The organism is Jannaschia sp. S6380 (assembly GCF_023015695.1).
In the GTDB taxonomy this organism is placed as follows: domain Bacteria; phylum Pseudomonadota; class Alphaproteobacteria; order Rhodobacterales; family Rhodobacteraceae; genus Jannaschia.
On the sequence record NZ_JALKAS010000001.1, the window covers coordinates 1,334,193 to 1,445,200 of the forward strand.

Annotated in this window: 108 protein-coding genes, 3 tRNA genes, 1 pseudogene and 1 CRISPR repeat array (2 of these 113 cut by a window edge); of the genes and pseudogenes, 35 read left to right on the forward strand and 77 right to left on the reverse strand. The window is 66.8% G+C overall.

What is annotated here, in order from left to right:
- The 6 genes from MWU52_RS06830 to MWU52_RS06855 form a co-directional block, all read right to left on the reverse strand.
- Positions 1 to 1,381, reverse strand: the 5' portion of a protein-coding gene (locus tag MWU52_RS06830; RefSeq protein ID WP_246950571.1) for an amidohydrolase. The gene continues 410 nt to the left of window position 1, outside the view; the window shows 1,381 of its 1,791 coding nt (coding positions 1-1,381); it begins with the start codon at positions 1,379 to 1,381; its stop codon lies off the left edge, out of view.
- 269 nt (positions 1,382 to 1,650) lie between these two features.
- On the reverse strand, positions 1,651 to 2,781 hold the full coding sequence (locus MWU52_RS06835; RefSeq protein WP_246950573.1) for a PQQ-dependent sugar dehydrogenase: 1,131 nt from the start codon (positions 2,779 to 2,781) through the stop codon (positions 1,651 to 1,653).
- 58 nt (positions 2,782 to 2,839) lie between these two features.
- Positions 2,840 to 3,766: a TIM barrel protein gene (locus tag MWU52_RS06840; RefSeq protein WP_246950575.1), complete on the reverse strand. Its 927-nt coding sequence runs from the start codon at positions 3,764 to 3,766 to the stop codon at positions 2,840 to 2,842.
- A 14-nt stretch (positions 3,767 to 3,780) separates the two neighbouring features.
- Entirely contained in the window at positions 3,781 to 4,716 is a 936-nt protein-coding gene (locus MWU52_RS06845; RefSeq protein ID WP_246950576.1) for an alpha/beta hydrolase, read from the reverse strand.
- A complete protein-coding gene (locus MWU52_RS06850; RefSeq protein ID WP_246950577.1) occupies positions 4,713 to 5,411 on the reverse strand; it encodes an isochorismatase family protein in 699 nt (232 codons plus the stop codon). The genes MWU52_RS06845 and MWU52_RS06850 overlap by 4 nt, the downstream gene beginning before the upstream one ends.
- A gap of 20 nt (positions 5,412 to 5,431) precedes the next feature.
- Entirely contained in the window at positions 5,432 to 6,922 is a 1,491-nt protein-coding gene (locus MWU52_RS06855; protein ID WP_246950579.1) for an alginate export family protein, read from the reverse strand.
- A 135-nt stretch (positions 6,923 to 7,057) separates the two neighbouring features.
- On the opposite strand from MWU52_RS06855, the gene MWU52_RS06860 reads away from it, so the two are divergent.
- The gene (locus MWU52_RS06860; protein WP_246950582.1) at positions 7,058 to 7,408 is read left to right on the forward strand and encodes a helix-turn-helix domain-containing protein; all 351 of its coding nucleotides are present in this window, start codon (positions 7,058 to 7,060) and stop codon (positions 7,406 to 7,408) included.
- A 7-nt stretch (positions 7,409 to 7,415) separates the two neighbouring features.
- On the opposite strand, the gene MWU52_RS06865 is transcribed toward MWU52_RS06860, so the two are convergent.
- Both MWU52_RS06865 and MWU52_RS06870 read right to left on the reverse strand, forming a co-directional pair.
- A complete protein-coding gene (locus tag MWU52_RS06865) occupies positions 7,416 to 7,883 on the reverse strand; it encodes a GMC family oxidoreductase (RefSeq protein WP_246950585.1) in 468 nt (155 codons plus the stop codon).
- Positions 7,884 to 8,065: 182 nt separating this feature from the next.
- A complete protein-coding gene (locus MWU52_RS06870) occupies positions 8,066 to 8,863 on the reverse strand; it encodes a gluconate 2-dehydrogenase subunit 3 family protein (protein ID WP_281494043.1) in 798 nt (265 codons plus the stop codon).
- A 740-nt stretch (positions 8,864 to 9,603) separates the two neighbouring features.
- Between MWU52_RS06870 and MWU52_RS18080 the strand changes: the two genes are divergently transcribed.
- Together MWU52_RS18080 and MWU52_RS06880 are read left to right on the forward strand one after the other, a co-directional pair.
- Positions 9,604 to 10,338 carry an AraC family transcriptional regulator gene (locus MWU52_RS18080; RefSeq protein ID WP_246950589.1) on the forward strand — a complete coding sequence of 245 codons (735 nt, stop codon included), beginning with the start codon at positions 9,604 to 9,606 and terminating at the stop codon, positions 10,336 to 10,338.
- A gap of 456 nt (positions 10,339 to 10,794) precedes the next feature.
- Positions 10,795 to 11,034 (forward strand): annotated as a pseudogene (locus tag MWU52_RS06880) (hypothetical protein); the annotation flags it as partial.
- Between the two features lie 61 nt (positions 11,035 to 11,095).
- Positions 11,096 to 16,405: a CRISPR direct-repeat array (repeat unit 36 nt; unit sequence GTTGCGGCTGGACCTCGAATTCTGAACGGCTATCAT).
- A gap of 73 nt (positions 16,406 to 16,478) precedes the next feature.
- Here MWU52_RS06880 and cas2 read toward each other — a convergent pair.
- The 9 genes from cas2 to MWU52_RS06925 all read right to left on the reverse strand — a co-directional run bounded on the left by cas2 (position 16,479) and on the right by MWU52_RS06925 (position 28,192).
- On the reverse strand, positions 16,479 to 16,823 hold the full coding sequence (cas2, locus tag MWU52_RS06885; RefSeq protein ID WP_281493918.1) for a CRISPR-associated endonuclease Cas2: 345 nt from the start codon (positions 16,821 to 16,823) through the stop codon (positions 16,479 to 16,481).
- Positions 16,820 to 17,731 (reverse strand): type II CRISPR-associated endonuclease Cas1, encoded by a 912-nt coding sequence (gene cas1 / locus MWU52_RS06890; RefSeq protein ID WP_246950592.1) that lies wholly within the window; start codon positions 17,729 to 17,731, stop codon positions 16,820 to 16,822. Before cas1 ends, cas2 begins: the two co-directional genes overlap by 4 nt.
- Before the next feature lie 45 nt (positions 17,732 to 17,776).
- A complete protein-coding gene (cas9, locus tag MWU52_RS06895; RefSeq protein ID WP_246950594.1) occupies positions 17,777 to 20,974 on the reverse strand; it encodes a type II CRISPR RNA-guided endonuclease Cas9 in 3,198 nt (1,065 codons plus the stop codon).
- Positions 20,975 to 21,527: 553 nt separating this feature from the next.
- A complete protein-coding gene (locus MWU52_RS06900) occupies positions 21,528 to 22,349 on the reverse strand; it encodes a transposase (RefSeq protein ID WP_246950596.1) in 822 nt (273 codons plus the stop codon).
- 85 nt (positions 22,350 to 22,434) lie between these two features.
- Positions 22,435 to 24,213, reverse strand: coding sequence for a site-specific integrase (locus MWU52_RS06905; RefSeq protein ID WP_246950598.1), 1,779 nt, complete (start codon positions 24,211 to 24,213; stop codon positions 22,435 to 22,437).
- A 342-nt stretch (positions 24,214 to 24,555) separates the two neighbouring features.
- Positions 24,556 to 24,630 (reverse strand) — tRNA-Gln (locus MWU52_RS06910).
- 64 nt (positions 24,631 to 24,694) lie between these two features.
- Positions 24,695 to 25,171, reverse strand: a complete 477-nt coding sequence (locus MWU52_RS06915) for an MAPEG family protein (RefSeq protein ID WP_246950599.1) — start codon at positions 25,169 to 25,171, stop codon at positions 24,695 to 24,697.
- Positions 25,168 to 27,303: a methylmalonyl-CoA mutase gene (gene scpA / locus MWU52_RS06920; protein ID WP_246950602.1), complete on the reverse strand. Its 2,136-nt coding sequence runs from the start codon at positions 27,301 to 27,303 to the stop codon at positions 25,168 to 25,170. The genes MWU52_RS06915 and scpA overlap by 4 nt, the downstream gene beginning before the upstream one ends.
- Positions 27,260 to 28,192, reverse strand: coding sequence for a hypothetical protein (locus tag MWU52_RS06925; protein WP_246950605.1), 933 nt, complete (start codon positions 28,190 to 28,192; stop codon positions 27,260 to 27,262). Before MWU52_RS06925 ends, scpA begins: the two co-directional genes overlap by 44 nt.
- Before the next feature lie 177 nt (positions 28,193 to 28,369).
- On the opposite strand from MWU52_RS06925, the gene MWU52_RS06930 reads away from it, so the two are divergent.
- A complete protein-coding gene (locus MWU52_RS06930; protein WP_348645495.1) occupies positions 28,370 to 28,819 on the forward strand; it encodes a DUF4174 domain-containing protein in 450 nt (149 codons plus the stop codon).
- Between the two features lie 82 nt (positions 28,820 to 28,901).
- On the opposite strand, the gene MWU52_RS06935 is transcribed toward MWU52_RS06930, so the two are convergent.
- The 9 genes from MWU52_RS06935 to MWU52_RS06975 all read right to left on the reverse strand — a co-directional run bounded on the left by MWU52_RS06935 (position 28,902) and on the right by MWU52_RS06975 (position 35,566).
- Positions 28,902 to 29,525, reverse strand: a complete 624-nt coding sequence (locus MWU52_RS06935) for a hypothetical protein (RefSeq protein ID WP_246950607.1) — start codon at positions 29,523 to 29,525, stop codon at positions 28,902 to 28,904.
- A gap of 4 nt (positions 29,526 to 29,529) precedes the next feature.
- On the reverse strand, positions 29,530 to 31,554 hold the full coding sequence (locus tag MWU52_RS06940) for an acetyl/propionyl/methylcrotonyl-CoA carboxylase subunit alpha (protein WP_246950610.1): 2,025 nt from the start codon (positions 31,552 to 31,554) through the stop codon (positions 29,530 to 29,532).
- A gap of 135 nt (positions 31,555 to 31,689) precedes the next feature.
- Positions 31,690 to 31,884, reverse strand: a complete 195-nt coding sequence (locus tag MWU52_RS06945; RefSeq protein WP_246950613.1) for a hypothetical protein — start codon at positions 31,882 to 31,884, stop codon at positions 31,690 to 31,692.
- A 78-nt stretch (positions 31,885 to 31,962) separates the two neighbouring features.
- Complete coding sequence (locus MWU52_RS06950) at positions 31,963 to 32,169, reverse strand: hypothetical protein (RefSeq protein WP_246950615.1); 207 nt, start codon at positions 32,167 to 32,169, stop codon at positions 31,963 to 31,965.
- A gap of 304 nt (positions 32,170 to 32,473) precedes the next feature.
- The gene (locus tag MWU52_RS06955) at positions 32,474 to 32,860 is read right to left on the reverse strand and encodes a hypothetical protein (RefSeq protein ID WP_246950617.1); all 387 of its coding nucleotides are present in this window, start codon (positions 32,858 to 32,860) and stop codon (positions 32,474 to 32,476) included.
- A 69-nt stretch (positions 32,861 to 32,929) separates the two neighbouring features.
- Positions 32,930 to 33,067: a hypothetical protein gene (locus MWU52_RS06960; RefSeq protein ID WP_246950618.1), complete on the reverse strand. Its 138-nt coding sequence runs from the start codon at positions 33,065 to 33,067 to the stop codon at positions 32,930 to 32,932.
- A gap of 244 nt (positions 33,068 to 33,311) precedes the next feature.
- A complete protein-coding gene (locus tag MWU52_RS17975) occupies positions 33,312 to 33,803 on the reverse strand; it encodes a DUF6497 family protein (RefSeq protein WP_281493919.1) in 492 nt (163 codons plus the stop codon).
- Positions 33,701 to 33,964 (reverse strand): Rho termination factor N-terminal domain-containing protein, encoded by a 264-nt coding sequence (locus tag MWU52_RS06970; protein WP_246950622.1) that lies wholly within the window; start codon positions 33,962 to 33,964, stop codon positions 33,701 to 33,703. The genes MWU52_RS17975 and MWU52_RS06970 overlap by 103 nt, the downstream gene beginning before the upstream one ends.
- Positions 33,965 to 34,033: 69 nt before the next feature.
- Positions 34,034 to 35,566 carry an acyl-CoA carboxylase subunit beta gene (locus MWU52_RS06975; RefSeq protein WP_246950623.1) on the reverse strand — a complete coding sequence of 511 codons (1,533 nt, stop codon included), beginning with the start codon at positions 35,564 to 35,566 and terminating at the stop codon, positions 34,034 to 34,036.
- A 180-nt stretch (positions 35,567 to 35,746) separates the two neighbouring features.
- On the opposite strand from MWU52_RS06975, the gene MWU52_RS06980 reads away from it, so the two are divergent.
- Both MWU52_RS06980 and MWU52_RS06985 read left to right on the forward strand, forming a co-directional pair.
- Entirely contained in the window at positions 35,747 to 36,967 is a 1,221-nt protein-coding gene (locus MWU52_RS06980; RefSeq protein ID WP_246950625.1) for a multidrug effflux MFS transporter, read from the forward strand.
- A 79-nt stretch (positions 36,968 to 37,046) separates the two neighbouring features.
- Entirely contained in the window at positions 37,047 to 37,514 is a 468-nt protein-coding gene (locus MWU52_RS06985; RefSeq protein WP_246950626.1) for a carbon monoxide dehydrogenase subunit G, read from the forward strand.
- 27 nt (positions 37,515 to 37,541) lie between these two features.
- Here the strand turns inward: MWU52_RS06985 and MWU52_RS06990 are convergent, their stop codons facing one another.
- The 5 genes from MWU52_RS06990 to MWU52_RS07010 form a co-directional block, all read right to left on the reverse strand.
- Positions 37,542 to 38,201 (reverse strand): thermonuclease family protein, encoded by a 660-nt coding sequence (locus MWU52_RS06990; protein WP_246950629.1) that lies wholly within the window; start codon positions 38,199 to 38,201, stop codon positions 37,542 to 37,544.
- A 62-nt stretch (positions 38,202 to 38,263) separates the two neighbouring features.
- The gene (locus MWU52_RS06995) at positions 38,264 to 39,160 is read right to left on the reverse strand and encodes a DMT family transporter (protein WP_246950631.1); all 897 of its coding nucleotides are present in this window, start codon (positions 39,158 to 39,160) and stop codon (positions 38,264 to 38,266) included.
- A 40-nt stretch (positions 39,161 to 39,200) separates the two neighbouring features.
- On the reverse strand, positions 39,201 to 39,794 hold the full coding sequence (locus MWU52_RS07000) for a LysE/ArgO family amino acid transporter (RefSeq protein ID WP_246950634.1): 594 nt from the start codon (positions 39,792 to 39,794) through the stop codon (positions 39,201 to 39,203).
- A 45-nt stretch (positions 39,795 to 39,839) separates the two neighbouring features.
- Positions 39,840 to 40,517 carry a DUF998 domain-containing protein gene (locus MWU52_RS07005; RefSeq protein ID WP_246950637.1) on the reverse strand — a complete coding sequence of 226 codons (678 nt, stop codon included), beginning with the start codon at positions 40,515 to 40,517 and terminating at the stop codon, positions 39,840 to 39,842.
- Positions 40,518 to 40,598: 81 nt separating this feature from the next.
- Complete coding sequence (locus tag MWU52_RS07010) at positions 40,599 to 41,339, reverse strand: YebC/PmpR family DNA-binding transcriptional regulator (protein ID WP_246950638.1); 741 nt, start codon at positions 41,337 to 41,339, stop codon at positions 40,599 to 40,601.
- Positions 41,340 to 41,423: 84 nt separating this feature from the next.
- Here MWU52_RS07010 and MWU52_RS07015 point away from each other — a divergent pair, with 84 nt between their 5' ends.
- From MWU52_RS07015 to MWU52_RS07030, 4 genes are all read left to right on the forward strand, one after another.
- A complete protein-coding gene (locus MWU52_RS07015) occupies positions 41,424 to 41,798 on the forward strand; it encodes a VOC family protein (protein ID WP_246950639.1) in 375 nt (124 codons plus the stop codon).
- Between the two features lie 64 nt (positions 41,799 to 41,862).
- Entirely contained in the window at positions 41,863 to 43,641 is a 1,779-nt protein-coding gene (locus MWU52_RS07020; RefSeq protein ID WP_246950641.1) for an SLC13 family permease, read from the forward strand.
- 88 nt (positions 43,642 to 43,729) lie between these two features.
- Complete coding sequence (locus MWU52_RS07025) at positions 43,730 to 44,527, forward strand: MBL fold metallo-hydrolase (RefSeq protein WP_246950643.1); 798 nt, start codon at positions 43,730 to 43,732, stop codon at positions 44,525 to 44,527.
- Entirely contained in the window at positions 44,521 to 45,447 is a 927-nt protein-coding gene (locus MWU52_RS07030; RefSeq protein WP_246950645.1) for an AEC family transporter, read from the forward strand. The genes MWU52_RS07025 and MWU52_RS07030 overlap by 7 nt, the downstream gene beginning before the upstream one ends.
- Before the next feature lie 4 nt (positions 45,448 to 45,451).
- Here MWU52_RS07030 and MWU52_RS07035 read toward each other — a convergent pair whose 3' ends face one another.
- Positions 45,452 to 46,198, reverse strand: a complete 747-nt coding sequence (locus MWU52_RS07035) for a transglycosylase SLT domain-containing protein (protein ID WP_246950647.1) — start codon at positions 46,196 to 46,198, stop codon at positions 45,452 to 45,454.
- 412 nt (positions 46,199 to 46,610) lie between these two features.
- Here MWU52_RS07035 and gatB point away from each other — a divergent pair, with 412 nt between their 5' ends.
- Positions 46,611 to 48,125: an Asp-tRNA(Asn)/Glu-tRNA(Gln) amidotransferase subunit GatB gene (gene gatB / locus MWU52_RS07040; protein WP_246950649.1), complete on the forward strand. Its 1,515-nt coding sequence runs from the start codon at positions 46,611 to 46,613 to the stop codon at positions 48,123 to 48,125.
- A 105-nt stretch (positions 48,126 to 48,230) separates the two neighbouring features.
- Entirely contained in the window at positions 48,231 to 48,545 is a 315-nt protein-coding gene (locus MWU52_RS07045) for a DUF4177 domain-containing protein (protein WP_246950652.1), read from the forward strand.
- A gap of 27 nt (positions 48,546 to 48,572) precedes the next feature.
- Here the strand turns inward: MWU52_RS07045 and MWU52_RS07050 are convergent, their stop codons facing one another.
- Positions 48,573 to 48,833: a BolA family protein gene (locus MWU52_RS07050; protein WP_246950654.1), complete on the reverse strand. Its 261-nt coding sequence runs from the start codon at positions 48,831 to 48,833 to the stop codon at positions 48,573 to 48,575.
- Positions 48,834 to 48,909: 76 nt separating this feature from the next.
- Here MWU52_RS07050 and MWU52_RS07055 point away from each other — a divergent pair, with 76 nt between their 5' ends.
- Positions 48,910 to 49,524 (forward strand): J domain-containing protein, encoded by a 615-nt coding sequence (locus MWU52_RS07055; RefSeq protein WP_246950656.1) that lies wholly within the window; start codon positions 48,910 to 48,912, stop codon positions 49,522 to 49,524.
- On the opposite strand, the gene MWU52_RS07060 is transcribed toward MWU52_RS07055, so the two are convergent.
- The 4 genes from MWU52_RS07060 to MWU52_RS07075 form a co-directional block, all read right to left on the reverse strand.
- A complete protein-coding gene (locus tag MWU52_RS07060; protein WP_246950659.1) occupies positions 49,517 to 50,686 on the reverse strand; it encodes a DUF2235 domain-containing protein in 1,170 nt (389 codons plus the stop codon). The two genes, MWU52_RS07055 and MWU52_RS07060, sit on opposite strands and share 8 nt — an antisense overlap.
- A gap of 147 nt (positions 50,687 to 50,833) precedes the next feature.
- Positions 50,834 to 51,376 (reverse strand): fasciclin domain-containing protein, encoded by a 543-nt coding sequence (locus tag MWU52_RS07065; protein ID WP_246950661.1) that lies wholly within the window; start codon positions 51,374 to 51,376, stop codon positions 50,834 to 50,836.
- A 122-nt stretch (positions 51,377 to 51,498) separates the two neighbouring features.
- Positions 51,499 to 52,152, reverse strand: a complete 654-nt coding sequence (locus MWU52_RS07070; protein WP_246950664.1) for an anti-sigma factor — start codon at positions 52,150 to 52,152, stop codon at positions 51,499 to 51,501.
- Positions 52,149 to 52,697 carry a sigma-70 family RNA polymerase sigma factor gene (locus MWU52_RS07075; RefSeq protein WP_246950667.1) on the reverse strand — a complete coding sequence of 183 codons (549 nt, stop codon included), beginning with the start codon at positions 52,695 to 52,697 and terminating at the stop codon, positions 52,149 to 52,151. Before MWU52_RS07075 ends, MWU52_RS07070 begins: the two co-directional genes overlap by 4 nt.
- A 109-nt stretch (positions 52,698 to 52,806) precedes the next feature.
- Between MWU52_RS07075 and cobS the strand changes: the two genes are divergently transcribed.
- The 5 genes from cobS (at position 52,807) to MWU52_RS07100 (ending at position 59,223) form a co-directional block, all read left to right on the forward strand.
- The gene (gene cobS, locus MWU52_RS07080) at positions 52,807 to 53,793 is read left to right on the forward strand and encodes a cobaltochelatase subunit CobS (RefSeq protein ID WP_246950670.1); all 987 of its coding nucleotides are present in this window, start codon (positions 52,807 to 52,809) and stop codon (positions 53,791 to 53,793) included.
- A gap of 180 nt (positions 53,794 to 53,973) precedes the next feature.
- The gene (gene cobT / locus MWU52_RS07085) at positions 53,974 to 55,845 is read left to right on the forward strand and encodes a cobaltochelatase subunit CobT (RefSeq protein WP_246950674.1); all 1,872 of its coding nucleotides are present in this window, start codon (positions 53,974 to 53,976) and stop codon (positions 55,843 to 55,845) included.
- Positions 55,846 to 55,933: 88 nt separating this feature from the next.
- Positions 55,934 to 57,028 (forward strand): endonuclease/exonuclease/phosphatase family protein, encoded by a 1,095-nt coding sequence (locus MWU52_RS07090; protein ID WP_246950676.1) that lies wholly within the window; start codon positions 55,934 to 55,936, stop codon positions 57,026 to 57,028.
- Positions 57,029 to 57,044: 16 nt separating this feature from the next.
- Positions 57,045 to 58,823: an aminopeptidase P family protein gene (locus MWU52_RS07095; protein WP_246950679.1), complete on the forward strand. Its 1,779-nt coding sequence runs from the start codon at positions 57,045 to 57,047 to the stop codon at positions 58,821 to 58,823.
- Between the two features lie 58 nt (positions 58,824 to 58,881).
- The gene (locus tag MWU52_RS07100; RefSeq protein ID WP_246950681.1) at positions 58,882 to 59,223 is read left to right on the forward strand and encodes a DUF427 domain-containing protein; all 342 of its coding nucleotides are present in this window, start codon (positions 58,882 to 58,884) and stop codon (positions 59,221 to 59,223) included.
- Between the two features lie 21 nt (positions 59,224 to 59,244).
- On the opposite strand, the gene MWU52_RS07105 is transcribed toward MWU52_RS07100, so the two are convergent.
- Both MWU52_RS07105 and MWU52_RS07110 read right to left on the reverse strand, forming a co-directional pair.
- Entirely contained in the window at positions 59,245 to 59,703 is a 459-nt protein-coding gene (locus MWU52_RS07105) for a DUF2267 domain-containing protein (protein ID WP_281493920.1), read from the reverse strand.
- Between the two features lies 1 nt (position 59,704).
- Complete coding sequence (locus MWU52_RS07110) at positions 59,705 to 61,078, reverse strand: FAD-linked oxidase C-terminal domain-containing protein (protein WP_246950684.1); 1,374 nt, start codon at positions 61,076 to 61,078, stop codon at positions 59,705 to 59,707.
- Between the two features lie 100 nt (positions 61,079 to 61,178).
- Between MWU52_RS07110 and MWU52_RS07115 the strand changes: the two genes are divergently transcribed.
- Both MWU52_RS07115 and MWU52_RS07120 read left to right on the forward strand, forming a co-directional pair.
- Positions 61,179 to 62,813, forward strand: coding sequence for a chloride channel protein (locus tag MWU52_RS07115; RefSeq protein ID WP_246952797.1), 1,635 nt, complete (start codon positions 61,179 to 61,181; stop codon positions 62,811 to 62,813).
- Positions 62,814 to 62,879: 66 nt separating this feature from the next.
- A complete protein-coding gene (locus MWU52_RS07120) occupies positions 62,880 to 64,520 on the forward strand; it encodes an alpha-amylase family protein (protein WP_246950686.1) in 1,641 nt (546 codons plus the stop codon).
- On the opposite strand, the gene MWU52_RS07125 is transcribed toward MWU52_RS07120, so the two are convergent.
- Positions 64,517 to 65,494, reverse strand: a complete 978-nt coding sequence (locus MWU52_RS07125) for a TIGR03885 family FMN-dependent LLM class oxidoreductase (protein WP_246950689.1) — start codon at positions 65,492 to 65,494, stop codon at positions 64,517 to 64,519. The genes MWU52_RS07120 and MWU52_RS07125 overlap by 4 nt on opposite strands.
- Before the next feature lie 118 nt (positions 65,495 to 65,612).
- On the opposite strand from MWU52_RS07125, the gene MWU52_RS07130 reads away from it, so the two are divergent.
- Positions 65,613 to 67,226, forward strand: coding sequence for an alpha-amylase family glycosyl hydrolase (locus MWU52_RS07130; protein ID WP_246950691.1), 1,614 nt, complete (start codon positions 65,613 to 65,615; stop codon positions 67,224 to 67,226).
- Between the two features lie 6 nt (positions 67,227 to 67,232).
- On the opposite strand, the gene iolG is transcribed toward MWU52_RS07130, so the two are convergent.
- From iolG to iolD, 6 genes are read right to left on the reverse strand one after another with little or no spacing between them, the layout of a single operon-like run.
- Positions 67,233 to 68,219 (reverse strand): inositol 2-dehydrogenase, encoded by a 987-nt coding sequence (gene iolG / locus MWU52_RS07135; RefSeq protein ID WP_246950693.1) that lies wholly within the window; start codon positions 68,217 to 68,219, stop codon positions 67,233 to 67,235.
- A gap of 4 nt (positions 68,220 to 68,223) precedes the next feature.
- On the reverse strand, positions 68,224 to 69,063 hold the full coding sequence (locus MWU52_RS07140; RefSeq protein ID WP_246950695.1) for a class II fructose-bisphosphate aldolase: 840 nt from the start codon (positions 69,061 to 69,063) through the stop codon (positions 68,224 to 68,226).
- Complete coding sequence (locus tag MWU52_RS07145; protein WP_246950696.1) at positions 69,060 to 69,914, reverse strand: 5-deoxy-glucuronate isomerase; 855 nt, start codon at positions 69,912 to 69,914, stop codon at positions 69,060 to 69,062. Before MWU52_RS07145 ends, MWU52_RS07140 begins: the two co-directional genes overlap by 4 nt.
- Positions 69,895 to 70,902, reverse strand: coding sequence for a 5-dehydro-2-deoxygluconokinase (gene iolC, locus MWU52_RS07150; protein ID WP_246950697.1), 1,008 nt, complete (start codon positions 70,900 to 70,902; stop codon positions 69,895 to 69,897). The genes MWU52_RS07145 and iolC overlap by 20 nt, the downstream gene beginning before the upstream one ends.
- A complete protein-coding gene (locus MWU52_RS07155) occupies positions 70,899 to 71,738 on the reverse strand; it encodes a phytanoyl-CoA dioxygenase family protein (protein ID WP_246950698.1) in 840 nt (279 codons plus the stop codon). Before MWU52_RS07155 ends, iolC begins: the two co-directional genes overlap by 4 nt.
- Positions 71,738 to 73,600 carry a 3D-(3,5/4)-trihydroxycyclohexane-1,2-dione acylhydrolase (decyclizing) gene (gene iolD / locus MWU52_RS07160; RefSeq protein ID WP_246950699.1) on the reverse strand — a complete coding sequence of 621 codons (1,863 nt, stop codon included), beginning with the start codon at positions 73,598 to 73,600 and terminating at the stop codon, positions 71,738 to 71,740. The genes MWU52_RS07155 and iolD overlap by 1 nt, the downstream gene beginning before the upstream one ends.
- 118 nt (positions 73,601 to 73,718) lie before the next feature.
- Between iolD and MWU52_RS07165 the strand changes: the two genes are divergently transcribed.
- Genes MWU52_RS07165 through MWU52_RS07175 form a run of 3 tightly spaced genes read left to right on the forward strand, consistent with a single transcriptional unit; the run spans position 73,719 to position 76,893 of the window.
- Positions 73,719 to 74,840: a Gfo/Idh/MocA family oxidoreductase gene (locus MWU52_RS07165; protein WP_246950700.1), complete on the forward strand. Its 1,122-nt coding sequence runs from the start codon at positions 73,719 to 73,721 to the stop codon at positions 74,838 to 74,840.
- On the forward strand, positions 74,837 to 75,742 hold the full coding sequence (locus MWU52_RS07170) for a TIM barrel protein (protein WP_246950701.1): 906 nt from the start codon (positions 74,837 to 74,839) through the stop codon (positions 75,740 to 75,742). Before MWU52_RS07165 ends, MWU52_RS07170 begins: the two co-directional genes overlap by 4 nt.
- On the forward strand, positions 75,739 to 76,893 hold the full coding sequence (locus MWU52_RS07175; protein ID WP_246950702.1) for a Gfo/Idh/MocA family oxidoreductase: 1,155 nt from the start codon (positions 75,739 to 75,741) through the stop codon (positions 76,891 to 76,893). Before MWU52_RS07170 ends, MWU52_RS07175 begins: the two co-directional genes overlap by 4 nt.
- Here MWU52_RS07175 and MWU52_RS07180 read toward each other — a convergent pair.
- Entirely contained in the window at positions 76,890 to 77,888 is a 999-nt protein-coding gene (locus MWU52_RS07180) for a LacI family DNA-binding transcriptional regulator (RefSeq protein ID WP_246950703.1), read from the reverse strand. The genes MWU52_RS07175 and MWU52_RS07180 overlap by 4 nt on opposite strands.
- Before the next feature lie 187 nt (positions 77,889 to 78,075).
- Here MWU52_RS07180 and MWU52_RS07185 point away from each other — a divergent pair, with 187 nt between their 5' ends.
- Genes MWU52_RS07185 through MWU52_RS07195 form a run of 3 tightly spaced genes read left to right on the forward strand, consistent with a single transcriptional unit; the run spans position 78,076 to position 80,973 of the window.
- Positions 78,076 to 79,026, forward strand: a complete 951-nt coding sequence (locus MWU52_RS07185; protein ID WP_246950704.1) for a sugar ABC transporter substrate-binding protein — start codon at positions 78,076 to 78,078, stop codon at positions 79,024 to 79,026.
- A gap of 52 nt (positions 79,027 to 79,078) precedes the next feature.
- A complete protein-coding gene (locus MWU52_RS07190) occupies positions 79,079 to 80,197 on the forward strand; it encodes an ABC transporter permease (RefSeq protein ID WP_246950705.1) in 1,119 nt (372 codons plus the stop codon).
- Positions 80,197 to 80,973, forward strand: coding sequence for an ATP-binding cassette domain-containing protein (locus MWU52_RS07195; RefSeq protein ID WP_246950707.1), 777 nt, complete (start codon positions 80,197 to 80,199; stop codon positions 80,971 to 80,973). Before MWU52_RS07190 ends, MWU52_RS07195 begins: the two co-directional genes overlap by 1 nt.
- Here MWU52_RS07195 and MWU52_RS07200 read toward each other — a convergent pair.
- From MWU52_RS07200 to MWU52_RS07215, 4 genes are all read right to left on the reverse strand, one after another.
- A complete protein-coding gene (locus tag MWU52_RS07200) occupies positions 80,970 to 82,109 on the reverse strand; it encodes an NAD(P)/FAD-dependent oxidoreductase (protein WP_246950709.1) in 1,140 nt (379 codons plus the stop codon). The two genes, MWU52_RS07195 and MWU52_RS07200, sit on opposite strands and share 4 nt — an antisense overlap.
- Positions 82,106 to 83,599 (reverse strand): tripartite tricarboxylate transporter permease, encoded by a 1,494-nt coding sequence (locus MWU52_RS07205; protein ID WP_246950711.1) that lies wholly within the window; start codon positions 83,597 to 83,599, stop codon positions 82,106 to 82,108. Before MWU52_RS07205 ends, MWU52_RS07200 begins: the two co-directional genes overlap by 4 nt.
- A 28-nt stretch (positions 83,600 to 83,627) precedes the next feature.
- Positions 83,628 to 84,116: a tripartite tricarboxylate transporter TctB family protein gene (locus MWU52_RS07210; protein ID WP_246950713.1), complete on the reverse strand. Its 489-nt coding sequence runs from the start codon at positions 84,114 to 84,116 to the stop codon at positions 83,628 to 83,630.
- A gap of 81 nt (positions 84,117 to 84,197) precedes the next feature.
- On the reverse strand, positions 84,198 to 85,187 hold the full coding sequence (locus tag MWU52_RS07215) for a tripartite tricarboxylate transporter substrate binding protein (RefSeq protein WP_246950715.1): 990 nt from the start codon (positions 85,185 to 85,187) through the stop codon (positions 84,198 to 84,200).
- 175 nt (positions 85,188 to 85,362) lie between these two features.
- On the opposite strand from MWU52_RS07215, the gene MWU52_RS07220 reads away from it, so the two are divergent.
- The 3 genes from MWU52_RS07220 to MWU52_RS07230 are packed head-to-tail and all read left to right on the forward strand — an operon-like array spanning position 85,363 to position 88,146.
- Positions 85,363 to 86,277 carry a LysR family transcriptional regulator gene (locus MWU52_RS07220; RefSeq protein WP_246950718.1) on the forward strand — a complete coding sequence of 305 codons (915 nt, stop codon included), beginning with the start codon at positions 85,363 to 85,365 and terminating at the stop codon, positions 86,275 to 86,277.
- Entirely contained in the window at positions 86,267 to 87,010 is a 744-nt protein-coding gene (locus tag MWU52_RS07225) for a sulfite exporter TauE/SafE family protein (protein ID WP_246950723.1), read from the forward strand. Before MWU52_RS07220 ends, MWU52_RS07225 begins: the two co-directional genes overlap by 11 nt.
- Positions 87,007 to 88,146 (forward strand): mandelate racemase/muconate lactonizing enzyme family protein, encoded by a 1,140-nt coding sequence (locus tag MWU52_RS07230; protein WP_246950726.1) that lies wholly within the window; start codon positions 87,007 to 87,009, stop codon positions 88,144 to 88,146. Before MWU52_RS07225 ends, MWU52_RS07230 begins: the two co-directional genes overlap by 4 nt.
- Here the strand turns inward: MWU52_RS07230 and MWU52_RS07235 are convergent.
- From MWU52_RS07235 to MWU52_RS07260, 6 genes are read right to left on the reverse strand one after another with little or no spacing between them, the layout of a single operon-like run.
- The gene (locus MWU52_RS07235; RefSeq protein ID WP_246950728.1) at positions 88,136 to 88,804 is read right to left on the reverse strand and encodes a fumarate hydratase C-terminal domain-containing protein; all 669 of its coding nucleotides are present in this window, start codon (positions 88,802 to 88,804) and stop codon (positions 88,136 to 88,138) included. The genes MWU52_RS07230 and MWU52_RS07235 overlap by 11 nt on opposite strands.
- A gap of 28 nt (positions 88,805 to 88,832) precedes the next feature.
- Positions 88,833 to 89,798: a fumarate hydratase gene (locus tag MWU52_RS07240; RefSeq protein WP_246950731.1), complete on the reverse strand. Its 966-nt coding sequence runs from the start codon at positions 89,796 to 89,798 to the stop codon at positions 88,833 to 88,835.
- 10 nt (positions 89,799 to 89,808) lie between these two features.
- Positions 89,809 to 91,560: an FAD-binding protein gene (locus tag MWU52_RS07245; protein ID WP_246950735.1), complete on the reverse strand. Its 1,752-nt coding sequence runs from the start codon at positions 91,558 to 91,560 to the stop codon at positions 89,809 to 89,811.
- Between the two features lies 1 nt (position 91,561).
- The gene (gene sdhC, locus MWU52_RS07250; protein WP_246950737.1) at positions 91,562 to 91,903 is read right to left on the reverse strand and encodes a succinate dehydrogenase, cytochrome b556 subunit; all 342 of its coding nucleotides are present in this window, start codon (positions 91,901 to 91,903) and stop codon (positions 91,562 to 91,564) included.
- Positions 91,900 to 92,238: a succinate dehydrogenase gene (locus MWU52_RS07255; protein ID WP_246950738.1), complete on the reverse strand. Its 339-nt coding sequence runs from the start codon at positions 92,236 to 92,238 to the stop codon at positions 91,900 to 91,902. The genes sdhC and MWU52_RS07255 overlap by 4 nt, the downstream gene beginning before the upstream one ends.
- Positions 92,231 to 92,977, reverse strand: coding sequence for a 2Fe-2S iron-sulfur cluster-binding protein (locus tag MWU52_RS07260; RefSeq protein WP_246950739.1), 747 nt, complete (start codon positions 92,975 to 92,977; stop codon positions 92,231 to 92,233). Before MWU52_RS07260 ends, MWU52_RS07255 begins: the two co-directional genes overlap by 8 nt.
- Positions 92,978 to 93,523: 546 nt before the next feature.
- Here MWU52_RS07260 and MWU52_RS07265 point away from each other — a divergent pair.
- Positions 93,524 to 93,724, forward strand: coding sequence for a hypothetical protein (locus MWU52_RS07265; protein ID WP_348645496.1), 201 nt, complete (start codon positions 93,524 to 93,526; stop codon positions 93,722 to 93,724).
- A 195-nt stretch (positions 93,725 to 93,919) separates the two neighbouring features.
- Here MWU52_RS07265 and ureG read toward each other — a convergent pair whose 3' ends face one another.
- The 18 genes from ureG to MWU52_RS07355 form a co-directional block, all read right to left on the reverse strand.
- Positions 93,920 to 94,609, reverse strand: coding sequence for an urease accessory protein UreG (gene ureG, locus MWU52_RS07270; protein WP_246950740.1), 690 nt, complete (start codon positions 94,607 to 94,609; stop codon positions 93,920 to 93,922).
- A gap of 9 nt (positions 94,610 to 94,618) precedes the next feature.
- A complete protein-coding gene (locus tag MWU52_RS07275; protein WP_246950741.1) occupies positions 94,619 to 95,245 on the reverse strand; it encodes an urease accessory UreF family protein in 627 nt (208 codons plus the stop codon).
- On the reverse strand, positions 95,238 to 95,687 hold the full coding sequence (locus MWU52_RS07280) for an urease accessory protein UreE (RefSeq protein ID WP_246950742.1): 450 nt from the start codon (positions 95,685 to 95,687) through the stop codon (positions 95,238 to 95,240). The genes MWU52_RS07275 and MWU52_RS07280 overlap by 8 nt, the downstream gene beginning before the upstream one ends.
- Positions 95,687 to 97,390: an urease subunit alpha gene (ureC, locus tag MWU52_RS07285; RefSeq protein ID WP_246950743.1), complete on the reverse strand. Its 1,704-nt coding sequence runs from the start codon at positions 97,388 to 97,390 to the stop codon at positions 95,687 to 95,689. Before ureC ends, MWU52_RS07280 begins: the two co-directional genes overlap by 1 nt.
- 1 nt (position 97,391) lies before the next feature.
- A complete protein-coding gene (locus tag MWU52_RS07290; protein WP_246950746.1) occupies positions 97,392 to 98,009 on the reverse strand; it encodes an urease subunit gamma in 618 nt (205 codons plus the stop codon).
- 10 nt (positions 98,010 to 98,019) lie between these two features.
- Positions 98,020 to 98,736, reverse strand: a complete 717-nt coding sequence (locus tag MWU52_RS07295) for an urease accessory protein UreD (protein ID WP_246950747.1) — start codon at positions 98,734 to 98,736, stop codon at positions 98,020 to 98,022.
- Between the two features lie 718 nt (positions 98,737 to 99,454).
- A tRNA-Phe gene (locus MWU52_RS07300) sits at positions 99,455 to 99,529 on the reverse strand.
- A gap of 143 nt (positions 99,530 to 99,672) precedes the next feature.
- Complete coding sequence (gene yacG / locus MWU52_RS07305; protein WP_246950748.1) at positions 99,673 to 99,864, reverse strand: DNA gyrase inhibitor YacG; 192 nt, start codon at positions 99,862 to 99,864, stop codon at positions 99,673 to 99,675.
- Positions 99,861 to 100,862 carry a ribonuclease E/G gene (locus MWU52_RS07310; protein ID WP_246950749.1) on the reverse strand — a complete coding sequence of 334 codons (1,002 nt, stop codon included), beginning with the start codon at positions 100,860 to 100,862 and terminating at the stop codon, positions 99,861 to 99,863. The genes yacG and MWU52_RS07310 overlap by 4 nt, the downstream gene beginning before the upstream one ends.
- Positions 100,859 to 101,449, reverse strand: coding sequence for a nucleoside triphosphate pyrophosphatase (locus MWU52_RS07315; protein WP_246950750.1), 591 nt, complete (start codon positions 101,447 to 101,449; stop codon positions 100,859 to 100,861). The genes MWU52_RS07310 and MWU52_RS07315 overlap by 4 nt, the downstream gene beginning before the upstream one ends.
- Before the next feature lies 1 nt (position 101,450).
- Positions 101,451 to 101,669: a translation initiation factor IF-1 gene (infA, locus tag MWU52_RS07320; protein ID WP_055681185.1), complete on the reverse strand. Its 219-nt coding sequence runs from the start codon at positions 101,667 to 101,669 to the stop codon at positions 101,451 to 101,453.
- 526 nt (positions 101,670 to 102,195) lie between these two features.
- Positions 102,196 to 102,633, reverse strand: coding sequence for a low molecular weight phosphatase family protein (locus tag MWU52_RS07325; RefSeq protein WP_348645497.1), 438 nt, complete (start codon positions 102,631 to 102,633; stop codon positions 102,196 to 102,198).
- Positions 102,634 to 102,637: 4 nt separating this feature from the next.
- Positions 102,638 to 103,108: a UPF0262 family protein gene (locus tag MWU52_RS07330; RefSeq protein ID WP_246950752.1), complete on the reverse strand. Its 471-nt coding sequence runs from the start codon at positions 103,106 to 103,108 to the stop codon at positions 102,638 to 102,640.
- A gap of 75 nt (positions 103,109 to 103,183) precedes the next feature.
- Positions 103,184 to 104,485, reverse strand: a complete 1,302-nt coding sequence (gene hisD, locus MWU52_RS07335; RefSeq protein WP_246950754.1) for a histidinol dehydrogenase — start codon at positions 104,483 to 104,485, stop codon at positions 103,184 to 103,186.
- Positions 104,486 to 104,518: 33 nt separating this feature from the next.
- Positions 104,519 to 105,028, reverse strand: coding sequence for a GNAT family N-acetyltransferase (locus tag MWU52_RS07340; protein ID WP_246950757.1), 510 nt, complete (start codon positions 105,026 to 105,028; stop codon positions 104,519 to 104,521).
- The gene (locus MWU52_RS07345; RefSeq protein WP_246950758.1) at positions 105,025 to 105,492 is read right to left on the reverse strand and encodes a DUF2948 family protein; all 468 of its coding nucleotides are present in this window, start codon (positions 105,490 to 105,492) and stop codon (positions 105,025 to 105,027) included. The genes MWU52_RS07340 and MWU52_RS07345 overlap by 4 nt, the downstream gene beginning before the upstream one ends.
- Positions 105,485 to 106,759, reverse strand: a complete 1,275-nt coding sequence (gene murA, locus MWU52_RS07350; RefSeq protein ID WP_246950760.1) for a UDP-N-acetylglucosamine 1-carboxyvinyltransferase — start codon at positions 106,757 to 106,759, stop codon at positions 105,485 to 105,487. Before murA ends, MWU52_RS07345 begins: the two co-directional genes overlap by 8 nt.
- Positions 106,752 to 106,907 (reverse strand): hypothetical protein, encoded by a 156-nt coding sequence (locus MWU52_RS07355; protein ID WP_246950761.1) that lies wholly within the window; start codon positions 106,905 to 106,907, stop codon positions 106,752 to 106,754. The genes murA and MWU52_RS07355 overlap by 8 nt, the downstream gene beginning before the upstream one ends.
- Positions 106,908 to 107,023: 116 nt before the next feature.
- Here MWU52_RS07355 and MWU52_RS07360 point away from each other — a divergent pair.
- Positions 107,024 to 107,098 (forward strand) — tRNA-Thr (locus tag MWU52_RS07360).
- Here MWU52_RS07360 and MWU52_RS07365 read toward each other — a convergent pair.
- Entirely contained in the window at positions 107,077 to 108,246 is a 1,170-nt protein-coding gene (locus tag MWU52_RS07365) for an FAD-dependent monooxygenase (RefSeq protein WP_246952799.1), read from the reverse strand. The two genes, MWU52_RS07360 and MWU52_RS07365, sit on opposite strands and share 22 nt — an antisense overlap.
- A complete protein-coding gene (gene dksA / locus MWU52_RS07370) occupies positions 108,233 to 108,655 on the reverse strand; it encodes an RNA polymerase-binding protein DksA (protein ID WP_246950762.1) in 423 nt (140 codons plus the stop codon). Before dksA ends, MWU52_RS07365 begins: the two co-directional genes overlap by 14 nt.
- Positions 108,656 to 108,840: 185 nt before the next feature.
- Here dksA and MWU52_RS07375 point away from each other — a divergent pair, with 185 nt between their 5' ends.
- From MWU52_RS07375 to MWU52_RS07385, 3 genes are all read left to right on the forward strand, one after another.
- On the forward strand, positions 108,841 to 109,680 hold the full coding sequence (locus MWU52_RS07375; RefSeq protein WP_246950763.1) for a MoxR family ATPase: 840 nt from the start codon (positions 108,841 to 108,843) through the stop codon (positions 109,678 to 109,680).
- 95 nt (positions 109,681 to 109,775) lie between these two features.
- Positions 109,776 to 110,231 carry a GNAT family N-acetyltransferase gene (locus tag MWU52_RS07380; RefSeq protein WP_246950764.1) on the forward strand — a complete coding sequence of 152 codons (456 nt, stop codon included), beginning with the start codon at positions 109,776 to 109,778 and terminating at the stop codon, positions 110,229 to 110,231.
- On the forward strand, positions 110,231 to 111,008 hold the 5' portion of the coding sequence (locus MWU52_RS07385) for a DUF2927 domain-containing protein (RefSeq protein WP_246950766.1). The gene runs 599 nt beyond the window's last position; the window shows 778 of its 1,377 coding nt (coding positions 1-778); its start codon is at positions 110,231 to 110,233; its stop codon lies beyond the right edge, outside the window. The genes MWU52_RS07380 and MWU52_RS07385 overlap by 1 nt, the downstream gene beginning before the upstream one ends.

The window sequence follows — 111,008 nt, forward strand, 5'->3', positions numbered from 1 at the left end:
GCACGCCCGCCGCGACGATGTCGGCCAGCGGCGGCGCCTCGGCCGCGGCCTCCATGCCGTAGCGGTCGGCGAAGATCTCGCCCGCGAACGCCATCCGATCCTGCACCGCGATACGGGCGATGGTCGCGGGGCGGATCGTCTCGGCATGCTCAACCGCCCAGCGGATGCCGTGAAAACCCGCGCGACCGGCATCTCGCTCTGCTGCATGGGCAGCCTCGAAGACGTCCATCATCCTCCGGATCGTCTCGTCATAGGTCGCATGGATGCGGATCGGCCACCGCTCCCGCAGGAGGTGGCGCACGATGGCCTGCAACTCGGCATCGGCCTCGCCGCGCGGCGGCAAATCGGGGCGCGGGGCCATGAAGTTCTCGAAGTCGTAGAAGGACAGGTCGATCGCCTCGCCTGCCCCCTCGAGGGTGAAGGCGTGTCGCAGCCGGTCGGCGAGGTCGACGTTCAAGGCATAGCGTTCGGGATAGCCCTGCAGGATCTCCAACTCCCGATCCGCCTCCTGGGGCGGCAGGAAATTCGAAATCCGCATTGCCATCTCACCCGCCTCGGCCATGGTCAGGGTGGCCGCATAGCCATCGGGATAGACATGTCCGCCGCCCGCGAGGTCCCCGACCGAGGTCAGGCCGAAGCGGGCCAGCTCGCGGTAGAAGTGGCGGGCCGAAGACAGCTCCGCCGCCGCGTCCAGGCCGGGCAACTCGGCGATGATGCGGTTCATCTCGCCGCTCGACGGCTCGGCATAGAGGATCGCGCCGCCGTCTTCGGTGATCTCGTAGCGGCCCGGCGTTCCTTCGCTCTCGCGGGCCCCCTGGGGCGTCAGGCCCGCCGCGCGCGCACCGGCCGCGTTCAGAAAGGCGCGCGAGTAGAGGTAAAGCACGAAGACCGGCACGTCGGGGGCCGCTTCGGTCAGCTCGGCCGGCATGGGCAGGCGACGTTCCTCGAACTGGTGCCGCGACCAGCCGCCCATGACGCGGACCCACTGCCCCGTCGGCGTGCGCGCGGCCTGCTCGGCCACCATCTCCAGCCCGCGGGCGAGGGTCGGCACCCCGTCCCACCGCAATTCCAGCGCGTAGAAGCGGGCGCCGCGCGTGGCATGCAGGTGGCTGTCATTGAGGCCGGGGATCACGCGCCGGCCGCCCAGGTCGATCTCGCGGGCGCCGGGCAGCGCCTCCCGCATCTCGGCGCGGTCGCCGGTGGCAAGGACCAGCCCGCCACGGATCGCGATCGCCTCGGCCTCCGGGCGGGTCGGATTCAGTGTCGTGATGCGCCCGCCCGACAGGATCGTGGCGCCCGGAGTCTGTGCCTTGGCCGACAGCCAGGGCGACACCGCCAGCGCGGCAGCCCCGCCGAGAAAAGCCCTGCGATGGGGCCTCATTCCGCGGCCTCGGGGGCGTGGCAGGTGGCGCGCCAGATCGTTCCGCCGGTATCGTCCATGACGAAGAGGGCACCGTCGGGGGCCACCGCCTTATCCGCCGGGCGGCCCCGCACCTCGGCCTTGTCGTCGCCCGAGACCCAGAACCCGTTCAGGAAGTTCTCGGAGGTCCCGGTGGGCCTGCCGTCCGCGAAGGGGGCGAAGACGACCTTGTAGCCGGTCGGTTGCGTGCGGTTCCACGACCCCTTCAGCGCGACGAAGGCGCCGCCGTGTTAACGGTGCGGGACCATGTCGCCGTCTTGGAATGCGGCATCCATGGCGGCCGAATGCGGCTGGAACATCAGGTCGGGCACGATGGCCTCGTTCACCGGATCGGGGCCCAGCTCGGCGAAGCCCGCCTGCGGGTTCGGGCCGATATAGCTGTCGGGAAAGCCGTAGGAGCCGCCCTTGGCCACATGGGTGACGTAGTCCGGTACCGGGTCGTTGCCGACACCGTCGCATTCCTGCACGATGGCCCAGAGGTGGTTCGTGTCCCGGTTGACGGCGAGGCCCGAGGGGTTGCGCATTCCGCGGACCGTCGTGGCCTGGTCGGTCCCATCCGCGTCGAAGCTCTGGCTCGAGGCCTTCGGCAGGGGTCCGACGCCGATATTGCCCGAGGTGCCGACGCCAACATGGAGGCGTCCGTTCGCCGTGATCGCGATGCCGCGATTCACGTGACCCTGCACGATGCCGAAGACACCCGCCTCGGTCGGCATGGTCTGGCCATCCATGAACTCGCCCGGGTCGCGCTCGGCCTCGGGGACGTCGCTGGCAGGGCGGGGCTGGGCGAAGGGCGGGCGGACGAGTCCGGTCTCGTAGCCGACGATCCAGATCCCGTCCTGATCGGCAACCAGGATCTGCTGCGCGCCGTCGGGCAATTCACGATCGTTGAGGCCATAGGGCAGGTTGAACTGGGCCGCATGGCGCTGGTTCCCTTCGGCCACGCCATCGCCGTCGCGCAGCAGCGTCGGATGGCCGGGCGCCTGCCGGGCGACCATCACGTCGCCGTTTGGCAGCACATCGGTCTGGCGCGGGTGCTCCAGCCCCGACGCGAACAGCGTGGCCAAGAAACCGTCCGACAGGTGCAGCGATCGCCCCTCGGCGGGCAGCGCCACGGGCGAATTGCGCACGGCTGGACCGCTATGGGGCGCGGGCATGTCGCGCATCTTGAACCGGAACACGGCGTCGACGCGCTGGTCCTCCTCGATGGTGACACCCGAAGGGTCGTTGCCTAGCGGAGGGGTGCCCGTCTCCGCCGCTTCGGCCGCGGTGGATTCCTCGATCGGCGCATGGTTCTCGGCGAAGGCGGCGCTGCCAGCGAGAGCGATGGCGAAAACCGGTAGGACGGTCGTGGATCGGATCATGATGCGGCTCCTTCCGGACCTTTCCGTGAGAGGTTCGTTCGCGGTTTCGGGGGACCGGTCATGTCAGATCGTCCAGCTCGGGCATCAGTCCGGCGAGACCTGCGGCATTTCGGCGAACGGCCTCGTCCGGGCGGGCCTCGTTCATCTCCTGACTGAAGGTCTCGGGTCCGATCGAGCGGATCCCTCCCTTTCCGCGAAGGACATCGACGGTGCGGACAAGATCGAAGTCCCCTTCGCCAGGCACGCGGCGGTGGTAGAGAAGATCGGTCTGCAGGTCCTCGACCACCTGCGTCCCACCATCGGCGATCTGCACTTCCAGGATGCGATCCATCGGGATTGTCCGGAGGAGGTCGTGATCCGGGTCCGAGCGCCAGAAATGCCAGGTATCGAAGGTCAGCCCGACATCGCTTCCGCTCGCCTGGATCAGGTCCCATCCGGTGGCGAGGTCGGTGATCTTCGAGGTCGGCATGAACTCGAAGGTCGGCCGGAGACCATGCGCTTTCGCGCGTTCGGCGAACGCCCCCATCGTATCGGAATAGGCGGAGCGCTCGTATTCGGCTCCTGCGGATTCGACCAGGTTGATCTGATCCGTGCCCAGCGCTTCGGCCATGCGGAAGACGTCGTCTTCGGACACTTCGACGAACTCGCGCGTGAACTCGTCGAGGCCTTCCATCGACCATCCGGGCACCCAGCAGGTGTAGGGATCGATGGTCGCGATGCCGACACCGGAGGCTTCGATGGTCCGGGTGATCTCGGCATCGGAGAGGCCGTCGCGCCGCCACTTCTTCATGTCGGCCGGGAAGACGGTCGTATGGGTGAAGCCGCTTTCGGCGACCGCTTCGAGACGTACGGCGAGAGGGTGCGCCATGAGGGCCGCGCCCCACATGACGAGGCGGGGTCGGTCGGTCATCGCAATCTCTCCGGTCTGGGCGCGCAGGCCACGGTTCGGCACGGTCGCCAGCGCGGCGCCCGTCCCGGCGATCATACGGCGACGATCGATCAACGCGCGCCCACTTCGCTGAGGAAATCGAGGATACGCGAGGACACCGCGTCGGGCGCCTCCTCGGTCAGCCAGTGCCCCGAACCCTCGATGGCGCCGCCGCGCAAGTCGCTGGCGAGGGGCCGCATCATCTCGAGCACGAAGGGTTCCGGAGAGATCGCGCCGGCATTGAGGGCAAGGACCGGCATCGGCAGTGGAGTGGCGAACTTGATCGCGTTGTCCTCGGCATCCTGCGGGAAGGCACGATACCATTCGAAGCCGGCGTGCAGGGTGTCTGGATCCTCGTAGGCGTCGACCGCGGCGGCCACAACGTCTTCCGGGGGCCCGGCGGGGCCGGCCCAGAGTTCGGTCATGAAATGGCGAATGTAGAACTCGGTGGAGTTGCCGACGATGGCCTCGGGCACTTCCTCGACCATATGGAACGAGAAATGCCATGCCGACGGGTTCGCCGCGATGCCGTCAAAGACGTCCGAGCCGGGCAATGGCGCATCCATGAGCGTCAGGGTCGCCACCTCGTCCGGAAAGGCGCTGGCGTAGGCGTAGGCGACCATCAGTCCGATGTCGTGGCCGACCAAGTGAACCGGACCGATGTCTGCCCCCGCGATCGCCGCGTGGATGTCGTCGGCGATCCCGGACTTGGTGTAGTCGCCGTCGGCGTTCGTACTCTCCCGCACGCCGGGCAGGTCGCAGGCGTACACGGTGAACGCGGCGGACAGCGCCGGCAGCACCGGTTTCCATTCGGCGGCCGTCTGCGGCCAACCGTGTAGCAGCAGCATCGTCGAGCCATCGCCGCCGACCATGCAGGTCAGTGTCTCGTCATTGCCCGCAAGGTCGACGCGCGCGAAACCCTCGGGCGGCTCCATGACCGCCTGCGCGAGAGATTGCGACGCAACGAGTATGACGCCGAGTGTGGTCAAACCGAACGTACGGGTCATCGGTTCTGCTCTCCGATCGAAGCGTCGTTCATCGTTCCGCCCGCCGTCGAGGTGGACGGACCGTTCATATGTTTGCCGTAGATCATCGTGACCGCCTCGCCCTCGGGCGTCTGCCAGTCTTCGATCAACTCGGATCCGATCGTGATCCACGAGGTCGTCATCGCGCCCGCGTCGCGCAGGCGCATCAACGCGGCCTGTTCGGCGCTCGCGCTGTCAGACCCCGAGATGTCGGTGATCACGCGGACGTCGTAGCCGTCTCGCAGCAGGTCGAGCGAGGTCAGGAGCGTGCAGTTGTCGGTGGTGATCCCGCCGATCAGGACGGTCTGCCGGCCGGTCGCCTCGACCGCGTCCTGGAACCCGCCCGACGCCCAGTCCGAGGGTGTGGTGCGCGTGAAGGGCTGCCCCCCGCCTGCGAAGCTGCGGATGGCCGGATGCATTTCGCCGTAGAAGCCGCCCTCGTCGCCCAGCACCATGATCGGGATGTCGAACGTCCGCGCCAGCTTGGCGGTTCCGACCGCGTTGTTGAGCATCTCGTCCACTTCGATCGTATCGACGATCGGATAGAAGCCCGAAGTGAAGTCAACGAGGACGAGGATCGCGTCCTCCGGGTCCAGCCGCTCCAGCGCGGCCGGCATGTCTTGGGCGGCTGCGGGTCCGGCGAGGATGGTGGCGGCCAGGATGAGGGGAAGTCGCATGGGAAGGGCTCCGGTCCGGGTCAGAAGGAGGCGTTGAGCTTGATCTGGACGAAGGCGATGTCCTCGGCGGGCCCGTTTGCCCCGAGGAACGCGCCGGTATCGAAATAGGCGGCGGTCGCGTTCAGCGAGAGGACATCGTCGATGGCGTAGTCCGCGATCAGGCCGATCTCGTGCCCGACGAAGCGGTCGTCACCGGCCGTGCCGCGCAGCGGGATCTGGGGCGGCGCGTAGATGCCGTCGGTATCGCTGAGCCGCCAGAACGCCTCGTAGCGGGCGGTTAGCGTCAGCTTGTCGGTGGGCGACATTGCGATGGCCGGCCCGACGCCCCCCAGGTTCCCGGGGCCGAGCGGGTTCGACTCGCCGAAATAGCGTCCGGGCGGGAAAGGAGCGCGGAACGTGCCCAGCCGGTCGTCCGCCGGATCGTCGTCGCCGGAACTGAGTCCGAAGCGCATCGAAACGACCGGAGACCAGGCCGCGTCGGCCCAGCCATAGGAGCCCGACCCGGCGAGATAGCCCGCCCGTATGTCGCCCCCACCACCCGCGAGGCCGCGCGCGTCGCCCCACTGAACGCCGCCCTCGACATCCCAGCCCCAGCCTTGGCCGGGGGGACCACCACTCCAGAGACGCGCCCCGAGCGTGTGGCGCGTCTCGTCCACCGGAACGGGCTGGAAGGCGTAGGGCGAGACCGCCCGGTCGAAGCCGATATAGAACAGGTCGAGATTGCCCTGCGGCAGGGCCGCGAAGGGCATCGTGGCGTAGACGCCCCAGAGCGATTTCCCGTCGTCGGTGCCGTTGTTCCAGGGGCCGGGATCGTCCTCGACCGGCCGGAAGGCGAAGGCGTCGGCGATCACGTCGCCCATGCGCCCGCGCACCAGGATGCCGTCGAAGTCGTTGCGCACGTTCGGGCCGTTGCGGATCGAGATCAGCCGGCCCGATCCGTAGTGCAATTCCTGGCGGCCGATCCGCACGAATGCATCCTGCGGGCGGCCGCCGGCGACGTCTCCGAAGGACAGTTCCGCGAAAGCTTGGTGGACATCGGGACCATCGTCTTCGGCCGCCGGAACGGGCGCGCGATTGCCGCGCACCTCGCCGAACTTCAGGGCACCGTAGAGACGGGCACGCTGACCGAAGGTCAGACCGACTTGGATGTTGGCCCGCAGGTGCCAGTCGCCGTCGTCGCCGGGATCGTCCCCAAAAGAGGCATCGTCGTACCACTCCGCCCCGAACCGACCGTCGAAGCCGAAAGACGCGAAGATCCGGCCATCCGCCGACAGGGGAACATGGCGCAGGCGGTCTACGGCGTCCCGCTCGGTCTCGGGGGTCATGCGAAGGTCCGACCAGTCCTCGTCCTGGCGCAGGATCGCCGTCGACGGGGCATTCGACGTCCCGCCGGTTCCGAATTGCGGCGTGCCCGGTGCGTAGGGCCGCAAGGCCGTCTCCGCCGCAAGGGGGCTTGTGGCGGCCAGCGCGAAGGGCAATGTGGCGAGGATGGTAGCGGATGGCTTCGACATGGTTCTCTTTGCGCGATGGGCAATGGGGTCAGGCATGCCCGCCACGGGGCTCAAGGACTTACGTTTAATTAGCGTCGAATCTGGCAGGTCAAGCGGCAGGTCGGATCCTTGCCGTTCACGTTCCGGGCGAGACCTATGACCGGGCCGGACGAGAGCGTCGAAAAGGCCGCCTGGCGCGAACAGGTGGGCGACGGCGCGTTCAGTGCGAACTTCCACGCCGCATCAGAGCTGATCGGCAAGCGCTGGACCGGCGCGATCATTCGGACCCTTTTCCACGGCAAGACCCGCTTTCGGGAGATTGCGGACGCGATCCCCGGGCTGAGCGACCGCCTTCTGTCTGAACGGCTGAAGGAACTGCGATCCCACGGTGTCATCGAGCCTCGGGGCGACGGCCAAGGATATGCCCTGACGGAAAAGGGCCGCGACCTGCGCCTCATCCTGCGCGAGATCGCAAAATGGGCGCATCGCTGGCGCGAGGGCGACTGAACGGCATCTATGCATCGAGCGGTCGCGGATCGCCGAGGTACTCGTCGCGCATCCGCCCCAGCCCGTGATAGGCCAGCGCCGCGATTGTCGGCGTGGGGTTCACGCCGACGTTCTGCGGAAAGACCGACCGGCCGAGGACGAACAGGTTGTGTGCGTCCCAATGCTGCAGCGCGGTGTTGACCACGCTGGTCGCCGGATCCCGCCCCGTCGCCGTACCGCCCACATTGTGCGTCGTCTGGTAGACGGTGATGTCGTAGGGCACCTTCAGCCCGTTCACCCGGATGTCCCGCGGCCCCATTGCGCGCGCGATCTCCTCGGCGCGACCGACGAGGTCGCGCATCCTCCGGGCCTCGTTGTCGTGGAAGTCGAAGGTCATCCGCAGAAGCGGGCGGCCATGGACATCGGTATAGGTCGGGTCGAGGTCCAGGTGGTTGCCCCGGTAGCTCTGGACCGAGGCGTGGACGTTCAAGCCCATGCGGTTCCGGTAGCCGTCGACGACCGCCTCCTTCCAGCCGAAGCCCCAAGGCGGACTGCCCGGTGCGGTCGGGTGGCAGGTGATCGGGTCGGCGCCCAGGTTGAACGATCCAATGAAGCCGCCGCCGACGAAGGGCCGGCCGTCGACCAGCGCGGAGGCGTGGGCGAAATTGTTGCGAAAGGTCAGGTCGTCCGGTCCAACGGCTGCGCCAGGGCGCCGCGCACCGAATAGGTCAGGCCGTCATGCATTCGACGGGTGGCGAAATCCTCCTGCCCGTAGGCGGGGCCGCGTTCCAGCGCGACGACGGACAGGCCGGCCTCGGTCAATTCCTCGGCGGCGATGGCGCCGGTCCAGCCGAGACCCACGATGACGGCGTCGGTGCGGGGAAGGTTGCGGGCCATGTCAGCGATCCTCCGCGCGCGGGCCATGGCCTGGACCAGGCTGACGGGGGCCAGATCGACGCGTTCGTCCAGTGGAAGATTCCGCCGCAGGTCCGTTCGGGCGCCGGGCAAGCCGATCATCCGCCAGGCGGCCATGTCGCGGTTCCCGCCATGGATGGGGTCGGCGAAATAGCCCGCGCACACGTCGAACCAGAACGTGCCGAAGAACAGCCCCGAGGGGACCGAGGCCAATGCCATCTGGCCAGACTGCATCAGGCGCAGCGCGTCGTCCTGGGTTCCGGGCGACATCGCGGCGAAGGGCGCACCATGTGCGGCACCGCTCCATTCGTCCAGATCGCGCAGCGCGACGCGATAGAACTCGTGCGGCTCAAGCGGCAGCTGGTATCCTTGTTCCGACGTGCCCGTCGCGAAGGGTCCCTGCATGTAGGTGCCCTCGCCCCGGCCATGGGCGGCACGCAAAGCCCGGTCGAGGAAGGTCGGCACGCCGGCCCTCAGCGGGGCGGATCCCATCCCGGTGGCCGGGATCAGGCGGTCGACCATCGCCTCGACCGCCGCGACCTCGATATCGGTAGAGAACAGTTAGCCCGGTGCCGTATGGGGCAGAGGGACGAGGTCTGCGCCTGCGCGGCGAAGGCGGCGGCGGAGGCCGCTCCGGCCAGAACGGCGCGTCGCGTCGGCTGGACGTAGGTCGATTGTCTGGGGGTAACGGGCATGCGCTGGCCTCTTGCAAATGGTGGATGTGTCGGGCGGGGAAAGCGGTGAACGACATCGTGCCGTATCCGACCCACCTCCCGCGCCGTGATTGCGGATGCCCCGAGAGGCGGGACGGCAACGCCCATACAGTGCGGCAGAGACCGTCCGGTCGATCCGTGGAGATTGGGAACGGGGCGGCTCCAAACGGGCATACCGGATCATCGTCACAGAACGACTTGGACACATAGGATGACCCGGTCGTCGTGATGGAACGATCTGCGCGAAATGACGGCGCCTTGAACGAACCGGGCGGATACGTGGAAACATCCCGGCGTTCCACCCGACCGCGTCGACCTGGCGTCACGTTGGGACCAATTATGCGTAAGCCGACGGTGAGCGCGGATATCGAGATGCACGAAAGCTACGCGGACCATTATCGCCATGGCCCAATCGCGACTTCGGGCAGGAATATCGCGCAGGGGGGACGTTCGGCATAGAAATGATAACGGTCGATCAGAAAGCGATCGAAGTCGTCGATCCCGCTATGGCACAATTCTGATTTGTGACAGCGAAGAACCTGCTCAGCCCCTTTGAGACAAAATTTCGGCGATGGATGGAAGCGTCACGTGACGATCGGTCGGATCCTCGACATCCATCCCGCCATGACGGACTGCGCGTTTCGCATTCCCGACGTGTCCCTGATGTTGATATCTATCGACGCGCCCGGCCTGAAACAGCTCCTTGCGCAGCATGATTTGAACTCCGAGAATCTTGCGGGTGTCACTGTACGATATCGAAACCTCCCGCAGGCAATCGCCTGCATGGACGCCATCTGGGACACAGCGGCACGCGACGATCCGGCCGCTTCCCTCGACCTCGACGGCGCGTTCCTGACGATGATGGGCGAGTTCATCGCCGCCTGCGGTCATGGCCTTCCGGCCGCATCAGCACTCGATGACATCCGCCTCGCACGCGCGGTCGACTATGCCGAGACGCACATCGCCGCGCCGCTGACCATGGGCGAGTTGGCCAGAGCGGCGGCCATGTCCGCCTCGGCCTTCTCGCGCGCGTTCAAGGCATCCACCGGCGAGACGCCATGGGCCTACATCCGCCGCCGTCGCCTGCAGTGCGCGGGCGAAAGGCTGGCGCGGACCGACGACACCTTGGCGCAGATCGCCGAGGCGTGCGGCTTCGCCGACGCATCGCATCTGGCGCGTTGCTGGCGGCAGGCGCATGGTCGGACGCCGCGTGAAGCCCGGCAATTTTCAGGAATCCCGTTCGCTGATCCTTCGCAGAGAGATGAACCAGTTCCACAGACGCGGTCTCGCGACGTCGAGAGCCGTTCGCCTACCAACGGCTGATGGGGGCATCGCCTCGGATGGAACCCCGGCCTTCCATCCATGCATCGCAATGGGATGGTGCTGGAACGGCGATTTTCCGATCCGGATCAGGCGCTAAAAGGAAGATTGGCTGGGGTGGTAGGATTCGATGGTCACCCCACGCCGCCGATCAAGTCACTGATAACGCGGCGCCGATGCTCCCGTCCGCTGTTTCGTGTATCGCAGTTCTCGTTCGCAGGATTGTAGTCATATCGCAAGGTCGCGATGTGCCTTTGAGCCTCCCCTCTGGACAAAGCCGCTCTCGCACGTGGTTGCAGAAGTATAGCCGTTTGTGACTATGGTCATCAGCCTTGCACGACAACTCGCGGAATACCCTCGCGAATGGATCGCAGGGACGACGCCGCCATCGACGCCTTCGCGCGCACGCTTCAACGCCTGCGCCGGGAACGAACCCTGTCCCAGTAAGAACTCGCACACCGCACGGGCCTCTCGACCAGCTATGTCTCCCTGCTCGAAACCCGAAAACGACAGCCCACCCTCACCGTCATGCTCGCGCTCACTCGAGAGCTCGACGCGTCGCTAGTCGAGGTTTCCAGGGAGATCGAAGGAAGCTTGGAGTATACGCGAACGGCTCAAAGCGGACGATGGTTTAGTTTCTTATTGCTGCGGAGCAGCATTCCGGCTCAACTACCTCTCACACTTCGCAACCGCTCTTGATGTTACGCCAACCGTTAATGGCGGCATGTTTCAATCAACGTATTCTTCGGCCGGTCCCAAAGCGGCGGCTGGACCTCGAATTCTGAACGGCTATCATCTGTTGTAAGGACCGCTCCCCGGCCTTTGCGTTGCGGCTGGACCTCGAATTCTGAACGGCTATCATCGTGCACCACCTGCCCCAGATGCATATGCAGTTGCGGCTGGACCTCGAATTCTGAACGGCTATCATGATGGGCCCACCCACACGTGCGAGCCTCTTGTTGCGGCTGGACCTCGAATTCTGAACGGCTATCATTCTACCGCAACCGCGCGTGGATTTCGCGCGAGTTGCGGCTGGACCTCGAATTCTGAACGGCTATCATCCCCCATGGATCGCGAAGAAGGGTAGCCAAGTTGCGGCTGGACCTCGAATTCTGAACGGCTATCATTTTCCCGAACATAGGGGGTCAACGTGCCGTGTTGCGGCTGGACCTCGAATTCTGAACGGCTATCATGGAGCGCGAGATGCTACCACGCGAGCGAGAGTTGCGGCTGGACCTCGAATTCTGAACGGCTATCATGAATCGATGACAGTTCGGATACACAGCCTGGTTGCGGCTGGACCTCGAATTCTGAACGGCTATCATTCCCGACTGGAAGTGGAACGCCTCCGTTTCGTTGCGGCTGGACCTCGAATTCTGAACGGCTATCATATTGCCATGGGCGGCCCACAAGGGCCTGCAGTTGCGGCTGGACCTCGAATTCTGAACGGCTATCATCCATCCTGTTCGCCTTCCGCGACGCCCTGTGTTGCGGCTGGACCTCGAATTCTGAACGGCTATCATCGCGCCCCTCGCTCTGCCGCGCCAGCGATGTGTTGCGGCTGGACCTCGAATTCTGAACGGCTATCATGCCGGACCTGTTGACTGTCCGCATAGCCCAGTTGCGGCTGGACCTCGAATTCTGAACGGCTATCATCTCACGATCGACAGTGGCCGGTATCGCGAGGTTGCGGCTGGACCTCGAATTCTGAACGGCTATCATTTCTCCGACGGGACGATCAATTCGATGGTCGTTGCGGCTGGACCTCGAATTCTGAACGGCTATCATTTCTCCGACGGGACGATCAATTCGATGGTCGTTGCGGCTGGACCTCGAATTCTGAACGGCTATCATCAAGCGCGACGACGTCCTGGCTGCTGGCCCGTTGCGGCTGGACCTCGAATTCTGAACGGCTATCATGAGGAGGCGGCCTACCCGGTGGCGTGGACAGTTGCGGCTGGACCTCGAATTCTGAACGGCTATCATGCGTGTTCATTCCTACGCAGCGCCTCTCGTGTTGCGGCTGGACCTCGAATTCTGAACGGCTATCATCGCGGCCGCCTCGCGGGCGCGCTTGTCGGTGTTGCGGCTGGACCTCGAATTCTGAACGGCTATCATGGTGCGCGGGCACTTGACGAACGCCTTGCCGTTGCGGCTGGACCTCGAATTCTGAACGGCTATCATCACGCGGCCCGTGTCCGGGTCCATCGTCTGTTGCGGCTGGACCTCGAATTCTGAACGGCTATCATGGCCGTTTCCTACGCCGCCTACGCGAAATCGTTGCGACTGGACCTCGAATTCTGAACGGCTATCATATTTTGCGGTTGTTTCGCTTCGCCGTTTTGTTGCGGCTGGACCTCGAATTCTGAACGGCTATCATATCGTCCAGCTTGTACCGGCGGTTGCGGAAGTTGCGGCTGGACCTCGAATTCTGAACGGCTATCATGTCGCCGTTGACAGTCACGACGAAGGTCGTGTTGCGGCTGGACCTCGAATTCTGAACGGCTATCATGTGCTTCGAGTTTTCATAATTGCCCTCCATGTTGCGGCTGGACCTCGAATTCTGAACGGCTATCATGCCCTCGGGAATGTAACAGTCAAACAGAATGTTGCGGCTGGACCTCGAATTCTGAACGGCTATCATGCTACGACGATGCGGCCAAGGGATGGACCGGTTGCGGCTGGACCTCGAATTCTGAACGGCTATCATCATCGCCGGATTCGATTATCTCGTCGCGGAGTTGCGGCTGGACCTCGAATTCTGAACGGCTATCATCATCGCCGGATTCGATTATCTCGTCGCGGAGTTGCGGCTGGACCTCGAATTCTGAACGGCTATCATACGGGGACCGCCCGAACGACAAAGAGTATTGTTGCGGCTGGACCTCGAATTCTGAACGGCTATCATGCCAGTCGCGGGAAGCGCGCCGTCATAGGTGTTGCGGCTGGACCTCGAATTCTGAACGGCTATCATGACCAGACAGCCGCTTCCTCGGCTTCTTCGGTTGCGGCTGGACCTCGAATTCTGAACGGCTATCATGCTTGGGGCGAGGTCGAATATTCGGGCTAGTTGCGGCTGGACCTCGAATTCTGAACGGCTATCATAAGGCGGAAAGATCCTCGTTCGCCTTCGCCGTTGCGGCTGGACCTCGAATTCTGAACGGCTATCATCAGCCCGGACGAGGCGTCGACCCAGGCGCCGTTGCGGCTGGACCTCGAATTCTGAACGGCTATCATAAGGGGCATTCCAAGACCTTCGTTCAGCGCGTTGCGGCTGGACCTCGAATTCTGAACGACTATCATCGCGCCGGCGAGCTCTTTCGCCACGTCCTGGTTGCGGCTGGACCTCGAATTCTGAACGGCTATCATCCGACGCCGCCCGAGAACGCCACCGCTGACGTTGCGGCTGGACCTCGAATTCTGAACGGCTATCATTTCATCGGCCAGCTATTGGCGGTCGGGCCGGTTGCGGCTGGACCTCGAATTCTGAACGGCTATCATGAGGGGGTGATCGTCAGTTCGCCCGCTTCAGTTGCGGCTGGACCTCGAATTCTGAACGGCTATCATGAAACAGGTGTGAAGACCGGGCGTCGACCGTTGCGGCTGGACCTCGAATTCTGAACGGCTATCATAATCACGGTGGTGGCGAACTGGCGGGACTCGTTGCGGCTGGACCTCGAATTCTGAACGGCTATCATCTCGCCCCATATATCATCGCAAGCTCTGCTGTTGCGGCTGGACCTCGAATTCTGAACGGCTATCATTCGATAAGGGTTCGGGCCGGGCCGTTGATCGTTGCGGCTGGACCTCGAATTCTGAACGGCTATCATACTGGCCGGCCACGCCGCCGCCGTCGCGCGGTTGCGGCTGGACCTCGAATTCTGAACGGCTATCATCTACCGGGATTTTGTCCGACCCGTTCCCCGTTGCGGCTGGACCTCGAATTCTGAACGGCTATCATATCCCGCCACCGGCCACGTGATGCACCCGAGTTGCGGCTGGACCTCGAATTCTGAACGGCTATCATCGCCTTCGCGGCCCACATGACGGGGCATCAGTTGCGGCTGGACCTCGAATTCTGAACGGCTATCATGTTGTTCGTGGCGCTATGGGTCGAGCCGATGTTGCGGCTGGACCTCGAATTCTGAACGGCTATCATTGCCGGAACTCTCGATGCTGCTCGCCATGCGTTGCGGCTGGACCTCGAATTCTGAACGGCTATCATCATCGACGCGCGGCAGGTGGCCTTCGATCTGTTGCGGCTGGACCTCGAATTCTGAACGGCTATCATCAAGATGGCCTTTTCCACGTTGTCCTTGTCGTTGCGGCTGGACCTCGAATTCTGAACGGCTATCATAAGCCGGCTAGAAGCTACTGCGGAGCGAGAGTTGCGGCTGGACCTCGAATTCTGAACGGCTATCATGAAGCTGCGTCGTCATCGTGATCGCGCCTTGTTGCGGCTGGACCTCGAATTCTGAACGGCTATCATGCGTCGCACTGATTGGGCGCACCTCATCGAGTTGCGGCTGGACCTCGAATTCTGAACGGCTATCATCGTCGATGGCGTCACGGAAACCTTCGTTTCGTTGCGGCTGGACCTCGAATTCTGAACGGCTATCATTCTGCCGGAAGGCCATCCTCTGGCCGTCCTGTTGCGGCTGGACCTCGAATTCTGAACGGCTATCATGATCTGGCTGGGCTTGGGGACGGAGCGCAAGTTGCGGCTGGACCTCGAATTCTGAACGGCTATCATAGAGTCCTGTAGGACTCTCTTAGGAATCGGGTTGCGGCTGGACCTCGAATTCTGAACGGCTATCATTCATGCCGTTGAGCACCTGCGTGCCGTACAGTTGCGGCTGGACCTCGAATTCTGAACGGCTATCATAGTGGCTAATATTGCCATGCAGGTCGCCAGTTGCGGCTGGACCTCGAATTCTGAACGGCTATCATCATAAGGTTATTCATCCAAGACCGGGAGTTGTTGCGGCTGGACCTCGAATTCTGAACGGCTATCATGGGGGCGCGAGACGCTACGACGCGTCCGAGGTTGCGGCTGGACCTCGAATTCTGAACGGCTATCATGCCATGGCCTACGTCGACATCGGACGGGGGGTTGCGGCTGGACCTCGAATTCTGAACGGCTATCATCCAGTCGAATGGGACCGCACGATTACCGAGTTGCGGCTGGACCTCGAATTCTGAACGGCTATCATATCGACCGCCTGTTCATCAGGCCGGAACATGTTGCGGCTGGACCTCGAATTCTGAACGGCTATCATATGACGACATTCGCCAAGAACGCCTCTTCGGTTGCGGCTGGACCTCGAATTCTGAACGGCTATCATACCCCGACGATCAGGGCGATGACGACCATCGTTGCGGCTGGACCTCGAATTCTGAACGGCTATCATACACCATTCGGCCACGTCGCACAGGAAGCGGTTGCGGCTGGACCTCGAATTCTGAACGGCTATCATATTACGACATCGAGCCCGGGGACATGATCCGTTGCGGCTGGACCTCGAATTCTGAACGGCTATCATTTCCGCGCGGATCGTCAGCATGTTCTTCACGGTTGCGGCTGGACCTCGAATTCTGAACGGCTATCATTGCCGGCCGTGGCGGTGCGGCCGACGATGAGTTGCGGCTGGACCTCGAATTCTGAACGGCTATCATGCGCGAGAGCATCCTGATCCGTGAGCATGGTTGCGGCTGGACCTCGAATTCTGAACGGCTATCATGACCTGCAAGACGAAGGGGCAACCCATGACGTTGCGGCTGGACCTCGAATTCTGAACGGCTATCATGGGTGCCGATCCGGTCGGCGAGGCCGGCGGTTGCGGCTGGACCTCGAATTCTGAACGGCTATCATAAGCCGCGTCAGCACTGCTCGTTCTGGCGGGTTGCGGCTGGACCTCGAATTCTGAACGGCTATCATGAGGTGGCCTTCGCGGCGCGCGCTATCCGGGTTGCGGCTGGACCTCGAATTCTGAACGGCTATCATGCTGACGCGGCTGGCGTCGCAGGACCCTCAGTTGCGGCTGGACCTCGAATTCTGAACGGCTATCATTGTGGACGGTGGAACGCGTTGAAAAGAAACGGTGTTCCGCCGACTCCAGCTCGGGAAAGTGCGCACGAATCGGTCAAAACATCACCAACTGTTCTGGATTTTGGCGCGCGCCACGGCGTCCTTGGTCGGAGAAGTGGATGATATCACGGTACTGACGGTCGGTGAAGTTGAGGATCTGGACGTCGCCCTCGGAGGGCAGATGCCGCTCGATACGGGAGACACGGGTCGCGAAGGCCTCCTTTCCGTTCACGAAGCGGGCATAGACGGAGAATTGGGATCTCTCGAACCCTTCGTCGAGCAGAAAGTTACGGAAAGCCGTCGCCTCCTTTCGCTGAACCTTCGTGTCGGTCGGCAGGTCGAACATGACGAGTATCCACATGATACGGTATCCCGATAGGATCGCGGGGGCGGACGTCATCCGCCGAGTCCGGCGAGGGTGAGATCATCCGGTGGCGAAGGCAAAGCGAGTGCAAGCCGACCCGCCTCGAAGCTCTGTCCGAGCGACGTTGCGAGCCGCGTCAGTGCGACCGAGACCGGCGAGACGCCATCGCTGAAGGGGAGATCGACCGCAATCAACCGCGCGAGCGCCCGCTTGGTATCTGTATCGACCTCGACCCCATGGTCCCGTGCTCGCCGGCGAACGGCGCAATCGACGAGCGGGCGGAAGGGCTCCATCAGATCGTCGGCAAGCGCGAACGCATTGCCCCGGTTGGAATGATGCAGGCCGATGGACGGATGCAGCCCGGCAGCCACCACTGCGCGGGCGGTCGCAGAGCGCAGCACCGTGTAGCCATAATTGAGCATCGCATTGACGCCCCCTGCCCCGGCATCGCGGCGAAACTCTGTCCCCATCATGCGCGGCCAGTAGTGACGCGCGGCCTGGGCCTCTACGTTTGTGGTATCTCCGGAGGTGATCCGGCGGACCATCATCCGCAGCGGTGCAGGGGCTTCGCCGACGGATGAGAGGGCGGCGGCCTGCATCTCGACCTTGGCCGCGACGATCAGCTTCCATGCCTGCTTCATCATCGGGCGCTTGGCGTCCCATTGCGCCCGAAGGCGTCCGCCCTGGGCATAGTGTCCCTCAAGCGGCATGAGTACCGAACGCGGTGCGTGGTCTAATGCGCAAATCACCACCGGCGCGCCCCGGTCCGCCAGCTCGGCGAGGAGCGACGACGTCCATGTGGTCCCGTGAGCGTGGACGATGACCGCCGTGACCTGATCGAGCGGAACGCGGCCCACCTCCGTACCGGATTCACTGACTTTCAGGAACCCTCGGTCGCGCGACAAATGCCGTCCGTCGGTCGCAATATCGATGATCTGGTCCATGCCGCCGGTCCCTTTCGGCGGAAGTTATCCACAGCGATTCGGGCGTCAGCATGGCGGCCCGGGATCGCGGACGCGGCCCATCTCATCGACATGCACGCGGCGGATGCCGGCCAGGATTGCTGGTCGAGCGCTGATCTGGATCCACCGAAACGGATCATCCTTGTCGTTCGTTCGGTTATCGGCATTCGCCTCGTTATGCGGGACTATGAAAAGGCCATTCGCGACATCGGACTTCTGAACGGTGCCGGTGACATCCACGCCGTCGCGATGCAGCTTGACCATGTCCCCGCGATGCACTGAAAGCAGGCGCTTGGCCGCCGGGTGGGGCTTCTTCTCGTCCGACAGGTTGTGCACTTCCCAGGCCGTAACGACCTGTGAGACGACTTTCCCGTCGGGCAGACGCCAAATCTCGAAGCGGTGATTGCTGCCGCCCTGATACGCCTTGATCGGAGAAAGACTGGGCACGGACACACGCGCCCTTTCCTGCAACGTCTTCAAAATCCGAACGCTTCGGATACCGCGATACGGACCATTGACCGCCGCGAAATCGATCAATGCCTGCTCGAATGCCTTTCCGGTCTTCCCATCCACTGCCGCGGCCAGAAGCGTTCGCAGATACGGATCGCGCACCATATCGCCCCGTCCTCCCTCCACAAGATGACTGGGTTTGAGGGACAGGAGCGGGATGCGCGTCGTGACGTAGTTCTCGTCCACGATGCCGAGCGCGGTCGCCTCGTGCAGCGCGCCCACGGTCGCGCCGCCTCCGCGCGGACGCGCATCGCGCCCGATCCCGTGATCCACGCGGTGGCTTACCACGATCCGGTCGAGACGCGCGCGCACGTCCTCGCGAAACCCGTCCCAGGGGTCGGGCGTATCGCGGGCCACCCGGTCGGCGCCCTGACCATCGCCCTCATCGCGACCCGCCGCCTTCTGGATCGTCTGCAACAGGCTGCGGTCGGTGGCAGCGATAACGGCGGCATCGATGGCATGGTGGCGATGGTCGGTCCGGTCCTTCGACTTGCCCGTGCCGTCCTCCGAAACGCCGAGATCGAAGTTGAGACCCCAGTGCCGCCGCAGCATCTCTGTCATGCGGCCGGGCACCACCCAGACGTGACGCCGACCATCTTCGCCGTCATACAGCGTCTCCAGATAGGTCCGCGCTAGCCGCGACAGGTACTGAGTGTCCACCAGCGCCCGGTCGAGGAAATCGCGCTCACCCTCGAACCGCTCCATCGCATCGGGCGCGAACCGCCAACGTTTGTTCTCCGGCAGGTTCTTCAGGTTGCCCTCGATGGCGTCCCACCGGGCGCTCCCACCCCAGGTTTCCCAGGGTGTGCGGTTCCGCTTCTCCCGGTTCGCTTCCCGGAGGCAAACGGTCCTGTTCGCGAACCCGTCGTCCAGCGTGCGCGAGTACGGCAAGATGTGATCGATGTCACAGGACCCGTCGAACAGCATCCCTACCGAAATTGTCTCCCCAGTGTAGGGGCAGCACCGCGGCCCTACGGCGGGGCCTAGATCCTCCCACAGGCGCAACAGCAAGCGGTTGGCGCCGGTATCCGCCTGGCCCAGTTCCTGCAACTGCGCGCTGCGTCGCTCTGCATTGGCGCGGTTCGCATTGCTGCGCTTGTTGGCCTCGTCCTTCTGCTTCTCGGACAGCTTGAGGTCGCGGGCCAGTTCCACGACGATCTCATCCGGCTTGCCGTGGACCTCGATGATCCGGTTCACCAGCCGCCGCAACTGACCTAGTCCGATATGCACGGTGGGATTGGTGATCCGGCCATAGCGCTCCACCGGATCGTCCGCCGGATCACCCGAACCAGGAATGACATGCCGGTCCAGTACCTCGCCGTAATATGGCAGACGCTCCAATACTTCCCCCGTGCGCCCATCGGAATGGTGCATCCCGCAGGCCGCGACGGCCTTGTCGTAGGTGATCACGTCCTCTTCCAGCGCAACCAAGATATCCTTCGTCGCCCTCAGCCCGAGCCGCGCATAGCCTTCCGGCAGCGGCGCGTTCGCGGTGGCGACTGCCCGCTCCCGGTCGACGCCGAACCGGTCGATCAGCCAGTCCACCAGCGCCGCGAACTGCGCCTCCGTCTCGACGGCGCGCACCCTTTGCACCACGTCCCACTGCGCCTCCGCATCCAGCCCGGACCAGAGCCCCCCCAACCGCGTCGAATGCCCCATCGCCGCGCGCACCGGGTCGCAGGCGATGGCGTCGCGCGTGGCCGTCGCCAACGTGAACCGTGCGCCCTTGGGCAACTTCAACTCCTTGGCCAATGCCTTCAGCGTCACCTTGGCCGGTCCCTTCACCTCCTTGCGGTTATCGAGCATGTGGATCGCCCGGTCCCGCTCCTCCCGCGTCAGGCCCCGTTCCGCCTCCCCGTCCACGACGACGCGCAATGCATTCACTATCTCGTAGAGGACGCGACGCTGCGTCAGCGGGTGCGCCTTGGCGATCCGCTTCTCGCCCGTCAGGAAGCACAGCCCAACCTTCGGGGCCTTCAAAGACCGCTGGTAGAAGATCGTCTCGCGCAGCGCATCGCGCAGCTCCGGCGTCAGGCGCTCCGGTGCGGAGGCGGCCTGCACCTCCCAGATCGCGTCGAACTCGTCCTCTAGGTGTCGCCGGTCAGGGTAGAAATCGTAGCCTGCGCTCGCCTCCTCCGCCCCGTCCCTCGCTGCGACGCTCAGGCGGGTGCGCACCGTGGGCACCCGGCGCGGATCGTCGGCCCTCTCGCGCCGCTCGTGCAGGAACTCGCCATAGGTCCGCGCGCCCGCCTCCCGGATCGCCCAGTCAAGCCGCGCCGAAGCGTCCTTGATCAATCCGCTCTCGTTGTCCCCCCGATCGGTCTTGCGGTTCGACTTGAATCCCCGCCGCTGGTTCAGATGGAACAGCGCTCGGCCCAGATGGTGCAGCGGCAACGCCTGATCCAATGCCTGGGCCCGCAGCGCATAGGGGTCGAGCGCATCCAACGCCTTCGCTTCCGCTGGGTCGCGCGGCATCAGCCCCGCCTCGGCCAGCTTCCGCATCAGCGATGCGCGCCGCCGCAGATACCTGTCCCGCCGCCGCCGCATGGCCCGCGCCGCCCGCCGGTCCACCGCCTTCGACGCTTTCGACTTCGGATCGCGCCCGTCCGAGAAGATCCGCACACCCCCGTTGAGCACCCGGGCGATTCGCCCGTTCTCCGACCCATAGAGCCACCAGCCGATCGAGTTGGTGCCAATGTCCAGTCCGAGTCGCATAGTAGAACCCTCTGTTAAGTCGTTTTAGGGGTTGTATCATCCGCTCCCAGATATACAAGCCTACTGGGGCTAGCCGAACAGTGGGTGGCGGTCGCCGGTGTCCATAGTCGGACTGACGACCGCCCATCTTCGCTCAGACGATGTCTACGGTCGGGACGAGCGGAGGTCCATACTTCGCGCCCCACGCAAATGGCCCGGCAAGCCGTTTTAGTTGCTACTGGACTCGAAGACTGATGAGAGCTATCAACTCAATGTTCAGAATTCGTGGTCGAGCCGCTAACAAGCATTCGATTGCACCACATTCGAAGCGCGGGCCACGGCCCGCGTTTTGCTTATTCGACCGCTATCGCAGAACGTGCACCAAGGTGATGACGCTGATTTGCTGTAGGAAGACGTGTATGGAACCGTTCTGTTTCTTTGCCTGATAAACTGCCGGCGAAACCTGCCCCGCTGCACCCGCAGAGAATGACCGCTTTCCGCCCCATTCTGTGGAAAAAGAGGCGTTTGCGCGCGCAGCAAGCCGTTGGTGATGCTAGCTGATCGGCACTCCGGCTCAGGGTGCGGTCGGCTCTTGCGGCAGCGGGAAGGTCTTCGCGAACTTCCTTAGGTTCTGGGCGGTGGCTGCGAGGAGGAATTCGTCGCTTGCGCCGCATGGTCCGCGTAGTCGGAGGCGGCTGAGCCCGAGGATCCGCTTGAGGTGGGCGAACAGCATCTCGACTTTCTTCCTGAGCCGCATCGAGGTCACGTAGGCATCGGTCTTGGCGATCGCGCGGGCGACGTCTCGCGCTTCCTCGTGCTCCTCGCGGGTGATCTTGCGGGCATCGGCGTTGGGGCAGCACCGGTGCTTCGATGGACAGGCCTGGCACACCTCCTCGGGCGCCCGGTAACGCGCCGTGCCCTTGCCGGTCGGACCGCCGTTCGGATCTGAGTAGTTGCGGCGGAACTGCTTGAGTTCGTGGCCCTCGGGGCAGACGTAGCGGTCGTTCTCCGGGTCCCATTCGAAGTCGGCGCGCGACCAGGTCCCATCGGTGCGGCCCGACTTGGCGACGACGGGAATATGCGGGTCGATCTTTCGGTCGACGAGCCAGCCCAGGAGTGGGCCCGTTCCGCAGGCGAGGTTCAGATGTACCTCCTCGCAGACGCGCCGCTCCAATCGGATACCGAAGCAGTAGCTGACGATCAGCATGCAGATCAGCAGCTCGGGGTCGACGGAGGGGCGGCCCGTGTGGCTATAGAACTCCGCCAGGTGTGCACGGATGCCGCCGAGGTCCACGAACCGGTCGATCGAACGCAGCAGGTGGTCCCGCGGCACATAATCCTCCAGCGAGAACTCGTAGAACAGCGATGCCTGCGCCTCCTTCCTCGGTCCCATCATCGTCCGCTTCCTCCCCACCCAAGGAAGTCGATCAGCCGGGTACGGCCCGATCGAGCATGAGTTTCTCAACGGAATACGCCCTTCGCTAAAACCACCGAGGCAGTGCGTTCACCGCAACCGCGACCTTCTCCAGGGGCATGCGCTTCGTGTATCGCCCGTCCGTCTCCCCGTCCGGCGTGTGGCCGACCAACGCCGTGACCGCGAGCTTCGGGACCTCCGTTTCCTGCCGCAGATGGGTGATCACGGTGTGGCGGAAAGAGTGGAACATCTTCCGTTCCCCTCGTGTACCGGGCGCCACGTCCTTGGCCTTCTTCCACTTCTTGTAGAGATTCGAGCCGAAGCTCTCCGCGTCGGCCTCCGGTCGCAGTTCAGGGAACAGGTCGACTTCGCCGCGCGTCTTCAGGCCGGCGACGTAATCGGCGAAGCCCAACTCCATGATCCGCGAATGGAGCGGGAGGTCCCGCACGGCGGCCGCATTCTTCAGCCCTCGGTTCACGTTCAGCTGAACGGCCAAGAACGGGATCTGGCCGTCCAGCCGGACCTCCTCGACCCGAAGCCCCATGAGTTCCTCCCGTCGCGCCCCGGTATAGGCCGCAAGCAGCGGCCCCCAGTAGAGACCGTCCCAAATGATCTCCCGGCCGAGCTCGTGCCGACGGCCCTCGCTCTTGCAACCCGACCAGACGGAATGCCGGGCTAGTCGCGCTAAATCCTCTGCGTCGAATGCCTCTCGCACCGATCGTGCGTCGCGGCGATCCTTCTGGCGAAGGTCCGACAGCTCGATCGGCTCCGCGGGGTGTAAGCCGCGCGATCGGGCGTACCGCAGAAGTCTCTTGATGTGGCCGAGGTTCCGATTGACCATGCCGGCAGCGAGCCCGATTTGATCGTCCGGCAAGTCCTCCGCCCGCTCGACAAGTTCCCGGAGCGACCGCTGCCGGTCAGCCTCGCTGCGTCCGTAAATCCTCGGAAGGCAGGCGAGAAGGTCGACATAATGCGCGACGTCCATTTGGCGCAGTTCAGACAAGGGACGGTCGCCGACGGCCACGACGAACTGGAAAAGGACCTTGCGGCACTGGCGGCGATCCTTGCCGATGGACTTTTCAGCGGCAGTGGTCCGGCCCTTGGGATACTTTTTCGCGACCGTCTCCTCGACGAGGCTGCTCAAGAGGTCCTTCGGTGGCGATGTCGGCTGCTCGGCCGGTGTCGGGCTCGCTTGCTTCCGGGGCTCATCTGCGACCCTGCTAGACCCAACTTTAGACGTCGCCGTCCGCACGGAATAGCTTGGTTCTTCAGCATGGGTCCTCGCTTGGGTCGCCAAAGTCGAGTGCCCATGCAGGGGACCGGCAGTCGCGAGATGGACGACCGGCCCCGTCGCGCTGGATGTGGCCGCCGTCGCCAAATCCACGACAAGCGGCTCCGTCGCCTTTATCCGGTCCATCTGCCCGAGGGCTTTCGCCTGTCCGGACAGGTGCAGGCATTGCAGGGTCCGGGTCTCCCGGGCGTCCCGTGAGCGTCGACCCAGCATTCGCTCGCCGAACTGAGCGACCTCGTCGGCGGCGGCCGGATCGTTGATCCAGTCGACCAACTCGGCGATGGCTTTCGGAACCTCCGCGATCTCGGCCGGACCGAGCCCCTGCCCCGCAAGCCGCTCCTCGTCCTCGGACAGCAGCACCGCCGCCGTGCCGCGCGCGGACACGATCTCCGCCGCCGCCTTCCGCACCCGCTCCGACATCGCGCGCCCGAGCCACTCGTCGGGTCCCATGTCGAGCGGCTCGGCATACCGCTCCGCCCGGAGGCGGGCGGTCTCGGTGGCGACGTTGGCCGACAGGAAGCGCTGGGCTTCGATACGGGACAGCTGTCCGTTCATCACCTCCCGAAGATACGCCTCGGATTTCCACGTGATGAGGGACGCAAGCCGAACACATGTGGACAAGTCCCTCGTCCGCAGGCTGACTTGCAGAAATCGTTGACTTTTGTTTTGCCCACGCATCGGCACGCGCCGCCGCCAGACATAGACCGCCCCGCGTCGTTGGACGTGCGTCGGTAGCCTCATGGGTCCGTCTCCCCTCACGGGCAGGCGGAAACATCGAACGCCGGTCCGATCGGGGCGTGTTTCGCACCCGTGTATCACACCCATGTATCGCAGTGGGGTGATCTGGGGTGTCGAAACGCCCGTTTCTCGAACCGTATCCGTGACTTGAGGAAGGATTGGCTGGGGTGGTAGGATTCGAACCTACGACCTGCGGTACCAAAAACCGTCGCGCTACCACTGCGCCACACCCCAACCGTGCGGCGGGAAATAGGACAGGCAATACCGGGTCGCAAGGGAAAAATGGCGCGGGCGCGGGTCAGATCACGGCATGCAGAATGGCCACTATCAGCGCAAGGATCGTGGCATAGAACCCGCCCGCGAAGCCAAAGGCGCGCAGGGACGGCGACCTGAGGTAGCCGACCCAGAACGCCAGGCGAGAGAACCCGAACGCGGTGCCCAGCGCCACGACATGGCCGCCGCCCAGCACCCATCCGACGAAGGGCCAGATCGTGGCCGCGAGGATCAGCTGTTCGGCCGTGTTGGACAGAACCCGCTGCGTGATCCGGTCCAACGGTGCGGTGAAGGGCGCGCCGTCGATAATCCCGTCGTCGAAGAAGCGCCGCGCGGCCAGCCGCATGATCAGCGCCAGCAGGACCACGCCACCCGGCAGAAGGCCGATCGCCATCGCCTCCGGCAGCGGGCGTGCCGAAAGCAGGGATCCGGCCGCCAAAGCGGCGACCGACCAGACGGCGCCGAGGCCCATCCCGATCAGGATGGACCGGCGTCGGGTCATGTCCGGGCATCTCGGATCAGAGCCAGGATCTCCGCCGCCGCCTTCGGGATGTTCGTCCCGGGCCCGAAGATCGCGGACACGCCGGCATCCTTCAGGAAGGCGTAATCCTGCTGCGGGATGACGCCGCCGCAGATCACCAGGATCTCGCCCGCGCCGGCCGCGCGCAAGGCCGCGACCAGCTTCGGCGCAAGGGTCTTGTGGCCCGCCGCCTGGCTGGAGATGCCGACGATGTGGACGTCGTTGTCGAGCGCGTCCTGCGCCGCCTCCTCGGGCGTCTGGAAGAGCGGCCCCACATCGACGTCGAAGCCGATATCGGCGAAGGCGGTGGCGATCACCTTGGCGCCGCGGTCGTGACCGTCCTGGCCCATCTTGACGACCAGCATCCGGGGGCGGCGCCCCTCCTCCTCGGCGAAGGCCTCGACGTCCTCCTGGATCGCGGCGAACCCCTCGTCGCCGTCATAGGCCGCGCCATAGACGCCGGCGAGGGTCTTCACCTCGGCACGGTGGCGGCCGAACACGTCCTCCATCGCCTGGCTGATCTCGCCCACGGTGGCGCGGTGGCGCGCGGCCTCGACGGCCGCCTCCAGAAGGTTGCCGTCCTCGCCCGCACGCCGGCGCAGTTCCGCCAGCGCGGCGTCGCAGGCCGCCTGGTCGCGCGTTTCCCGAATGCGGGCGAGGCGCGTCACCTGCCCCTCGCGGACCTTGTCGTTGTCGATGTCGAGGATGTCGATCTCGTCCTCGGTCTCGCGGCGGTACTTGTTGACCCCGACGATCACGTCCTCGCCACGGTCGATCTTGGCCTGCCGGGTCGCCGCGCTCTCCTCGATGCGCAGCTTCGGCATGCCCGACGCGACGGCCTTGGTCATGCCACCCATCTCCTCGACCTCCTCGATCAGCGTCCAGGCCGCTTCGGCCAGATCGTGGGTCAACTTCTCGACGTAGTAGGACCCGGCCAGCGGGTCGACGACGTTGGTCACGCCCGTCTCCTCCTGCAAGATCAGCTGCGTGTTCCGCGCGATCCGGGCCGAGCGCTCCGTCGGCAGCGCGATCGCCTCGTCGAACGAGTTCGTGTGCAGCGACTGCGTGCCGCCCAGGACCGCGCTCATCGCCTCGTAGGCGGTGCGCACGACGTTGTTGTAGGGATCCTGCTCCTGCAGGCTGACCCCGGAAGTCTGGCAATGCGTCCTAAGCATCGAAGATTTCGGGTTCTTCGGCTCGAACTCCGACATGATGCGGTGCCAGAGCAGGCGCGCGGCGCGCAGCTTGGCGGCCTCCATGAAGAAATTCATGCCGATGGCGAAGAAGAACGACAGCCGCCCGGCGAACCGGTCCACATCCATGCCCCGTGCGATGGCCGTGCGCACGTATTCGCGTCCGTCGGCCAGCGTGAAGGCCAGTTCCTGCACGAGGTCGGCGCCCGCCTCCTGCATGTGGTAGCCGCTGATCGAGATGGAGTTGAAGCGCGGCATCTCCTCGGCGGTGTATTCGATGATATCGGCCACGATCCGCATCGAGGGCTCTGGCGGATATACATAGGTGTTCCGGACCATGAATTCCTTGAGGATGTCGTTCTGGATCGTGCCCGAGAGGGTCGCCCGGTCCACCCCCTGCTCCTCGCCCGCGACGATGAAACTGGCCAGGATCGGGATGACCGCGCCGTTCATCGTCATGCTGACCGACACCTTTTCCAGCGGGATGCCGTCGAACAGGATCTTCATATCCTCGACGCTGTCGATGGCCACGCCCGCCTTGCCCACGTCGCCCACGACGCGGGGATGATCGCTGTCGTAGCCGCGATGCGTCGCCAGGTCGAAGGCGACCGACACGCCCTGCTGCCCGGCGGCGAGGGCGCGGCGGTAGAAGGCGTTCGAGTCCTCGGCGGTCGAAAAGCCGGCATATTGCCGGATCGTCCAGGGCCGGCCGGCATACATCGTGGCCTTCACGCCGCGGGTGAACGGCGCCTCGCCCGGAACGCCGCCTAGATGGTCGAGCCCGTCCAGATCGGCGGCGAAATAGACCGGCGCGACCGGTATTCCCTCCAGTGTCTGCCAAACCAGGTCGTCCGGCGTGCGGGTCTTCAGCTCGGCTTCAGCCCGCCGCGCCCAGCTGGCTTTCTCGTCGGATCGTGTCATGTCCCGATCTCCTGTCGCGGTAGGGCCCCGGATGGGGGGCGTCGTCGGTTGCGACCAGACCGCCGGCACCGCGGCGCAGCCAGGTCAGGTCATCGTCATAGCGGGCGCGCAGCATGGCGCGCTGCTCCGGATCGAAGGGGGCGTAGCGTCCGTGCTCGACCGGCAGATCGCCGGTCCAGCCCTCTGCGCGCAGCCGATCGATCAGCATTCGGGCGTCGGGCGATGCGGCCATGCGCGGCGCGATCGGTGTGGCGGGCGCCTCGCCGGTAAGGGATCGGAACGCGTATTGCGGGCGGGCGGCCGCCTCCTCGTAGGTGGTGATGGACAGACGGGCGGTCGGAAATGCCTCGGCCAGATCCGTGATCACATCGCGCCACGACCGCCGGGACTTGGCCACCGCGTCGATCATGGCCCGGTCGGGTGGGGGAAAGCCGCGACCGATCATCGCGGCGAACACACTGATCCACCAGGTCTCGGGGTTGCGGACGGTCAGCACGATGCGGTCGACGCCCGGCAGGGCGGAGTTCAGACGCTCCGCGCGGCCCGACACCGACGGGTAGAGCCGCCCGAGCAGGACGTTTTCGCGCAAGCTGCCCAGCAGGTTGGCGTCCGACAGGATCAGCCGGCTGATCCCGTCATGTTCCAGCCCGTCGCGCAGCATCGCGATCCGACCGGCGGACCGATAAGCGCGGACGTCGCGCTGCCCCCCGCTGCGTCCCGGATCGCCGGCGATGCCCGCCAGCAGGCCGTCCCGCGTCCGCCCGGGCCCCCAGACCGCGATGCCGCGCGCGGCGAGGTGATCGCATCGGGCGGCCAGCATCCCCTGCAGGGACGTCGTCGCCGTCCGGTGTGCGCCCAGATGCAGGGTGACGGGGGGCGTGCAGGTCATGTGGGGCATGCGGGGTCCTTCGGGCAAGCGGTTCATCTCCGCGTACCCCCTGCCCGAAACGAAGCTGACATCCGGTTAATCATCCCATTTGCCAAGAATCGTCCGCATCCCGCATACTCGCTCTTCGTCGCCGTGCGCTTCATGCCTATATTCGACGAAACAGACCGAAAGATCGAGATGCGCGCCCTTACGTCACTGCTGACCACCCTCACGCTCGCCATGCCGCTATCCGCGGCCGAAACCGGAACCATCGAGGAGCGCTGGCTCGCCGATCCGTCGCAGATATTCGAGGCGGCGGATGTCGACCTGGAGGAGATGATGTGGATCGCGCGGCCGATCGTCGTCTTCGCCAACAGTCCGCGCGATCCGGCATTCATCGAACAGGTGGGGGAACTGGTGTCCGAGATGGACCGCTTGGTCGAACGCGACGTGATCGTGGTTGTGGACACCGATCCGGCCGCACGCACCGCGTTGCGCGACCGCCTGCGGCCGCGCGGGTTCATGATGGTGCTGATCGGCAAGGACGGGCAGGTTAAGCTGCGCAAGCCCCTGCCCTGGAGCGTTCGGGAACTGTCACGTTCGATCGACAAGATGCCGATGCGCCAGCGCGAGTTGCGCGAGGGCTGAGAGTTGCATGCCGACCGTTGCGCACCCATATTGATACGGGTGCAAAGGAGATACGGAATGGAACGCGACTTCGACATTCCGCTCAATCCCCATCCGGACGTTCCGGGCCAGAACGGCCCGCGTCCGGGGTACTGAGTGACGAGACCATGGCTTGCGCGGCATCCGCACCGTCGCGCGAATAGACGTCGATCAGCTTGAGGACGCGCTGCCCGTAGCCGAAGGCCCGGCGCCGCATCTCGATATATTCACCATAGACGGCCAGTCGCCGCTCGGGCTCCAGCGTGGGGAAACGTTCGCCGCGCATATCGTCGGCCAGCGCCTCGATCGAGCGGATCAGGGTGTAGAACGCCACGATCCAGTCGATCGTCTGGCGCGGCAAGACGTCGATCTGACCCATCATGGATTGATAGATCAGGCCGTGCACCTCACGGGGGATGAAGGGCACGAATTCGGGCTCCCGCTCCATCCGCGCGATCAGGTCGGCGGCGTGTTCCTCCGCCCGTCCGTCCAGCCAGTAGATCGCGCAGATGTCGCGGATCTCGGCAAAGAGCGCCTTGTGCGCGTCGCGCAGCCGCTCGTTCCGCAGCCGCCGGGCGTCGCGCCGCATGCGCCAGCCGTTGACCAGCCAACCCGCCGCGACCACGCCGCCCGCGATCACGGCCTGCCAGATGCGGGCGTCGATCCCTATGAAGGCGCCCTGCCCCACGCGGTCACTCGAACTCGAGGATCACGTCGTCGACGGCGAGGCTGTCGCCTGCGGCCGCGTTGATCCGGGCGATGACGCCGCTCTTTTCGGCCCTGAGCGTGTTTTCCATCTTCATCGCCTCGACGACGGCCAGGGCCTGACCCTCCTGCACTTCGTCGCCTTCCTCGACATCGATGCGCACGACCAGCCCAGGCATCGGACACAGCAGCAGCTTCGACGTATCGGCGGCCACCTTCTGCGGCATCAGGTCGGCCAGTTCGGCCTGACGCGGGGTGCGCACGTGAACCGTCAGATCCGCGCCGCGCGTCCGGACGCGGAACCCTTGGGTGATCTTGCCGACCTTCAGGACGAGCGACTGCCCGCCGACCGAGACACGGGCAAGCTGATCGCCTGGCGTCCAGTCCGATTCTACCCGCAGGACCTCGTCCCCGATGGTCACGTCCGCGCCATGGCGGTCTGCGGCGATCGTGGTGTCGAACCGCGCGCCGCCCAGGGTCACGACCCAGTCGGAGCCCACCTTGCGCTCGTGATTGTCCATCCGGCCCGACACGCGCGTGCGCCGTATCTCGGCCACGCGGTGCATCGCGGCGCAGGCGGCAGCGATGCGCTTCAGATGATCCCCGGGAAGGTCGACGCCGTTGAAACCCTCGGGGAACTCCTCGGCGATGAAGGCGGTCGTCATCTCGCCCGCGATGAACTTCGGATGGTCCATGACCGCCGACAGGAACGGCAGGTTGTGGCCGATTCCTTCGATCTCGAACGCGTCCAGCGCGTCGCGCATCGTATCGATCGCCGTTGCCCGATCCGGACCCCAGGTGCAGAGCTTGGCGATCATCGGGTCGTAGAACATGCTGATCTCGCCCCCTTCGAATACGCCGGTATCGTTGCGGATGACGGGGGCGCCCCGCGTCTCCGCAGGCTGTTCGGCATCGGGCGCAGTCTCGACCGGCGGGCGATAGCGGGTCAGGCGGCCGATGGAGGGCAGGAACCCGCGATACGGATCCTCGGCATAAAGACGGCTCTCTATGGCCCAGCCGTTCAGCGCGATGTCGTCCTGTTTCAGCGACAGCCGCTCGCCATTCGCGACGCGGATCATCTGCTCCACGAGATCGATGCCCGTGATGAGTTCAGTCACCGGGTGCTCGACCTGCAGGCGCGTATTCATCTCCAGAAAATAGAAGTTCCGGTCGCCATCGACGATGAACTCGACCGTGCCGGCGCTGGCGTAGCCGACGGCATGGGCCAGGGCCAGCGATTGCTCGCCCATGGCGCGGCGCGTCTCCGGGTCGAGGAAGGGAGACGGTGCCTCCTCGACCACCTTCTGGTTGCGGCGCTGGATCGAGCATTCGCGCTCCCCCAGATAGACGCCTTTGCCATGGCTGTCGCAGAGGACCTGGATCTCGATATGCCGGGGCTGGGTGACGAACTTCTCGATGAACATGCGGTCGTCGCCGAAGCTGGCGCGCGCCTCGTTCTTGGACGCCTCGAACCCCTCGCGGACCTCGTCCTCGGACCAGGCGATGCGCATGCCCTTGCCCCCGCCGCCGGCGCTGGCCTTCATCATAACCGGATAGCCGATCTCGCCCGCGATCTTCACCGCCTCGTCGCCATCCGCGATCAGACCCATGTGGCCGGGCACGGTGCTGACGCCGGCCTCGGCCGCGATCTTCTTCGACGTGATCTTGTCGCCCATCGCCTCGATCGCACCCTTGGGCGGGCCGATGAAGGCGATGCCCTCGGCCTCCAGCGCCTCGGCGAATTTCGGGTTCTCGGACAGGAAGCCATAGCCGGGGTGGACGGCCTGCGCGCCCGTCTGACGGATCGCATCCATGATCTTGTCGATCACGATGTAGGACTGGTTCGCCGGGGGCGGGCCGATATGGACCGCCTCGTCGGCCATGGCGACATGCAGGGCGCCCCGATCCGCGTCCGAAAAGACGGCTACCGTCTGAATGCCCATCCGACGGGCCGTCTTGATGACCCGGCAGGCGATCTCGCCCCGGTTCGCGATCAGGATCTTGTCGAACATCGTCCCCCCTCCGGTCTTGCGCCGGGTCCATAGACCCCTTTCGGCCATGCGCCGAAAGGACAAAAGAAAGGGCCGCCCGGTCGCAAGACCGGACAGCCCGATTGATCCGAAGGATGCGCCCTCGGGCGCGCCCGATCAGAAGTCGTTGGCGAGTGCCCCGCCGGCCGCGCCGATGGCACCGCCCGCGACGCAGTTGCCGTCTTCGATGATCTCGCCCACGGCGCAGCCGACCGCGCCGCCCACGGCGGCCCGCTCGAAATCGCTGCCCTGCTGGCAGGCGGACAGGCCGAGAACGAGGGCCAGGGCGGGAATGATGAACTTGCGGTGCATGATGTCTCTCCTTTTTCGGTATGAGGTGAAAACGTCAGCGCGCGGAGGACGGTTCCAACGTCGCGATCCGCATCGGCGTCATCGTGCCCAGCCGGACACGTCGTCGGCCAGCGCGCCGGCCGCGGCGCCGACGAGCGCGCCGCCGGCCACATTGCCGTCGAGGGCCTTTGCGCCCAGCGCACCGACGACCGCGCCGCCCGCGGCACGCTCCACATCGGTGCCCACGCAGGCGGAAAGGGCCAGAACGGCGAGGACGCCGCTGACCCGAAGGTGTTTGATGGACATGGAACTGCTCCTGCTACTTCTTTTGTTTTTCGCCTCAACTTGCCGCGCCGCCCCCGGACCTGGCCGCACGGTGCGATTCCGCGCAAAAAGGGTCCGGACGATGGGGCGGCATCTCGGCCAACCCATCGTCCGGGAGGGGAAGGGGTACGGTTCCACTCGTGACGGAAAGCCCCGAACCCCGAAGGGGACACGGACACCCGGCACGAGATCACGCTGCCCGGTGCCGGGCGTCGCGGATAGATTGTTTCGTTCCCGACAGGGTCGTCGGCGGCCGATGGCTCAAGGGGCATGCAAATCGGCAACTTCATGCCCATGTGTCGTCCCCGTCGTCGTCCGGAACGTCATCGGACGCGAAGATCTCGGGAAAGGATGCCTGCGCCCGGTCGATATCGACCCGCAGCAATGCGTCGTAGTCCCGGGCGTCGAACGGATCGTCCTCCGCGATCACCTCGCGTCCGAACAGCCACGAGAGACGGCCCGCATCGAGGTTTCCGCGTTCGAACGGTGCATCCCCGAAATGTTCGATCAGCGCGGCGAGGAAGGCCCTGTCCGCGGCACGGTCGGTCGCGCGCCGGTCGCGATAACGTTCGCGCCTGGTAATCGGGGTCACGCCCTTGGGGTTGGCGCGGCGGATGGTGAATTGGAAATCAGTTCCGGCGAGCCGGCCCGGAAAACCCCGATGCTTCAGCATGTCGACCATCCACATACGGGACGGACGGCCGACGGCGGGACGGAGGATGCCCCCCGTCCCGCGCGCAGGTCAGTACTTGGTCGTGACCGGCTCAACCACGACGGGCGCGGGGTCGACGATGACGACTTCTTCCGGCTCGGAATTCCCGCAGGCCGACAGCGCTGCGAGCGCGGCGAGGCCGACGACGATTTTGGTAATGCTCGACATCCAGATCTCCTGAAATGGACGGACGGCACACGAGGTAGCCCCCCCGCGCCGCCCATGGGTTCGACCGCGTTCCTGCGGCCCGACGCGACGCTAGCAGACGCATGTCGCACGGGAAACGTCCTCGTGAGAAATGCCGCGTTTGCCTGTGGTATAAGTGCCAAAACCGCGTCAATCGGCGCAGGAGGCGCGATTGTCGACCCATCGCGAACAATCACCCGCGCGGGGCAGCGGGCCACGTCCTGGATCAAAAGTCGATGGGCCGGCATTCGCCCTCCTCGATCGCGTAAAGGCCGAAATACTGCGTCGCCTCGGGGTCGGTCGTGCCACGCGGCACCGGCCGGTCCATCAGCGTGACCACCAGCTTGTCGGAGCGCGCCGCCGGCAGCGCGGCAATCGGCAAGCCGTGCGTCCGGCAGAGCCAGTCCAGATCGGCCAGGGCCGCGTCCGGATCGACGGTGCCGCCGTCGCGCGCGATCTGCGGGGCGATGAACCGCAGCACGGCCTGCGCACCGCCGTCGCCGACGCGTTCCCACACCACCTCCCAAAGCACGATGGGTTGGCCGGAGGGCAGACCGTCGGCGCGGGCCGCACCGCCGATTGGCAGCGCCAGAAGCCCGGCCAGCAGCGCCGCGCCTAGCTGTCGCGCAAGGCCGCGATCAGTTCGTCCTTGGTCATGTCCGATCGGCCGTCGATGTCGATCTCTTTCGCCCGGTCGTAGAGTTCGTCGCGCGTCCATTCCTCGTAGGGTGGCGACGTGCCGCCCTTCTTCGATGGCGACATCTCGTCGTTCGCCCGTGCGTTGGCGATACGCGCCGCCTTCTGCTTCGACGCGCCGTCCTTGCGCAGCGCCTCGTAGGTCTCGTCGTCCTTGACCTGCGGTCCATGATCCTTGGTCATCGGGTCCTCCTGCGATGCCGGTTTCCCTGAAACCGAACCGCCGGCCCGCCGATGCCGTTCCCCGCCCCGTCACAGCGGGATGGTGTCGTGCTTGCGCCACGGCCGGTCCTGTCGCTTGTTGCGCAGCGAAGCGAAGGCGCGGGCAATCCGCTTGCGGGAGTTCCGCGGCATGATCACCTCGTCGATGAAGCCCTTCTCGGCGGCGACGAAGGGGTTGGCGAAGCGGTCCTCGTAATCCTTGGTGCGCGCGGCGATCTTGTCGGCATCGCCCAGCTCCGTCCGGTAGAGAATCTCGACCGCGCCCTTGGCGCCCATCACCGCGATCTCGGCGGTGGGCCAGGCATAGTTGAAATCGCCCTTCAGATGCTTCGACGCCATGACGTCATAGGCGCCGCCATAGGCCTTGCGGGTGATGAGCGTGACCTTCGGCACCGTCGCCTCGCCATAGGCGAACAGCAGCTTGGCGCCATGCTTGATGACGCCGCCATACTCCTGCGCGGTGCCGGGCAGGAAGCCCGGCACGTCCACCAGCGTCAGGAGCGGAATGCCGAACGCATCGCAGAAACGAACGAACTTCGCGGCCTTGCGCGAGGAGTCGATGTCGAGGCACCCGGCCAGCACCATCGGCTGGTTCGCCACGACGCCCACGGTGCGCCCCTCGATCCGAATGAAACCGGTCAGGATGTTCTTGGCGAAATCGGGTTGAAGCTCGAAGAAATCGCTCTCGTCGGCCAGCTTGGCGACCAGTTCGGCCATGTCGTAGGGCGTATTGGGATTGTCCGGAATCAGGGTGTCCAGGCTCTCCTCGATCCGGGCGGGGTCATCGAAGAAGGGACGGACCGGCGGGATCTCGCGGTTGGAAAGCGGCAGGAAGTCGATCAGGCGCCGCGTCTCGGCCAGCGTCTCCACGTCGTTCTCGAAGGCCAGGTCGGCCACGCCCGACTTGCGCGTGTGCGTCGTGGCGCCGCCCAGTTCCTCGGCGGTGACGACCTCGTTCGTGACCGTCTTCACCACGTCCGGGCCGGTCACGAACATGTAGCTGGAATCGCGCACCATGAAGATGAAATCCGTCATCGCGGGCGAATAGACGGCCCCGCCCGCGCAAGGGCCCATGATGACGCTGATCTGCGGGATTACGCCCGACGCATCGATGTTGCGCTGGAACACCTCGGCATAACCGGCCAGCGATGCGACCCCCTCCTGAATGCGCGCGCCGCCCGAGTCGTTCAGCCCGATGACCGGGGCGCCGTTCTGAAGCGCCATGTCCTGGATCTTGCAGATTTTCTGGGCATGCGTTTCCGACAGCGATCCGCCGAAGACGGTGAAATCCTGGCTGAACACATAGACCAGGCGCCCGTTCACCGTGCCCCAGCCGGTCACCACACCGTCGCCCGCCGGACGGTCCTCCTGCATGCCGAAATCCGTGGCGCGATGGGCCACGAACATGTCGAACTCCTCGAAGCTGTCGGGATCGAGCAGCAGTTCGATCCGCTCGCGCGCCGTCAGCTTGCCCTTCGCGTGCTGGGCGGCGACGCGACGTTCGCCCCCGCCGGCGCGGGCCTGCGCCCGGCGCGTTTCCAGTTCGGCGAGTATGTCCCTCATCACGGCTCCCTTCCGATGTCGCCCTTGGCTTAGACGCTGCGGCGGGGTGCGGGAAGAGTGATGTGACGGTTTCGCGACAGGTTTCCACCCGTGCGCGACCTGCGCCCCGCAGCCCGACGCACAGGCGCCTGTGCGCGGCGGGGGTTTTACAGGCCGCCCCAAAAGGCGTAGCGGCGAGCCATGGCCGCCTATTCCGACACCGGCGGCGGGTCGCGCCGCGTGCGCACCCCGCCGCATATCCTGACGCTTGTGGCGCTGGTGGGCGTGTCGACGCTTTCGATGAACGTGTTCTTGCCGTCGCTGCCGGCCATGGCCGAATGGTTCGCCGCCGATTACGGGCTGATCCAGCTGTCGGTCGGCCTGTATCTCGGGGTGAACGCGGTCCTGCAGCTTTTCGTGGGCCCGATCTCCGACCGCTACGGCCGGCGCCCCGTCATCCTGACCGGTATCGTCCTGTTCATGCTGGCGACGCTCGGGTGCCTCTGGGCCCCCACGGTCGAGCTTTTCTTGGCGTTCCGCATGGCCCAGGCGGCCATCGTGGTCGCCATGGTTCTGAGCCGGGCGGTCGTGCGCGACCTCTATCCGCAGGACAAGGCCGCCTCGATGCTGGGCTACGTCACGATGGGGATGTCGGTGGTGCCGATGGTCGGCCCGGCCCTGGGCGGCGTGCTGCAGGCCGAGTTTGGGTGGCAGTCGAATTTCTGGCTGCTCCTGCTTTCGGGCATGGGTCTGTGGTTGCTGACATGGCGGGACCTGGGCGAGACGGCCCCACGCAGCGGTGGCAGCTTTCGCGATCAGGTGCGGCAATATCCCGAACTGCTGACGTCGCGGCGGTTCTGGGGCTATTGCGCGGCTTCGGCCTTCGCGTCGGGCGCGTTCTTCGCCTATCTCGGCGGCGCGCCCTTCGTCGGCGCCGTTGTCTTCGGGATGGATCCGGCGACGCTGGGCCTGTTCTTCGGGGCGCCGGCCGTCGGATACATGATCGGCAACGGCATTTCGGGCCGTTACTCGGCGCAGGTCGGCATCGACCGGATGATCCTGATCGGGGCAATCGGGCAGGCCGTGGGGCTGGGCGCGCTCGCGGTACTGATGGCGGCCGGGTTCCAGTCGCAGTGGGTCTTCTTCGGCTTCATGACGTTCCTGGGCCTGGGCAACGGTCTGGTGATCCCCAACGCGACGGCCGGCATGCTGTCGGTGCGCCCGCATCTGGCGGGCACGGCCAGCGGCCTTGGCGGCGCGATGATGATCGGCGGCGGCGCGGCGCTGTCGGCGCTGGCCGGGTGGTTGCTGGAAGGGGGTCAGGACGCGATGCCGCTGGTCCTGCTGATGCTGGCCTCGGGCACCGTGGCGGTGATCTCGACCGTCATGACGATCCGCCGAAACCGACAGATCGCATCCTGAACGCGCGCCGGCACCTTGTGGCGACAGCCCCCGATCTGCCAAGGTCCACGGACCGATCCACACCGCCGGAGCGTATCGCATGGAACTGACGGGAACCCGCATCATCGCCGCCCCGAGGGACGTCGTCTGGACCCGGCTGAACGATGCCGACACGCTGCGCGCCTGCATCCCCGGATGCGAGGAGCTGACCGGCAATGCCGAGGACGGGTTCGAGGCCGTCGTCAAGCAGAAGGTCGGCCCGGTGAAGGCGACGTTCCGCGGCGCCGTGACGGTGTCGGACGCCAATCCGCCGGAAAGCTATCGCATCGCGGGCGAGGGCAAGGGCGGGGTCGCGGGTTTCGCCAAGGGCGCCGCGGACGTGCGCCTGGCCGAGGTGCCCGAGGGGACGGAACTGACCTATGTCGTCGACGCCAAGGTCGGCGGCAAGATCGCTCAGCTCGGCTCGCGCCTGATCGACAGCTTCTCGGCCAAGATGGCGGACAGCTTCTTCGAGACCTTCAAGGCCGAGGTCGAGGGCCGGGACGGGGCGCAAGACCCGGTGACATGAACATCACCTCGTAACATACCGTTTCGGCTAGCTTCCTGCCCTGCGCCAACCGGCGTTTCGGGCCTCCGTCTCAGTGCAGAACCAGCGCTCGCCGCGGGTGGTATCGATCCGCGTCGGCCCGTAGGCGCGGCTTCCCGGCAGATGGTAGAGGCGGCCGTTGTCGCTGATGTTTCCCTTGATCCGGCAGGTGCCGTCGGCCGGAGCGTTGGCCCGCGCCCGCGCGGCGCGACGTTCGGCCCGCCACGCGGCAGGATCGAGCATGTCATAGGCCCAGAGACCGCGCGCCAGCAGCGCCGCCTCCTTCTGTTCGGCAAAGTAGCGGGGGTCTTCGCGATAGACCCGGGCCAGGCCCAGACGCACGAGTTCGGCGTTCATGTCCCGCCCGTCGACCCGGCAGATCGCGAGCAGGCGGCCATAGCGGTCACGGTCATGCACGGTGCAGCGCGCGATGCGCCCCTGATAGAGCCGCCGTGCCCCGAGGGTCGCCATACGGCCGCAGGGCAGCACCGCCCCCGCCGCATCGGTACAGGTCTGCCCGTCCTCGGCCGCGTCGATGCCCAGCAGGCGGACATTGGCGGCGGCACCGATGTCAATCGTGTCGGCGTCGATGACCCGGATCGGGCCGGACAGGGTGTCCGCCCCGACCGGCAGGGCGAGGAGAATGAGGCAGAGAAGAAGACGGAACATCCGGCATGGATCGCCCGCGAATCAGACACCATCAAGGCAAATGTTAAGAAATAGTTAAGGGATCAGTATTTTGTCGCCGGCACGGGCGGCGTCACGCTGCGTCTGCGGCGCGCCTCGCGCCAGGCGATGAAGCTGACGGCGGCGATGATGATCCCGGCCCCCAGGATGACCCAGGCATCCGGCGGCTCATCGAAGAGCGTCCATCCCAGAAGGACCGCCCAGATCATCTGCAGGAACGTCACCGGCTGCGTGACCGAGACCGGCGCCGCTGCGAAGGCCCGCGTCATCGTGTAGTGCCCGGTGGTCGCGAAGGCCGCGACGACGAACATCCAGCCGATATCCGCCAGGCTCGGCGGGACCCAGACGGCCATGGCGAAGGGGGCGAGACCGATGGTGACCGTTACCGACAGCATCGCGACGACCATCCCCGCGGCGTTCCGATCCGACAGGCGCTTGGCCAGCAGGTAGGACGCCCCGAAGATGACCGCCGTCAGCAGCATGGCCAGGTGCCCGGTCTGGATCTCGCGAAAGCCGGGGCGCAGGATCACGACCGTACCCGCCAGCGCCGCGAGGATCGCCAGAATCCGCGGCAGGGCGATCCGTTCGTTCAGGAAGATCGCCGCGCCCAGCGTGACGTAGACCGGGCTGAGATAGTTCATCGCCGTCACCTCGGCGATGGGGATCTGGGTCATGGCGTAGAACCACAGGATCACGGCCAGCGCATGCAGCACCCCCCGGGTCGCGAACAGCGCCAGATCGACGCGGGGGACGGAGGTGCGCAGCAGTGCGGGCAGCACGGGCAGCAGGAAGACCAGGCCCAGGAGGTATCGCAGGAACGCCGCCTCGGCCGCCGGAAGGTCTTGTGCGGCATGCTTGACCACGGCGGTCACCGCGATGAAGCACAGCCCCGTCGCGATCATCCACAGGATGCCTTGAAGGGGCCGGGACGGTGGCGTCATGGGCCGTGTCTGCGCCCGTTTTCGTGCCATCGCAAGACGTTCACCCCAGGATCAGGCTGGCCGCGATCGCCCACATCAGGGCCGCCACCAGCAGATCTAGGATCCGCCAGGCCATCGGCCGCGCGAAGATCGGCCGGAGCAGCGCCGCGCCGTAGCCCAGCGTGAAGAAGAACGTGAATGAGGCGACGACGGCCCCTGCCCCGAAGAGCGGCGGATCGTCGGACTGCGCGCCGATGGAGCCGAGCAGGACCAGCGTATCCAGATACACATGAGGGTTCAGCCACGTCAGCGCGAGGCAGGTCAGAACGGCGCGCCACAGGCCGCCGGCACGTCCCTCGGGTTGTAACGCACCCTGCCCCTTCCAGGCCGACCAAAGGGCACGCGCGCCATAGGCCAGCAGGAACGCCGCCCCACCCCAGCGGAAGGCCGGCACGATCCACGGCGCCGCCTCGATCAGGACGCCGAAGCCCGCGACGCCCGCCGCCACCAGCAGGGCATCCGAAATGGCGCAGGTCAGGACGACGGACAGGACGTGTTCGCCGCGCAGGCCCTGGCGCAGGACGAAGGCGTTCTGCGCCCCGATGGCGAGGATCAGTGACAGGCCGAGAAGGAAGCCGGAGACGAGGGAGGTCATCGCGCCGGGATGCCCGGACCTGCGTCAGGACGCAACGCCGCCCCGTCAGTCGTCGTTCAGGCGACGTTCCAGCGCAGCGGCCCGGCCACGCAAGGTCAGCGCGATCGCGTAGACGAAGACGAAGGTGATGCCGCCCAGCATCCGCTCATAGAGGCCGTCGATGTCTGTGGGCAGGAAGAAGAAGATCGGCGCCAGCGGAACCCACAGGATCGTCGCGAGCCGGCACATCCAGCCGTAGGTCTTCGATATCGCGTCCGCCCCCGCCGACATGCCCCATGGGATGACGGCGAAGGCCACGCCCAGCGCCCAGACCAACTGCGTGTGGATCACCCACCCCTCGCTGTCGCCGTCGCCGTATTCGTTACGTGCACCGACCAGGAACACGATCAACCCGGTCAGGATCAGCCCGAAGATGCCCGCCGTCCAGCCGCGGCCGCCCAGATGCGCATGCGCCGCCCCCGAGGACAGCGCGATCAGCGAGGCGGCATAGGCATAGATGCCGATATCGACGATGAATTCGTAGCGGCCGGCGCCCAGGTCCGAAATCGTATCGGCGATCCAGTCGTGATCCGGCACGACGAAATCCGCGATGAGTATGGACACGGTGAAGATGACCGGCCCGGCCATCGCGATCCAGGCCAACCCGCGCAGGATGTCGGGATGCTCGGGCAGCGGATCGCCCGGACGTTCGGGTACCTCCTGCGGGTTGGTGGGGCGTCGCATGATGGATCCTCCCGCGACCGGATGCCGCACGTCTCGGGGAAGAAACGGATCGCCCGGACGGAGGGTTCCCGGATGGCGCAGTCAGAGCTGCGCCATCACCTCGTCGCTGGCCTCGAAATTGGCGGTGACGTTCTGGACGTCGTCGTCATCCTCCAGCGCATCGAGCAGCTTCATCAGCGACTGCATGCCCTCGAGATCCAGCTCGGTCGTGGTCGTCGGCCGCCAGACGAGCTTGGTCGACTCGCTCTCGCCCAGTTGCTCCTCCAGCGCGTTCGACACGGCGGCGAGGTCCGTATCGGCGCACCAGACGACATGGCCCTCCTCGTCGCTCTCGACATCTTCGGCACCGGCCTCGATCGCGGCCATCAGGACGGTCTCGGCATCGCCCACGCTGGCCGGATAGACCACCTGCCCCTTGCGGTCGAACATGAAGCCGACCGATCCGGTCTCGCCCAGGTTGCCGCCGTTCTTCGAAAAGGTGGACCGGACGGACGACGCGGTGCGATTGCGGTTGTCCGTCATCGCCTCGACGATGACGGCGACGCCGCCGGGGCCGTAGCCCTCGTACCGGATCTCGTCATAGTTCTCGGCATCGCCGCCCGAGGCCTTGGCGATGGCGCGCTGGATCACATCCTTGGGAACCGACTGGCCCTTCGCTTCCTTCACGGCGAGGCGCAGGCGCGGGTTCTTGTCGGGATCGGGGTCGCCCATCTTGGCGGCGACCGTGATCTCCTTGGCCATCTTCGAGAACAGCTTGGCGCGCAGCTTGTCCTGCCGGCCCTTGCGATGCTGGATGTTCGCCCATTTGGAATGGCCTGCCATCGGTCCCCCCTGATGCTATGCTATCGTCGCGGCATGGCGATATAGGCCCTGTCCCCGCCGACCCGCAAGACCGGAGGAGCCCGCATGCGCAAGGTCAAGCAGATCACGCCTTTCGTCCTGATTCCTGATCTGGACGAGGCCATCGCCTTCTACGAGGGCCTGGGTTTTGCCTGCACGTTCCGGGGCACCGGGCCGGGCTATGCGTTCCTGCGGGCGGATGGCGGGGCGATCCGGCTGCTCGAGACCGACGACCCCGACGCGGCCGCCGCCGCCCGTCAGCATATGGTGTATATCGACATGGGGGATATCGACGCGTTCTGGGACGACGCGCGCCCGTTCCTCGACACCCTGCCCCGTACCCGCGTCCGTGCGCCGTTCGACCAGTCCTACGGCCAGCGCGAGGTGCATGTGATCGACCCCGGCGGCACGCTGCTGCTGTTCGGGCAGGAGATCGGCTGACACGGCGATTGCCGCGCGTGCCATCTCTGCTAGATGCCGGGGACAGCAACCCGGACCAGACCCCATGACCACCGACCAGATCATCCTTTTCGCCCTTTTCGGCGGCGTCTTCGCGATGCTGCTCTGGGGGCGGTTCCGCTATGACCTGGTGGCGTTCTCGGCACTGCTCCTGGGGGTGATCCTGGGGGTCATTCCCAAGGAGGACGCGTTCTCGGGCTTCGGGCATCCGGCGACGATCGTGGTCGCGCTCGTCCTCGTGGTGTCGGCGGGGCTGGTTCGGTCGGGGGCCGTCCTTCTGATCACGCGGACGATGATCGACGCGGGCCGCAGCGTGGGCAGCCATATCGCGATCATGGGCGGCATTGGCGCGGTCCTGTCGGCGTTCATGAACAACGTCGCGGCGCTGGCGCTCCTGATGCCGGTCGACATCGCCACCGCGCGCAAGGCGGGGCGGATGCCGGGAACGACGCTGATGCCGCTCAGTTTCGCGACGATCCTCGGCGGCATGATCACGCTGATCGGGACACCGCCCAACATCATCATCGCCGGCATCCGCCGCGACCAGTTGGGCGAGAGCTTCGCGATGTTCGACTTCTTTCCCGTGGGCGCCGTCACCGCGCTGGCGGGGCTGGCCTTCGTGGCGCTTCTGGGCTGGCGGATGATCCCCGGTCAGGGCGACGTGCAGGGCGGCGCGTCCGAGACCGAGGTGACGCATTACATCGCCGAGCTGACCGTGCCGAAGGACCATCCCCGCATCGGCGCGAAAGTGTCCGATTTCGGCGACGTCGCCGAGGAGACGGCCGTCCACATCATCGGCCTGATCCGCGACGGCCGCCGCATGTTCGGCAGCGCCCGGCATGTCGCATTGGAGGCCGGCGACGCCCTGATCCTCGAGGCCGAGCCGGGCGCGCTGGACGAATTCCGCGCGACCGAGAACCTGGAGTTCACCGACGACCGCCGCATGTCCCTGCTGGACGCGGCGGATCAGGGGCTCAGCCTGATCGAGGTCGTGGTGACCGAGACCAGCCGCATCACCGGCAAGTCCGCGCAATCCATCGGGCTCGCCTGGCGGCAGCGGACGGTGCTGATGGGCATTTCGCGCAAGGGTCGGCGGATCAAGGACCGGCTGCGACGGACGGAGGTGCAGACCGGCGACATCCTCCTCCTCCTCGCGCCGACGGAATCGGTCGAGGATGTCGTGACCTGGCTGGGCGCTCTGCCGCTTGCGGACCGGGGTCTGGCGGTGACCGAGAACAAGAAGATCTGGCCCGCCGCCGGGCTGTTCCTGATGGCCGTCGTCGCGGCGAGCTTCGGCCTCGTCGACCTGACCGTGGCGTTGGGTGTCGTGGTGGTCGGCTACGTGCTGTCGCGCATCGTGCCGCTCCACGAACTGTACACCCATATCGAATGGCCGGTCGTGGTGCTGCTGGGGTCGATGATCCCGCTCGGCGCGGCGCTGGAGACGTCGGGCGGCACCGGCCTGATCGCGAACTGGCTGACCGGCATCACCACCGGGCAGCCCGCCTGGGTCGCGCTCCTGCTCCTCATGGTGGTGACCATGGTGCTGTCGGCGATCCTGAACAACACGGCGACCGCCATCGTCGCGGCCCCCGTCGGCATTCAGATGGCCCGCTCTCTCGACGTGAACCCCGACAGCTTCCTGATCGCGGTGGCGGTCGCCGCCTCCTGCGCGTTTCTCACGCCGATCGGGCACAAGAACAACACGCTGATCCTCGGCCCCGGCGGTTACGGCTTCGGCGACTACTGGCGGATGGGCCTGCCGCTGACGGCTCTGGTGGTCGCGGTCGCGCTGCCGGCGACCCTGTTCTTCTGGCCGCTCTGACGGCGCACGGCCGGGACGGCGCGGATATTCGGCGGGCGGACAGACCCGGTCCCTTGCCCCCGGCGGGCGCCGGGCGCAGAAAGCGGGCATGGCCTTCCTGCGGTTCACCATCCTCGGCTGCGGCTCCTCCGGCGGCGTGCCGCGCCTCGGCGGCCATTGGGGCGATTGCGACCCGGAGGAGCCGAAGAACCGCCGCCGCCGCTGCTCCCTCCTCGTGGAGCGGCTGGGCGACGACGGCATCACGCGCGTCCTGATCGACACCTCGCCGGATATGCGTCAGCAATTGCTGGACGCGGAGGTCGGCGAACTCGACGGCGTGGTCTGGACACACAGCCATGCCGACCACGTTCACGGCATCGACGACCTTCGGATGATCGTCTTCAACCAGCGGCGCCTTCTGGATGTCTGGGCGGACGAGCCGACCTTCGCCGCCCTGACCGCGCGCTTCGGCTATGCCTTCGCCACGCCCGCGGGCTCCAGCTATCCGCCGATCCTGCTGCGGCATGCCCTGTCGGGGCCGGTGACCATCGACGGCGCCGGCGGCCCGATCGAGATCGTGCCGATCCCCGTGGGCCACGGCGACATGGCCGCACTCGGCCTGCGCATCGGCGGGCTGGCCTACATGCCCGATGTCAAGGACATCCCCGACACCGCCCTGCCCGCCCTGCGCGACCTCGACATCTGGGTCTTGGACGCGCTCCGGCGGCGCACGCACCCGTCGCACCTGTCGCTAGACGAGGCGCTGGCCTGGTTCGAACGCCTGTCGCCGGCCCGCGGCGTCCTGACCAACATGCATGTCGACCTCGACTGGGCGACGGTCACGAACGAGACGCCCCAGAACGTCTCCGCCGCATATGACGGCCTCGTGCTGGAGTTGCCGTGCTAGACGTCCTGGCCGTCACGGTCCCGGTCTTCCTGATCATCGCGGCGGGCTATGTCGCGGTCTGGCACAAATTGTTCAGCCAGGCCCAGGTCGATGGGCTGATGATGTTCACCCAGCGCTTCGCGATCCCGTGCCTGCTGTTCCTGGCCATGGCCCGGCTGGACCTCGCGCAGGGCTTCGACCTGCGGTTGCTGACGGCGTATTATTCCGGATCGGTGGTCTGCTTCGCGGCCGGAATCGTCGGAACCCTTCTCTGGCTGCGCAGAGGGGCCGAGGACGCGGTGGCCGTGGGCTTCGCCGGGATGTTCGCGAACACCGTCCTTCTGGGCCTGCCCATCGCCGAGCGGGCCTATGGCGTCGAAAGCCTGGCGCCGAACTACGCGATCATCGCCCTGCATGCGGCGTTTTGCTATTTCACCGGCATCACCGCGATGGAGGTCGTGCGCGCCGGCGGCACCGGCTTGATCGGCGGGCTGACGACCGTGGCGCGCAAGATGGCCACCAATTCGCTGATGATCGGCGTGGCGCTCGGGCTGGCTTTGAACCTGTCGGGCCTGTCCCTGCCCGCCCCGGTCGAGGAGGCGGTCGCCCTGATCGCCCGCGCCGCCCTGCCCGCCGCGCTGTTCGGCCTCGGCGGCATCCTCGTGCAGTATCGCCCCGAAGGCGACGCGCGCGGCATCGCGCTCTGTTGCGGGATCGCGCTGATCCTGCATCCGGCCTGGACCTACGGGATGGGGCGCCTGCTGGGCCTGGGCGACGGGCCGTTCCGCGCCGCCGTCCTGACCGCGGCGATGGCGCCGGGCGTCAACTCCTACCTCTTCGCGGCGATGCACGGACGTGCGGTCCGCATCAGCGCGTCGTCCGTCCTGATCGGCACGGGACTGTCGGTGCTGACGGTGTCCGGCTGGCTGCTGCTGCTCTGACGCGTCAGCCGTCGGACATCGCGGCGGGCCAGACCGGAACGGTCGGCGCGGTGCCAAAGCTCTTGTCCAGCTCCCACGCCACGAAGAGCGGGACCGGATCGGCCTCGCCCGCCGGCTCTCCCAACCAGTCGGGACGCGCAACCGGGCGTGCGGAGCGGTGCAGCCCGTTGCAGAACGGCTGACGATTCAGCCAGGCACGCATGTCGGCGCGCTTGCGCGAGGAATGGAACGGTCCCCAATCGGCGGCCACGCCACGCATGCCGCGGCTGACGACGCCGTCGCGGGGCACCGTCAGGTTCATGATCCGCACCGCGCAGGACATGTTCAGCGCGCCGTCCTTCAGCGCCTCGCCCGAACGCGCCTGGCAGCCGTAGCCCCGCGCGGTGGCCGGCAGGATCTGAACCAGGCCGTACCACAGGCCGCCGCCGCCAACGGCGGTCGGACGCCAGGTGCTTTCGTGCTTGGCAAGCGTCGACAGCAGGCCCGCCCAGAACGCCTTGCGCTCCCATTCGTCCGCCTCGGGATAGGCCGGGCACCACTCCGCGATATCGCGCGGCACCGTCTGCACCAGCCGGTCGCCATGCGTATCGAGCGCGCGCATGGCCGCCGCCGTCCAGCGGGCCGAGCCACGGATATGATCCCAGCGCAGATCGGGCATTTCCTGGAGGCGGGGCCTGGACGCGGGACGGACGGACGCCTCGGGCGCGAGGAGCGAGCCGAGATCGGCCCCGGGGGCGCCTGACAGGGACATGGTACTGGGAACCGTGGTTAGCATACGCTGCGTCGGCCGTGGATCGGCAAACGCGGCACCTGCCGCCAGAACGGGCAACAACGCGCCCGCAACACCGCGGCGCAGGGCCCGCTTCCATCGATTCGCCATGTTTCCCCCCGGGTTGCCCCAACTTTTCGTCGTTCGCGTCCCGCCATATCTGGTGGTTCGCGATGGATCGGCGTCGAAATATCGCGCCGAAGACCAGGCGGCCCGGTTGGCAGACCCGGCCGACGACATCCGGTCGGTAACATTTGACCATCCGGTCGCAAAGCGCAGCGTGCCGGTGCATGTGGAAACGGTATTTTCCCGCCGATATTCCTGCGCTTCCGGCGCCTTGCCCCCGCATCGCCGGCGCCGTAAACCAGGACCCGACCCCGCCCGGAGGCCTGCCATGCTCGACGTGACCGCACCCACACCGAAACCCCGCGTCATCGCGGGCGAAACGCATGACTGGGAACTGGTCATCGGGATGGAGGTGCATGCCCAGGTCGCGTCCAACGCCAAGCTCTTTTCGGGTGCCTCGACACGGTTCGGGGCCGAACCCAATTCCAACGTGGCCTTCGTGGACGCGGGCATGCCCGGCATGCTGCCCGTCATCAACGAGTTCTGTGTGGCGCAGGCGGTGCGCACGGGCCTCGGCCTGAACGCCGAGATCCACCTGAAGTCCGCCTTCGACCGCAAGAACTACTTCTATCCGGATCTGCCGCAGGGCTATCAGATCAGCCAGCTCTACCATCCCATCGTGGGCGAGGGCGAGGTTCTGGTCGAACTCGGCGATGGCACCGCGCGCGTCGTGCGGATCGAGCGGATCCATTTGGAACAGGACGCCGGCAAGTCGATCCACGACATGGATCCATCCATGTCCTTCGTCGATCTGAATCGCACCGGCGTCGCCCTGATGGAGATCGTCAGCCGCCCCGACATCCGCGGCCCCGAGGAAGCCGCCGCCTACATCGTCAAGCTGCGCCAGATCATGCGCTATCTGGGCACCTGCGACGGCAACATGCAGAACGGCAACCTGCGCGCTGACGTCAACGTCTCGGTCTGCCGTCCGGGCCAGTACGAGAAGTATCAGGAAACGCAGGATTTCGGCCACCTGGGGACGCGCTGCGAAATCAAGAATATGAATTCGATGCGCTTCATCCAGGCCGCCATCGATTTCGAGGCGCGCCGCCAGATCGCCCTGCTGGAGCGGGGCGAGGCGGTCGTGCAGGAGACGCGCCTCTACGATCCCGACCGCGGCGAGACACGGTCCATGCGATCCAAGGAGGAGGCGCATGACTACCGCTATTTCCCCGACCCCGACCTTCTGCCGCTGGAGATCGAGCAGGGCTGGGTCGACGAAATCGCGGCCGGCCTGCCGGAGCTGCCCGACGCCAAGAAGGCGCGGTTCGTCGACGAGTTCGGCCTGTCGGATTACGATGCCCGCGTGCTGACGGCGGATACCGATGCGGCCGCCTATTTCGAGGCCGTGGCCGACGCGTCCGGCAACGGCAAGGCGAGTGCCAACTGGGTCATCAACAACCTGTTCGGCCGCCTCAAGGAGGATGAGCGCGAGATCGAGGACAGCCCGATGACACCGGCGCAGCTGGCCAGCATCCTGCGGCTGATCGAGGCGGGGGACATTTCCGGCAAGATCGCCAAGGACCTGTTCGAGATCGTCTATGCCGAAGGCGGCGACCCGGCCGAGATCGTCGACGTACGCGGCCTTCGCCAAGTCACCGATACCGGCGCCATCGAGGCCGCGGTGGACGAGATCATGGCCGCGAACCCCACCCAGGTCGAGAAGGCGAAGGACAATCCCAAGCTTGCCGGGTGGTTCGTGGGGCAGGTGATGAAGGCCACCGGCGGCAAGGCCAATCCGGCCGTCGTGAACCAGATCGTGGCCGGGAAGCTTGCTGGATGACGCCCGGATCGGACGCGTGCTTTCTTACGTAGGGTCATGCGACTTTCCCTATGATATCCGGCAATTTACCATAATCCTGCCATGCCGCTTGGCGATTGCGGGGGCATGAGACACGACCCCACGCAATCCTCCGTCATCTATGAGTACGAGGTCATTCCGGCCCCCACCAAGCCCGAGCGCCAGCCCGGCCTGAAGACGGATGGCGAGCGCATCGCCTTCATGCTGTCGGAGATCTTCAACGAACTGGCCGAGGAAGGCTGGGAATACGTGCGCGCCGACACGATCAACATCGACAACGTGACCGGCATCGCCGGCAACGCGCCCAAGGGCCACACGCTGCTGGTCTTCCGCAGGCCGCTGACATTGCCCGCCCCGCGCCAGTCCAGCGATGCCCTCGTCCCGGACAACCGTGTGGCCTGACCGCGCGGCAACGCCCGTCATGGCGGGTCACTCGCCTTCGGACAGATCCAGGGACAATGCGTGTATGCGCGCCATGACGTCGCCCAGCGCGGCGTGCACCATGCGGTGACGGGCGACGCGGCCCTGCCCGGCGAAGGCGGCGGAGGTCATCGCGACGTGCCAATGGCTTTCGCCCGATCCGTCGTCGCCCGCATGCCCGGCATGTTTGGCGCTTTCGTTCACGACCTCCAACCTCGCGGGGTCGAACGCCGCTTCGAGCCGCTCGCGAATGATATCCTGCATCTGCATCGAAAATCCCCTCCGAGGCCTTCCCTCTGGCCGGACAATGACTAAACTCTGGCGCCTCTAGCCGGAAGGGGTGCAGATGACCAAGAGTGACCCGTTCAATTTCGACATGCGTGTCAGCAGCGCCAAGAAGCGCAATCCCCGTGGCAAGCGGGGCATGTCGGGCGCCGTCGAAACCTCGACCCGCATCTGCGATCACGAGGGCTGCGAGGAAGGCGGCAAGTATCGCGCGCCCAAGAGCCGGGACACTACCGACGACTATTACTGGTTCTGCAAGGACCACGTGCGCGAATACAACGCCAAGTGGAGCTTTTTCGACGGCGCCACCGAGGCCGAACTGGCGCGCCAGGCCCAGGCCGACGAGCGGCCGACGCAGCCCTTCCGCCGGACGGTCGAGGAACGCGCCTGGGCCAGGCTGGGGATCGAGGACGCGCACCAGGTTCTGGGCGGCAACGCCACGCGCAATCCCGGGCGCGGTGTCGTGGGTCGCAAGCTGCCCCCGACCGAACGCAAGGCGCTGGATATCCTCGAGGCGAAGGACGACTGGACCAAGGCGTCCATCCGCAAGGCGTACAAGGGCCTGATCAAGATCCTGCACCCGGACATGAACGGCGGCGATCGCAGCCAGGAGGAACAGCTCTCCGAAGTCGTCTGGGCCTGGGATCAGTTGAAGGACAGCCGCAACTTCAAGTGACGCGCGCCGCCTTCCACGCGTGAAGGTCCGGCTCCAACGGCCGGAGCGGTTCGGGGCGATAGGGCTGGAAACCGGCGTCCTTGGCCTCGAACGCCCACCGCTCGCGTCCCGGATGGCTGACGTCGCCCAGATCGCCGACCGGGTCGCGCGACGCCCCGAACCGGCGCATCATCGCGGCGACGACGCCGCCCTTGGCAACCTTGGAATTGGTCAGCGGGCCCATCGGGTCCATCTCCCCGCGCAGACGCTCGCTGACATTCGGGTCGAACCCGAGCCCCTCGTCCCCGGCCCCTTCCATCAGCCAGCCCAGCGTGATGGCGCTCAGCGCGGTGATCTCTCCGCCGCCCCCGACGGCGCCATGATCGCCGGCGAACCACTCTTGCCGGTAGGGCCGCCCCTCGCGACCGGCGTTCAACTCGGCCAGGTTGGACCAGAGCGTCGGGCGGAACGACTTGCGCCGTTCGTCGATGGCGACGGCATGGCGCGCCGCGCGGACCATGGGCGACAGATCGGTGTCGTGGAACGCATGGCGCCGGTTCAGGATCGGCGCGGTGGTGAAATGCCCCGGAATGCCCAGCGCGCCCACCGTGTCCCAGATGCCCAGGAACGCGATCTCGAAGGGGATCGCCTCATCGGCCCCCATCTCCTCGTAGACGGGGGCGTCGTTCGGGTCGGTCATGATCCAGCGCGAATGGACCGCGCGCCATTCCGCGTTGCGCGACTGGCGCCGCTCCGGGGTCTCGATCCGCCGCTCGGAATAGCGGCGGACGGCCTCGGGCAGGCGACCGAGCTTGGCGCGTTCCAGCAGACCGGTGAACCGGATGAACCCGGCCAGAGACCGGGCCGTGAACGCCCCGCGCGAGAAGCCGAAGATCATGACCTCGTCCCCCGGCTCGTAGAGGAAGATCAGATGGCGATAGGCCTCGACCACGTTGGCCATCAGCCCGAACCCCATCGCGCCGCCCAGCCAACGGTCGGATTGACGGGCCAGCCAGGTCACCCCGCGCCGCCCTGTGCCCACGCCCTCGATATAGATCGGGACCTGTTCCACGTCGTCGTCGCCGCGGGCCGCCAACGCCTGACCAAGCCGGACCACGTTCGTCGGGTGCGGGGCCTCGGCGGCGTTCCAGGTTCCGTCGCAAAGGATGACGATGCGCTTCATGCCGCCAGCCTAGCACATCGCGGCAAAAAACGCCCCCGCGCCGATTAGGGCCGGGGGCGATAGGTCCTGCGGTCCGGTTCCCCCGCCGGGGGGTGGGGGCCGTTCCGTCCTTCGCCACATCGGGATCGCGCGGCGAATGCCTGCGGATCACTGCTTGGGCAGCAGGACCCGGTCGATGACATGGATCACGCCGTTGGACTGCGCGACATCGGCAATGGTGACGTTGGCAACGCGACCGTTCTCGTCGGTCAGCATGATCGCGTCGCCGTCATAGGTCGCGTCGAGGACACAACCGCCCAGGGTCGGGACCGGATGGCTGCCACCATCATCGTCGATCATGCCGCGGATGGCGCCGGCCATCACGTCGGCGGCGACGACATGACAGGTCAGCACCTGTTGCAACTGGGCCTTGTTCTCGGGGGCAAGAAGGGCGTTCAGCGACGCGTCCGAAATGCGCGCGAAGGCGGCGTCGGTCGGGGCGAACACGGTGAACGGCCCCTCGCCCTGCAGGGTCTCGACCAGGTCGGCGGCCTTGACGGCGGCGACCAGGGTTTCGTGATCGGCCGAGTTGACCGCGTTCTCGATGATGTTGCGATCGGCGAACATTTCGGCGCCGCCGACCATGATTTCGGCCGGCGCGGCCGTGGCGAGGGTCAGGGCCGCTGTGGTGGCGATGGTGAGGGTTTTCATTCTGGTTCTCCCGTTGGTTGGACGACCGGGCCTTTCGCCGCGGTTGCCCATAGACACGGGCGGGACTTGCGCAAGTTTCAGCGCGGTCGAAAAAAGTTTGGTGCGACGGCCATGTCGACCGGTCAGAGCGCCGTCACCGCGCCCACCGCCAACACGTCGCCCGTCGGCGCCCCGGTCGGCGAGCCGCCCGGAGGTTCGTCGCTGATGGCGAGGACGGCGCCCTCGGCGAAACTCGGCGGCAGGGCGACCGTCAGGGTTCCGCGATCGGGCAAAAGGCCCAGCGAAAGCGGCGCGGCCTCGCCGGCGATTAGCCAGACCTCCAGCGCGCGCCCGGACCTTGGACCGCCCTCCAGACGGGTGACGCGCAGTTCGTCGTCATCGGCCAATGCCGAAACCCGCAGCGTCGCGTCCTCGGCCAGGATCTCGGCCCGGAAGTCGGGCGCGAAGACCTGCGACGGCTGCAACAGCAGGAACGCGACCGCAAAGGCGGCGACAGGGCCGCCGAGCAATGCGCCCCAGGCTACCCAGCGGCGACGCCGGCCGCCGGCCTCGAACAGCCGTTCCTCGATCCGGGCACGCAGACGGGGCGGCGGCGCCACGTCGCGACCGACGAGCATCGGAGTGGTGATCTCGATCCAGTCGCGGAAATGCTCGGACAACGCGGGTTCGTCCGGCAGACGGCGCTCCACCTCGGCGGCCTCGTCGGGGTCGAGGAGACCGAGGACATATTCGCCGATCAGGGCATCGTCGTCGTCGATATCGGTCGTATCGGTCATCGCGCCATGCACTCCCGCAGAGCGATGAGGCTGCGCCGGAGCCAGGTCCGCATCGTGTTCAGCGGCACCTCGAACCGTGCGGCCAGGTCGGCATAGGTCTCGCCTTCCAGGTAGGCGCGACGCACGGCCTCCGACCGGCGCGGCTCCAACTCCTCCAGACAGGCGGCGATGGCGCGCGCCTCGCCCCGGGCGACGGCGCCCGCCTCCGGCCCGGGGGTCGCGTCGGCCAGGATGTCGTCGGACGGCATCTCGGCGCGCGCGGCCTCGGCCCGGCGCTTGCGCAGCCGGTCGATGCAATCGTTGCGCGCCACCGTCGCCATCCAGGAAATCGGCGAGAGCCCGTTCGCACGGTAGCGGTCGGCGTTGCGCCAGATCTTGACGTAAATGTCCTGCAAGGCGTCCTCGGCTTCCGCGCGGTTGCCCAAGACACGCAAACAGATCCCGAAGAGTTTCGCCGAGGTCGCGTCGTAGAGCCTGCCGAACGCCTGCCGGTCGCCCAGGGCCGCGCCCGCAAGCCAACGCTCGATCAGTTCGCGTGTGGCCAACGTCCCCTCCCTGCCCCCCGTCGCGCGCGGCCGGGCCACCCCCGCCTTTCCCTTGCGGTCCGTCCCCTTATGTTGCATCCGCACAGGCGGCTGCAAGGAGATCGAGGCAATGGCGGACGGCGCGATGGACATGAACGCGAAACCGACGAAGGACATCTCGGTCCGCGAAGTCTTCGGTATCGACAGCGACATGACCGTCAAGGGGTTCGACGACCCCTCCGAGCGCACGCCCGTCATCGACACGACCTACAAGTTCGACCCCGACACCACGCTGGCGATCCTGGCCGGTTTCGGCTGGAACCGCCGCGTGATGATCCAGGGCTATCACGGCACCGGCAAGTCGACCCATATCGAGCAGGTCGCGGCGCGCCTGAACTGGCCCTGCGTGCGCGTCAACCTCGACAGTCACATAAGCCGGATCGATCTGATCGGAAAGGACGCGATCAAGCTGAAGGACGGCGTCCAGGTGACGGAGTTTCACGAGGGGATCCTGCCCTGGGCCCTGCGCAATCCCGTCGCCATCGTGTTCGACGAATACGATGCCGGCCGCGCCGACGTGATGTTCGTGATCCAGCGGGTGCTGGAGCATGACGGCAAGCTGACGTTGATGGATCAGAACGAGATCATCACCCCCCATCCGTCCTTCCGCCTGTTCGCCACCGCCAACACGGTGGGTCTGGGCGACACGACCGGCCTCTATCACGGCACGCAGCAGATCAACCAGGCGCAGATGGACCGCTGGTCGATGGTGGCGACGCTGAACTATCTATCCCACGATGCCGAGACGATGATCGTCCTGGCAAAGAACGCGAACTACAACAACGAGAAGGGCCGCCAGACCATCAGCCGCATGGTCACGGTGGCCGACCTGACGCGGACGGCCTTCATGAACGGCGACCTGTCGACGGTCATGTCGCCCCGTACCGTGCTGGCCTGGGCCCAGAACGCCGAGATTTTCCGCGACGTGGGTTATGCGTTCCGCCTGACGTTCCTGAACAAGTGCGACGAGCTGGAACGCCAGACCGTCGCCGAGTTCTACCAGCGTTGCTTCGACGAGGAATTGCCGGAGAGCGCGGCGAGCATGTCGCTGGGGTGACACCCTTTTTCGTCATAGCAGCCATTTGGGTCTCGTTTGACGCAATCTGGCTGTTTGACAAGACTGGTTTGAAGAGGACTGCTCCGTCATCCATGACCGGCAGTCAATACAGTCACTTGATACGGCTAAGTTGGGAATGCGCCTTATTGTTCCTGACGGTGTCGATCTGGAGTGCGTTCAATGACTAACAAGCCCACCGATAATCCCGCCGATCCGTTCAAGAAGGCGCTGGCCGAGGCCACCAAGACGATGGCCGACGATCCGGAACTGTCGGTCACCTATTCCGTCGATCCGCCGGGCCGGACGAACGACAGCGTGCGCCTGCCGCAGGTCAGCCGACGCATGACGCGGGACGAGGTGATGTTGGCGCGGGGCACCGCCGACGCCTTCGCCTTGCGTCACCGGCACCATGATGCGGGCGTCAACGCGCGGTATCTGCCGCAGGGCAACATGGCGCGCGAGCTCTACGACGCGATGGAGGTCGCGCGATGCGAGGCCGTGGGCGCGCGCGACATGCCCGGGACCGCCGGGAATATCGACGCCAAGATCGGTGTCGAGGCGGCGCGCAAGGGTTACGGCGATGTCAGCGACAAGGCGCAGATCCCTTTGGCGACCGCTGCGGGATACTGGATCCGGCAGATGGCGACGGGGCGCGGCCTGCCCAAGGGGGCGGACAACGCGCTCGACCTGTGGCGCGGCTTCATCGAGGAGCAGACCGGCGACCGGCTGGACAATCTGCAGGATGTGCTGGGCGATCAACAGGCCTTCGCACGTCTGGCCCGCCAGTTGATCGACGATCTGGGTTACGGCGACCAGTTGGGCGACGACCCCGATCAGGAGGATGAGGACGAGGAGGAGGAAGGCCAGCCCGAAGAGGAGGAGGAGCCCGACTCCACCGGCAGCGACGACGACGAGGAGGATGCCGAGGCCTCGCCCGAACAGAGCCAGGACCAGCAGGACGACCCGAGCCAGGCCCAGGTGTCGATGGACGACATGGCCGACCAGGAGGCGGGCGAGGAAACGGAGATGCCCGATGCGGACGAGGCGATGGACCCGCCGCCGCCCGCCCCCGTCTCGGACGCCGATCCGAACTACACCGTCTTCACCGAGGTGCATGACGAGATCGTGGGCGCCGAGGAACTGGCCGAGCCGGCCGAACTGGAACGGTTGCGCGCCTATCTCGACCAGCAGCTGGAGCCGCTGAAGGGTGCCGTCAGTCGCTTGGCCAACAAGCTGCAGCGCCGCCTGCAGGCCCAGCAGAACCGGTCATGGGAGTTCGATCTGGAGGAGGGCATCCTCGATGCCGGCCGCCTGGCGCGCGTCGTGGCCAACCCGACGACGCCGCTCTCGTTCAAGATGGAGCGAGACATGGAGTTTCGCGACACTTGCGTGACGCTGCTGCTGGACAATTCCGGCTCGATGCGCGGCCGCCCGATCTCGATCGCGGCGATCTGCGCCGACGTCCTGGCGCGCACGCTGGAACGCTGCGGCGTGAAGGTCGAGATCCTGGGCTTCACCACGCGCGCGTGGAAAGGCGGTCTCGCGCGCGAGGATTGGCTGAAGGCCGAGCGCCCCGCCGCACCCGGTCGCCTGAACGACCTGCGCCACATCATCTACAAGTCCGCCGATGCGCCCTGGCGGCGGGTGCGCCCGAATCTCGGGCTGATGATGAAGGAAGGGCTGCTGAAGGAGAACATCGACGGCGAGGCGCTGGAGTGGGCGCACAGGCGCGCGACCGCGCGGCCCGAGGCGCGCAAGATCCTGATGGTCATCTCGGACGGCGCGCCGGTCGATGACAGCACCCTGTCGGTGAACCCCGCGAACTACCTCGAGAAGCACCTGCGCGACGTGATCGCCATGGTCGAGAAACGCCGTGCCGTCGAACTCCTCGCCATCGGGATCGGTCATGACGTGACGCGCTACTACGACCGCGCGGTCACGATTACGGATGTCGAGCAGCTGGCCGGCGCGATGACCGAACAGCTGGCCGCCCTGTTCGACGCCGACCCCCGCGCCCGCGCCCGAGTGATGGGTATCCGCCGCGCCTCCTGACCGCCGGCCGTCAAGGCAGGCAAACCGGCAGCCCCGGAGGTTCCCCCCTCGTGCTAGGGTCGGCCAAGGCCATCCGAGGATTTCGCCCATGCGTCTGCGCGTCTGCACGTTCAACATCGAAAACCTGTTCACCCGCTTCGACTTCGCCGGGTTCGGCGACACGCGGGCGGCGCGCTATCTGCCGCCGGTGGTCCAGTTTCTCGGCGATTTCGGAGATGGCGACCTGTCCAAGTTCCCCGAATTCAAGCGAACCCTCCAGACCGCCGCCATCGCGCAGGACGATGACCACCGACAGCACACCGCGCTGGCGATCGCGCAGGCGGACGCGGACGTGTACTGCCTGCAGGAGGTCGACAGCATCGACGCCCTGACGCGGTTCATGCAGGCCTATGTGCGCAAGATCGGCGTCGATCCCTATCCGAACCTGATCCTGCAGGAAGGCAACGACCCGCGCGGCATCGACGTGGCCGCGATCACCCGCGACATTCGCCCCGCCTATGCCCGCAGCCATGCCGCCCTGACGGTGGGCGACCTGCGGCGCAGCGACATCGGCGCCGCCCTGCTGGACCGCTATCCCCTGGCCGCCGCCGAGGGCCGGGGCGGCGGCCGGATCTTTCGACGCGACTGTCAGGAACTGGAGGTTCTGGTCGGCGACACACGTGTCAGCCTGTTCAACTGTCACTTCAAGTCGATGGGCGGCGGGCGCGAGCGGTCGATGGGACGCCGGCAGTTGGAAGCGATCGCCGTGCGCACGATCGTGGAAGAGAAATTCCCCGATCCGCAGACCGCTCTCTGGGCCGTGTGCGGCGATCTGAACGACTATCGCCAGGTCATCCGCATCTCGAAGGCGGCCGGATCGGCCGAGACCGTTCGCCCGCTCGATGACGATGCGCCTTCGGGCGTCGACCCCTTGCTGAACGGGTTCGGGATCAATCTGCTGGACGTTCTGCCCGCCACCGAACGGTGGACGCACTACTACGCCAGCGCGCGGCACAAGACGCAGCTGGACTACATCATCGCGGGGCCGGTCATGGCCGACAAGGTGCGCGGCGACCCGGTCATCCTGCGCGAGGGCATGCCCCACCGCGTTCCGAACCTGGATGACCCGCGCTATCCCCGCGTGGGCTGGGATCGCCCCAAGGCGTCCGATCACTGTCCGGTGGTGGTGGAGTTCGACATCTGACGCTAGACAGCGGGGCATGTTCCAAACCTTCGACGTCACCGCCCGCCCCGACGCCGCGCCGCCGCGCGTGGCAGCCCTTCGCGCCTGGATGAAGAAAGCGGGGCTGGACGCGTTCCTCGTGCCCCGCGCGGATGCCCATCAGGGGGAATACGTCGCCCCCTGCGACGAACGTCTGGCGTGGATTTCGGGCTTCACCGGGTCGGCGGGCTTCGCCGTGATCCTGGCGGACCGGGCGGCCGTGTTCACCGACGGGCGCTATACGGTCCAGGTCGCCGCGCAGACCGACCCCGCGACGTTCGAGGTGGTCGACTGGCCCACGACCAGGCTGGCCGATTGGCTGCCCCAGGCAATGCCGGATGGCGGGCGACTGGGGTTCGACCCGATGCTGCACAGCGTCGCGGAGTTGGAGAAGATCCGCGCCCTGCCCCGGATCGAGGCCGTGGCGGCGACCAATGGTGTCGATACCGTGTGGACCGACCGTCCTGCGCCGCCGTCCGCGCCGATGTCCGCCTACCCGGTCGAACTCGCCGGGCGCACGGCGCAGGACAAGCGCACCGAGATCGGCGCCGCGATCGCCGAGGCGGGCGCGTCGAGCTTCGTGACCAACCAGCCCGACGCGATCGCCTGGCTGCTGAACATCCGCGGTGCCGACATCGCGCGGACACCAATCGCGCAGGCCTTCGCCGCGATCCATGCCGGCGGGACGGTCGACCTGATCTGCGACCCCGCCAAGGCCGCACCGGTCGCCGATCACCTGGGCGACGGGGTCCGGGTCGTGCCTGCCGGGTCGCTGATGGACCTGCTGGCGGACCTGCCGGCGCGCGCCGGGTACGACCCCACCACCTGCCCCGTCGCAATGTTCGAGGCGCTGGAGGACCCCGTGGCGATATCCGATCCGCTGGCGCTGCCGAAGGCCCGCAAGACCGATGCCGAGATTGCCGCCACCGTCGAGGCGCATCTGCGCGACGGGGCCGCGATGGTGCGGTTCCTGCGCTGGCTGGATGAAGGCCGCCCGGGTGATGCGACCGAAATCGACGTCGTCCGCGCGCTCGAAGGGTTCCGCCGCGACACGAACGCGCTGCGCGACATCAGCTTCGAGACCATCGCGGGGTCGGGCCCGAACGGCGCGATCGTGCATTACCGCGTGAACGAAGAGAGCAACAGGACGCTCGATCGCGACAGTGTCCTGCTGGTCGATTCCGGCGGGCAGTATCTCGACGGCACCACCGACGTGACGCGCACCGTGCCGCTCGGCCAGCCGCCCCGCGACATCGCCCACGCCTTCACGCGTGTCCTGCAGGGCATGATCGCCGTCAGCCGCGCGCGCTTCCCGATCGGCGTGGCCGGCGCGCATCTGGATGCGTTGGCCCGCGCGCCGCTCTGGGCCGAACATCGCGATTACGATCACGGGACGGGCCACGGCGTCGGCGTCTATCTGGGCGTACATGAGGGCCCCGCACGGATCAGCCGGGCCAGCCAGGTGCCGCTGGCGCCGGGGATGATCCTGTCGAACGAGCCTGGCTACTACCGCGCCGGCGAATACGGCATCCGGATCGAGAACCTGGTCGTCGTGCGCGCGGCCGAGCGGCCGGATGGCGGTGACGACCGCCGGATGCTGTCCTTCCGGACGCTCACCTGGGTGCCGATCGACCGGCGACTGATCCTGCGGGAACTGCTTTCGCCGGATGAGCTGGCATGGATCGATGCCTATCACGCCGGGGTCGTCGAACGTCTGTCGGACCGGCTGGATGAGGGCGACATGGCTTGGCTGACCCGGATGTGCGCCCCGCTCTGACCCTTTCGCGCGGGGTGTTCCGCCGCTAGGGTTCGCGCGACCATCGGAGGAGTAGCGCATGGCCAAGATCGACGTGACCCCGGCTTCGGGCAACTGGACCGTCCGGACCGAGGACGGGATCCTGGTGGAAAGCCGCAATGCCATGTCGCTGGCCGAAGGCCACATGGCGCCGGTGATCTACTTTCCGCGGGACGACGTTGCCATGGCCCTGCTGGAGCGGACGGACACGACGACGACCTGCCCGCACAAGGGCACGGCGAACTACTACGCCTATGTCGGGCAATCCGCGCGGATCGAGGACGTGGCGTGGAGCTACGAGTCGGTCGCGAACGACGAGGCCAGGGCGGTCGAGGGGCATCTGGCCTTCTACGGCTCCAAGGTCACGATCGAACAGATCTGAGACCGGCCGCCGCCATGCGCATCAGATGATCCGCTGCGATAGCTCGGACGGGTCGTCCGTCGCGACATGCCAGAAGGCGCGGGCGGGCTCCGGCATCGTCGCCAGGACACGGTCGAGGTCGCGCTGATCGACGCTTCGCCGGACCGCGCGCGCCGTCGCCTCTATGCAGTTCGCGGGCGTCAGATTGTGGTTCGGGCGCAGCGCCTGCGCCTCCGCCGTCAGGGACGCGCGGTCGGCGAAGGGGACGGGCGGCGCTTCGATATCCCAGCCGTGAACGAAGATCGCACGCGGAACGCTTGGCAGCACGCCGGCGAGGGCAATGCCCTGCCGCGGTGTCACGCGTCGGCGGAAAACCAGAAACACGGCCTGCACGGCGGTATAGGCCATGTTGTCGGACCCGAGGCGCATCACGTCCCTTGCATCGGACAGGAACGCAGCCCACTCCTTTGAGGCATGACGATATGTCCACGGCATCGGCATGTCAGTTTTGTCTTACCAGCTTGCCCGGGTTCATCAGCCCGTCCGGGTCCAGCGCTCGCTTGACGGCGCCCATGACGTCCCAGGCGCGACCATGCTCCGCCTCCATCAGGTGCAGCTTGCCCAGCCCCACGCCGTGCTCGCCGGTCGCGGTCCCGCCCAGTTCCAGCGCATGGGTCACCATCGCGTCCGACAGGCGCTTGGCCTCGGCGACCTCCGCCGGATCGGCGCGGTCGACCATCAGAATGGCATGATAGTTGCCGTCGCCGACATGGCCCAGGATCGGCCCATCGAGGGGGGAGGCGTCGATCTCAGCGGTGGCGCGGCCGATCGCCTGACCCAACGCGGAAATGGGAACGCAGACGTCGGTGACTATGGCGGTCGCGCCCGGCCGGGTGGCCAGGATGGTGTGATAGGCGCGGTGCCGCATCGACCACAGGCGGGTCCGATCCTCGGCGCGGGTCGCCCAGCGATAGTCGTGGCCGCCCAGGTCGGCGGCGATCTCGCCGAAGCGGGCGGCATCGGCGGCGACCCCCTCCTCGGTGCCATGAAACTCCAGCAGCAGATGCGGCATCTCGGGCAGTCCGGCATCGTCGGCCGCGTTCAGGATGCGGACGGTGGCCAGGTCGACATATTCCATCCGGGCCGGCGCCAGCCCCATCTGCATGGCGAGAATGACCGCGTCGATCGCGCCTTCGGTCGTATCGAAGCCGCAAACGGCGGCCGAGATCGCTTCGGGCACGCCGTGCAGCTTTAGCGTCAGTTCGGTAATCAGGCCCAGGGTGCCCTCGGCACCGACGAAGAGAGCGGTCAGATCATAGCCGGCGGAGGACTTGGCCGCCCGCGTCCCGGTGCGGATGACCCGGCCGTCGGCCAGGACCACCTCCAGCGCGCGGACGTGGTCGTGCATCGTGCCGTAGCGCACGGCGGTTGTCCCGCTCGCCCGGGTCGAGGCCATGCCGCCCAGCGACGCGTTCGCGCCGGGGTCGACCGGGAACATCAGACCGGTGGCGCGCAACTCGGTGTTCAGTGCCTCGCGCGTGCAGCCCGGCTGGACGCGGACGAGCATGTCTTCGGCCGCCACCTCGAGCACCCGGTCCATGCGCCGGAAGTCGACCGTCAGCCCCCCGCGCGGCGCCGAGGCGTGCCCCTCCAGCGCGGTGCCGGTGCCCCAGCCGATGACCGGGATGCCATGACGCGCGCACACAGCCACGATGGCGGCCACCTCGCCGGTGTCGTCGGGATAGGCCACCGCGTCGGGCGGCATTTCGGGGTGCCAGGTCTCGGATCGGCCGTGCAGGGCCAGATCGCTCTTTCCCGTGGTCAGGCGTTCGCCTAGCATCGAGACCAATTCGGACAGCGCGTCAGCCGGGATCATGGTCCACCTCTTCCTCGTCGGCGCCAAGGGTGCGCGAGGGGCGCGGGAAGGACAAGGAGTGACCGACGCGCCGGCCCCCCGCCCGAACCCGATACTGGCCATGATCCGGCGCAGCTGGGCCCTGATCCGCGAGCAGGGGCCGTCGAAGATCCAGTTCTGGTTCATCGCACTGGCCGTGGGGATCGCGTCGGGCTACGCCGCCGTGGCCTTCATGACAGGGATCGAGGTGCTGCAGACGTTCCTCTACGGCACGGACGATCCGCGCAAGCTGCACTCCTTCGCGGCGACGATGCCCTGGTTCTGGGTGCTGATCCTGCCGGCGCTGGGCGGGTTGATCGTCGGCTGGATCCTGACGCGGTTCACGCCCGACGGGCGCGTGCGGGGGCCTGCCGAGGTGATCCAGGCATCGGCCATGAAGGAGGGCCGGGTGGAGCGGCGTGCGGGCCTCGCGTCGATCGCGGCCTCGCTGATCACGCTGTCCTCGGGCGGTTCGTCGGGGCGGGAAGGACCCGTCGTCCACATGGTCGGCATGATCGCGGGCTGGGTCAGCAACCGGATGAACGCCGACGGGGTCACGGGCCGCGACCTGCTGGGCTGCGCCGTCGCCGCGGGCGTCGCGGCCAGCTTCAACGCGCCGCTGGCCGGCGCCCTCTTCGCGATGGAGGTGGTGCTGCGCCACTTCGCCGTCCATGCCTTCGCGCCGATCACCATCGCGGCCGTGTCCGGGTCGGTCATCAGCCGCATCCATTTCGGCGACCGGACCGAGTTCGTCCTGCCGCAAGAGGGGACGCTGGCATTCTACGTGGAACTGCCGGCGTTTCTGCTGCTGGGGCTGGTCTCGGCGCTGGTCGCCGTCGTGCTTATGCGCTCGGTCTTCCTGGCCGAGGACGTCGCCACGCGCGTGCAGGACCGGCTGTCGCTGCCCGCGATCCTGCGTCCGGCGCTGGCCGGGCTGATGCTGGGGGGGATCGCGATATTCTTCCCCCACATCATCGGCGTCGGCTACGAGACCACCTCGGCGGCGCTGTCGGGCGACCTGCTGCTGTATGAGGCGGTGGTCTTCGCCGTGCTGAAGGTCGTGGCCGTCAGCATCACCATGGGCGGGCGGATGGGCGGCGGCATCTTCAGCCCCGCGCTGATGGTCGGCGCCCTGACGGGGCTGGCCTTCGGCGCCATCGCCACCGCGATATTCCCCGACATGTCCGGGTCCGAGACGCTCTATGCACTTGCCGGGATGGGTGCGGTGGCGGGGGCCGTCCTGGGCGCGCCGATCTCGACCACGTTGATCGTGTTCGAACTGACCGGCGACTGGCAGACGGGGCTGGCCGTGATGGTGGCGGTCTCGATCAGTTCGGCCCTGTCGGGTCGGCTGGTGGACCGGTCCTTCTTCCTGACCCAGTTGGAGCGGCGAGGCATCCACCTGGCCGCCGGGCCGCAGCGATACCTGCTGGCGATGTTCAAGGTCTCGGGGGTTATGAAATCGCCCGATCACCCGCGCGCGCCCTCCGAGGATCGGATCCGCCGCGCGCTCAACGAGGCGCTGTTCGTGGCCCCTGGCGATACGCTGGAAACGGCCATGCCCCTATTCGAGAAATCCGGATCGGATTTCCTGGCCGTGGTCCGACTGAACGACGGCGCACAGCCGCCGGACGTGCTGGGCGTGCTGCTGCATGTCGACGCGCTGCGCGTATTCAACCGCGCCCTGGCGGCCACGGCGGCCGAAGAACATTCCTGATCCGTCGACCTGGAACGCGCGCGTTCTAGATGACGGCCAGACGCAGCCCGGACAAGGTGAGGACCGATGCTCGATCTTTGGTACAAGAATGCCGTCATCTATTGCCTGGACGTCGAGACGTTCATGGACGCGAACGGCGACGGAACCGGCGATTTCGCGGGCCTGACCGACCGGCTTGACCATCTGGAAAACCTCGGCGTCACCGCGATCTGGCTGAACCCGTTCTATCCCACGCCCAATCGCGACAACGGATACGACATCTCGGACTTCTATGGCGTGGACGGACGGCTGGGCAATCTCGGCGCCTTCGTCGAGTTCGCGCGCGCCGCCCGTGCCCGCGGCATGAAGCTGATGGTGGATCTGGTCTGCAACCACACTTCCGTCGACCACCCGTGGTTCCAGTCGGCCCGCGCCTCCGAGGACAGCCCCTATCGCGACTGGTACGTCTGGTCGAAGGAGAAACCCGAGGACATCACCGAGGGGATCATCTTCCCCGGCGTGCAGGAGGCGGTCTGGACCTATGACGACGCGGCGGAGGCATGGTACATGCATCGCTTCTACGCGCATCAGGCCGATCTGAACATCGCCAACCCCGCCGTGCGCGAGGAGATCCTGCGGATCATGGGTTTCTGGCTGGAACTGGGCGTGGAGGGGTTCCGCATCGACGCGGTGCCCTTCCTGATCGAGTACAAGGGCCTGAAGGAGGAGCCGGACCGCGATCCCCTGCTGCTGTCGGAGATGCGCGATTTCCTCGCCTGGCGCAGGGCCGGCGCGATCATGCTGGCCGAGGCCAATGTCGAGCGCGACACCGTCGCCGAGTATTTCGGCGGTCGCGAGTTCGAGGCGGACGAGCGGATGCACCTCGTCTTCGATTTTCCGCTGAACCAGAAGCTATGGCTCGGAATGGTCCGCGGGTCGGCCGCGCCGATCCACGACGCCCTGAAGTCGCGCCCCTCGCCCATGCCTGTGCACGGACAGTTCGCCAACTTCCTGCGCAACCATGATGAGTTGAGCCTGGACAAGCTGACCGAGGCGGAGCGCGAGGAGTGTTTCGAAGCCCTCGCGCCCGAAAAGTCGATGCGCGTCTACGGGCGCGGCGTGCGGCGGCGGCTGGCGCCGATGCTGGACGGCGACCCGGCCCGGCTGGCGCTGGCGCATTCCATCCTGTTCGCGCTGCCGGGCACGCCCGTCATGTGGTACGGCGACGAGATCGGCATGGGCGAACGCCTGGACCTGGACGAGCGCAACCCCGTGCGCACACCGATGCAATGGGCCGACGAGCGGAACGCGGGCTTCAGCCGGACGACCGACGATTTGGTGCGCCCCGTGGTCGAGGACGGCCCGCTTGGATATCACCGCACGAATGTCGCCCGTCAGCGAGAGCGCGCGGGATCGCTGATGGATCGCGTTGCGCAGATGGTGCGAGTGCGGCGCGCCTGCCCGGAATTGGGATGGGGCGAGTGGGATCTGCCCGGCGCGCCCGATCGGGTCCTGGTCCTCCGCAGCCGGTGGCGCGGCAACGCGGTCCTCACATTGCATGATCTGGGCGGCGAGGGTGCCGAGGTCAGACTGGATCTCGGCGACGCCGACCGCCTGACCCCGCTTCTGTCCAGCGCCGAAATGGGCGACACGGTGGACGCCGACGCACCGATCGCGCTGGAACCCTACGGCTATCGCTGGTTCCGCATCGGGGGTGAGCGGCGCTAGCGCGACCCCTGCCCGAAATGCGGCAGGACATCCGCGCCGAACGCTTCCAGAAACGCTTCCTGGTTGGATGCAACGTTGTGGACGTAGATCTCGGCCGCGCCCATCTCGACGAAATCGTTCAGGCGTTCGGCATGCTCCTCCAGGCTGTCGGAAATCAGGACGGCGCCGGCCACGTCGTCGGGGCGGACATGCTCGGTCGCGTCCTCGAACTGCTGCGGCGTGCGGATCTCCCACGGAACGTCACCGCACAGGATGTTGGTGCGCCATTCCCGGAACGCCCCGTCGCGTGCGGCATCGTGCGTCTCATCCCAGGCGATCTTGGCCTGGATGCAGACGGGCTTGCCCTCGCCGCCGCCTTCGCGGAACGCCTCGATCACGCGGCGGACGGGCTCCCGGTCGGCGCTGCCCACTGTGATCAGCGCGTCGGCCCAGGATCCGCACCACCGCGCCGTCGCCTCGGACACGGCGGCGCCGATGATCAGGGGCGGCGTCTCGGGGCGGGTGTAGAGCTTCGCCTCCTCCACCACGATCCGGCCGCGATGCGTCACCGTCTCGCCGGACCAGAGCGCGCGGATCACGTCGACGCATTCCTTCAGATGGGCATTGCGCTCGTCCTTGGCGGGCCAGTTCACACCCGCGATCCCCTCGTTCAGCAGCTGCCCCGATCCCAGCGTCATCCAGAGCCGTTCGGGATACATCGTCGAGAGCGTGGCACCGGCCTGCGCCAGGATCGCCGGATGATATCGCCAGCCGGGGCAGGACACGCTGCGGAAGTCGAGTTGCGTCGCCTCCATCGCGGCACCGAGCCACGACCAGACGAAGCCGGACTGGCCCTGCTCCACCGTCGACCAGGGATGGAAATGGTCCGATGCGGAGGCACAGGTGAACCCGGCCTCCTGCGCGATCCTGGCACAGGATAGAAGCCGCGCGGGCGCGAACTGTTCATGACTGTTGTGATAGCCGATCCGGACCATTGGCGTTTTCCTGTGCGTGGCGGTTGGGAATACAAGGGCTGCGCAAGGCGGGGGGTTCCCTTGCCGCCGCCGCGAACCACCATTGACCCCAGGACCGGACACGACGACGGAGGCGACGATGGCGGACGATACACGCGAGGCCGATTGGTGGCGGGATACGGTAATCTATCAGATCTATCCCCGCTCCTATCAGGACGATGACGGCGACGGCGTGGGCGATCTGCAGGGGATCGCGCGAAGGCTCGATCATCTCGTCGAACTCGGCATCGACGCGGTCTGGGTCAGTCCGATCTACCCCTCGCCCATGGCCGATTTCGGATACGACGTCGCCGACTACACGGGGATCGACCCGCTGTTCGGCACGATGGACGACTTCGACACGCTGCTGGCCGCAGCGCATGAACGGGGTCTGAAGCTGATCCTGGATTTCGTCCCCAACCATTCGTCGGACGCCCATCCGTGGTTCCGCGAGGCGCGGGCATCGCGCGACAATCCCAAGCGCGACTGGTACATCTGGCGCGACCCCGGCCCCGAGGGCGAGGTGCCCAACAACTGGCAAAGCTCCTCCGGCGGGTCCGCCTGGACCTGGGACGCGACGACGGAGCAGTATTACCTGCACACCTTCCTGCCCGAGCAACCGGACCTGAACTGGCGCAACCCGGATGTCCGCGCGGCGATGCTGGCGGCAATGCGCTTCTGGTTCGAGAAGGGCGTCGATGGGTTCCGCCTGGACGTCGTCTATCACTGCATCAAGGACGAACAGTTCCGCGACGATCCGGTCAACCCCGATCACGACGATGAACGGGACCCGCCCTTCGGCGCGGTCATCCCGACCCACAGCACCGACCAGCCCGAAGTGATGCCCCTGGTGATCGAACCGATGCGCGCCCTGGCCGACGAGATGGGCCACCGCCTGCTGATCGGAGAGATCTATCTGCCGCACGCGCGGCTGATGCGATATTATGGCGAGGATGGATCGGGCGTGCAGCTGCCGTTCAATTTCGCCCTGATCTCGGCCGAATGGAGCGCGCCCGCCTTGTGCGAACTCGTGACGGAATACGAGCGCCTGCTACCGAAGGATGGCTGGCCGAACTGGGTTCTCGGCAATCACGACCAAAGCCGGATCGCCACCCGCATCGGACCGGCCCGCGCCGCGATGGCGGCGGTGCTGCTGCTGGCGGGCCTGCGCGGGACGCCGACCATCTACTACGGCGAGGAGATCGGGATGGAGGACGTGGAGATACCGCCCGACCGCATCCGTGACCCTTGGGAGCGGAACATGCCCGGCAAGGGCGAAGGACGCGATCCGTGCCGGACGCCGATGCGGTGGAGCGACAGGCCGAATTCCGGGTTCTGCCCCCAGGACGTCGAACCCTGGTTGCCAATGGGCGATGTGGCGAAGGGGAACACGGTGGATGGCCAGCGGGGCGAGGACGGATCGATGCTGTCGCTCTATCGGGCGTTGCTCGCCTTGCGACGATCCCAGGCGGCGCTGCACGTCGGCGACTACGACACGATCGCGGCGCAGGGCGACCTGCTGCTGATCGTGCGATCCGCGGCAGGGTCACGGCTGGCCATCGTGCTGAACCCGTCGGACGCGTCGGGCGCGGTGGAATTGCCCCCCGGGGCCGGGGACCCGCGCATTCTGCTCAGAACCCAGGCGAACGTCGCGTTGGAGGGTGGGACGCGTTGCACCCTGCCTGCGGGCGCGGCGGCGATCGTCGCCCTCTGACCCGCGTCAGAGGCGGACGGGCGTCCCGCTTTCCAGCGACAGGGCGGCGGCATCGGCCAGAAGCTGGGCGCGAAGCCCGTCGTGGATCGTGGGCTGCGGCGGGCAGCCCTCGCGCAGGGCATCGACGAAATGCGCCATCTCCGCGAGATACGCATCGCGGTAACGTTCCAGAAAGAAATGCTGCGCGGGCGCGCGGGTGAAGCCGGAACCGGTCGCCGCTTCGACCGAATGGTCCCGGATGTTCCCGACCCGCAGCATGCCATCCGCGCCGTGAACCTCGACCCGCTGGTCATAGCCATAGGCGGCGCGACGCGAGTTGGAGATCTGGCAGATCCGGCCGCTGGCCGTGGTGAGGATAGCCGCCGCCGTGTCGACATCGCCCGCTTGCCCGATCGCCGGATCGACAAGGGCGGCGCCGGTGGCGAAGACTTGCACAGGCTCCTCCTCCAGCAGGAAGCGCGCCATGTCGAAATCGTGGATCATCATGTCACGGAAGATGCCGCCCGACGCGGCGATGTAGTCGAGCGGAGGCGGCGCCGGATCGCGCGAACTGATCGTGACGATTTCGACCGCTCCGATCGCGCCCGCGCGCAACTGGCCGCGCAGATGGGCGAAGCTCGTGTCGAAGCGCCGGTTGAACCCGGTCATGAAGGCGATGCCGGATTTCTCCACCGCGTCGATGCAGGTGCGAATGCGGTTGGCGGACATGTCCACCGGCTTTTCGCAGAACACCGCCTTGCCGGCCTCGGCGGCGGCATGGATCAGGTCGAAATGCGTGTCCGTGGGCGTCGCCACGATCACCGCGGCGATCTCCGGGTCGGACATCACCTGGTCGGCGGTCCGAACGGGCGCGCCCGTTCGCGCGGACAGCGCCTCGGCAGCCGCCGGCACGGCGTCGGACACGGCGCCGATCCGCGTGCCGGGCAGGCCCAGAAGGGATCCGGCGTGAACCTGGCCGATGCGGCCGCAGCCGAGGATTGCAAGGGTCGTCATGGCATCACTCCGCGTCCGGTCTGCCGAGGGTTCGAAGGACATCGCGGGCGGCCGCGACCATCGGATCATGGGTGCGCCGCAGCAGCGCGACGCGGTCGAACTCCTCGGGATCGGCGGCGAGAGCGCGGCGCAGGGCGGTCCCGAACGCCATCCGAAGCTCGGTCCCGATGTTGAACTTGCAGATGCGCGAGGTCCGAGCCAGCCGTGCCCGCTGCGCCGCCGGCACGCCGGATCCGCCGTGGATGACCAGCGGAATGTCCGTGACCGCCTCGATCGCACGCAGTCGGTCCTCGTCCAGGCCGCCCTCCTGCCGCTGCTGCAGATGGACGTTTCCGACGGAGATCGCCATTGCGTCCACCCCCGTCCCTTCGGCGAAGCGGGCAGCGGCATCGGGGTCGGTCCCCGACGAACCCTCGCCCGCCGCATAGCCGACGAAACCGATCTCCCCCTCGCAGGACGCGCCGGCATCATGCGCCATCCGGGCGACCGCCGCCGTCGCCGCGATGTTCTCGTCAAGCGGCAGGCGCGAGCCGTCGAACATCACCGAGGTGAACCCCGCGTCCAGCGCGGCGCGGCAGTCCGCGGCGTCGTAGCCGTGATCCAGATGCGCCACGACCGGGATCGACGCCGCGTCGGCCAGGTGCCGGAACATCCGACCCAGCACCGGCAGCGGCGTATGGGCGCGGCAACTGGGCCCGGCCTGCAGGATCACCGGCAGGCCCTCGGCCTCGGCGGCGGCGACATAGGCGCGCATGTCCTCCCACCCAAGCGTGACCAGGCCACCCACGGCGTATCCGCCCGCCATCGCGGGGCGCAGAACCTCGGCCAGCGTGGCCAGCGTCATTTGAACTTGGCCACCATGTCCTTGATGCCGGGGATCGTCTCGATCTGGGCGGCATGGGTCGGCTGGAAATATTGCACCAGGCTGCGCTGCGACAACCCGCCGAGAATGGTGAAATAGTACATCTCGTATCCCGGCATCACGGCGCAGGGATGGTATCCCTTGTCGATGCAGATCGTCGATCCGTCCATCAGCTGATAGGCATCGCCCGGGCGCCCCTCCTCGCGTTGCAGGATCTGGACGCCGGACCCGTGATCGGGCCGGAAGCGGAAATTATAGGTCTCGTCATGCCGCGTCTCGATGATCGTCCCATCCGCGTCCGCCCGGTCGGTGTCGTGCTTGTGCGCGGGAAAGCCGGACCATCCGCCCTGCCCCACGGTGAACAGTTCCGACACGAGCAGGCGGCCCACCTTGCCGTGCTGCTTCTGACCCAGGATGTGCTTGATCTTGCGGTGCGTCTTGGTGTCGTCGCTGCCGTATTGCACCAGGTCCAGCTCCGCGGTGCGGACGTCGAAGGGGTCGAGCACCTCGTCATGGCGCGCGCCGGCGATGAAGGTTTCGGTATCGCGGATGCAGGTGATCGTGGCCGTCGCACCCACGGGGACGTATACTCCCTCGGGCTCTCCATCCCAGACGTCGGTGCCGCGCTGGCCCAACCCGCCGAAATCGGCGCCTTCGATCGACACGTCGACCGTGCCCGTGGCCGGAACGATGCACGTCTCATAGCCGGGGACGCGGTATTCGAACGTCTCGCCCGCCTTCAGCTTGACGATATTGAAGTAGTTCAGCGGCACCGTCGGATCGTCGGCATCGACGATGGGCCGGTTGCGGTTGTCATGGGGCGCGATGTGCATCGGGTTCTCCTGCGGGATCTGTGGGGCCTGGATGGTCTGCCAGGAAGCGGTCCAGTTCGGCGGGCGTGGGCATCGCGGGCGCGCAGCCCGGACGACCGACCACGATCGCCGCGCAGGCCGACGCGCGCAGCACCGCCGTGCGAAGGTCGGATCCGCCGGCGATCGACGACAGCAATCCGGCCATGAAGCTGTCGCCCGCCCCCGTCGGCTTGAGCGCGTCGACGGCATAGATCCCGGTTCGAAACTCGGCGCCGTCGGACAGGGTTACGGCGCCCCGTTCGCCCATCTTGTAGATGACGATCCGGTCGGCGGCGGCCAGTTCGCGCGCCTTGGCGTAGCCCTGGTCCAAACCGCCGGCCATGAAGCCGAACTCCTCGTCATTGCCGACGATCATGTCCGATTGCGCGCCGGCGTGCGACAGGACTTGCTGCGCGACCTCCGGGCCTGGCCAGCTGTAGGGGCGGTAGTCGATGTCGAAGATAATCGGCAGCCCGGCCGCGCGCGCTAGGTCGAAGGCGCGGAAGGCGGCGCTGCGCGACGGCTCGGCCGCGAAGACCGTGCCCGCCGTCACCAGTGCGCCGAACCGGGTGTAGTCCACCGCCTCGACATCTTCCGCGGTCATCTCGAAATCGGCGGCACCATTGCGATAGATGACCGACTGGTGCCCCTCGACCCGGCTTTCGTAGAGAGCCAGCGAATTGCGCGCCTCGCCGCCCACGGGCGTGACATGATCGGTGGCCACGCCGTACTGGCGCAGGCGGTTCAGGCAAAACCGCCCGACGGAGTCGTCCGACACCCGCGTCACGAGGCTTGCCCGCCCGCCCAACTTGACGATCCCCGCGGCCGTATTGGCCGAGGAGCCACCCATGTCGGCCGTGAAACCCTCGGCATCTTCGGTCGCGACGCCCGGGGCGGGATACAGGTCCATCCCCACGCGGCCGACGATGACGAAGCGGTTGCGGCGGATGCCATCGAGAAGCGCACTCATCCCCGCCCCACGGTGTTGCCGCCCGCCGCCTGGTCCAGAACCTCGGGGTAGGGAAAGTTCAGACCGATCAGCTGGCGGATGTCGTCGTCTGCCGCGTCGACGAACGAGGCCGGCAGCCCGGCGGGCAGATCCTCCATCGGCTTGACCCATTTCGGCAGGTACTGAATCAGGATCGCGCTGCGGTCACGTGCCGACCGGTTCGGCATCGCGCAATGCCAAGTCGCGCCGTAGAAAAGCACCACATCACCCGGCGCACCGGTCATTCGCGCGCATTTCTCGTGGAATTCGTCCTCGGGGCCCGGATATCGCAGATGCCGCTGGCTGCCGGGAACATAGGCCGTCGCGCCGCTCTCCTCGGTGAACGGGTCCAGGATGACCGAGACCTGCGCGTTCATGGGAAACGAGCCGTTCAGCCGCATCGGATGCGTGCCGGGTTCGTGGAAATCCCAGTAGGGATAGTCGATATGCGGCTCCTGCCCCGGCCCGCCGGGCAGGATGCGATTGGCCGCGATCGACCCCATGATGAACTCGCTTCCCAGAAAGCGGCGCAGGACGCGCATCAGGACGGGATGGGCCGCCATCCGCGAAAAGACCTCGCCCTTCGCCAGCAGGTTCCAAACGCGCCGCTGCAGTTCGATCCGGCCCGTCTCCTCGGCCTCGCCCTGGAAATGCGTGACCTTTCCGGGGTCGCGGTCGGACTCAGCCATCACGATCGACCGGGCCTCGGCGATCTGGTCGTCGTCGATCAGCCCGGTGATCCGCACCGCTCCCGCCCCACTCAACAACTCCTCGGCGATCGTATCGGGGTCGGCGGTCCGGTCGGTAAAACTCCGCATCAGATGCCCTTCCTCTGGCGCGCACGCCCGGTCTCGACTTCGCCATGAGCGGCGGCGACCTTGGGATGCTCGGTGGCATGCGGCGTCCCGACCTCCCACCAGGCATGGCCCTGGGTCGTCCAGCCCTCGTAGGCATCGACCTTCATCACGATGACGCAGGTCCGGTCGGCGGTCTGCGCCCGTTTGAATGTCTCGGCGAACTCGGCCATCGTCCCGACCGTTTCGGCACGTGCGCCCATGGCGGCGGCATGGGCGGCGAAATCGACGGTGAAGGGGTCGGGCACGGTGGGACAATCGGCAATCAGGTTGTTGAAACTCTCCAGCCCGGTGTTGTTCTGCAGCTTGTTGATGACCGCGAAGCCGCCATTGTCGAGAACGCAGACGATCAGCTTCTTGCCGGTCAGGACCGAAGAATAGATGTCGGAGTTCATCAGCAGGTAGGACCCGTCGCCCGTCAGGACGATGGTCTCTCGCTCGGGCTCGCGTTCGGCCTGCGCGATGCGCGCGCCCCAGCCGCCCGCGATCTCGTATCCCATGCAGGAGAAACCGAATTCCACGTCCACGGTGCCGATGGCCTTCGTCTGCCAATGGGCCGTGATCTCGGCCGGCAGCCCGCCGGCCGCGGCCACGATGCGGTCGCGCGGATGGCACAGGTCGTTCACCACGCGGATCGCCTGGGCATAGGAGTTCGGCCCATTGCCCGGTCGCGTGACGGCATCGGTATAGACGATCCATTCGGCGCGGGCATCGCGGGCGAAATCCACCCAGTCTGACGGCGCGCGATAGCCGTCCAGATCGCCCAGCGCCGCCAGCGCCAGCCTGGCATCCCCCACCACCGGAAGCGACAGGTGCTTGGCCGCGTCGTGGCGCGCGACGTTCACGCCTATGATGCGCGCATCGGGCGCGAAGGCTGTCCAGGACCCGGTCGTGAAGTCCTGCAACCGGGTGCCCACGGCCAGGATGACATCGGCGCGTTCGGCGATGGCGTTGGCGCTGTCGGAACCCGTGACCCCGACCGGCCCGATATTGAGGGGATGGTGCTGCAACAGGTTTGCGCGTCCGGCGATGGTCTCGACCACGGGGATGTCATGCGCCTCGGCGAAGCGGGTCAGCTCCTCCGTGGCGCCCGAATACTGCACGCCGCCGCCCGCGATGATCATCGGGCGCGCCGCCCCGCGCAGCAGGTCGCGCGCCTGGGCCAGTTCGCCTGCATCCGCGGCCTGACGGCGGATCCGGTGCACACGCTTGTCGAAGAATCGGGCCGGATAGTCATAGGTCCAGCCCTGCACGTCCTGCGGCAGGCCGATGAAGGCGGGGCCGCAATCCGCCGGATCCAGCATGGTGGCCAGTGCGGCCGGAAGCGACTGGAGGACCTGTGCCGGATGGGTGATCCGGTCCCAGAACCGCGTCACGGCGCGGAATGCGTCGTTCACCCCCAACGTCGGGTCGCCGAAATGTTCCAGCTGCTGGAGAACGGGGTCGGGCAGCCGCGTGACATAGGTATCACCGCAGAGCATAAGAAGCGGCAGCCGGTTGGCATGGGCCAGCGCCGCGCTGGTCAGCAGGTTCGCCGTCCCAGGCCCCGCGCTCGCCGTGCAGAACATGAACCGCCGACGCAACCACTGCTTGGCATAGCCCGCGGCGGCGAACCCCATCCCCTGCTCGTTCTGCCCGCGGTAGAGCGGCAAGACGTCCCGCGCATCCCAGAGCGCCTCGCCCAGACAGGTGACGTTGCCATGGCCGAAGATCCCGAAACCGCCGCCGCAGATGCGGACCTCCTCGCCGTCGATCTCGATATACTGGGCGGCGAGAAACCGGACGATCGCCTGCGTCGTGGTCAGTTTCACTATCTCGTTCGCCATCTTCTGAACCCATCCCCGTCGCGGTCGACCTTGCCGATTTGCATCTTGCGTGGTCTCGAATCCGAGGATACGAATTTTGCAACCGGTTGCAAACCTAATTCCAGGCACGGGATACGACATGACGGATATCGGCATCGGGATCGTCGGCGGCGGGTACATGGGCAAGGCCCACGCCGTGGCGATGTCGGCCGTTGCCGCCGCCTTCGATACGGCCCTGCGACCGCGGCTGGAAATGATCTGCGCGCGTTCCGCCGCATCGGCCGAAACCTATCGTGCGGCCTACGGCTTCGCGCGGGCATCGGACGACTGGCGGAAGCTAGTGGCCGATGATGCGGTCGAGGCCGTCATCATCGCCTCGCCGCAGGAGACGCACCGCGCCATCGCCGAAGCCGCCCTCGCGCGCGGCAAACCCGTGTTCTGCGAAAAGCCCCTGGGCGCGACGGTCGAGGACAGCCGCGCGATGGCACACGCCGCACGGGGCAAGGTCGCGATGATCGGCTTCAACTACATCCGCACGCCGGCCAGCCAGTTCGCCCGCAAGCTGATCGCGGACGGCACGATCGGCGAGGTCACCTGGTTCCGGGGCGAACATGTCGAGGACTTCCTGGCCGATCCGGACACGCCCGCCAATTGGCGCACGCGCGGCCCTGCCAACGGCACCATGGGCGATCTGGCCCCGCACATGATCAACGGCGCGCTCGGCCTGATCGGGCCGATCGCCACCCTGATCGCCGAGGTCGAGACGGTTCATCCCCGGCGTCCCGGCGGCGCGGTCGACAATGACGACCACGCCCAGGTGATGTGCCGCTTCGCGAACGGGGCAATGGGACAGATGTATTTCAGCCGCGTGGGGCACGGCCGCAAGATGGGCTATGCCTATGAGGTGACGGGCACCAAGGGCGCGATCCGGTTCGACCAGGAGGATCAGAACGCCCTCCACCTCTACCTGGCGTCGGACCCCGAACCGATCCGCGGCTTCCGCAAGATCCTGACAGGTCCGGCACATCCCGACTACGCCGCGTTCTGTCAAGGGCCGGGTCACGGCACCGGCTACCAGGACCAGATCATCATCGAGGCGCGCGACTTCCTGCAGGCCATCGCGACCGGCAAGCCGGTCTGGCCGACGTTCGAGGACGGTCTGGCCGTGCACGAGGTCGTCGCCGCCGCCCAGAATTCGGCTGCGCGCCGGGCATGGGTCGACGTGCCCCAGCCCAACCACATTCCAGAGGCCGCCCAATGACCATCAGAATCGGCAACGCCCCCTGTTCCTGGGGGATCGAATTCCCCAGCGATCCCGCCTACCCGAGCTGGCAATCGGTCTTGGATCAATGTGTGGCCGCCGGTTTCGACGGGATCGAGCTTGGCCCCATCGGGTACATGCCCGAGGATCCCGCCATTCTCGCCCCGGCGCTGGCCGAACGCGGGCTGGAGTTGATCGGCGGCGTGGTGTTCCGCCCCTTTCACGACCCCGATCAATGGCAGGACGTCCTCGATGCAAGTCGGCGGACCTGCGCGGCCCTGGCAGCGCATGGCGCGCCGCATCTGGTTCTGATCGACAGCATGTCGCCGCGCCGCGCGGCCACCGCCGGACGCGCGGCCGAGGCCGAGCAGATGGAGGCCGCTGAGTGGCGAGCGTTTCGCGACCGCATCGCAACCATTGCCCGCATGGGGCACGAGGAATACGGATTGACGGTCGCCATCCATGCCCATGCGGCGGGCTTCCTAGATTTCGAACCCGAGCTGGAGCGCCTGTTGGACGAGGTCGACGACACCATCCTGAAGATATGTCTGGACACCGGGCACCATTCCTATGCCGGCTATGATCCCGTCGCCTTCATGGACCGCCATATCGAGCGGATCTCCTACATGCATTTCAAGGATATAGACCCCGAAGTTAAAGCGGATGTCGTCGCCAACCGGACGGGGTTCTATAAGGCCTGCGGCCAAGGCATCTTCTGCAACCTGGGTCAGGGCGATGTAGATTTCCCGGCTGTTCGGCAGCATTTGCTGGATGCGGGGTTCAGCGGCTGGTGCACGGTCGAGCAGGACTGCGATCCGTCCCTTCCGGGCACGCCGTTGGAAGACGCGCGCGCGAACCGCGCCTATCTGGCGTCGATCGGTTTCGACGGGGCCACGGCGTGAACCGGCTGCGCTGGGGCATGATCGGGGGCGGCGAAGGCAGCCAGATCGGGCCGGCCCACCGCCTGGGTGCCGGGCTCGACGGGCTGTTCACCTTCGCGGCCGGTGCGCTGGATCACCGGGCCGACGCTGGCATCGCATATGGCCGTTCGCTGGGCCTCGGCGACCGGGCCTATGGCAGTTGGCAGGAGATGCTCGCGGCCGAGGCGGCGCGCGACGACCGGGTGGACCTTGTCACGGTCGCCACGCCGAACGCCACGCATTTCGAGATCACCCGCGCCTTCCTCGAGGCCGGCTTCCACGTCCTGTGCGAAAAGCCGATGACGATGTCCGTCGAGGAGGGCGAGATCATCGTCGAGACGGCACGCCGGACGGGACGCATCTGCGCGGTGAACTACGGCTACAGCGGCTATTCTCTGGTGCGTCACATGCGGGCGATGGTGGCGCGCGGCGACCTTGGGCGGGTGCGTCTGGTCAAAGCCGATTTCGCCCACGGACATCACGCGGATGCCGGCGATGCCGACAATCCGCGGGTGCGCTGGCGCTACGATCCGGCGCAGGCCGGCGTGTCGGCGCAGTTCGCCGATTGCGGCATCCACGCGCTGCACATGGCCAGCTTCGTCACCGGTCAAGAGGTCACCAAGCTCAGCGCCGACATCGTGTCCTGCATTCCGTCGCGCACCCTCGAGGATGACGCCATGGTCGACTTCCGCATGGATGGCGGTACGGTGGGCCGCCTCTGGACGTCCTCGATCGCGCTCGGGCGGCAGCACGGGCTGGCGATCGAGGTGTTCGGCGAAACGGGCGGCCTGCGCTGGAGCCAGGAGCAGCCAAACCAACTCTATCACATGCCGCTCGGCGGTCGCCTGCAGGTGATCGAGCGGGGCGAGGCGGATCTGTCGCCCGAGGCGGACCGGACGTCGCGCGTAACTGTCGGACATGCCGAGGGGATGCCGCTGGCCTTCGCCAACATCTACAAGGATCTGGCCGAAGCGATCACCGCGACGAAGGAAGGGCGCGCGATCGACCCCGCGGCCGACCTGTATCCGCGCGCCGAAGATGGGCTGCGGTCGATGGCCGCCGTTGCCGCCGTGGCCGAGTCGGGGCGCAACGACGGCGCGTGGCGCGATGCCCGCCCGCCGATGTTCCGTTAGGGCCGCGGGCGCAGCGTCGCGCGCTCGACCACCTGGCACGGGAAAAGCCGGGCCTCGGGGTACCGGTCCGGGTCCTCCAGCATCGCACACATCAGCTCGACCGAGGAAGTCACGATCTGCCGGATCGGCTGGCGGATCGTGGTCAGTGCGATGTTCTCCCAGCCCGACATTTCCATGTCGTTGAACCCGATGAGGCCGACATCGTCCGGCACACGCCGACCGGTGTCCCGGATCGCACTGAGCGCACCGATGGACAGGACGTCGTCGCCGCAAAAATAGGCCTCGGCCAGTTCGCCGGAGGCAAGGCGTTGCATCTCGCGCCGCCCGGCCTGAAACGAATAGGCATCGGCGAAGGAGTGGTCGACGGCGACCTCCGGCGCCGCCGACAACGCCTGCAGGAAGCCGTGCAGGCGGTCCTGCGTCGACGTCGCCGCCTGCGGCCCGCCCAGGAACGCGACCTTGCGATAGCCCCGTTCGATCAAAGCGCGCGCAGCCATCCGACCGGCGGCGACGTTGTCGATGCTGACGACGTGGACGTCGGGGCTGCTTGAATAACGACCGAAGGTGCTGACCACCGGGATGCCCTTGTCGCGGAACGCCTTGGCGAAGGCGGGCGGCAGGGTCGAGGAGGCGACCACCACCCCGTCGACGGAATACCGATGAAGCATCTGGACGGAATGGTCGGGATCCGTCTCGTCGCTGAGGTTGACCAGCAGGGGTCGCAGCCCGCGATCCTGCAGGCCACGGGTGAATAGGTCGAACACCTCCAGGAAGATCGGATTGTGGAAGTTGTTCGAGATCAACCCGATCAGCTTGGTGCGCCGCGTCGTCAGGCTCCGGGCGAGGAAGTTCGGCTGGTATCCGAGTTCGGCCGCCGCCTTTTCGACCTTCCGGCGCATCTTGCCGGAGACAGACGCACCGTCGGTGAACGTCCGCGAGACCGCGGATGGCGAGACCCCCGCCCTGATCGCCACGTCCTTGAGAGTTGCCGGCATGTCGCCCCTCGGTTCCGTCGCCCCCCTCTCCCATGTGGGCGGGGTCCGGTCCATCCCGCCGATCAAACCCGCATCCACAGCAAATTGCAACCGGTTGCAAAAATGATGATTCCGTGGTTGGATGCCCGTGGGAGGCGGCGAAAGTGCGCACTCATGCCGAAGAACCGGTATCCTTGGGAGGACTCACATGAAATCGATCATCAAGACGATGGCGCTGACGGCCGCGGTCGCCGCCGCGCCCGTGATAGCGGCCGCGGATGGCCATGGCGACGACCTGAACTACATCCTGGTCAGCCATGCGCCCGATAGCGACAGCTGGTGGAACACCATCAAGAACGGCATCGCGCTTGCAGGCGAGCAGCTCGACGTGACCGTCGAGTACCGCAATCCGCCCACCGGCGATCTGGCCGACATGGCGCGGATCATCGAACAGGCCGCCGCCTCGGACCCCGACGGCATCATTACCACGCTGGCCGACTATGACGTGCTTTCCGGTCCGATCCGCGCGGCCGTCGACCAGGGCATCGATGTCATCATCATGAACTCCGGCACGCCCGAGCAGGTGCGCGAACTGGGCGCCCTCATGTTCGTGGGCCAGCCCGAATACGATGCCGGCCTCGCCGCAGGTCAGCGCGCCGCCGCCGACGGTGTCGAAAGCTTCGTCTGCGTCAACCACGTCATCTCCAACACGGTCGTCGCCGAACGGTGCCGCGGCTTCGCCGACGGGCTGGGCGTCGAACTCGGCGACAGCATGATCGATTCGGGTCAGGACCCGGCCGAGATCAAGAACCGGGTGACCGCCTACCTGACCGCCAACCCCGAGACCGACGCCATCCTGACGCTCGGTCCGACCTCGGCCGACCCGACCATCCAGGCCGTCAAGGAGATGGGGCTGGATGGCGAGATCTATTTCGGCACGTTCGACCTGGGCACCGAGATCGTGAACGCCATCAAGGACGGCACGATCAACTGGGGCATCGACCAGCAGCCCTTCCTGCAGGCCTATCTGCCGGTCGTCGTCCTGGCCAATTACGACCGCTACGGCGTCCTGCCCGGCAACAACATCAACTCCGGCCCCGGCTTCGTGACCGCCGACGGTCTGGAGAAGGTCGAGGAGTTCGCGGGCGAGTTCCGCTGAGCCGACTTCGGGCGGCCCCCCACGGGGCCGCCCCCTTCCCGGAGGACATGCGATGGCCGACACGCCGCAAGTCGCGCTCGACGAGCGCGTAAAGGAAATCTCGCCCCTGCGGCGTGCCCTGATCCGACCCGAGCTGGGCGGCATCATCGGGGCCGTCGCCGTCTTCACCTTCTTCGCCCTGCTGGCGCATGACAGCGGCATGTTCAACGCGCAGGGTGTGATGAACTGGTCCACCGTCTCGGCGCAGTTCATGATCATCGCCGTGGGCGCATGCCTTCTGATGATCGCGGGCGAATTCGACCTGTCGGTCGGATCCATGATCGGTTTCGCCGGCATGATGGTGGCGATCTTCGGCGTCACGCTCGGATGGCCGATGTGGCTGGCCATCCTCGTGACCTTCGCCATCTGCATCGCGTTCGGCGCGCTCAACGGCTACATCGTCGTGCGGACCGGCCTGCCCAGTTTCATCGTGACGCTGGCGACGCTGTTCATCCTGCGCGGCTTCACCATCTTCATTCCGCAGACCATCGAGCGGAAGACGATCATCGGCGGCATCCGCGAGGCGGCCGAGGGCGACTGGCTGGCCCCGATTTTCGGCGGCAAGATCGGCGGAAGCCTGTTCCAGTGGCTGGGCGACGCCGGCGTCATCGGCACGTTCAGCCGCGGCAACCGCGCCGGACAGCCCGTCGTGGACGGCATCCCGATGCTGATCGTCTGGGCGATCGTGCTGGTGATCTTCGGACATATCCTGCTGACGCGGACGCGGTTCGGCAACTGGATCTTCGCGGCCGGCGGCGACGCGCAGGCGGCGCGCTATGCCGGCGTTCCGGTCAACGCCGTCAAGATCCGCATGTTCATGTTCACCGCCTTCTGCGCCACGGTCTTCGCCGTCTGCCAGGTGATGGAGTTCGGGTCGGCGGGCGCCGACCGCGGTCTGCTGAAGGAGTTCGAGGCGATCATCGCCGTCGTCATCGGCGGCGCGCTGCTGACGGGGGGCTACGGCTCGGTCATCGGGGCAGCGCTGGGCGCGCTGATTTTCGGCGTGGTGCAGCAGGGGCTGTTCTTCGCCAACGTCGAATCCTCGCTCTTCCGGGTGTTCCTTGGGGTGATCCTGCTGCTGGCCGTGATCCTGAACACATATATCCGCCGCCTCATCACCGGAGAACGCTGATGGATCCGATCATCCGCATGAAGGACATCCAGAAGCATTTCGGCTCGGTCATTGCGCTGGCCGGCGTCACGATCGACTTCTACCCGGGCGAATGCCATTGCCTTCTGGGGGACAACGGCGCGGGCAAGTCGACCTTCATCAAGACGATGTCGGGCGTGCATCAGCCCACCTCGGGCGAGATCCTGTTCGAGGGGCGGCCGATGCAATTCGACGACCCCCGCGACAGCATCGCCGCCGGGATCGCGACCGTTTATCAGGACCTGGCGATGATCCCGCTGATGTCCGTCAGCCGGAACTTCTTCATGGGCAACGAGCCCATACGCCGGATCGCGGGCCTGCCCCTGTTCGACCACGACCATGCCAACGACGTGACCATGACCGAGATGCGCAAGATGGGCATCAACCTGCGCGGCCCCGACCAGGCCGTGGGTACGCTGTCGGGCGGCGAGCGGCAGACGGTCGCCATCTCGCGCGCGGTCTATTTCGGGGCGAAGGTCCTGATCCTGGACGAGCCGACCTCGGCCTTGGGCGTGCGCCAGACGGCCAACGTGCTGGCCACGGTCGACAAGGTCCGCAAGCAGGGCATCGCGGTCGTGTTCATCACCCACAACGTCCGGCATGCGATGGCAATCGGCGACCGCTTCACCGTTCTGAACCGCGGCAAGACCTACGGCACGGCGAACAAGGGCGAGATTTCGCCCGAGGAATTGCAGGACATGATGGCCGGGGGCCAGGAACTGGCCGCGCTGGAGGGATCGCTGGGCGGCACCGTCTAGGCCAGGCCGGATGTGCGGGTCCCGCCCTGCGCCAGCAGGTCCGCCACATGGCGCCCGATGGCCAGCGACGAGGTCAGGCCGGGGGACTCCATCCCGAAAAGGTGGACCAGTCCGCGCCGCCCGTGATCGGCCGGGCCACGGATCATGAAGTCCGCCAGCTTTTCTCCGGGCGGCGTGATCCGGGGCCGGATGCCGCAGGTGTCGGGGTACAGCGCCCCGTCGGGCAGGTCCGGCCAGAACCGGCGCAGGGCGGCGGCGACCGGGGCGGCGTCCATGTCGTGGCGATAATCGATGTCCGGTGGCGGTACGATCCGCGAGCCGGGTCCGATCCTCGCCTGCCCCGTGAAGTCCCGCAGGGCGTGGACCGCGGGGGCGGGCGTGCCGGGTGCCGGATAGATCAATCGTGCAAATGGTGACGGCGCGCCGCCGAGCGAGAAATAGCAGGCTTTCACGAAGGACTGGTGTGGAATCGCGAACGCCGGATCGGCCAACGCGCGAGCGACATCCCAGGCGCCCAGCCCCGCGGCATTCACGAGGTTCCGGGCCGCAATGCGCGTGCCGGCGGCATCGCCGACCTCAAGGACGTAGCCCTCTGCGTCCCGATGGACCCCGACCAACCGGGCATTGCGCGCAAGAACCGCCCCGTCCGCCTGTGCCTCGCCCAGGATGGCATGCATGAGGCCGACGGCATCGACGACCCCCGACGATGGAACCAAGACCGCGCCATGGCAGCGCAGCCGCGGTTCCAGGCGCGCGGCCTCCTCGCCGCTCAGAGGGCGCATGCCCTCCACCCCGTTCGCCGCACCCCGATCGACAAGCGCGGCCAACGCCGGCATCTGGTTGGCTTCGGTCGCCACGACGAGCTTGCCGCAAGCCGCATGATCGACCCCGCGCGTCCGGCAGAAATCGTAAAGACGCGCACGCCCGTCTCGGCAAAGTCGCGCCTTCAGCGACCCGACGGGATAGGCGAACCCCGCGTGGATAACCTGCGAATTGCGGGCGCTGGTGTGGTGGAACCCCGACTCCTCGGCCTCCAGGATCAGGACCTCGTGACCGTCACGCGCCAGCGCCCGCGCGATCGCCAGGCCGGTGACACCGCTGCCGACGACGACGGTCTGCACCCGGTCGAGGCTCATGCGGCGGGGCGGCGCGCCGCCTTTGCGCCGGCACGCGCGATGGCGAAGACCGTGATCGCCGTCAGTGTCCAGAACACCCAGGTGATCGGACCACGGAACAGGATGGTCGGGGAGGAGCCGCTCATCAGCATCGCCTGACGGAAATTGTCCTCCAGCAGCGGGCCCAGGATGAACGCGATCAGGAACGGTGCGGCCGGAATACGGAAGCGCAGCATGAAGAACCCGACCCATCCCATGGCGAACATGACGCCCACGTCGAACAGGTTGTTGTTCACCGCGAACACGCCGTAGATGCACAGCACCATCACCGCCGGAAACAGAACGCCCCGCGGGATGTCGGCGACGAAGCGGAAGCCCCGGATCGCGACGGACCCGACCAGGAACAGAAACGCCGAACTGACGATCAGGCCGATGAACAGGCCATAGATGACGTCGGTGTTGAGGATGAACATCATCGGGCCCGGTTGCAGCCCGTGGATCATGAAGGCCCCCATGATGATCGCCGTGATGACGTCGCCTGGCACGCCCAGCGCCAGAAGCGGGATCAGGGTGGCCCCCGCGACGCCGTTGTTGCCTGCCTCGGCCGCGGCGACGCCCTCCAGCTCGCCCTTGCCGAAATTGGCCTTGTTGGGCGATTTCCGGCGCGCCTCGGAATAGGACAGGAAGGCCGACGGCGCGGCGCCGATGCCGGGGATCGAACCCAGGAACACGCCGATGAAACTGCCTCGCAGGATGGATTTGAAACTGTTCCGATATTCGCGGAACGTCACCCAGTCGCGGCCGAGGGCGCGTGTCTGCCCCTCGTGCCCCCGGGGGTTCCAGACCATCGAGATGATCTCGGGGATGGCGAAGAGACCGATCAGCACGGCGATGAAGTTCAGCCCGCCCATCAGGTTCGGATCGCCGAAGGTGAAACGGTTGGTGCCGTAGACCAGATCCAGCCCCACGGTGGCCAGCAACAGTCCCAGAAGCGCCGAGAGCGCGCCGCGCAGCAGGCTGTCGCCCGACACGCCTGCGATGATCGTCAGCGAGAAGAGGATGAGGGTGAAGAACTCGGGCGGACCGAAGGACAGCGCGAAGGAGGCCAGCCACCCCGCGAATAGGATCAGCGCCAGGTTCGACACCAGGTCTGCCGTGCACGACGCCCAGAGCGCCATCCCGAGCGCCTTTCCCGCGCGCCCCTGTTCGGCCAGCGGATACCCGTCGAGGACTGTGGCCGACGAGGCCGGCGTGCCCGGCGTCTTGATGAGGATCGCGGGGATCGAGCCGCCGAAGATGCCGCCCTTGTAGACGCCCAGCAGCAGCAGGATGCCCGTGATCGGCTGCATCGCGAAGGTGAAGGGCAGCGTCAGCGCGACCGCCATCGTCGCCGACATGCCGGGGATCGCGCCGCCGATGACACCGACGACGACGCCGATGGCCAAGGCGAGGAAACTCTCGACGTTGGCGACGAGCGTGAGGCCGGCCAGCAGACTGTCCAGAAGGCTCATGCCGGGCGGGGCGGGCTGTCGGGACGTGTCACGGCAGCCGCACCAGCTCGCCCTGCGGAATCGCCACGCCCGCGACCTTGGAGAAGAACAAGTAGAGGACGAGCGGCACCACCACCGCCGAGCCGAGCGCCCAGGCCGGGTGCCTCGTTCGGACCAAGAGTGCCATCGCCGAGAAGGTCCCCATCGCCGTCCAGACCATGCCGAGCCGCGGCAGCGCCCAGAAGGTGGCGAGCATGACCAGCGCCGCGCCCGCAAGCCGCAGGAAGGCGGCCCGGCGATCGTCGACATCCCAAGGATCGGGGGCCGCGCGGGGCAGCGCGAACGCCGTGCCCACAAGGCCCAAGCCCACGATGGCCGTCAGCCCCGCCAGCGTTGTCGGCCAGAACAGCGGCGACAGGACGATGTTGCGCACGTTGCTGGGCGTCGACACCCAGGACGGGATGGCCACGAGGCCAAGGAACGCCGCCGCGATCACGGCGCCGATCCCCAGTTGCAAATGCAGGCGACGGTCGTTCACGCGGGCGTCTCCGTCATCGGGGGGGAGGACCCGCCGAGGCATCCAGAGCCTTCAGCATGCTCCGCCCCACGGCCAGCGGACCTATCCTTCGATCCGCATGCCCAGATCGTCGACCAAGGCGCGGAACACCTCGTACTGCTCGCGGATGAAGGTGTTGGCTTCCTCCGGGCTCATCACGTCGATGATCGAACCCGCGGCCTCCATCGTCTCGCGGAACTTGGGGTCGGCGGCGGCCGTGGCCATCCAATCCTCCCACTTCGCGGCGACCTCGTCGGGCAGGCCTGCGGGCCCGGCGATGCCGGTCCAGCCGACGAGCTGTTCCAGTTCGGGGTGGCCCAGTTCGGCGGCGGTGGGGGCGTCGAAGCCCACGACCGGCTCGGCCGTGGTCACCATCAGCGGCGTCATCTGGCCGTTGGCCACGAACCCCGCCAGGGCCGAGGTGTTGGTGCACAGGAAATCCGCCGTCCCGTTCAGGACGGCCGTCGCGGCGGCCCCCCCGCCCTGCTGCGGAATATGGGTCGCCGTGTTCGCGGCATCCTCCAGCCCGAACGCGTCGAGAACCATCGCGCCGCCCAGATGCAGCCCCGACCCGACCCCCGAGGACGAGAAGCTGATCCCATCCGACTTGGCCTTGGCCACCAACTCCTCCATCGAGGTGATGTCCGACCCCGCGGCGACCGCGCAGGCGAAGGGATTGATCTCATAGACGGTGACGAAGCGGAAATCGTCCAGCGTGTAGGGCAACGTCGCCTTCATGGCCGGACTGACCGTGTGCGAGCCGACGCGCGCGAACAGCATGGTGTACCCGTCCGGCTTGGCGTTCTGGACCGCGACCGATCCGGTCGCGCCGCCCGCGCCGGTGATGTTCGCCATCACCAGCGGCTGGCCCACGGCGTCGCCCAGCGGGGCCGAGATCGCCCGTGCCGAGATGTCCGTCGCACCCCCCGCGCCATAGGGAATGACCATGTTGATCGAGCGTTCGGGATACTCCGCCAAGGCCGCGACGGTCGTCATCCCCAGTGCCGCAACCCCAAGAACCGCGCGCCCCAGCCCCGTGTCGAATAGTGTCATGAATCCCTCCCGATTTTTTGGACCGCCCCCGTGGCTGCCGAAACGACATCACCCCGATCCTTGACAAAACATATCGTTAAGACAAATTTATCAAAAAGCACCAAAAATTTACAGCTTTCGATAGGGCAGCTTTCGCGCATGGCCCCGCATCGGGGTCTCGGGGGAGGCGATCGTCATGTCCATTCGGATGCTCAAGACGTTGATCGCGATCGACGATCACGGGACGTTCAGCGCGGCCGCCGATGCCGTGTTCGTCACCCACGCCGCCGTCAGCCAGCAGATGAAGACGCTGGAGGCCGAATGGGGCGTCCGCATCTTCGACCGGTCGCGTCGGACCCCCGTGCTGACGCCGATCGGGCGCGCGATGGTCGCGCGGGCACGCCAGATCGTGGCCGATTACGACGATCTGGTGCCATCCGTGCTGGGTGACGGCGGGCTCTCGGGCGAGTTGATGCTGGGTGTCGTCCCCACGACGCTGACCGGGTTGATACCGCTGACGCTGGCACCGCTGCGGACCGCCTATCCCAATCTGCACGTGCGTCTGCATGCCGGGCTGACGAACGCGCTGATCCTGCGGGTTGCGCGTGGGCTGGTCGACGCCGCGCTGGTGTCGCGGCCGTCGCATATCCCGCAGGGGCAGGTCTGGCATCCGGTGGCCGAGGAGGAACTCGTGCTGCTGGCCGCCCGCGACACCGAGAGCGACGACCCGATCCAGCTGTTGCGGACAAGCCCGTTCATCCGCTTCAGCCGCGATGCGGTCGTAGGCTCCATGATCGAGGCGTGGCTGCAGGAACGCCGTATCACCGTCGCCGACGCGATGGAACTGGAAGGGCTGGATGCGATCTCTTCGATGGTGCTGTCGAACATGGGCGTGGCCATCGCCCCGCGCCGCTGCGTCCAGACGATGCATCCGCTTCCGCTCAAGCGGCTGTCACTCGGAGCCGGGGCGCCGGTCCGGCAGTTGGGGTTGATCCACAGGCATGACAGCACCAAGACCCGCGCGCTGGACGAGCTGATCCTGCGCCTGCACCGCGCGGTCGAAATCGGGGTACTCTCACCCGAGACCTGCGGCCAGACTAATGCCGCCTGACCTTCTGTGGATGCTGCTGTTGGGCGCCGCCTCGGGCGGCTTGATCAACGGCCTGGCAGGGTTCGGCACCGCGCTTTTCGCACTGGGGTTCTGGCTGCAGGTCATGCCGCCCGTTCAGGCGGTGTCGATCGTGGTGGTGATGTCCGTCGCCAGCGGCCTGCAAGGGGTCTGGCTGGTCCGGCACGCGATATCGACCCAGCGGCGGCGTCTTGCGCGGTTCCTGCTGCCGGCGCTGCCGGGGATTCCGGTCGGTCTTGCCGCGCTGTCGGTCGTGTCGGCGCCGACGCTCAAGATCACGATCGCGGTTTTCATGCTGCTCTATGGCGGGTTCTTCTCGGCGCGGTCGGCGCTGCCGCGGCTGGAACGGCCGACGCCGGTCGTCGACGGGACGGTGGGCTTTCTGGGTGGCGTGTTGGGCGGGGCCGCGTCCCTCTCGGGCGCGCTTCCGACGATGTGGTGCGCGATGCGGCCATGGCCCAAATCCGAGGTACGCGCGGTGCTGCAACCGTTCAATGTCGCGGTCCTCGGGGTGACGATGATGCTGCTGGCCCTGGGTGGGGCCTATGACAGGTCGACGTTGGGCCTGATCGCACTGGCCCTGCCCGTCACGATGATCTCCGCGCAGGTCGGTATCGCGATCTTCAAGCGGCTGGGCGACGACCAGTTTCGCCGCCTGATCATCGCGATGATGTTCGTCTCGGGCGCCGTCCTGCTGCTGCGTGAACTGACATGAGCGTCACCATCGACCGGATCGAGGTCGCCTGCTTCCGCGTCCCCATCGACACGCCGGTGGTCACGTCCTTCGGCGTGATGACCAGCCGCCCGGCCGTGCTGGTGCGCCTGCAGGATGCGGAGGGCGCCTTCGGTTGGGGCGAGATCTTCGCCAACTGGCCCGCCGCCGGGGCCGAACATCGCGCCCGACTGCTGGTCGAGGACATGGCCGACCTGGTGCTGGGCCGTTCGGTCGTCGGCCCAGCAGAACTGGGCCGATACCTGACCGCCGCCACGCGCATACGGGCCATTCAATGCGGCGAGCCCGGCCCCTTCGCCCAGGTCGTCGCGGGGCTGGACACCGCGCTGCACGATCTGTTCGCGCGCCGCGCCGGCCTCCCCCTCGCCCACTATCTGAACGCGGACGCCCCAGGTGATGTGCCGGTTTATGCCAGCGGCATTGCCGCCTGCGCGGCGCCGGAGGCCGTCGCTCGCGCCCAGACGGAAGGATTTCGGGCCTTCAAGATCAAGGTGGGCTTCGACATCGAGGACGACGTCAGGGCCTTGCGTTCCGTCCTGGCCGAAATCGGCGACGGCATGCCGCTAATGGCCGATGCCAATCAGGCCTGGACGGTCGCGCAGGCGTGCAGCTTCTGCGACGCCACGGCCGACCTCGGGCTTGGCTGGCTAGAGGAACCCCTGCCAGCCGATGCCGCGACCGAGGATTGGACCGCGCTTCGCAAATCGACGAAGATCCCTCTGGCGGCCGGCGAGAACATCAGCGGCAGCAACGGGTTCGCCACGGCCATCGCGTCGGGCGACCTGGCGGTGCTGCAACCGGACGTCGCGAAATGGGGCGGCGTCGCCGGGTGCGCACGGGTCGGCCGGCGGGCCATGGACGCAGGACTGCGCTATTGTCCGCATTTCCTGGGCGCGGGCATCGGCCTTCTGGCATCGGCGCACCTGCTGGCGGCTATGGGTGGCGACGGCCTGCTGGAGGTGGATGTGAACCCCAACCCCCTGCGGGACGCGTTCGACGGAACGCGGGTGGACGGCCGCGGCCGTCTGGTCCTGTCGGATGCGCCGGGGCTGGGGGTGCGCGACTTGCCGGAGGAGATCGCGCGATTTCGGACGCTCCGCCTGGACGTCAGCCGATGACCTCGTCGCTGCGATCGTCGGTCTCGCCGAACCGCTTGAGCGTGGCGGGGCGCGTGCCTTCATAGACCTGCGCGAGGTTGGCGCTGATGCGCTCGTTCTCGCGCTCGAAGAGGCAGTTCCCGCTCAGGTCGGAGGCCACGATGAAAGGACCCATCCGGTTGCACCGGATCACCCACATCGCCTGGGCAAGACCCAGTTCCTCGTTCCAGTGCACCGCTTCGACATTCTCGACCCCGCGGCCCAGCAGCGCGCCGGTGCCATAGCCGACGGTCGACAGGTAGACAGCACCGTTGGGCACGAAATACTCGCGATAGTCCTTGCTGCTCATCCCGCCCTTGCCGATCACCAGCTTCGCGCCCGATTTCTCCAGCCATTCCGGCAACCACTTGGCAAACCGGAAGGACGCGGTGGCGGTGACCGCGCCCATCTCGAAACTGCCATCGGGGTTGATGCGCGCGGCGGGGGAGCAGTGAAAGTTCGCCGCGCTCTGGCTCGGCAACTCCATCGGGATGTTCGCCTTCTCCTCCAGCGCGCGCATGTAGACGCCCTCACGCGCCGTGTACATCAGCCCGTCGAGGTAGACGATATCGCCCAGGCGCAGGTCGGCCACGGCCTCGGGCGTGGGCGTTGTCGACAGGCGGATCTCGCGGACGCTCATGACGGCACCGGGCGGGTTGCGGCGGCGGTCATTCGGCTGCCATCGCGGGAGGGGCCCAGTCCACCGTCTCGCGTCGACGATAGTCGGTGAACCAGTCGGGGTCGGTGCGCGGCTCGACCCGCCCGTCGGCATGGATGCGCGCCACCGCGCGCCGCGACGACAGGCAGAACGCGTGAACCGACATCGGCAGACCGCCGGTGTGGCAATATCCGACCTCGATATGGGCATCGATCACCATGGATTTTCCGACGAAACCCATGGCCCCCATGCCGATGGAATTGCCCAACTCCTTCAGCTCCAGCTCCAACTCGGCGATGCGCGGATCGGTGTTCCGGTCGCCCACGACGCGCAGGCAGGCCGCTTGCTTGCCCAACACCATCGAGATGTCCTTGGACCCGCCCAGCCCGATCCCGATGATCGCCGGCTGGCACGCCAGCCCCCGTTTGCCGAAGGCCACCAGGCTGTCGAGGTAGAAGCGCTTGATCCCCTGGATGCCGTCGGACGGGAACAGCATCCGGTAGTCGGTGCCGAACAGGCCGCCCTTATGGACGGTGATCAGGTCGATCCACTCCTCACCGTCGGGGGCCGGCTCGAACGCGTATTCTATCTCGGGGGCGTTGATGCCCACGTTGTTGTCGTGATCCGTCCGCCAAAGGGGGTGCACGCGATTGGGCCGCAGGGGCACACCGTTCGTGGCATTGGCCGTGGCACGGCGCAGTGCCGCCTCCAACGCGACGGGTCCGCCCTCGACCCGCGCGTCATTCGCCATCTTGATGTACCAGCGCGGACAACCCGTGTCGCCGCACATCGCGCGACGGTCCTCCTTGGCGGCGGTGTAGTTCTCCAGCATCGCCTTCAGGACGAAGGACGAAAGGTCCCCCTCCTCATCCCGTGCCGCAGCCTGCAGACCTTCGAGATAGTCGTCGGGGATCTCGATGGCGGCCTTGTCCATCAGGGACTCGGCCGTCTTCTGGATCAGGTCGATGGCGATCATCGCGTCCTCCTCATTCGGCTGCCGGGACCAGGCTGGGCGGCGCATCGTCCGGCAGGATCGTCTCGCCCGGTCGGACGATGGTGAACCGGACCGGCGCCCGCGTGACGTCGAGCCCGTCCTCCGCCCCGCGCGCCACCGTATAGTAGGAGGCGCCCAAGTCGCCGCCCTCGGGGTGATCCTCGCGGAAATGGGCCCCGCGCGAGTTCTCGCGCGCGAGCCCCGCATGGGCGATCACCTCCGAAACGTCGCACAGGCTGGCAAGGTTTAGCCAGTCATGCCATGTCAGGTTGAACGCGCGATCGGTGCCGTCGACGCCGGTTTGCATCAATTCGTCGCGGATGGCCGCGATGCGGGTCAGGCCGCGCTGCATCCCCGTTTCGGTCCGCATCACGCCCACATCCTCCCACATCGCCTCCTGAAGGGTATGGCGCAGGCTCTGCACATGGCCCGGCGGCTGCGCGAAGGGGTGTAGTGCGCGCGCGACCTCGGCCTCCAGCACCTCCGGGTCGGGGTCGCGCAGGGACAGGCGCGCCACGTCGGCGCCCATCACGTCCCCGGCCACGCCGCCATAGACGGTGGAATTGGCCACCCCGTTGCCCCCCAGCCGGTTCGACCCATGCGCGCCGCCCGCATCCTCGCCCGCGACATACAGGCCCTCGAGCGCGGTGCGCGTGTCGGGGTCGACCACCACACCGCCCATGAAGTAGTGCGCCGTCGGGACAACCTCGACCCGCCCCGCAGCCAGGTCGAAGCCGCTGTCAGCGCAGCGCTGGACCATACCCGCGAATTTGCGGCGCACGTTCTCCGGCCCCAGATGCGCCATCGAGATGAAGACACCCCCGTTCTCGGACGTGTTGTTCCGGCGCATCTCGGCATAGATGCCGCGGCTGACCACGTCGCGCGTGGCCCGTTCGCCCCGCGGGTCGGTGTCGAACATGAACCGGTGATCGGCCCCGTTCAGAAGCTGCCCGCCCGCGCCGCGCAGCCCCTCCTCCAGCACGGTCCCGGTCATCTTGGTGTGATCGCCCGCCAACAGGCCGGTCGGGTGGAACTGGACCATCTCCATGTCTCGCAAGGGCAAACCCGCGCGCAGTGCCATGGCCAGCCCGTCCATCGTCTTGTCGCCCGAGGGCGTGTGGTACTTGTACATCGTCGGGCCGCCGCCGGTGCCCATCATCACCGCCCGCGCCCGCACGAGGCGAAACCCTCCGCTGCGCATATCGACGAACAGGACGCCAGCCAGCGCCGCGCGGTCGGCGGTCGGGATCAGGCCGATGGCGCGATGCTCCTGCAACTTTTCGATGGGGCGGGACAGGACCTGCTCCATCAGCCGGTTGATGATCTCGATCCCGGTCAGGTCGCCCTTGTGCACCGTCCGGTCCGCGGTCTGGCCGGCGAAGGCCTTCTGGTGCAGGCTGCCATCGGCGTTGCGGTCGAAGAAGCAGCCGATTTCGTTCTCCAGCTCGCGGATGCGGACGACTGCCTGCTCGCACAGCTTCCAGGCCATGTCCTGATCCGGCAGCCATTTGCCGCCTTCGATCGTGTCCATGAAATGCCGCTCGACGGAGTCACCGTGACCCAGCGCCACGTTGTACCCACCCTGGACCATGCGGGTGCAGCCGCATTTCCCGATCAGGCCCTTCACCGCCATCGTGATGCGCGTGCCGGCCGGCGCGGTCTGCTGGGCATGCAGCGCCGCGAACATGCCCGCCCCGCCGGAGCCGAGGATCAGGATGTCGGTGTCGTGCCGCTCGATCCGCATGCTAGACGGCCCTCAGAAGAAACAGACCCGACACCAGGAACGAGACGGCCGCGGCGAGCGCGGCGAGCGTCTTTTGTCGTGGCGTCCAGGGCAGCCACTCGAGCGCGAGCAGGCGCAGCCCGCCCAGCATGTGGACGGCAAGCCCGAATACCAGCCCGAACTCAGCCAGCTTGACCAGCGGCTGTTCGGTAAGCGCAAGCAGACCATCCAGTCGCGCCGGTGCCGAAAGCGCCTGTGCGAGCACCCAGAAATGCACGGGCAGGAACAGCGCCAGCGCCAGCCCCGACACCCGGTGAAGCGCATAGGCCCACCAGAGCGGGTGGCCGCGATATCCGCCCCTCACGCCGGCCCCCACGTCACGGCGACTACCGACCACATCCCCATGCCCGCAAGAAGCAATCCCGAAAACCACATCAGCACGCGCACTGCCCCCAAGCGCAGGCCCAGCACCTCGTACGCGATGACGCGCAATCCGATGGCCGCGTGGATCGCGGCGGCCATCACGAACCCGCCGTAGAACAGGAACCACGGGACCGAGCCCTGCGTGCGGCCCAATATCTCGGCCGCGCTGAGACCGCCCTGGATTGCGTAGATCATGACGCCCAGATGGACGGTCACGAAGGGGGCCATCAGCGCCGCCGTGATCCGTTGTGCCATGTAGAGCCGCAGGTCAAGCACGCCGCCGCCCCCGCAGATACGCCCGCGTCGTCTCGCGTTTCAGCCCCGCGATCGCCTTCATCGGGTTCAGCGCATTCGGACAATGCACGGCGCAACTGCCCTGGCTGTGACAGTTGTGGCAACCGCCCGCCCCCGAGACCGCGTCGAGGATCGCCTGTTCGTCCCCGTCCCGCGCGTCGTTGAACAATGTCCAGGCTCGGTTCAGCGCCGCCGGCCCCAGGAAGTCGGGGTTGCCTGCGACCGTATCGCAGGCGGCGTAGCAGATGGAGCAGTTGATGCATTCGATCCCCGTATTCGCCTCGACCCGGGCGGGGGAGGCCGGGTCGATGGGCACGATGCCCTCATGGCGGCTGCGGCTGGGGTGGTGGACGGCCTCGGCCGCGACCCATTTGTCGAAGAACGGGTCCATGTCGGTGGCCAGATCCTTGATCACCGGAAGGTTCCGCAACGGACCGATGGAGATCGTTCCCCCGTCGGACACCTTCGAGACATGGGTGCGACAGGTCCAACGCGGGACGCCGTTCACCATCATCGCACAGCTGCCGCACATGCCGACACGGCAGGCATAGCGATAGCTCAGCGACGGATCGGCATTCTGTTGAACCCACGCGACGAGGTCGAGGACGGTCTGGCTCCGCCGGACGGGCACGTCGTAGGCCTGGAACGCCCCGCCCGACGCGTTCCCGCGCCAGATGCGAACGTTCAGCCTCTCGGATCCCTCGGAAAGCTCTGCTGGCACCAAACATACCCCGGTATCGGCGGACTTGCGGCCCAATATACCGTTCGCAAAAGTAACGAACAGGGATAAATCATAACCGAAATCGTTAGCGGGACTTTCGGGTTCCTTTCGGCGAGGAGGCATGAGGTATGGTCGAGGTCGCACATTTCCGCGCGGCGCCCGGTCCAGTCCCTGCGCCTGGCCTGCCGATGAAACGGATGCCCCGTATGAGATGGCCGAAATGCTCCCGGCGCACGTCTCGGGCAGTATGGTGGTCGGGACCTATCGAAAGACCGGCCATCCACAAAAACCCGTCGGCGATCGGCGCGCGGTCGTCGTCCGACAACTCGACGATTCCAGCCATCGGATGCGGTCGCCCGGTTCGATCAGGTGCCGTGCGCACTTGCGGCGCTCGATCCGCCTGCCGTCGGTCATGCTCGCCGGAACCGTTCCATGCCCGGGCCGTAACGGGGGATAGGTGAGGCAAGGGGGATCGGAGCGGGCCGATCCGCATGGCGCGTTCCTTGCGATTGCATCCCAGTCGGCGCGCAGGGGTACGGCGCCGCGATGCCCGACTACGCGAAGCTTGCCGAGGTCAAGCGCCTGCATCAGCGGCGCGGCGACACGATCATAGATGTCACGCCTGACCAGATCGAGGCGATGACGCTCCCGGACCGGATCGTCGTCATGAACCATGGCCGGACCGAGCAGCAAGGTACGCCGGCCGAAATGTTCCACGACCCCGAGACGGAAGCCCGTATCCGCTGAAGGCGCGCGGCGGGGACGAAAACGCCAAACTTGGGAAATCGTCAGCCGAAAAGTTGCTCGATCGCACCGCGATATCGGAAATGGTGCGACCGTTCGTGAAGCGCGGGGTCACCGCGCCTCTGAGGGCCCGGTTTCCGACCAGACGGAGCCACGGCTCCGCCGATCGCTTCCGGGGAGCATGCGAAAACCCGGGGGCTAGCGGTGGCTTGGGGCCGCTGCTTCGTCGAAGGGTTTCTGGTTTTTGCGACCGTCGGTTACGGCCAACCCGCCTTCCTCGAAAATGAACCGGGCGATTTCCGCGGCATCGTCCTTCGCCCCCGCACCGGCGGCCGCCCTACCGAGAGAGGTGACGATCGTCGCACGTCCGGCCCTGGCGGTCTTCGCATCACGCTCCATATCGGCAAGATCGACATGGACGTGCGGGGCCAGATCGGCCTTGTTCAGGACCAGCAGATCGGACCTCTCGATCGCGGCGCCGCCCTTTCTCGGCACGTCGCCGCCTCCGCAGACCGACAGGACGTATATCGTCAGATCGGCGAGATCGGGAGAGAATGTCGCGGCAAGATTGTCACCGCCGCTCTCGATCAGGATCAGGTCGAGGTCTGGATGGCGGGCGCACAGGCGATCGATGGCGCGCAGGTTCACGCTGGCGTCCTCGCGGATCGCAGTGTGCGGGCAGCCACCCGTCTCGACGCCTTCGATCCGATCCGAAGGCAGGACCTGCATCCGAACCAGTGCGTCGGCATCCTCGCGGGTGTAGATGTCGTTCGTCACCACACCGATGGAGCAGTTGGGCATCGCACGCACCACGGCTGCGACGAGTGTGGTCTTTCCCGTGCCGACGGGACCGCCGATACCGACGCGGAGGGGGCCGTGTGGGGACATGAATTTCTCCTATGAACGGAAAAGCCTCGCGGGAAGCGTGCCGTGACGCAGGGCGGCAATCTCGGCGCCGAAGGCGACCGTGCCCAGGTTCGGGTCGGCGATGACGTCGCGCGCGGTTGCGACGATGGTCGGCTCCAGCCGCGCCATCAGGCGTGTCGATCCGGTCTGGCCGAGCGGCATCAGCCGTAGTGCCGCTTGCAGGGCAGCGGCGACCTGCGCGTGCAGATAGGCCGCCACCGTCTGCTCGGCGGACAGTCCGGCGGCCCGCGCGGCCCAGCCGACGGCGGCAGGCAAGGCGCAGGGACGCGTCGGACTGCCATCCATCCATGCTGCGGCCGCGGTAAGGAAGGCGTCGCCCTGCTCTTCCGTTTCCGCCGCGCGCCCGGGCGAAGTGGCAAGCGCCAGCGCCAGCTCGGAGACTTCCTCGCCAGCCATCGCGCGCGCCAGCAGTGCGGCATCCACGCGCATCGGGCCCGCGCGCAGCACGTCCTCCATCCAGTCGCCAAGCGCGTCTTTGTTCTCGATGCACTTTTCCCGAACGGCGGCCTCCAGCCCCCCCGACCATGCGAAGCCGCCCGTCGGCATGGCGGGGGTGAGCCAGGACATCAACCGGACGAGAGCGACCGTATCAGTCATGGGGATCATGGTGAACGCGACCGTGGGAATGCGTGCCGTCGTAGGCGCCACCTACGGGTTGGAAGGGCCCGCGGACGTTGCGCAGCGTCGCACCCAGCCCCTTGAGCATGTCGCCGATGACGCCATCGCGCAGAACGATAATGCGATCCCCGGCAATCTGGGCCGGCAGGTGCCGGTTGCCGATTTGCCAGGCCAGGATCAGAAGGTGGACGGCATCATGCCCCCGGACCTCCGTCAGATCCTCGTCGGCGGCGATCACCTCGACGGTGCCGGCATCCGTGACCAGCCGGTCACCGGCCTCGAGGGTGACGGCGCGGGGCTCGTTCAGCATGATCTCGATCCCACCCTGCGAGACCAGCCGCTTGCGCCGGACGCGTCGCTCGTCGTGGCGCAGGACGATCGCATCGGTGGCCTCACCGCCCTTCTCGATCCGCGCCGTCATCAGAACAGGAAGTAGCGCTGCGCCATGGGCAGGCTGTCCGCCGGGGCGCAGGTCAGCAGTTCGCCGTCGGCGCGCACCTCGTAGGTTTCGGGGTCGATGTGCATTTCGGGGACGGCGTCGTTCAGCACCATATCCGCCTTCGATATGCCGCCGCGCACGTTCGTCACGGCCGTCATCGGACGTTCCGTTTCAAGCCGTTCGGCCAATCCGCCATCAAGCGCCGCCTGAGATACGAAAGTCGTTCCCGACAGCCTGGCCGCGCGCCCCATCGCACCGAACATCGGCCGCATGTGAACCGGCTGCGGCGTCGGGATCGAGGCGTTGGGGTCGCCCATCGGAGCGGCGGCGATCATGCCGCCCAGCAGCACCAGGTCGGGCTTCACACCGAAGAAGGCGGGCGACCACAGGACGAGGTCGGCGCGCTTTCCCGAAGCGACGGTGCCGATCTCGGACGACAGTCCATGCGCGATTGCGGGGTTGATCGTGTACTTTGCGATGTAGCGTCGGGCGCGGAAATTGTCCTCCGGTCCCTCGCCGAGCCCGCCGCGCTGGACCTTCATCTTGTGCGCCGTCTGCCAGGTGCGGATGATCACCTCACCGACGCGGCCCATGGCCTGGCTGTCGGACGCGATGATCGAAAACGCCCCGATGTCATGCAGGATATCTTCGGCGGCAATGGTTTCCCGGCGAATTCGACTTTCAGCGAACGCGATGTCCTCGGGGATCGACTTGTCCAGATGGTGACAGACCATCAGCATGTCCAGGTGCTCCTCGACCGTGTTGACAGTGAATGGTCGGGTCGGGTTCGTCGAGGACGGCAGCACGTTCGGCAGACCGCAGATGCGCATGATGTCGGGCGCATGCCCGCCCCCTGCGCCTTCGGTGTGGAAGGCGTGGATCGTGCGGCCGCCGATCGCGTCGACGGTACGTTCGACGAAGCCGGATTCGTTCAGCGTGTCGGTGTGGATCATCACCTGCACGTCCATCTCGTCGGCGACGGTCAGGCAACAGTCGATCGCCGCAGGCGTCGTGCCCCAGTCCTCGTGCAGCTTGAGCGCGCAGGCGCCGCCCTCCACCATCTCGCGCAGCGCCTCGGGTCGCGATGCATTGCCCTTGCCCGATAGGCCGATGTTCATCGGTACGCCGTCGAGCGCCTGGATCATCCGCCCTATATGCCACGGCCCGGGCGTGCAGGTCGTGGCCAGCGTCCCATGCGCGGGCCCGGTCCCGCCGCCCAGCATCGTGGTCACGCCCGACATCAGGGCCTCCTCGACCTGCTGGGGACAGATGAAGTGGATGTGGCTGTCGAAGCCGCCGGATGTCAGGATGCGTCCTTCCCCCGCGATGGCTTCGGTGCCCGGTCCGATGACGATATCGACCCCGTCCTGCACATCCGGGTTGCCGGCCTTGCCGATGGCGTGGATGCGCCCGTCCTTCAATCCGACATCGGCCTTGAAGATGCCGCCCGCGTCCAACACCAGCGCATTGGTGATGACGGTATCCACGGCACCGTCCGCGCGGCTTGCCTGTGACTGGCCCATGCCGTCGCGGATCACCTTGCCGCCGCCGAATTTCACTTCCTCCCCGTGAATAGTCAGATCCCGTTCCGGCGTGATCCAGAGGTCGGTGTCGGCAAGGCGCACCCGGTCGCCAACGGTGGGGCCGAACATCGCGGCGTAGTCGGCACGATTCATCACCGCCATCTCAAAGATCCCCCATCACGGCGCCATCGAAGCCCACCGCCCGTCGCGCGCCCCCGAACGGGATCAGCGAGACTTCGCGTCGCTGGCCGGGCTCGAAGCGGACCGCGGTGCCCGGCGCGATATCAAGCCGCAGACCATGCGCCGCCGCCCGATCGAAATCGAGCGCGGCGTTCGCCTCGGCGAAATGGTAATGGCTTCCGACCTGCACCGGTCGGTCGCCCGTATTCGCCACTTCCAGGGTGGTCGCCTCGCGGCCCTCGTTCAGGATGATCTCGCCTTCGGACGCTTCGACGGCGCCGGGCGCCGGGCTTGCGGCGCCGCGGATCGGCGCGTGTACCGTCACGAGCTTGGTGCCGTCCGGGAACGTCGCCTCGACCTGAACGTCATGGATCATCTCGGCGACCCCCCCCATCACCTGATCCACCCCGACCACCTGTGCCCCAGCCTGCATCAGATCGGCCACCGACCGGCCGTCCCGCGCGCCTTCGACCACGAAATCGGTGATCAGGGCGACCGCTTCGGGATGATTGAGCCGCACGCCGCGCTCCAGCCGCCGCCGAGCGACCGTGGCGGCCATCGCGATCAGCAGTTTATCTTTCTCTCGCGGGGTCAGGTGCATGGAGGACCTTTCAAAGAAGCCAGACGCGGGGAACGGGGACGAGCGTGCGCAGAAGGGGTATCAGGATGCGCCGCAGCGACAGGCCATCGAGGGCCAGAACACGCGCAAGGACCTTGCCGTCCCATGCGGCCGCGCCTGCAAGCGAACCGGCCGGCGCAAGCGCGCGGCGCATGTCGCTCAGACGAGCTGCGGCATCGGGCGCGACGACCATGACAGTCGCGAGGGCACCGGCCCCGTTCAGCAGCGCGGCGCCGGCAAGGGCCTCCGGCGGCCCGAGGCGCAGTTCTTCCGCATGGATCAGCACACCGCCGCGACGGACGCGCCATTGTTCGGCAACATCCAACCTGCGGAGGCGTTCGCCCATGGCCGCGCGACCGAGAATCACAGACTCGCACAAGATCAACGTGGCCGATGGATCGACGTCGACCTCGATCCGGCGACGCAGGCGCGCGCCGTCATACGCGATCGTTTCCTGCGGCAGCCACGCCAGATGCGCGTCCGGTTTTGCCTCTAGCGCGACGTCCAGATGCGCGGGTCCACCCGGCGCGCGGTAGAGCCGTTCGCAGGCCTGCGTGGTGACGTTCAACTCGGCCCCCGCGCCCGCCTCGGCCGAAATCTCCAACCGATCGCCCGACGTGATGCCGCCCGACGTGTTCACGATCACCGCTTCGACCCGGTTGCGCGGCATCAGCGCCTTGAGGCAGCCCGATTGACCGAGTTCGGCCAATCGGCTCGCCCCTCCGTTCGAAGTCGTCGCGATCCGAAGGCGTCCCCGCGATCGAGGTGGTGTAGGAAGGTCGAGTGCGTTCAGGGGTCCGGCTCCATTGCGCATGTCCAAGGATCAACTTGCCTGCCGGCCCGCCTGCGCAGAAGGGCCAGGCGTCGAGTGAAGCCGCCCGGACGTCGTTCGGCCCCCAAACCCGAAGGGTTGCCCAACAAACGGGCAGCTCAGCCCGGATCTTGTGCGCAAGGTTCATGAGGGAAAGGGCTCGCAACGCTGCTGAATATGTCGGAGACACGTCGTGATTGCAGTCAAGACCAGGACGTTCCGCCTCCAACCTGCTTACGACGAACATCACATCCCGGGCGGATGTTTCGCAAATCGTCGACCCCCTGCGGATGCCTGAGGTTGCAGATGCCTCGGCCGGCTTCCAGGCCAAGCCTGGGCTGGACCGGATGAGCTACGATACGAATGATCTTCAAGAGTTTGGGGCCTCAATCTCTGCGATGTCGCGGTCTGCCGCTTGCACTCGTGGCGGTAGTCTACTCGCCAAGTTTTCGTGCCCGCGAGCGAGATATAGAGATACAGCCCAGCGCGCACGTCTTGCTGCCGGCGCCATGGACTTGATGCGGGACGTGAGGATCGGGCAATAGTGTCCACTCACCGCCCAGGCGGTGGACACATTGGCCCATAAGCCCTGTGCTATCGGCAGTATTTTTTGGAGTGGTGCCCGGGGGCGGAATCGAACCACCGACACGAGGATTTTCAATCCACTGCTCTACCCCTGAGCTACCCAGGCACCGGGCTTGCGGGGGTATCCCACCGCAGGGTGCGCACCGTCTAGGACAGGGTCGTTTCGGTGTCCAGACCGTTTTGAGGCGAAACACGCGCCCCCTTGCGGATGGCACTGCGCCGGCGGACCACCCGGGAACATGCGTGGCCTCAATGCGGGCGCGTGCCGTCCGGGGGCGCGTCCTCCAAGGCGTCCAGCGCCTCCTCGGCGTCGTCGGGATCGGTGGACGGAACCGCATAGGCGCCGTTCAGCCAGCGGCCCAGATCGACATCCGCGCAGCGTCGCGAACAGAACGGGCGATAGACCGCGACGGTCGGTTTTTCGCAGATCGGGCAGGTCACAAAAGTTCCTCCAACGGGCGGCGTTCGCGCCGGCGGGTCAACTCGAAATGCCCAAGCGGGGTCCACCCGATCAGCGACGTCTCGACCGGATCGGACCTGAACGCGCCGCGCAGGGCGCTCTCGAAGGTCTTGCGATCCTTCTTGGGCATGGGCGCGAGGTCCAGCACGATCTGCCCGCCGAGGCCGCGCAGACGCAGTTGGCGCGGGATTTCCCGCGCCAGCGACAGGTTCGCCTTCAAACCGCCGGCCCCGCCCTCGGCCGTGTTGACGTCGACGGCGACAAGTGCGCGGGTCAGCTCGATATGGAAGGTCGCGGGGCCGACATTCACGTCCGACCGGCGCAGTGCCTCGATCTGGTGGGCGACCGCGTCCCAATCGTCGGAAGCCTCCCCGTCCCAGTCGCGCCAGGCCAGTCCATGCGCGTCCGGCCCATCGAGCAGGCGTTCGGCGTCCCGCCCGTCATCCGACAGGACCTGCTGCGCCAGGTCCCAAGTCGCGGTCAGATCGTCGATCAGCGCCTCCGCTTCGATCCCTTCGCAAGCGGTGCGCAAGATGATCCCCGTGCCATCGCGCTCCGGCACGGTCTCGTTCGCGATCTCCAGCAGGCGGTCGCGTTCGTCGTCATCGGTCAGGCTGCGCGCGACATTCAGGCCGGGCGCGCCCGGCGTGACGATGCAGTAGCGCGACTTAAACAGGACGCGGTCGGTGACCGGCACGGCCTTGCCGTCCTCGGCATGTCCGCTCACCTGCACCAGCAGCGCCTGACCCGGGGCCAGCCCCTTCGCGTTCCGATGCCAGCCGGTCAGACCGTCGCCCAGACGCACGAACATGCCCCCCTGCCCCTTCACGGGGCGGTCGCAGATCGCGCGGAACACGGTGCCGGGCACGGGGCGATCGTCGGCCGCGTCGATCAGCAGGTCGTCAAGCCGCCCGTCGACCATCCTCGCGGCGGCGGACCGGCCGTCGTGATAACCCAGGATGACCTGCATGCCCTTCATCGCCAAACCTCCAGTCCCGCCGCCTGCAGCAGGTTGGCGGTCTCATGCACCGGCAGGCCCATAACGCCGGTATAGCTGCCCTCGATCCAGGAGACGAACGCGCCCGCCGGCCCCTGGATGGCATAGGCGCCGGCCTTGCCCTGCCAGTCGCCGGTGGCGAGGTAGCCGTCGATCTCCAGATCCGACAACCGCTTGATCTTGACCGAGGTCACGCTGGTGCGCGTCCAGCTCCGCTCGCCGCGCCGCACGCCGATGGCGGTCACGACCTTGTGCCGCCGTCCCGAGATCAGGCGCAGGAACCGTGCCGCCTGCTCCGCATCCTCGGCCTTGCCCAGGATGCGGCGGCCGACGGCGACGGTGGTGTCGGCGCAGAGAACGATGTCGTCGGGATCGGCCTGAATAGCGGCCAGCTTGGCCGCGGTGATGCGCTCGCAATAGGCTCGCGGGAGTTCGTCCGGCCTCGGCGTCTCGTCGATATCGGGCGGGCGCACCGCGTCCGGGGCGAGCCTGAGCTGGCCCAGCAGGTCCGACCGGCGGGGCGATCCCGACCCGAGGATCAGGCGCGGACCTCCCTCGGTTCCGGCCACCTTACTTGAAGCGATAGTTGATGCGGCCCTTCGACAGGTCGTAGGGCGTCATCTCCACCTGCACCTTGTCGCCGGCAAGGACGCGAATGCGGTTCTTCCGCATCTTTCCCGCCGTGTGCGCGATGATCTCATGGCCGTTCTCGAGTTCGACCCGGAATGTCGCGTTCGGCAGGAGTTCCTTCACGACGCCGGGGAATTCGAGCATCTCTTCCTTGGCCATGGTCTCTCCTGATACGTCGCCTTGCGGCGGGATGCGGCTAGATGGGGCAGATCGCGGAATTATTCAAGGGTCAAGGTCGCGCACACGGTCCCGGATCTGCCAGAACATCCAAACCCGACGGATCACGGCCGCGCGGACGCTCCCCATCCGCCCGGCGACCTTCGCCGCGCGCAGCCCCGACATCCGCCTTTCGCGAGAGACGATCGGGCGAAGTCGCCTGTTTCTGCCCCAGGCATCCGGGGCCCGAAGGACTGTGCCATTCATCGACACATCGTCCCGTTATCGACAGGTCGGCAGCCCCAACGCGTTGATACTCGAATGTCTTTGGCCTGCCGCACCAGGGAATTATTCGGCCCGAACCCTTCCTTGCAAGCAGGGATGCGCTCGGACAGTTCTTTCCACGGCAATACTGCCGCCACGGCTCCACGAAGGCCTCGTCATCCGTCGCGCCTGGCGCGCGGCCGATCGCAGACAACTCCGTCGAACTCTGTCGGTCGAGAGGGGTCCGGAACCCCCTTCAGGCCGCTCACTCGAATCGCTCCTCCAGCCGCGACGCGATCTGGTCGCGCGTCTGGCGATAGCTGCGCAACTTTTCCTCCCGCGTCTCGCCCAGCCCGGTCGGGTCCATGATCGGCCAGTACTCCACCTCGATATGGGCATGCCGTGCCAGTTCCTGCGCCATCCGTTGCGACGCGGGCGACAGGGCCACGATCAGATCGAACCCCTCCAGGTCATCGCCCCATTCACGCATCTCGTCGAAGCTGCGTGTCCGGTGGCGCGACAGCTCCACGCCGATCTCGCCGCAGACCGCGATGGCGAAACCGTCGATCTCCAGATCGTTGCGGACGCCTGCCGATTGAACATAGATGGCATGACCGTGCATCTTCTTCATAAGTCCCTCGGCCATGGGGGATCGGACGGCATTGTGGTCGCAGCAGAACAACACCGATTGCGGCGCCCCCACCCCGTCAGCCCCCGAAATGAAGGACGCAGATCAGGGTGAACAAGCGGCGCGAGGTATCCGTGTCGATCTCGGCCTTGCCTTCCAGCCGCTCCTGCAGGATGCGCGCGCCCTCGTTGTGGATGCCGCGGCGCGCCATGTCGATCGCCTCGATCTGGCTGGGCGGCAGCTTCTTGACGGCATCGAAATAGGCTTCGCAGATCTGCCAATAGTCCTTGACCACCTGCCGGAACGGCCCGAGCGACAGGTGAAACTCCCCCGCCTTCTCCGACTCGGTCGACAGATCGAAGACGAGCCGCCGCTCCCGTATGGCAAGGCTGAGGTCGTAGGGCCCGTCGGGCGCGCCCTCAGCGGCGAGCGCGAAGCTGTTCTCCTCGAGCAGGTCGAAGATCGCGACGGCCCGCTCCTGCGCGATCTCCGGCGTGGGGGTCGGAAGGTTGGCGTCGTCGATATGGATGTTGGCGATGCGGGCGGTCATGGCGGCAACGTGCTGTGCGGCGGCGGCGGTGACAAGTGCGCCATGGCGGGAATCTGTGGGATGCGGCGGTTCGGACTAGGAATTCAGCCGATCCAGCCGCGCCTGTACCGAAACGCCATGCGCCTGAAGCGATTCCGATCCGGCGAGGCGCACGGCGGCCGGCCCGATGGCGGCGAGGCTCTCGGGCGTCATCCGCGCCATCGTCGTGCGCTTCAGGAAATCCAGAACCGACAGCCCCGACGAGAAACGCGCCGACCGCGCCGTGGGCAGGACATGGTTCGGACCGCCGACATAGTCGCCGATCGCCTCGGGCGTCCACTGGCCCAGGAAGATCGCGCCGGCATGGGTGATACTGGCGGCCAGCGCGTCCGGGTCAGCCACGGCCAGCTCCAGGTGTTCGGGCGCGATCCGGTTCGACAGCGCCGCTGCCTCGTCAAGGTCGCGGACCGTGACGACGGCGCCGAAATCGCGCCAACTGACCCCCGCGATGGCCCGACGCTCTAACGTCTCCAGCCGTCGCTCCACCGCATCGGCCACGGCCCGCCCGAATGCCGCGTCGTCGGTCAGCAGGATCGACTGCGCGCTCTCGTCGTGTTCCGCCTGGCTCAGCAGGTCCACGGCGATCCAATCCGGGTCGTTGTCGCCATCCGCGACTATCAGGATCTCGGACGGGCCCGCGATCATGTCGATGCCCACCCGACCGAAGACCCGGCGCTTGGCGGCGGCAACATAGGCGTTTCCTGGACCGGTGATCTTGTCGACGGGGGCGATGGTACCGGTTCCGTAGGCCATTGCGGCCACGGCCTGCGCGCCGCCGATGCGATAGATCTCCGAGACGCCCGCGATCCGCGCGGCCAGCAGGACGAGCGGGTTCAGCACGCCATCCGGCGTCGGCACGCACATCACCAGCCGCCCAACTCCGGCCACGCGGGCCGGGATCGCGTTCATCAGCACCGATGACGGGTAGGAGGCAAGCCCGCCGGGCACATAAAGCCCCGCCGCGTCGACCGGCCCCCAGCGCCAGCCCAGCGTGGCCCCGGTGTCATCGGTCCAGGACGCATCCTCGGGCATCTGGCGTTCGTGATAGGTACGGATGCGGTCGGCCGCGAGTTCGAGCGCCGCACGGTCGTCGGCCGACACCTGCGCCACGGCCGCGTCGACCTCGGCGAAAGCGATGCGCATGCGATCGGGCGTCAGCGGCATCCGGTCGAACCGCTCCGTCAATTCGCAGACCGCCACATCGCCGCGCGCGCGGACGTCGGCTATGATCGCGGCGACCGCGTCATCCACGTCGGGCGCATCCTCGCGCTTCATGGTCAGAAGCCGGGCGAAGGCCGCGTCGAACCCGGCATCGGAGGTGTCGAGGAATTGGGGCATCGGGCGTCTCCGCGGCGGCGTATCGGGGCCTGACTAGACGGGCGGGGTCGCGGCCTCAAGGCGCAGGGCCATGGCAATGTCGTCCTCGGATCGCCCGTCGATGCGCACGGCATCGACCCGCACGCCGCATTCGACGAAACCATGGCGCGCGTAGAAGGCGCGCGCCCGACCGTTCGACGCCGCGACCCAGAGGTCGATCCAGTCCGCGCCCTGCCCTCGTGCCACGCCAACAAGACCTGACAGAAACCGATCCGCCGCCCCCGTGCCCTGCGCCTCCGGGATCACGTAAAACGGGCCGAGCGACGCGCGATGGCGCATGCGGCACAGATCCGAGATGCGTAGACCCGCGATGCCGATCATCCGCGCGCCGTCGAACAGGCCGAAAACCGACCCGCTGTCCATCGCCGCGTCGATCCTGCCCGCCGACATCGCCGCCACTTCGGCAGACGACATCAGAAAGGCCCACGGATAGCGCGCCGTGCCTTCGGTCAGCAATGCATGCCATGTGGCGCCATCCGCCCGCGACAGCACACGGACCTTCATTCGGGGTGCGAGGGCGCCTTGCCCGACGGGGGCGCATAGGGCGCGGTCACATCGCGCAACCTCAGGTCGAGGCAGTCGCAGGCCACCTCCACCACGCCGTCCCCGGCGAAGGTCAGACGCAGGCACCCGTCGGCATCCGCTCCCGCCTCCCACTCCAACGTCAGCAGCGACAGCACCGTGTCGGCATCGCCCGGCACCACGCCCTGTCCGCGCACGTGCGTCACGTCACTGGCCGTCAGCACCGTCTGCACGCGTTCGGGCGTGCGCGTGCCATGCTCCCACCGAAAGCGGTTGACCAACATCGCAAAACGGCGCGCGCCCTTCTGCCACGTCATCTCCGAGGCGGGCAGCACGGCGTCCTGCACCAGGGCTGCGACCACCTGCAGATCGTCGGCATCCGTCGCCCAAAGGCGCAGGGGCCCCGCGTCGGCATCGTGAAAGCGCGCGTCCTTCGGTTCAGCCATCGTCCTTCACCCGTTCGATATTCGCGCCCACGCCGCGCAGCTTGGCAACCACGTGTTCGTAGCCGCGGTCCAGATGATAGACCCGGCTGACGCGCGTCTCCCCCTCGGCGGCCAGGCCGGCCAGGATCAGGCTGACGCTCGCACGCAGGTCCGTCGCCATGACCGGCGCGCCCTTCAACCGCTCGACCCCCTCGACGGTTGCATGCCCGCCATGAACGTCGATCTTCGCCCCCATGCGGATCAGTTCGGGGGCGTGCATGAACCGGTTCTCGAAGATCTTTTCCTCCAGCACGCTGGTCCCCTGCGCCGTGCAGAGCAGCGCCATCATCTGCGCCTGCAGGTCGGTGGGAAAGCCGGGAAACGGTTCGGTCTCGACGTCCACGGCCTTCATCGGTCCGTTCGCGCGCTTGACGGTCAGGCCATCCGCCGAATCCGTCACTTCGGCGCCCGCGCGTTCGATCTTGTCGCAGAACGCGGCCAGCAGGTCGCGCCGCCCGCCGGCCAGCGTGACTTCGCCGCCCGCGATCAGGGGCGCCAGCATGTACGTGCCAAGCTCGATCCGGTCGGTCACGACCCGATGCGTCGCCCCGTGCAGGCGGTCGACGCCCTGGATCTCGATCGTGTCCGTCCCTTCGCCGGAAATCTGCGCGCCCATGGCCCCGAGGCACTTGGCAAGATCAACGATTTCGGGTTCTTGCGCGGCGTTCTTCAAGCGCGTCGTGCCCTTGGCCAGGGTCGCCGCCATCAGCGCGTTCTCGGTCGCGCCGACGGAGACGAACGGAAACTCGACATCGCCCCCGCGCAGGCCGCCGGACGGCGTCGACGCGTGGACATAGCCGTCGCGCAGTTCCAGCTCCGCGCCCATGGCTTCCAGCGCGCGAAGATGCAGGTCGACCGGCCGCGCGCCGATGGCGCAGCCCCCGGGCAGCGACACGACCGCGTGGCCCAGCCGCGCCAGCAACGGCCCCAGCACAAGGATCGAGGCGCGCATCTTGCGGACGATGTCGTAATCTGCCCGGTCGCCGTTCAGGTCGTGGCTCGACATCGCCAGGACCAGCCCGTCCGACAGCGCGCTGACCTCTGCGCCCAGCGACTGCAACAGCGTCGTCATGGTCCGGATGTCCGACAGGCGGGGGGCGTTGGTCAGCGTCAGCGGCTCCTCGGACAACAGTGTCGCGGGCATCAGCGTGAGACAGGCATTCTTGGCGCCCGCGATCGGAATCGTGCCGTGCAACGCGCCGCCGCCGGTGACGATGATGCTATCCATTGTCGTTCCTCTTCTGCTCGTCCGGAGCGGAATCCGCGGTCGCCTCCTCGGCCTCGCGACCCCGCTTCTGCGCTTTGCGCCGGGCCATGTTGGCCTTCAGCGCGGCCTTCAGCCGATCCTCGCGGGTGGGTTTCGCGCCCTTGGCCATGTCCGCCCCTATTGCCTTGGGCTCACATAGCCAAACGGTCCGCGAGGGTCCAGCGGGGCGCGAGCAAAGGGGGTTGCGGCACCCGGCGGATCGGTCTAATCGGCGCCCGTCGGTACGCTGCTGTAGCTCAGAGGTAGAGCACTCCCTTGGTAAGGGAGAGGTCGAGAGTTCAATTCTCTCCAGCAGCACCACTTTCCCCAGCCCGATCCCCCCGCCGCGCATCGCCATGGGTGACGTCATGATCGTAGAGCCAGGCATAGCCCCTCAGGGGCGCGGCCGGGGCGATGCGGTGGGCGATGCGCAACGCCGCATGCGCGATCCGACGCCGGGGACCCGTCAGGTGATAGTTCGCCGCATTCCGCTGCGCCGCGCGCAGGGCCCGCGCGACACGGGGGCGGCGCCGGGCTTCCCACGCCGCCGGTCGGTCCAGCATCGCCGCGAGGGTCCAGCCGTCCTCCAGCGCGAGATTGGCGCCCTGGGCCAGGAACGGCAGCGTCGGATGCGCGGCATCGCCGATCAACGTACAGACGCCGCGCGACCAGGCCGGTGTGGCGCCGTGATCCATCAGCCCCCAGAGGTGCACGTCTTCCACCCGGTCCAGGATCCCCCGCACCGGACGGGCGAACCCCGCGAACGCCCGGCGCAGCGCCGCGGGGTCGTCACGATGCGACCATCCTTCCGCGGCCCAGGCCGCCCGCTCCTCGACCGCGACGATGTTTAGGCTCCGCCCGTCGCGCAGCGGATAGCAGACCAGGTGGCGTCCAGGGCCGACATGCACCTGCGCCTCGCCAGGCCAGGCGTCGACGGGGACAATGGCGCGCCAAGCGACCTGTCCGGTGTATCGCGGCTGATGGCCCGGCGCGACGAACCGACGCGCCGCCCCGCGCACCCCGTCGGCGCCGACGACACGGCGGGCGGCAATCGATGTGCCGTCCGCCAGCATCAGGGCGCGCCCGTCGTCCCGCAATGCGACAACCTGCGTGTTCAGGTGAATGTCGACCCCCGCCGCGCGTGCCCTATTGGCGAGGGCATCGATCAGGTCGGCGCGATGGATCAGGCGAAATTCGTCGCCCAGCGGCATCCGGATTAACGTGCGGCCCGTCGGACCGTCGATCAGGTGGACCGCGCGATTATCGATGGCCGGAGGATCGACCCCCAGGGCGTCGAGAACCCGCCCGCCATTCGGCGCGATCTGCAGGCCGGCGCCGACCTCGGTCAACGCGGGGGCCTGTTCGAGCAACGTGACGGCAAGGCCGGACCGGACGCAGGCAATGGCGCAGGCGAGGCCCGCGACACCGCCACCAAGGACCGTGACGTCGGCCGCGTCAGTCGTCGCGATGAACCTTCTCGCGCCGCTCGTGCCGCTCCTGCGCCTCGACGGTCATCGTGGCGATCGGACGCGCATCCAGCCGCTTGAGAGAGATCGGCTCGCCGGTTTTCTCGCAATAGCCGTATTCGCCGTCGTCGATCCGGCGCAACGCGGAGTCGATCTTGGAGATCAGCTTGCGCTGGCGATCGCGGGTCCGCAGCTCCAGCGCGCGATCCGTCTCCTCGGAGGCGCGATCGGCGATGTCGGGAATGCTGCGGGCCGCATCCTGCAGCCCCTCGATCGTCCGCTCGGTCTCGTCCATCAGGTCGTTCTTCCAGGTCAAGAGTTTGCGCCGGAAGTACTCCACCTGGCGTTCGTTCATGAACGGCTCGTCTTCGGCGGGGGTATAGTCGTTCGGAAGAAAGGTCTCGGCTTTCATTGTCACTCCCTCGGGCCGGCCTTGTTGTGCAGGGCGGATTCGTCTGAGGAACCCTTTTGGCCGACGTCTCTGTGCCGGCGCTTACATCACGTCAGGCGCCTTGTCACGCCCGACAGGCCATTGGTTGCGCTACCGCGAACGGCTGCTAGTTTGCGCGGCGGATTGGCCACGAAAGCGGGATGCGAATGCGGTTCGAAGGCACGAAGGACTATGTGGCGACAGCCGACCTGACGGTCGCGGTCAACGCGGCGATCACCCTGGAACGCCCCCTGCTGGTCAAGGGCGAACCGGGAACGGGCAAGACCGAACTGGCCCGGCAGGTCGCGGCCGCGCTGGACGTGACGATCCTGGAATGGTCGGTCAAGTCCACGACGCGCGCGCAGCAGGGGCTGTACGAATACGATGCCGTATCACGTCTGCGTGACAGCCAGTTGGGCGACGCGCGGGTGCACGACATCGGCAATTACATCCGGCGCGGCAAGCTCTGGCAGGCATTCGATGCCGACGAACGCGTGGTCCTGCTTATCGATGAGATCGACAAGGCCGATATCGAATTCCCCAACGACCTGCTGCAGGAACTCGACCGGATGGAGTTCCATGTCTACGAGACCGGCGAGACGATCCGCGCCCGGCACCGTCCGATCGTCATCATCACCTCGAACAACGAAAAGGAGCTGCCCGACGCGTTCCTGCGCCGCTGCTTCTTCCACTACATCAGCTTTCCCGACGAGGCGACGCTGCGCCGGATCGTGGAGGTCCACCATCCCGGCATCAAGCCTGCCCTCTTGACGACCGCGTTGTCGCAGTTCTTTGCGATCCGCGATCAGCGGGGCCTCAAGAAGAAGCCGTCGACCTCCGAGATGCTGGACTGGCTCAAATTGCTGCTGGCCGAGGATCTGTCGCCCGACGACCTGAATTCCGACGCGACGACGGCCCTGCCCCGCCTGCACGGCGCGCTGCTGAAGAACGAGGCCGACGTGCATCTGTTCGAGCGGCTGGCCTTCATGGCCCGCGGCGGACGCTGAACACGGGCGGCGCGAACGGGATCGGGCAGCGCCCCATTCGCGCCACATTGCCCGCCTAGCCTCACCCCAAAGCACGTAGATGCGGACGATCGGGCATGAACACGGACACAATCGAACTTCGGCCGATCGCGGCCGGCGATCGCGACGCATGGGGTACGCTCTGGTCGGCCTATCTCGATTTTTATCGGATCTCCCTGCCACCCGCCGTGCATGACACCGCCTTCGCGTCCCTTCTGTCGCGGGATCCGGCCAGTTTCGACGGCCGCCTGGCCTGGCGGGGGGACGAGGCGCTGGGCCTCGTGCATTGGGTCTTCCATCCGAATCTGTGGCGGCCCGAGGGCGTGTGCTACCTGCAAGATCTGTTCACCGTGCCCGCCGCCCGCGGTCGAGGCATTGCGCGCCGGCTGATCGAGGCCGTCTATGCCGCCGCCGACCGCCGCGGTGCCCCGCGCGTCTATTGGCTCACGCAGGAGTTCAACTACGCCGGCCGGATGCTCTATGACCGGATTGGACGGAAGACCGCGTTCATCCGCTACGACCGGCCCGTCTGATGCGCCGGACCCTCGCCGCCCTCACCCTCATGGCACTCGCGTCCTGCACGCCGTCGCACACCGCACCGCAGGCCGCACGCGCCAGCACCGCGGCTTCGGCCCAGACGCTTCCCGACATGCGGCGCTTCACGGGCCGCCCTGACGTTCCCGTTCCGCTCCAGCCGAACGGACAACTCGCCCGCGATTTCATGGCCCTGACGTTCCAGCTGGAGACGGGGCGCCAACTCGACACCTTCACCCGGTTCGAGGGGCCGATCACCGTCGCCGTCGAGATCGTCGGCGGCGGCCCCGTGCCGCCCACGCTGGAGCCGGATCTCGACGACCTTCTCGCCCGTCTGCGGGCGGAGGCGGGCATCGACATCACCCGCGCCGCCGAGGGCGAGCTCGGCTCGATCACCGTCAGCGCCCTGCCCCGCGCCATGTTGCAGCGGCACGTTCCGGGCGCAGCCTGTTTCGTCGTGCCCCGCGTCGCCGGGTGGAAGGAGTACCTGCGCCGCCGCTTCGGCCCCGAGATCGACTGGACCACCCTGACCACGCGCACCCGCGCCAGCGTGTTCCTTCCCACCGATGTCAGCCCGCAGGAGATCCGCGACTGCCTGCATGAGGAGGTGGCCCAGGCGCTGGGTCCGCTGAACGACCTGTATCGCCTGCCCCATTCCGTCTTCAACGACGACAACCTGCATGTCGTCCTGACCTCCTACGATATGACGATCCTGCGCGCGACGTATGACGATGCGCTGTCCTCCGGCATGACGCAGCAGCAGGTGGCAGACCGCC

What these genes read in the sequence shown, in the direction of transcription:
- MWU52_RS07110 (WP_246950684.1), bottom strand. Translation starts at nt 61,078, where the DNA reads ATGATCCCGGCTGACGCGCTGTCCGAATTGGTCTCGATGCTAGGCGAA.
- MWU52_RS07010 (WP_246950638.1), bottom strand. Translation starts at nt 41,339, where the DNA reads ATGGCAGGCCATTCCAAATGGGCGAACATCCAGCATCGCAAGGGCCGG.
- scpA (WP_246950602.1), bottom strand. Translation starts at nt 27,303, where the DNA reads ATGACACGATCCGACGAGAAAGCCAGCTGGGCGCGGCGGGCTGAAGCC.
- dksA (WP_246950762.1), bottom strand. Translation starts at nt 108,655, where the DNA reads ATGAAAGCCGAGACCTTTCTTCCGAACGACTATACCCCCGCCGAAGAC.
- MWU52_RS07225 (WP_246950723.1), top strand. Translation starts at nt 86,267, where the DNA reads ATGCCGCCTGACCTTCTGTGGATGCTGCTGTTGGGCGCCGCCTCGGGC.
- MWU52_RS07195 (WP_246950707.1), top strand. Translation starts at nt 80,197, where the DNA reads ATGGATCCGATCATCCGCATGAAGGACATCCAGAAGCATTTCGGCTCG.
- MWU52_RS06840 (WP_246950575.1), bottom strand. Translation starts at nt 3,766, where the DNA reads ATGATCGCCGGGACGGGCGCCGCGCTGGCGACCGTGCCGAACCGTGGC.
- MWU52_RS07060 (WP_246950659.1), bottom strand. Translation starts at nt 50,686, where the DNA reads ATGAAGCGCATCGTCATCCTTTGCGACGGAACCTGGAACGCCGCCGAG.
- MWU52_RS07340 (WP_246950757.1), bottom strand. Translation starts at nt 105,028, where the DNA reads ATGAAGGTCCGTGTGCTGTCGCGGGCGGATGGCGCCACATGGCATGCA.
- MWU52_RS07100 (WP_246950681.1), top strand. Translation starts at nt 58,882, where the DNA reads ATGGCCAAGATCGACGTGACCCCGGCTTCGGGCAACTGGACCGTCCGG.
- murA (WP_246950760.1), bottom strand. Translation starts at nt 106,759, where the DNA reads ATGGATAGCATCATCGTCACCGGCGGCGGCGCGTTGCACGGCACGATT.
- MWU52_RS06970 (WP_246950622.1), bottom strand. Translation starts at nt 33,964, where the DNA reads ATGACCAAGGATCATGGACCGCAGGTCAAGGACGACGAGACCTACGAG.
- MWU52_RS07125 (WP_246950689.1), bottom strand. Translation starts at nt 65,494, where the DNA reads ATGGTCCGGATCGGCTATCACAACAGTCATGAACAGTTCGCGCCCGCG.
- MWU52_RS07145 (WP_246950696.1), bottom strand. Translation starts at nt 69,914, where the DNA reads ATGCACATCGCGCCCCATGACAACCGCAACCGGCCCATCGTCGATGCC.
- MWU52_RS06975 (WP_246950623.1), bottom strand. Translation starts at nt 35,566, where the DNA reads ATGAGGGACATACTCGCCGAACTGGAAACGCGCCGGGCGCAGGCCCGC.
- cobS (WP_246950670.1), top strand. Translation starts at nt 52,807, where the DNA reads ATGGCGGACGGCGCGATGGACATGAACGCGAAACCGACGAAGGACATC.
- MWU52_RS07025 (WP_246950643.1), top strand. Translation starts at nt 43,730, where the DNA reads ATGGCCTTCCTGCGGTTCACCATCCTCGGCTGCGGCTCCTCCGGCGGC.
- MWU52_RS06855 (WP_246950579.1), bottom strand. Translation starts at nt 6,922, where the DNA reads ATGTCGAAGCCATCCGCTACCATCCTCGCCACATTGCCCTTCGCGCTG.
- MWU52_RS07275 (WP_246950741.1), bottom strand. Translation starts at nt 95,245, where the DNA reads ATGACTGATACGGTCGCTCTCGTCCGGTTGATGTCCTGGCTCACCCCC.
- MWU52_RS07205 (WP_246950711.1), bottom strand. Translation starts at nt 83,599, where the DNA reads ATGAGCCTTCTGGACAGTCTGCTGGCCGGCCTCACGCTCGTCGCCAAC.
- MWU52_RS07345 (WP_246950758.1), bottom strand. Translation starts at nt 105,492, where the DNA reads ATGGCTGAACCGAAGGACGCGCGCTTTCACGATGCCGACGCGGGGCCC.
- MWU52_RS07170 (WP_246950701.1), top strand. Translation starts at nt 74,837, where the DNA reads ATGACCATCAGAATCGGCAACGCCCCCTGTTCCTGGGGGATCGAATTC.
- MWU52_RS06950 (WP_246950615.1), bottom strand. Translation starts at nt 32,169, where the DNA reads ATGTCCATCAAACACCTTCGGGTCAGCGGCGTCCTCGCCGTTCTGGCC.
- infA (WP_055681185.1), bottom strand. Translation starts at nt 101,669, where the DNA reads ATGGCCAAGGAAGAGATGCTCGAATTCCCCGGCGTCGTGAAGGAACTC.
- MWU52_RS07265 (WP_348645496.1), top strand. Translation starts at nt 93,524, where the DNA reads ATGCCCGACTACGCGAAGCTTGCCGAGGTCAAGCGCCTGCATCAGCGG.
- MWU52_RS07045 (WP_246950652.1), top strand. Translation starts at nt 48,231, where the DNA reads ATGAGACACGACCCCACGCAATCCTCCGTCATCTATGAGTACGAGGTC.
- MWU52_RS07020 (WP_246950641.1), top strand. Translation starts at nt 41,863, where the DNA reads ATGACCACCGACCAGATCATCCTTTTCGCCCTTTTCGGCGGCGTCTTC.
- MWU52_RS07245 (WP_246950735.1), bottom strand. Translation starts at nt 91,560, where the DNA reads ATGCGGATCGAGCGGCACGACACCGACATCCTGATCCTCGGCTCCGGC.
- MWU52_RS07240 (WP_246950731.1), bottom strand. Translation starts at nt 89,798, where the DNA reads ATGATCGCCATCGACCTGATCCAGAAGACGGCCGAGTCCCTGATGGAC.
- MWU52_RS06835 (WP_246950573.1), bottom strand. Translation starts at nt 2,781, where the DNA reads ATGATCCGATCCACGACCGTCCTACCGGTTTTCGCCATCGCTCTCGCT.
- MWU52_RS07065 (WP_246950661.1), bottom strand. Translation starts at nt 51,376, where the DNA reads ATGAAAACCCTCACCATCGCCACCACAGCGGCCCTGACCCTCGCCACG.
- MWU52_RS07380 (WP_246950764.1), top strand. Translation starts at nt 109,776, where the DNA reads ATGAACACGGACACAATCGAACTTCGGCCGATCGCGGCCGGCGATCGC.
- cas2 (WP_281493918.1), bottom strand. Translation starts at nt 16,823, where the DNA reads ATGACGTCCGCCCCCGCGATCCTATCGGGATACCGTATCATGTGGATA.
- MWU52_RS07180 (WP_246950703.1), bottom strand. Translation starts at nt 77,888, where the DNA reads ATGCCGGCAACTCTCAAGGACGTGGCGATCAGGGCGGGGGTCTCGCCA.
- MWU52_RS07375 (WP_246950763.1), top strand. Translation starts at nt 108,841, where the DNA reads ATGCGGTTCGAAGGCACGAAGGACTATGTGGCGACAGCCGACCTGACG.
- MWU52_RS07120 (WP_246950686.1), top strand. Translation starts at nt 62,880, where the DNA reads ATGCTCGATCTTTGGTACAAGAATGCCGTCATCTATTGCCTGGACGTC.
- MWU52_RS07290 (WP_246950746.1), bottom strand. Translation starts at nt 98,009, where the DNA reads ATGCACCTGACCCCGCGAGAGAAAGATAAACTGCTGATCGCGATGGCC.
- iolC (WP_246950697.1), bottom strand. Translation starts at nt 70,902, where the DNA reads ATGAGTGCGCTTCTCGATGGCATCCGCCGCAACCGCTTCGTCATCGTC.
- MWU52_RS07155 (WP_246950698.1), bottom strand. Translation starts at nt 71,738, where the DNA reads ATGCGGAGTTTTACCGACCGGACCGCCGACCCCGATACGATCGCCGAG.
- ureC (WP_246950743.1), bottom strand. Translation starts at nt 97,390, where the DNA reads ATGGCGGTGATGAATCGTGCCGACTACGCCGCGATGTTCGGCCCCACC.
- MWU52_RS07035 (WP_246950647.1), bottom strand. Translation starts at nt 46,198, where the DNA reads ATGTCCCTGTCAGGCGCCCCCGGGGCCGATCTCGGCTCGCTCCTCGCG.
- MWU52_RS06985 (WP_246950626.1), top strand. Translation starts at nt 37,047, where the DNA reads ATGGAACTGACGGGAACCCGCATCATCGCCGCCCCGAGGGACGTCGTC.
- cobT (WP_246950674.1), top strand. Translation starts at nt 53,974, where the DNA reads ATGACTAACAAGCCCACCGATAATCCCGCCGATCCGTTCAAGAAGGCG.
- MWU52_RS07165 (WP_246950700.1), top strand. Translation starts at nt 73,719, where the DNA reads ATGACGGATATCGGCATCGGGATCGTCGGCGGCGGGTACATGGGCAAG.
- MWU52_RS07015 (WP_246950639.1), top strand. Translation starts at nt 41,424, where the DNA reads ATGCGCAAGGTCAAGCAGATCACGCCTTTCGTCCTGATTCCTGATCTG.
- MWU52_RS06900 (WP_246950596.1), bottom strand. Translation starts at nt 22,349, where the DNA reads ATGATGGGACCGAGGAAGGAGGCGCAGGCATCGCTGTTCTACGAGTTC.
- MWU52_RS06990 (WP_246950629.1), bottom strand. Translation starts at nt 38,201, where the DNA reads ATGTTCCGTCTTCTTCTCTGCCTCATTCTCCTCGCCCTGCCGGTCGGG.
- MWU52_RS06860 (WP_246950582.1), top strand. Translation starts at nt 7,058, where the DNA reads ATGACCGGGCCGGACGAGAGCGTCGAAAAGGCCGCCTGGCGCGAACAG.
- MWU52_RS07090 (WP_246950676.1), top strand. Translation starts at nt 55,934, where the DNA reads ATGCGTCTGCGCGTCTGCACGTTCAACATCGAAAACCTGTTCACCCGC.
- MWU52_RS06940 (WP_246950610.1), bottom strand. Translation starts at nt 31,554, where the DNA reads ATGTTCGACAAGATCCTGATCGCGAACCGGGGCGAGATCGCCTGCCGG.
- MWU52_RS06955 (WP_246950617.1), bottom strand. Translation starts at nt 32,860, where the DNA reads ATGCTGAAGCATCGGGGTTTTCCGGGCCGGCTCGCCGGAACTGATTTC.
- MWU52_RS07095 (WP_246950679.1), top strand. Translation starts at nt 57,045, where the DNA reads ATGTTCCAAACCTTCGACGTCACCGCCCGCCCCGACGCCGCGCCGCCG.
- cas9 (WP_246950594.1), bottom strand. Translation starts at nt 20,974, where the DNA reads ATGCGACTCGGACTGGACATTGGCACCAACTCGATCGGCTGGTGGCTC.
- MWU52_RS07130 (WP_246950691.1), top strand. Translation starts at nt 65,613, where the DNA reads ATGGCGGACGATACACGCGAGGCCGATTGGTGGCGGGATACGGTAATC.
- MWU52_RS06995 (WP_246950631.1), bottom strand. Translation starts at nt 39,160, where the DNA reads ATGACGCCACCGTCCCGGCCCCTTCAAGGCATCCTGTGGATGATCGCG.
- iolG (WP_246950693.1), bottom strand. Translation starts at nt 68,219, where the DNA reads ATGACGACCCTTGCAATCCTCGGCTGCGGCCGCATCGGCCAGGTTCAC.
- MWU52_RS06915 (WP_246950599.1), bottom strand. Translation starts at nt 25,171, where the DNA reads ATGACCCGACGCCGGTCCATCCTGATCGGGATGGGCCTCGGCGCCGTC.
- MWU52_RS06945 (WP_246950613.1), bottom strand. Translation starts at nt 31,884, where the DNA reads ATGCACCGCAAGTTCATCATTCCCGCCCTGGCCCTCGTTCTCGGCCTG.
- MWU52_RS07185 (WP_246950704.1), top strand. Translation starts at nt 78,076, where the DNA reads ATGAAATCGATCATCAAGACGATGGCGCTGACGGCCGCGGTCGCCGCC.
- MWU52_RS07235 (WP_246950728.1), bottom strand. Translation starts at nt 88,804, where the DNA reads ATGAGCGTCCGCGAGATCCGCCTGTCGACAACGCCCACGCCCGAGGCC.
- MWU52_RS07105 (WP_281493920.1), bottom strand. Translation starts at nt 59,703, where the DNA reads ATGCCGATGCCGTGGACATATCGTCATGCCTCAAAGGAGTGGGCTGCG.
- MWU52_RS17975 (WP_281493919.1), bottom strand. Translation starts at nt 33,803, where the DNA reads ATGGACGCGCGACGAACTCTACGACCGGGCGAAAGAGATCGACATCGA.
- MWU52_RS07070 (WP_246950664.1), bottom strand. Translation starts at nt 52,152, where the DNA reads ATGACCGATACGACCGATATCGACGACGACGATGCCCTGATCGGCGAA.
- MWU52_RS07355 (WP_246950761.1), bottom strand. Translation starts at nt 106,907, where the DNA reads ATGGCCAAGGGCGCGAAACCCACCCGCGAGGATCGGCTGAAGGCCGCG.
- MWU52_RS07215 (WP_246950715.1), bottom strand. Translation starts at nt 85,187, where the DNA reads ATGACACTATTCGACACGGGGCTGGGGCGCGCGGTTCTTGGGGTTGCG.
- hisD (WP_246950754.1), bottom strand. Translation starts at nt 104,485, where the DNA reads ATGCCCCAATTCCTCGACACCTCCGATGCCGGGTTCGACGCGGCCTTC.
- MWU52_RS07330 (WP_246950752.1), bottom strand. Translation starts at nt 103,108, where the DNA reads ATGACCGCCCGCATCGCCAACATCCATATCGACGACGCCAACCTTCCG.
- MWU52_RS07310 (WP_246950749.1), bottom strand. Translation starts at nt 100,862, where the DNA reads ATGAAGGGCATGCAGGTCATCCTGGGTTATCACGACGGCCGGTCCGCC.
- MWU52_RS07200 (WP_246950709.1), bottom strand. Translation starts at nt 82,109, where the DNA reads ATGAGCCTCGACCGGGTGCAGACCGTCGTCGTCGGCAGCGGTGTCACC.
- ureG (WP_246950740.1), bottom strand. Translation starts at nt 94,609, where the DNA reads ATGTCCCCACACGGCCCCCTCCGCGTCGGTATCGGCGGTCCCGTCGGC.
- MWU52_RS06930 (WP_348645495.1), top strand. Translation starts at nt 28,370, where the DNA reads ATGCGCGCCCTTACGTCACTGCTGACCACCCTCACGCTCGCCATGCCG.
- MWU52_RS06925 (WP_246950605.1), bottom strand. Translation starts at nt 28,192, where the DNA reads ATGACCTGCACGCCCCCCGTCACCCTGCATCTGGGCGCACACCGGACG.
- MWU52_RS06980 (WP_246950625.1), top strand. Translation starts at nt 35,747, where the DNA reads ATGGCCGCCTATTCCGACACCGGCGGCGGGTCGCGCCGCGTGCGCACC.
- cas1 (WP_246950592.1), bottom strand. Translation starts at nt 17,731, where the DNA reads ATGGACCAGATCATCGATATTGCGACCGACGGACGGCATTTGTCGCGC.
- iolD (WP_246950699.1), bottom strand. Translation starts at nt 73,600, where the DNA reads ATGGCGAACGAGATAGTGAAACTGACCACGACGCAGGCGATCGTCCGG.
- MWU52_RS07005 (WP_246950637.1), bottom strand. Translation starts at nt 40,517, where the DNA reads ATGCGACGCCCCACCAACCCGCAGGAGGTACCCGAACGTCCGGGCGAT.
- MWU52_RS07115 (WP_246952797.1), top strand. Translation starts at nt 61,179, where the DNA reads ATGATCCGGCGCAGCTGGGCCCTGATCCGCGAGCAGGGGCCGTCGAAG.
- MWU52_RS07190 (WP_246950705.1), top strand. Translation starts at nt 79,079, where the DNA reads ATGGCCGACACGCCGCAAGTCGCGCTCGACGAGCGCGTAAAGGAAATC.
- MWU52_RS07050 (WP_246950654.1), bottom strand. Translation starts at nt 48,833, where the DNA reads ATGCAGATGCAGGATATCATTCGCGAGCGGCTCGAAGCGGCGTTCGAC.
- MWU52_RS06845 (WP_246950576.1), bottom strand. Translation starts at nt 4,716, where the DNA reads ATGACCCGTACGTTCGGTTTGACCACACTCGGCGTCATACTCGTTGCG.
- MWU52_RS06905 (WP_246950598.1), bottom strand. Translation starts at nt 24,213, where the DNA reads ATGAACGGACAGCTGTCCCGTATCGAAGCCCAGCGCTTCCTGTCGGCC.
- MWU52_RS06850 (WP_246950577.1), bottom strand. Translation starts at nt 5,411, where the DNA reads ATGCGACTTCCCCTCATCCTGGCCGCCACCATCCTCGCCGGACCCGCA.
- MWU52_RS07280 (WP_246950742.1), bottom strand. Translation starts at nt 95,687, where the DNA reads ATGACGGCGCGGATCGAGAAGGGCGGTGAGGCCACCGATGCGATCGTC.
- gatB (WP_246950649.1), top strand. Translation starts at nt 46,611, where the DNA reads ATGCTCGACGTGACCGCACCCACACCGAAACCCCGCGTCATCGCGGGC.
- MWU52_RS06865 (WP_246950585.1), bottom strand. Translation starts at nt 7,883, where the DNA reads ATGGGCTTGAACGTCCACGCCTCGGTCCAGAGCTACCGGGGCAACCAC.
- MWU52_RS07000 (WP_246950634.1), bottom strand. Translation starts at nt 39,794, where the DNA reads ATGACCTCCCTCGTCTCCGGCTTCCTTCTCGGCCTGTCACTGATCCTC.
- MWU52_RS07220 (WP_246950718.1), top strand. Translation starts at nt 85,363, where the DNA reads ATGTCCATTCGGATGCTCAAGACGTTGATCGCGATCGACGATCACGGG.
- MWU52_RS07230 (WP_246950726.1), top strand. Translation starts at nt 87,007, where the DNA reads ATGAGCGTCACCATCGACCGGATCGAGGTCGCCTGCTTCCGCGTCCCC.
- MWU52_RS06960 (WP_246950618.1), bottom strand. Translation starts at nt 33,067, where the DNA reads ATGTCGAGCATTACCAAAATCGTCGTCGGCCTCGCCGCGCTCGCAGCG.
- MWU52_RS07055 (WP_246950656.1), top strand. Translation starts at nt 48,910, where the DNA reads ATGACCAAGAGTGACCCGTTCAATTTCGACATGCGTGTCAGCAGCGCC.
- MWU52_RS07140 (WP_246950695.1), bottom strand. Translation starts at nt 69,063, where the DNA reads ATGACGCTGGCCACGCTGGCCGAGGTTCTGCGCCCCGCGATGGCGGGC.